Origin of the sequence: Undibacterium sp. Jales W-56 (genome assembly GCF_025548535.1) — a bacterium.
Taxonomy (GTDB): Bacteria; Pseudomonadota; Gammaproteobacteria; order Burkholderiales; family Burkholderiaceae_D; genus Undibacterium.
Genome location: NZ_JAJLQW010000003.1, coordinates 230,686 through 346,028, shown reverse-complemented (window position 1 = coordinate 346,028; position 115,343 = coordinate 230,686). Strand labels below are relative to the sequence as shown.

At 53.3% G+C, this 115,343-nt stretch carries 104 protein-coding genes (2 of these 104 only partly in view); 47 read left to right on the top strand and 57 right to left on the bottom strand.

The window, feature by feature from the left end:
- From katG to LPB67_RS10705, 4 genes are all read right to left on the bottom strand, one after another.
- Window positions 1-1,563, bottom strand: partial view of a catalase/peroxidase HPI gene (gene katG, locus LPB67_RS10720; protein WP_262837170.1) — the 5' portion only. 639 nt of this gene lie to the left of the window's left edge; 1,563 of the gene's 2,202 nt are visible here — the first part of the coding sequence; it begins with the start codon at window positions 1,561-1,563; its stop codon lies beyond the left edge, outside the window.
- A 216-nt stretch (window positions 1,564-1,779) separates the two neighbouring features.
- Window positions 1,780-4,008: an EAL domain-containing protein gene (locus LPB67_RS10715; protein WP_262837169.1), complete on the bottom strand. Its 2,229-nt coding sequence runs from the start codon at window positions 4,006-4,008 to the stop codon at window positions 1,780-1,782.
- Between the two features lie 318 nt (window positions 4,009-4,326).
- Window positions 4,327-5,616 (bottom strand): Hsp70 family protein, encoded by a 1,290-nt coding sequence (locus tag LPB67_RS10710; protein ID WP_262837168.1) that lies wholly within the window; start codon window positions 5,614-5,616, stop codon window positions 4,327-4,329.
- Window positions 5,617-5,834: 218 nt separating this feature from the next.
- Window positions 5,835-7,145 (bottom strand): hemolysin family protein, encoded by a 1,311-nt coding sequence (locus tag LPB67_RS10705; protein ID WP_262837167.1) that lies wholly within the window; start codon window positions 7,143-7,145, stop codon window positions 5,835-5,837.
- 76 nt (window positions 7,146-7,221) lie between these two features.
- On the opposite strand from LPB67_RS10705, the gene LPB67_RS10700 reads away from it, so the two are divergent.
- On the top strand, window positions 7,222-8,463 hold the full coding sequence (locus tag LPB67_RS10700) for an MFS transporter (RefSeq protein ID WP_262837166.1): 1,242 nt from the start codon (window positions 7,222-7,224) through the stop codon (window positions 8,461-8,463).
- A gap of 114 nt (window positions 8,464-8,577) precedes the next feature.
- On the opposite strand, the gene LPB67_RS10695 is transcribed toward LPB67_RS10700, so the two are convergent.
- On the bottom strand, window positions 8,578-9,891 hold the full coding sequence (locus tag LPB67_RS10695; RefSeq protein WP_262837165.1) for a dicarboxylate/amino acid:cation symporter: 1,314 nt from the start codon (window positions 9,889-9,891) through the stop codon (window positions 8,578-8,580).
- A 211-nt stretch (window positions 9,892-10,102) separates the two neighbouring features.
- Window positions 10,103-11,590 (bottom strand): PLP-dependent aminotransferase family protein, encoded by a 1,488-nt coding sequence (locus tag LPB67_RS10690; RefSeq protein WP_262837164.1) that lies wholly within the window; start codon window positions 11,588-11,590, stop codon window positions 10,103-10,105.
- A gap of 213 nt (window positions 11,591-11,803) precedes the next feature.
- Between LPB67_RS10690 and LPB67_RS10685 the strand changes: the two genes are divergently transcribed.
- Together LPB67_RS10685 and LPB67_RS10680 are read left to right on the top strand one after the other, a co-directional pair.
- On the top strand, window positions 11,804-12,130 hold the full coding sequence (locus LPB67_RS10685) for a hypothetical protein (protein WP_262837162.1): 327 nt from the start codon (window positions 11,804-11,806) through the stop codon (window positions 12,128-12,130).
- 227 nt (window positions 12,131-12,357) lie between these two features.
- Window positions 12,358-12,687, top strand: a complete 330-nt coding sequence (locus tag LPB67_RS10680; protein WP_262837161.1) for an antibiotic biosynthesis monooxygenase family protein — start codon at window positions 12,358-12,360, stop codon at window positions 12,685-12,687.
- 22 nt (window positions 12,688-12,709) lie between these two features.
- Here LPB67_RS10680 and LPB67_RS10675 read toward each other — a convergent pair whose 3' ends face one another.
- From LPB67_RS10675 to LPB67_RS10655, 5 genes are all read right to left on the bottom strand, one after another.
- Window positions 12,710-13,699, bottom strand: a complete 990-nt coding sequence (locus LPB67_RS10675) for a GyrI-like domain-containing protein (RefSeq protein WP_262837160.1) — start codon at window positions 13,697-13,699, stop codon at window positions 12,710-12,712.
- Window positions 13,700-13,764: 65 nt separating this feature from the next.
- A complete protein-coding gene (locus LPB67_RS10670; RefSeq protein ID WP_262837159.1) occupies window positions 13,765-14,622 on the bottom strand; it encodes a hypothetical protein in 858 nt (285 codons plus the stop codon).
- A gap of 122 nt (window positions 14,623-14,744) precedes the next feature.
- Window positions 14,745-15,362: a chromate transporter gene (locus LPB67_RS10665; RefSeq protein ID WP_410482726.1), complete on the bottom strand. Its 618-nt coding sequence runs from the start codon at window positions 15,360-15,362 to the stop codon at window positions 14,745-14,747.
- Window positions 15,363-15,938, bottom strand: a complete 576-nt coding sequence (locus tag LPB67_RS10660; protein ID WP_262837158.1) for a chromate transporter — start codon at window positions 15,936-15,938, stop codon at window positions 15,363-15,365.
- A gap of 200 nt (window positions 15,939-16,138) precedes the next feature.
- Window positions 16,139-16,636: a phage regulatory CII family protein gene (locus tag LPB67_RS10655; protein ID WP_262837157.1), complete on the bottom strand. Its 498-nt coding sequence runs from the start codon at window positions 16,634-16,636 to the stop codon at window positions 16,139-16,141.
- Window positions 16,637-16,841: 205 nt separating this feature from the next.
- Here LPB67_RS10655 and LPB67_RS10650 point away from each other — a divergent pair, with 205 nt between their 5' ends.
- The 4 genes from LPB67_RS10650 to LPB67_RS10635 all read left to right on the top strand — a co-directional run bounded on the left by LPB67_RS10650 (window position 16,842) and on the right by LPB67_RS10635 (window position 20,028).
- Window positions 16,842-17,714 carry a hypothetical protein gene (locus LPB67_RS10650; protein WP_262837156.1) on the top strand — a complete coding sequence of 291 codons (873 nt, stop codon included), beginning with the start codon at window positions 16,842-16,844 and terminating at the stop codon, window positions 17,712-17,714.
- 8 nt (window positions 17,715-17,722) lie between these two features.
- Window positions 17,723-18,535: a DUF2491 family protein gene (locus tag LPB67_RS10645; RefSeq protein WP_262837155.1), complete on the top strand. Its 813-nt coding sequence runs from the start codon at window positions 17,723-17,725 to the stop codon at window positions 18,533-18,535.
- 90 nt (window positions 18,536-18,625) lie between these two features.
- Window positions 18,626-19,405 (top strand): hypothetical protein, encoded by a 780-nt coding sequence (locus LPB67_RS10640; protein WP_262837154.1) that lies wholly within the window; start codon window positions 18,626-18,628, stop codon window positions 19,403-19,405.
- Between the two features lie 161 nt (window positions 19,406-19,566).
- A complete protein-coding gene (locus LPB67_RS10635; RefSeq protein ID WP_262837153.1) occupies window positions 19,567-20,028 on the top strand; it encodes a YybH family protein in 462 nt (153 codons plus the stop codon).
- A gap of 2 nt (window positions 20,029-20,030) precedes the next feature.
- Here the strand turns inward: LPB67_RS10635 and LPB67_RS10630 are convergent, their stop codons facing one another.
- From LPB67_RS10630 to LPB67_RS10595, 8 genes are all read right to left on the bottom strand, one after another.
- Window positions 20,031-20,741: a LytR/AlgR family response regulator transcription factor gene (locus LPB67_RS10630; RefSeq protein ID WP_262837152.1), complete on the bottom strand. Its 711-nt coding sequence runs from the start codon at window positions 20,739-20,741 to the stop codon at window positions 20,031-20,033.
- Window positions 20,738-21,868 carry a sensor histidine kinase gene (locus LPB67_RS10625; RefSeq protein ID WP_262837151.1) on the bottom strand — a complete coding sequence of 377 codons (1,131 nt, stop codon included), beginning with the start codon at window positions 21,866-21,868 and terminating at the stop codon, window positions 20,738-20,740. Before LPB67_RS10625 ends, LPB67_RS10630 begins: the two co-directional genes overlap by 4 nt.
- Complete coding sequence (locus tag LPB67_RS10620; RefSeq protein WP_262837150.1) at window positions 21,868-22,791, bottom strand: alpha/beta fold hydrolase; 924 nt, start codon at window positions 22,789-22,791, stop codon at window positions 21,868-21,870. Before LPB67_RS10620 ends, LPB67_RS10625 begins: the two co-directional genes overlap by 1 nt.
- 69 nt (window positions 22,792-22,860) lie before the next feature.
- On the bottom strand, window positions 22,861-23,775 hold the full coding sequence (locus LPB67_RS10615) for a methylglyoxal synthase (protein WP_262837149.1): 915 nt from the start codon (window positions 23,773-23,775) through the stop codon (window positions 22,861-22,863).
- Window positions 23,776-23,800: 25 nt separating this feature from the next.
- Window positions 23,801-25,108 carry a putative bifunctional diguanylate cyclase/phosphodiesterase gene (locus LPB67_RS10610; RefSeq protein WP_262837148.1) on the bottom strand — a complete coding sequence of 436 codons (1,308 nt, stop codon included), beginning with the start codon at window positions 25,106-25,108 and terminating at the stop codon, window positions 23,801-23,803.
- A 58-nt stretch (window positions 25,109-25,166) separates the two neighbouring features.
- On the bottom strand, window positions 25,167-26,885 hold the full coding sequence (locus LPB67_RS10605; RefSeq protein WP_262837147.1) for an HD-GYP domain-containing protein: 1,719 nt from the start codon (window positions 26,883-26,885) through the stop codon (window positions 25,167-25,169).
- Between the two features lie 196 nt (window positions 26,886-27,081).
- Window positions 27,082-27,924 (bottom strand): PEP-CTERM sorting domain-containing protein, encoded by an 843-nt coding sequence (locus LPB67_RS10600; protein ID WP_262837146.1) that lies wholly within the window; start codon window positions 27,922-27,924, stop codon window positions 27,082-27,084.
- A 160-nt stretch (window positions 27,925-28,084) separates the two neighbouring features.
- Window positions 28,085-28,285, bottom strand: a complete 201-nt coding sequence (locus tag LPB67_RS10595) for a hypothetical protein (RefSeq protein ID WP_262837145.1) — start codon at window positions 28,283-28,285, stop codon at window positions 28,085-28,087.
- Between LPB67_RS10595 and LPB67_RS10590 the strand changes: the two genes are divergently transcribed.
- The gene (locus LPB67_RS10590; RefSeq protein WP_262837144.1) at window positions 28,284-29,114 is read left to right on the top strand and encodes a CPBP family intramembrane glutamic endopeptidase; all 831 of its coding nucleotides are present in this window, start codon (window positions 28,284-28,286) and stop codon (window positions 29,112-29,114) included. The two genes, LPB67_RS10595 and LPB67_RS10590, sit on opposite strands and share 2 nt — an antisense overlap.
- 184 nt (window positions 29,115-29,298) lie before the next feature.
- On the opposite strand, the gene LPB67_RS10585 is transcribed toward LPB67_RS10590, so the two are convergent.
- On the bottom strand, window positions 29,299-29,952 hold the full coding sequence (locus LPB67_RS10585; RefSeq protein ID WP_262837143.1) for a hypothetical protein: 654 nt from the start codon (window positions 29,950-29,952) through the stop codon (window positions 29,299-29,301).
- 373 nt (window positions 29,953-30,325) lie between these two features.
- Between LPB67_RS10585 and LPB67_RS10580 the strand changes: the two genes are divergently transcribed.
- Complete coding sequence (locus LPB67_RS10580) at window positions 30,326-34,060, top strand: hypothetical protein (RefSeq protein ID WP_262837142.1); 3,735 nt, start codon at window positions 30,326-30,328, stop codon at window positions 34,058-34,060.
- A gap of 254 nt (window positions 34,061-34,314) precedes the next feature.
- Here the strand turns inward: LPB67_RS10580 and dinD are convergent, their stop codons facing one another.
- Entirely contained in the window at window positions 34,315-35,154 is an 840-nt protein-coding gene (gene dinD, locus LPB67_RS10575) for a DNA damage-inducible protein D (protein ID WP_262837141.1), read from the bottom strand.
- A 366-nt stretch (window positions 35,155-35,520) separates the two neighbouring features.
- On the opposite strand from dinD, the gene LPB67_RS10570 reads away from it, so the two are divergent.
- Window positions 35,521-35,769, top strand: a complete 249-nt coding sequence (locus LPB67_RS10570; protein WP_262837140.1) for a DUF3297 family protein — start codon at window positions 35,521-35,523, stop codon at window positions 35,767-35,769.
- A 132-nt stretch (window positions 35,770-35,901) separates the two neighbouring features.
- Here the strand turns inward: LPB67_RS10570 and LPB67_RS10565 are convergent, their stop codons facing one another.
- Both LPB67_RS10565 and LPB67_RS10560 read right to left on the bottom strand, forming a co-directional pair.
- Window positions 35,902-36,669: a tRNA-uridine aminocarboxypropyltransferase gene (locus LPB67_RS10565; protein ID WP_262837139.1), complete on the bottom strand. Its 768-nt coding sequence runs from the start codon at window positions 36,667-36,669 to the stop codon at window positions 35,902-35,904.
- 613 nt (window positions 36,670-37,282) lie between these two features.
- Window positions 37,283-38,401 carry an HAF repeat-containing protein gene (locus tag LPB67_RS10560; protein ID WP_262837138.1) on the bottom strand — a complete coding sequence of 373 codons (1,119 nt, stop codon included), beginning with the start codon at window positions 38,399-38,401 and terminating at the stop codon, window positions 37,283-37,285.
- A gap of 307 nt (window positions 38,402-38,708) precedes the next feature.
- Between LPB67_RS10560 and LPB67_RS10555 the strand changes: the two genes are divergently transcribed.
- Together LPB67_RS10555 and LPB67_RS10550 are read left to right on the top strand one after the other, a co-directional pair.
- Window positions 38,709-38,975 (top strand): helix-turn-helix domain-containing protein, encoded by a 267-nt coding sequence (locus tag LPB67_RS10555; protein ID WP_262837137.1) that lies wholly within the window; start codon window positions 38,709-38,711, stop codon window positions 38,973-38,975.
- On the top strand, window positions 38,972-40,954 hold the full coding sequence (locus LPB67_RS10550) for a DUF2075 domain-containing protein (RefSeq protein WP_262837136.1): 1,983 nt from the start codon (window positions 38,972-38,974) through the stop codon (window positions 40,952-40,954). The genes LPB67_RS10555 and LPB67_RS10550 overlap by 4 nt, the downstream gene beginning before the upstream one ends.
- A gap of 246 nt (window positions 40,955-41,200) precedes the next feature.
- On the opposite strand, the gene LPB67_RS10545 is transcribed toward LPB67_RS10550, so the two are convergent.
- From LPB67_RS10545 to dnaA, 5 genes are all read right to left on the bottom strand, one after another.
- Entirely contained in the window at window positions 41,201-41,521 is a 321-nt protein-coding gene (locus LPB67_RS10545; protein WP_262837135.1) for a nucleotidyltransferase family protein, read from the bottom strand.
- 8 nt (window positions 41,522-41,529) lie between these two features.
- Entirely contained in the window at window positions 41,530-41,865 is a 336-nt protein-coding gene (locus LPB67_RS10540; RefSeq protein WP_262837134.1) for a nucleotidyltransferase substrate binding protein, read from the bottom strand.
- 283 nt (window positions 41,866-42,148) lie between these two features.
- On the bottom strand, window positions 42,149-44,656 hold the full coding sequence (gyrB, locus tag LPB67_RS10535; RefSeq protein WP_262837133.1) for a DNA topoisomerase (ATP-hydrolyzing) subunit B: 2,508 nt from the start codon (window positions 44,654-44,656) through the stop codon (window positions 42,149-42,151).
- A gap of 224 nt (window positions 44,657-44,880) precedes the next feature.
- Window positions 44,881-45,987, bottom strand: a complete 1,107-nt coding sequence (gene dnaN, locus LPB67_RS10530) for a DNA polymerase III subunit beta (protein WP_262837132.1) — start codon at window positions 45,985-45,987, stop codon at window positions 44,881-44,883.
- A 295-nt stretch (window positions 45,988-46,282) separates the two neighbouring features.
- On the bottom strand, window positions 46,283-47,680 hold the full coding sequence (gene dnaA / locus LPB67_RS10525; protein WP_262837131.1) for a chromosomal replication initiator protein DnaA: 1,398 nt from the start codon (window positions 47,678-47,680) through the stop codon (window positions 46,283-46,285).
- Between the two features lie 603 nt (window positions 47,681-48,283).
- On the opposite strand from dnaA, the gene rpmH reads away from it, so the two are divergent.
- The 8 genes from rpmH (at window position 48,284) to LPB67_RS10485 (ending at window position 57,251) form a co-directional block, all read left to right on the top strand.
- Entirely contained in the window at window positions 48,284-48,418 is a 135-nt protein-coding gene (gene rpmH, locus LPB67_RS10520) for a 50S ribosomal protein L34 (RefSeq protein WP_061535510.1), read from the top strand.
- Between the two features lie 72 nt (window positions 48,419-48,490).
- A complete protein-coding gene (locus LPB67_RS10515; RefSeq protein ID WP_262837130.1) occupies window positions 48,491-48,922 on the top strand; it encodes a ribonuclease P protein component in 432 nt (143 codons plus the stop codon).
- Window positions 48,919-49,272 carry a membrane protein insertion efficiency factor YidD gene (gene yidD / locus LPB67_RS10510; RefSeq protein ID WP_262837129.1) on the top strand — a complete coding sequence of 118 codons (354 nt, stop codon included), beginning with the start codon at window positions 48,919-48,921 and terminating at the stop codon, window positions 49,270-49,272. The genes LPB67_RS10515 and yidD overlap by 4 nt, the downstream gene beginning before the upstream one ends.
- A gap of 7 nt (window positions 49,273-49,279) precedes the next feature.
- Window positions 49,280-51,010, top strand: coding sequence for a membrane protein insertase YidC (gene yidC / locus LPB67_RS10505; protein WP_262837128.1), 1,731 nt, complete (start codon window positions 49,280-49,282; stop codon window positions 51,008-51,010).
- 169 nt (window positions 51,011-51,179) lie between these two features.
- Window positions 51,180-52,622 (top strand): tRNA uridine-5-carboxymethylaminomethyl(34) synthesis GTPase MnmE, encoded by a 1,443-nt coding sequence (gene mnmE / locus LPB67_RS10500; RefSeq protein WP_262837127.1) that lies wholly within the window; start codon window positions 51,180-51,182, stop codon window positions 52,620-52,622.
- Between the two features lie 386 nt (window positions 52,623-53,008).
- On the top strand, window positions 53,009-55,414 hold the full coding sequence (locus LPB67_RS10495) for a penicillin acylase family protein (RefSeq protein WP_262837419.1): 2,406 nt from the start codon (window positions 53,009-53,011) through the stop codon (window positions 55,412-55,414).
- A 106-nt stretch (window positions 55,415-55,520) separates the two neighbouring features.
- Window positions 55,521-56,294, top strand: a complete 774-nt coding sequence (locus LPB67_RS10490; RefSeq protein WP_262837125.1) for a class II glutamine amidotransferase — start codon at window positions 55,521-55,523, stop codon at window positions 56,292-56,294.
- Window positions 56,295-56,315: 21 nt separating this feature from the next.
- Window positions 56,316-57,251, top strand: a complete 936-nt coding sequence (locus tag LPB67_RS10485) for a LysR family transcriptional regulator (protein ID WP_262837124.1) — start codon at window positions 56,316-56,318, stop codon at window positions 57,249-57,251.
- On the opposite strand, the gene LPB67_RS10480 is transcribed toward LPB67_RS10485, so the two are convergent.
- Both LPB67_RS10480 and LPB67_RS10475 read right to left on the bottom strand, forming a co-directional pair.
- Window positions 57,244-58,113 (bottom strand): hypothetical protein, encoded by an 870-nt coding sequence (locus LPB67_RS10480; protein WP_262837123.1) that lies wholly within the window; start codon window positions 58,111-58,113, stop codon window positions 57,244-57,246. The two genes, LPB67_RS10485 and LPB67_RS10480, sit on opposite strands and share 8 nt — an antisense overlap.
- 62 nt (window positions 58,114-58,175) lie before the next feature.
- On the bottom strand, window positions 58,176-60,209 hold the full coding sequence (locus tag LPB67_RS10475) for an NADPH-dependent 2,4-dienoyl-CoA reductase (RefSeq protein WP_262837122.1): 2,034 nt from the start codon (window positions 60,207-60,209) through the stop codon (window positions 58,176-58,178).
- Window positions 60,210-60,543: 334 nt separating this feature from the next.
- On the opposite strand from LPB67_RS10475, the gene LPB67_RS10470 reads away from it, so the two are divergent.
- On the top strand, window positions 60,544-61,449 hold the full coding sequence (locus LPB67_RS10470; protein ID WP_262837121.1) for a DMT family transporter: 906 nt from the start codon (window positions 60,544-60,546) through the stop codon (window positions 61,447-61,449).
- A 31-nt stretch (window positions 61,450-61,480) separates the two neighbouring features.
- Here LPB67_RS10470 and LPB67_RS10465 read toward each other — a convergent pair whose 3' ends face one another.
- From LPB67_RS10465 to LPB67_RS10410, 12 genes are all read right to left on the bottom strand, one after another.
- The gene (locus LPB67_RS10465) at window positions 61,481-62,512 is read right to left on the bottom strand and encodes an adenosine deaminase (RefSeq protein WP_410482725.1); all 1,032 of its coding nucleotides are present in this window, start codon (window positions 62,510-62,512) and stop codon (window positions 61,481-61,483) included.
- Window positions 62,509-63,411, bottom strand: coding sequence for a xanthine dehydrogenase accessory protein XdhC (xdhC, locus tag LPB67_RS10460; RefSeq protein WP_262837119.1), 903 nt, complete (start codon window positions 63,409-63,411; stop codon window positions 62,509-62,511). Before xdhC ends, LPB67_RS10465 begins: the two co-directional genes overlap by 4 nt.
- Before the next feature lie 116 nt (window positions 63,412-63,527).
- A complete protein-coding gene (locus tag LPB67_RS10455) occupies window positions 63,528-63,785 on the bottom strand; it encodes a DUF3567 domain-containing protein (protein WP_262837118.1) in 258 nt (85 codons plus the stop codon).
- A 174-nt stretch (window positions 63,786-63,959) separates the two neighbouring features.
- Complete coding sequence (locus LPB67_RS10450) at window positions 63,960-64,367, bottom strand: GTPase (RefSeq protein WP_262837117.1); 408 nt, start codon at window positions 64,365-64,367, stop codon at window positions 63,960-63,962.
- Window positions 64,368-64,410: 43 nt separating this feature from the next.
- Window positions 64,411-65,139, bottom strand: a complete 729-nt coding sequence (locus LPB67_RS10445; RefSeq protein WP_262837116.1) for a response regulator — start codon at window positions 65,137-65,139, stop codon at window positions 64,411-64,413.
- Window positions 65,140-65,223: 84 nt separating this feature from the next.
- On the bottom strand, window positions 65,224-67,566 hold the full coding sequence (locus LPB67_RS10440) for a sensor histidine kinase (RefSeq protein ID WP_262837115.1): 2,343 nt from the start codon (window positions 67,564-67,566) through the stop codon (window positions 65,224-65,226).
- The gene (locus LPB67_RS10435) at window positions 67,563-68,150 is read right to left on the bottom strand and encodes a DUF4390 domain-containing protein (RefSeq protein WP_262837114.1); all 588 of its coding nucleotides are present in this window, start codon (window positions 68,148-68,150) and stop codon (window positions 67,563-67,565) included. Before LPB67_RS10435 ends, LPB67_RS10440 begins: the two co-directional genes overlap by 4 nt.
- Window positions 68,151-68,253: 103 nt before the next feature.
- Complete coding sequence (gene rsmB / locus LPB67_RS10430; RefSeq protein WP_262837113.1) at window positions 68,254-69,714, bottom strand: 16S rRNA (cytosine(967)-C(5))-methyltransferase RsmB; 1,461 nt, start codon at window positions 69,712-69,714, stop codon at window positions 68,254-68,256.
- 1 nt (window position 69,715) lies between these two features.
- Entirely contained in the window at window positions 69,716-70,354 is a 639-nt protein-coding gene (locus tag LPB67_RS10425) for a LysE family translocator (RefSeq protein ID WP_262837112.1), read from the bottom strand.
- 59 nt (window positions 70,355-70,413) lie between these two features.
- Window positions 70,414-71,298, bottom strand: coding sequence for an alpha/beta hydrolase (locus tag LPB67_RS10420; RefSeq protein WP_262837110.1), 885 nt, complete (start codon window positions 71,296-71,298; stop codon window positions 70,414-70,416).
- Between the two features lie 4 nt (window positions 71,299-71,302).
- Window positions 71,303-71,647, bottom strand: coding sequence for a DUF1840 domain-containing protein (locus LPB67_RS10415; protein ID WP_262837109.1), 345 nt, complete (start codon window positions 71,645-71,647; stop codon window positions 71,303-71,305).
- 272 nt (window positions 71,648-71,919) lie between these two features.
- Window positions 71,920-72,450 carry a hypothetical protein gene (locus tag LPB67_RS10410; RefSeq protein ID WP_262837108.1) on the bottom strand — a complete coding sequence of 177 codons (531 nt, stop codon included), beginning with the start codon at window positions 72,448-72,450 and terminating at the stop codon, window positions 71,920-71,922.
- Window positions 72,451-72,723: 273 nt separating this feature from the next.
- On the opposite strand from LPB67_RS10410, the gene LPB67_RS10405 reads away from it, so the two are divergent.
- From LPB67_RS10405 to LPB67_RS10395, 3 genes are read left to right on the top strand one after another with little or no spacing between them, the layout of a single operon-like run.
- A complete protein-coding gene (locus LPB67_RS10405; RefSeq protein ID WP_262837107.1) occupies window positions 72,724-73,059 on the top strand; it encodes a hypothetical protein in 336 nt (111 codons plus the stop codon).
- Window positions 73,056-73,940 carry a sensor histidine kinase gene (locus tag LPB67_RS10400; protein ID WP_262837106.1) on the top strand — a complete coding sequence of 295 codons (885 nt, stop codon included), beginning with the start codon at window positions 73,056-73,058 and terminating at the stop codon, window positions 73,938-73,940. The genes LPB67_RS10405 and LPB67_RS10400 overlap by 4 nt, the downstream gene beginning before the upstream one ends.
- A gap of 15 nt (window positions 73,941-73,955) precedes the next feature.
- A complete protein-coding gene (locus LPB67_RS10395) occupies window positions 73,956-74,756 on the top strand; it encodes a LytR/AlgR family response regulator transcription factor (RefSeq protein ID WP_262837105.1) in 801 nt (266 codons plus the stop codon).
- A gap of 18 nt (window positions 74,757-74,774) precedes the next feature.
- Here LPB67_RS10395 and LPB67_RS10390 read toward each other — a convergent pair whose 3' ends face one another.
- A complete protein-coding gene (locus LPB67_RS10390; protein ID WP_262837103.1) occupies window positions 74,775-75,758 on the bottom strand; it encodes a DMT family transporter in 984 nt (327 codons plus the stop codon).
- 249 nt (window positions 75,759-76,007) lie between these two features.
- On the opposite strand from LPB67_RS10390, the gene LPB67_RS10385 reads away from it, so the two are divergent.
- On the top strand, window positions 76,008-76,391 hold the full coding sequence (locus LPB67_RS10385; protein WP_262837102.1) for a hypothetical protein: 384 nt from the start codon (window positions 76,008-76,010) through the stop codon (window positions 76,389-76,391).
- A gap of 38 nt (window positions 76,392-76,429) precedes the next feature.
- Entirely contained in the window at window positions 76,430-76,897 is a 468-nt protein-coding gene (locus tag LPB67_RS10380) for a nuclear transport factor 2 family protein (RefSeq protein WP_262837101.1), read from the top strand.
- 105 nt (window positions 76,898-77,002) lie between these two features.
- On the opposite strand, the gene LPB67_RS10375 is transcribed toward LPB67_RS10380, so the two are convergent.
- Together LPB67_RS10375 and LPB67_RS10370 are read right to left on the bottom strand one after the other, a co-directional pair.
- Entirely contained in the window at window positions 77,003-77,254 is a 252-nt protein-coding gene (locus tag LPB67_RS10375) for a DUF1161 domain-containing protein (protein WP_262837099.1), read from the bottom strand.
- Window positions 77,255-77,339: 85 nt separating this feature from the next.
- Window positions 77,340-78,812: a M20 family peptidase gene (locus tag LPB67_RS10370; RefSeq protein ID WP_262837098.1), complete on the bottom strand. Its 1,473-nt coding sequence runs from the start codon at window positions 78,810-78,812 to the stop codon at window positions 77,340-77,342.
- A gap of 102 nt (window positions 78,813-78,914) precedes the next feature.
- On the opposite strand from LPB67_RS10370, the gene LPB67_RS10365 reads away from it, so the two are divergent.
- A complete protein-coding gene (locus tag LPB67_RS10365; protein ID WP_262837097.1) occupies window positions 78,915-81,101 on the top strand; it encodes a PAS domain S-box protein in 2,187 nt (728 codons plus the stop codon).
- Here LPB67_RS10365 and LPB67_RS10360 read toward each other — a convergent pair.
- The 6 genes from LPB67_RS10360 to LPB67_RS10335 form a co-directional block, all read right to left on the bottom strand.
- Window positions 81,078-82,262, bottom strand: a complete 1,185-nt coding sequence (locus tag LPB67_RS10360; protein ID WP_262837096.1) for a DUF1501 domain-containing protein — start codon at window positions 82,260-82,262, stop codon at window positions 81,078-81,080. The two genes, LPB67_RS10365 and LPB67_RS10360, sit on opposite strands and share 24 nt — an antisense overlap.
- A gap of 89 nt (window positions 82,263-82,351) precedes the next feature.
- Window positions 82,352-83,962 carry a DUF1800 domain-containing protein gene (locus LPB67_RS10355; RefSeq protein ID WP_262837094.1) on the bottom strand — a complete coding sequence of 537 codons (1,611 nt, stop codon included), beginning with the start codon at window positions 83,960-83,962 and terminating at the stop codon, window positions 82,352-82,354.
- A gap of 501 nt (window positions 83,963-84,463) precedes the next feature.
- Window positions 84,464-85,195, bottom strand: a complete 732-nt coding sequence (locus tag LPB67_RS10350; RefSeq protein ID WP_262837093.1) for a DUF2076 domain-containing protein — start codon at window positions 85,193-85,195, stop codon at window positions 84,464-84,466.
- 71 nt (window positions 85,196-85,266) lie between these two features.
- Window positions 85,267-86,781 (bottom strand): YifB family Mg chelatase-like AAA ATPase, encoded by a 1,515-nt coding sequence (locus LPB67_RS10345; protein ID WP_262837092.1) that lies wholly within the window; start codon window positions 86,779-86,781, stop codon window positions 85,267-85,269.
- Window positions 86,781-87,026 carry an accessory factor UbiK family protein gene (locus LPB67_RS10340; protein WP_262837091.1) on the bottom strand — a complete coding sequence of 82 codons (246 nt, stop codon included), beginning with the start codon at window positions 87,024-87,026 and terminating at the stop codon, window positions 86,781-86,783. The genes LPB67_RS10345 and LPB67_RS10340 overlap by 1 nt, the downstream gene beginning before the upstream one ends.
- A 90-nt stretch (window positions 87,027-87,116) precedes the next feature.
- The gene (locus LPB67_RS10335) at window positions 87,117-87,368 is read right to left on the bottom strand and encodes a hypothetical protein (RefSeq protein ID WP_262837090.1); all 252 of its coding nucleotides are present in this window, start codon (window positions 87,366-87,368) and stop codon (window positions 87,117-87,119) included.
- Between LPB67_RS10335 and LPB67_RS10330 the strand changes: the two genes are divergently transcribed.
- Genes LPB67_RS10330 through LPB67_RS10320 form a run of 3 tightly spaced genes read left to right on the top strand, consistent with a single transcriptional unit; the run spans window position 87,368 to window position 90,091 of the window.
- The gene (locus tag LPB67_RS10330; protein WP_262837089.1) at window positions 87,368-88,114 is read left to right on the top strand and encodes a TorF family putative porin; all 747 of its coding nucleotides are present in this window, start codon (window positions 87,368-87,370) and stop codon (window positions 88,112-88,114) included. The genes LPB67_RS10335 and LPB67_RS10330 overlap by 1 nt on opposite strands.
- A 34-nt stretch (window positions 88,115-88,148) precedes the next feature.
- Window positions 88,149-88,487, top strand: coding sequence for a P-II family nitrogen regulator (locus LPB67_RS10325; RefSeq protein ID WP_262837087.1), 339 nt, complete (start codon window positions 88,149-88,151; stop codon window positions 88,485-88,487).
- Window positions 88,488-88,519: 32 nt separating this feature from the next.
- A complete protein-coding gene (locus LPB67_RS10320; RefSeq protein ID WP_316685177.1) occupies window positions 88,520-90,091 on the top strand; it encodes an ammonium transporter in 1,572 nt (523 codons plus the stop codon).
- Window positions 90,092-90,231: 140 nt separating this feature from the next.
- On the opposite strand, the gene LPB67_RS10315 is transcribed toward LPB67_RS10320, so the two are convergent.
- The 6 genes from LPB67_RS10315 to LPB67_RS10290 form a co-directional block, all read right to left on the bottom strand.
- Window positions 90,232-90,357: a hypothetical protein gene (locus tag LPB67_RS10315; RefSeq protein ID WP_262837086.1), complete on the bottom strand. Its 126-nt coding sequence runs from the start codon at window positions 90,355-90,357 to the stop codon at window positions 90,232-90,234.
- A 69-nt stretch (window positions 90,358-90,426) separates the two neighbouring features.
- Window positions 90,427-91,680: a tetratricopeptide repeat protein gene (locus LPB67_RS10310; RefSeq protein WP_262837085.1), complete on the bottom strand. Its 1,254-nt coding sequence runs from the start codon at window positions 91,678-91,680 to the stop codon at window positions 90,427-90,429.
- A 183-nt stretch (window positions 91,681-91,863) separates the two neighbouring features.
- On the bottom strand, window positions 91,864-92,160 hold the full coding sequence (locus LPB67_RS10305) for a DUF2288 domain-containing protein (protein ID WP_262837084.1): 297 nt from the start codon (window positions 92,158-92,160) through the stop codon (window positions 91,864-91,866).
- 61 nt (window positions 92,161-92,221) lie between these two features.
- The gene (locus LPB67_RS10300) at window positions 92,222-93,091 is read right to left on the bottom strand and encodes a hydrolase 1, exosortase A system-associated (RefSeq protein WP_262837083.1); all 870 of its coding nucleotides are present in this window, start codon (window positions 93,089-93,091) and stop codon (window positions 92,222-92,224) included.
- Window positions 93,088-93,933: a hydrolase 2, exosortase A system-associated gene (locus tag LPB67_RS10295; RefSeq protein ID WP_262837082.1), complete on the bottom strand. Its 846-nt coding sequence runs from the start codon at window positions 93,931-93,933 to the stop codon at window positions 93,088-93,090. The genes LPB67_RS10300 and LPB67_RS10295 overlap by 4 nt, the downstream gene beginning before the upstream one ends.
- On the bottom strand, window positions 93,933-94,181 hold the full coding sequence (locus LPB67_RS10290) for an acyl carrier protein (protein WP_262837081.1): 249 nt from the start codon (window positions 94,179-94,181) through the stop codon (window positions 93,933-93,935). The genes LPB67_RS10295 and LPB67_RS10290 overlap by 1 nt, the downstream gene beginning before the upstream one ends.
- 407 nt (window positions 94,182-94,588) lie before the next feature.
- On the opposite strand from LPB67_RS10290, the gene LPB67_RS10285 reads away from it, so the two are divergent.
- The 17 genes from LPB67_RS10285 to LPB67_RS10205 form a co-directional block, all read left to right on the top strand.
- Window positions 94,589-95,200: a hypothetical protein gene (locus LPB67_RS10285; protein WP_262837080.1), complete on the top strand. Its 612-nt coding sequence runs from the start codon at window positions 94,589-94,591 to the stop codon at window positions 95,198-95,200.
- A 91-nt stretch (window positions 95,201-95,291) separates the two neighbouring features.
- Entirely contained in the window at window positions 95,292-95,552 is a 261-nt protein-coding gene (locus tag LPB67_RS10280) for an HPr-rel-A system PqqD family peptide chaperone (protein ID WP_262837079.1), read from the top strand.
- On the top strand, window positions 95,545-96,462 hold the full coding sequence (locus LPB67_RS10275; protein ID WP_262837078.1) for an HprK-related kinase A: 918 nt from the start codon (window positions 95,545-95,547) through the stop codon (window positions 96,460-96,462). The genes LPB67_RS10280 and LPB67_RS10275 overlap by 8 nt, the downstream gene beginning before the upstream one ends.
- Window positions 96,459-97,571, top strand: coding sequence for a nucleotidyltransferase family protein (locus tag LPB67_RS10270; protein ID WP_262837077.1), 1,113 nt, complete (start codon window positions 96,459-96,461; stop codon window positions 97,569-97,571). The genes LPB67_RS10275 and LPB67_RS10270 overlap by 4 nt, the downstream gene beginning before the upstream one ends.
- A gap of 446 nt (window positions 97,572-98,017) precedes the next feature.
- Window positions 98,018-98,941, top strand: a complete 924-nt coding sequence (locus LPB67_RS10265) for a transglycosylase SLT domain-containing protein (protein ID WP_262837076.1) — start codon at window positions 98,018-98,020, stop codon at window positions 98,939-98,941.
- A gap of 12 nt (window positions 98,942-98,953) precedes the next feature.
- Window positions 98,954-99,763 (top strand): PEP-CTERM/exosortase system-associated acyltransferase, encoded by an 810-nt coding sequence (locus LPB67_RS10260; protein ID WP_262837075.1) that lies wholly within the window; start codon window positions 98,954-98,956, stop codon window positions 99,761-99,763.
- 43 nt (window positions 99,764-99,806) lie between these two features.
- Window positions 99,807-101,234 (top strand): hypothetical protein, encoded by a 1,428-nt coding sequence (locus LPB67_RS10255; protein WP_262837074.1) that lies wholly within the window; start codon window positions 99,807-99,809, stop codon window positions 101,232-101,234.
- Window positions 101,235-101,409: 175 nt separating this feature from the next.
- On the top strand, window positions 101,410-102,282 hold the full coding sequence (locus tag LPB67_RS10250; RefSeq protein ID WP_262837073.1) for a PEP-CTERM sorting domain-containing protein: 873 nt from the start codon (window positions 101,410-101,412) through the stop codon (window positions 102,280-102,282).
- Window positions 102,283-102,490: 208 nt separating this feature from the next.
- Window positions 102,491-103,888, top strand: a complete 1,398-nt coding sequence (locus tag LPB67_RS10245; RefSeq protein WP_262837072.1) for a TIGR03013 family XrtA/PEP-CTERM system glycosyltransferase — start codon at window positions 102,491-102,493, stop codon at window positions 103,886-103,888.
- Window positions 103,889-103,913: 25 nt separating this feature from the next.
- The gene (gene prsK, locus LPB67_RS10240; protein ID WP_262837071.1) at window positions 103,914-106,019 is read left to right on the top strand and encodes an XrtA/PEP-CTERM system histidine kinase PrsK; all 2,106 of its coding nucleotides are present in this window, start codon (window positions 103,914-103,916) and stop codon (window positions 106,017-106,019) included.
- Window positions 106,016-107,368 (top strand): PEP-CTERM-box response regulator transcription factor, encoded by a 1,353-nt coding sequence (prsR, locus tag LPB67_RS10235; RefSeq protein ID WP_262837069.1) that lies wholly within the window; start codon window positions 106,016-106,018, stop codon window positions 107,366-107,368. Before prsK ends, prsR begins: the two co-directional genes overlap by 4 nt.
- 51 nt (window positions 107,369-107,419) lie before the next feature.
- Complete coding sequence (locus LPB67_RS10230; RefSeq protein ID WP_262837068.1) at window positions 107,420-109,012, top strand: acyl-CoA ligase (AMP-forming), exosortase A system-associated; 1,593 nt, start codon at window positions 107,420-107,422, stop codon at window positions 109,010-109,012.
- A complete protein-coding gene (locus tag LPB67_RS10225; protein ID WP_262837067.1) occupies window positions 109,009-110,244 on the top strand; it encodes a pyridoxal-dependent decarboxylase, exosortase A system-associated in 1,236 nt (411 codons plus the stop codon). Before LPB67_RS10230 ends, LPB67_RS10225 begins: the two co-directional genes overlap by 4 nt.
- 210 nt (window positions 110,245-110,454) lie before the next feature.
- Complete coding sequence (locus tag LPB67_RS10220; RefSeq protein WP_262837066.1) at window positions 110,455-112,674, top strand: hypothetical protein; 2,220 nt, start codon at window positions 110,455-110,457, stop codon at window positions 112,672-112,674.
- Window positions 112,675-113,148: 474 nt separating this feature from the next.
- Complete coding sequence (locus LPB67_RS10215) at window positions 113,149-114,321, top strand: glycosyltransferase family 4 protein (protein WP_262837065.1); 1,173 nt, start codon at window positions 113,149-113,151, stop codon at window positions 114,319-114,321.
- 182 nt (window positions 114,322-114,503) lie between these two features.
- On the top strand, window positions 114,504-114,641 hold the full coding sequence (locus LPB67_RS10210) for a hypothetical protein (protein WP_262837064.1): 138 nt from the start codon (window positions 114,504-114,506) through the stop codon (window positions 114,639-114,641).
- 8 nt (window positions 114,642-114,649) lie between these two features.
- Window positions 114,650-115,343, top strand: partial view of a putative O-glycosylation ligase, exosortase A system-associated gene (locus LPB67_RS10205; protein ID WP_262837063.1) — the 5' portion only. The gene runs 677 nt beyond the window's last position; 694 of the gene's 1,371 nt are visible here — the first part of the coding sequence; its start codon is at window positions 114,650-114,652; the stop codon falls past the right edge of the window.

Here is a 115,343-nt window from a genome sequence, read left to right as displayed (position 1 = left end):
ATTGAACTCGTGCCGGATCGCTTCCAGCTTCGCCAGTACCGTTGCCAGTTCGGCCGGCTGATTCGCTTCCCAATCTTTCTGTGGTGCCAGACGAATCCGCGCGCCGTTAGCACCGCCGCGTTTGTCGCTGCCGCGGAATGTTGCGGCAGAGGCCCAGGCGGTATTCACCAGCTGGGAAATCGACAGGCCGGATGCAAGCAGCTTCGCTTTCAGGGCGACGATGTCCTGCTCATCGACTAATTTGTGATCAACGGCGGGAATCGGGTCTTGCCAGATCAACTCTTCCTTCGGCACCAGCGGGCCGAGGTAGCGAGCGATCGGACCCATGTCGCGGTGCGTCAGCTTGAACCAGGCGCGGGCGAATGCATCGGCGAACTCGTGAGGATTTTGCATGAAACGGCGCGAGATTTTTTCATACGCCGGATCCATGCGCATGGCCATGTCGGCAGTGGACATCATCGGCGCATGACGCAGGTTGGGATCGTGGGCATCCGGCACGCTGCCAGCACCCGCATCGCCCTTCGGTTTCCATTGCTGGGCGCCTGCAGGGCTCTTGGTCAATTCCCATTCGTAGCCGAACAGCGTTTCAAAATAACCGTTATCCCACTTAATTGGATTCGGGGTCCAGGCGCCTTCAAGGCCGCTGGTGATCGCGTGCAGACCCTTGCCGCTGCCGAAACTATTCTTCCAGCCCAGACCTTGTTGCTCGATGTCCGCGCCTTCTGGCTCGGGGCCGACGTACTTGCCCGGATCAGCGGCGCCGTGGGTCTTGCCGAAGGTGTGGCCGCCGGCGGTGAGCGCTACGGTTTCCTCGTCGTTCATTGCCATGCGGGCGAAGGTTTCGCGGATATCCCGTGCCGAGCCGAGAGGGTCGGGATTGCCGTTCGGACCTTCCGGATTGACGTAAATCAGGCCCATCTGCACGGCAGCGAGCGGATTTTCCAGCTCGCGCTCACCGGTGTAGCGCTGGTCGCCCAGCCACTTGCCCTCAGATCCCCAGTAGATGTCTTCTTCCGGTTCCCAGATATCGGGACGGCCGCCGGCGAAACCGAAAGTCTTGAAACCCATCGACTCCAGCGCCACATTGCCAGTCAGGACGAACAGGTCGGCCCAGGACAGGTTACGGCCGTATTTCTGCTTGATCGGCCAGAGCAGGCGACGCGCCTTATCCAGGTTGCCGTTGTCAGGCCAGCTATTCAATGGCGCGAAACGCTGCGAACCGGAGCCGGCACCGCCGCGTCCATCGGCGATACGGTAGGTGCCCGCAGCATGCCAGGCCATGCGGATGAAGAAGGGGCCGTAGTGACCATAGTCCGCTGGCCACCAGTCCTGCGAATCGGTCATCAGCGCAGTCAAATCCTTAATAACGGCATGCAAATCGAGGCTTTTAAATGCCTCTGCGTAATTAAACTCTTCGTCCATAGGATTGGACTTGGCGGAGTGCTGGTGCAAGATATTGAGTTTCAATTGATTCGGCCACCAGTCGGCATTGGCTGGCGCACCTCTGGCCACCGTATTTTTAGCGGCGCCACTCGAGAACGGGCATTTTGCTTCGTTTGACATGCTTATCTCCTTTGATTGATTAAAAATTTACTACTTTATTGATTCTAGATATCGAATGACGATAGATCAATTTAATTTAAATTATGTAATCAATTAATATTTGCTATTGAAATTGAAGACACAGGCAAATTTTTCACACTGCCATGCGCTTTATCACGGCTATTGTTCTGTCGCAGATAAAGCGGTACCTCCATCAAAGAAATAATTCGTAAACGCTTATCGCCAGTGGCTGATCCAGTTTTTCACATCCTCTTCTACCATTGGATGCGCGATAAAGAATCCCTGTCCCTCATGGCAACCCATGTTACGCAGCACTTCCCAATGGTGTTCGGTTTCTATGCCTTCGGCGATCACCTGCAGCTTCAGTTTTTTACCTAACTGCGTGATCAGCTCGGCGATTCTCGGTCCTTCCGGCGTATCGATCTGATTGACAAAAGCCCGGTCAATTTTCAAGCGGTCGACCGGCAATTTATCGAGATAACTCAGCGAAGAAAAACCCGTGCCGAAATCATCGATCGCAATTTGCACGCCGATTTTTTTGAGTTTGGCGAGCGATTCTTCGAACACATTGACCCCCGCCATCGTGACCGACTCGGTGATTTCCAGTTCCAGCCTGGCGGGACTGAGACCGCTGTCACGCAAGGCGGTTTCTACGATCGATATAAAATCGGGCTGGCGAAACTGGATGACCGACACATTCACCCCGATTTTACCCGGCGCTACGCCTGCATTTTGCCAGCGCATCATGGTAAAGCAAGCGGTACGCAATACCCAGGCGCCCAGGCTGATAATCAGGCCGGAATGTTCTGCCAGCGGAATAAAATCGCCGGGCGGAATCATATGACCCTCGTCGGTACGCCAGCGTATCAAGGTTTCCAGTCCGGTGAGCTGGCGGGTATGCAGATCGACTTGCGGCTGATACATCAGGAATAAGCGTTCGGCATCGAATGCCTTGTGCAAATGCTGCATCAGACGTGCGCGTTCGCGGATTTCGACCCCCATTTCGCGGGTAAACAGGGTGTAGCTGCCGCGTTGATGCATCTTGGTGCGCTTGAGCGCAATGCTGGCGTCTTTCAAGACATCGGCACCGTCACTTTCATAGCCTTGCAAGGCCACCATGCCGATCGACATCGACACCGCATGCGCGGTATCTTCGATGATGAAGGGTTCGGCAAATACCTGTTTGAGCTTGTCCGGCTGCAGCACGCTTTCCAAGCCCAGCAAACCAAATACATCGCCGGAGATGCGGGCTAAAAAATTCGCGCCGCCAAGGTCGATCCGCAGGCGGTCAGCCACGGCTTTTAATAATAAATCGCCGTAGCGATGACCCAGCACGTCGTTGATCTCAGCGAACTCGTCAATATCAATCAAGGCCACCAGAGCGCGATTCGATTGCGCCTGCCGAAGCGCCAGATCAATTTGCTCGATGAACTTGAGCCGGTTCGGCAGCATCAGCAATTGATCGCGATACGCATGGACCTTGAGCTGGTTGATCAGATTTAAATTGTCCAGACAGACGCCGAGATTGGAGCAAAATACTTCAAGTAATTGCTGGTCAATCTCGGACAGTGCATACGGCAAATCGATATAGGCCGCCAATGGCCGATTGCCATGTCCGGAAAAATACAAAGTCATATCGTGCTCGTCAAACAGGGGAGCACGGTGGGTCAGTACATAGTGCAGGGATTCGCGGATTTTTTTATCGGCAATGGCATCGATAGAGCAATTCATCAATCCACTGTAATGGCCTGCGGAAGCAATCACGCTGTAGCGCGGCGTATTGTCCGTATCACCGGGTTCATCGGCTTGCGCGCACAGCAGGCCCTCGGGCGGCACGCCGCATAAGGCGGCGATCTGGGTAATGACTCCCGCGGCAAAGGCCTGTATCCCATGCTCTACCGTGAAAGAGGCGCTCGATGCAATGATCTGGTGCAGGCCGCGACGACTCGCATCAATGGTGCGGATCTGGTCGTAGGAGCGGATGGCCGCGGTCAGCGTGGTCAATAATTTTTTACGCGTCAGCTCGCTTTTGGTTTTGTAGTCGTTGATGTCGTAATCGCGGATCGCCTGTTCTTCCGGCGCATATCCGGGTTGCCCGGTGCGCAGGATGATCCGGGTGTCACGCCATTGCAATTCATCCCGGATGAAGCTGACTAATTCCAGGCCGGCGTGCTCGGTCTCCATCACGACATCGAGCAGGACCACGGCAATGTCATGATGGTGGGCAAATACTTCGCGGGTTTGCTGTTTGGAATAGGTGTGGATAAATTCCAGCGGGCGATTCAGGATTTTGGTATCGAGCAGGGCAAATTTGGTGGTGTGATGAACATCCTCATCATCGTCAACGATCGCGATTTTCCAGGTCCGCAGGTTGGGAGGCGTGGTCTCGTGGTGATCTTCCAGGATGAACAGCTTATCATCCTGATCATCCGGATTCGTTGACATGCTTCCCCCGCTTAAAGAATTAGGAAATGACTCGTGGATAACAGGATTGACGCAAAAAAATAAGCACAGAGAGGCTAAGACGTTCAATGTGGGAAAGGTGCTGGATCCCTGCCTTCGCAGGGATGACGAATCAGGATTCCCGTACTGCACTGCAGCGTATTACTGCAGACCCAGAGTACACGGAACCGCAGAAATTTTCTTTGCCTTCTCCGTACTCCGCACCTCCGCAGCGTGCGCTTTTTTTATTCTGTCTCAGTCTTAGATAAATTGCTTTAAGTATACCTGAAACGACCAGCGCAACGATACCACAAACCGTTTTCAGGCATAACGGCGATACGCATCCAGGCCGAGTCCTGTCCCGATACTGCCGAACAAATCGCCTTCGACTTTTTTGGCATCCGGCACGATGGCGCTGATGCGATCGCGCAAGCCGCGTACGCCGCTCGATCCGCCCGTAAAAAACACGGTATCCACTTCATCCGCACTGACGTCGGCTAAAGCCAGGACCTGGCTGACCGTGCTGCCGATCTGCTCGGTCAGATGCTGTATCGATTGCAGAAAACCCGGCTGCCCCAACGTCAACACACAAGACGCCGTCTGCGGCACTTTGCCGCGCAAACGTTCCAGTACCAGATCGATGGTGGCGTGGTCGGATAACTGTATCTTGGCGTCTTCCGCTTTGATCGCCAGCCAGTGGCCGTCGCGCTGCTCGACCAGGTGCAACAGGCGCTCGAAGCGCAGCCTGATGTCGGTTTCGCCGATATCGCGATACACATCTTGTAATTCGCGCCAGACTTTTTGGGTGTAGGTCAGGTTGATGGTATGCCAGGTCGCCAGGTTGAAATAATAACTCGACGGGACGTCGCTGCTGCTGGCCAGCTGTCCGCCCAGACCGAGCAGCGGCATGATGTGCGCCAGACTCAGGTATTTATCAAAATCGGTACCGCCTATATGGACGCCGCCGTTGCCCAGTATGTCGTCATAGCGATCGGTCCGGTGGGCCCGTTCCGGTGCCAGCCTGACCAGGGAAAAATCCGAAGTGCCGCCGCCGATATCGGCGATTAAGACCAGTTCTTCTTTGCGGATACGGGATTCGTAATCAAACGCCGCGGCGATAGGCTCATACTGGAATTGAATTTCTTTGAAGCCCGCAGCCAGTGCGATTTCTTCCAGCGTGTCTTGCGCGAGCCGGTCGGCGACCTGATTATCATCGATGAAATGCACCGGGCGACCCATCACGGCGCGCTCGAAATGCTGTCCTGCCGAGCGTTCGGCGCGCTGTTTCAGTTCGCTGATGAACTGGCTCAATAATTGGCGGAACGGCAGCGAGCGGCCTTGCACTTCGGTCTGCCCTTCCATCAGGCTGGTGCCGAGCAAGCTCTTCATGGAGCGCATCAGTCGTCCTTCATATCCGGCCAGATAGGTTGCCAGGGCGGCCCGTCCGTAGCTGACTTCATCTTCATCGGCGTTGAAAAACACCACCGATGGCAGCGTCGGTTTTTCATCCTCGAGTGCCAGCAAGCCGGGTGTGTGTTCAGGCTGATCCGGCTGGTGCCAGGCAACCGTTGAATTTGAGGTGCCGAAATCTACTCCACATGCATGCGACATGAAACTTCCTGATGAAAAACGCGGGGAGCGATTATAGCGTATTGGGGTTTAGGGACTGACGCACAGCGGAAAACCGTTTGCCGCTTCAGTATCAATCCCGCAGGCTGGGTGCGGCTTCCAGAGGCATTTCGTGCCAGGAGGCGCATCCACATTGCGGGTTCGTTTTTGGTAATGCAACAACAAGGCAGCGTTGATGTTCTTGCCCCATTCTGAGGGAATTATTCCGATGGCTTATCCGCCCCATTGGTTCTGACCACCAGCAACTGATCGATACGGTAATGATCGATATCCACCACCTCGAACTTGTAATTGGCAACCATCACGCAATCGGTGCGTTTCGGGATCTTCTTGAGCATGGTCATCATGAAGCCAGCAATAGTCTCATAGCTACCCTGTTCCGGTAAAGCATCGATTTCCAATGCACGGCATACGTCCTCGATGGTAGTGGCGCCGTCAATCAGCCAGGAGTTCGCATCGCGCTGGACGATCTGGTCTTCCATGAACGGATGCACCAGATTGCCCATCAGCGTGCTCAACACGTCGTTTAAGGTAATCACGCCGACCACCAGCGCATATTCGTTCAGGATCACCGCAAAGTCTTCCCGCGTGCCTTTAAATTGCTCCAGCATATCGGATAAGGTCAGTGAATCCGGCACCACCAGCGCGGTGCGCAAAGACAGTTCCTGAACTTTGGAAAAAGCCTGATTGGTCAGCACCCGTTTCAGAATATCCTTGGATTCGACATAGCCGACCACATTGTCGATCTGGCCGTCGCAGACCAGGAACTTGGTATGCGGATGTTCGGCGATTTTTTGCCGGATCACGATGTCGCTGTCCTGCAAGCTGAAATACACAATACTGTCGCGCTGGGTCATCGCCGACGGCACGGTGCGGCTCTCCAGTTCAAACACATTGCCTATCATATGATGCTCGCGTTCCTGCAAGACGCCGGCCTCGGCGCCGGCATCGAACATCGCATAGATTTCGTCCGAAGTGATCTGCTCATTGCGCGTGGTCGATACATTGAATAACTTGAAGATCAGATTCGACAAGCCATTGAATACCCAGACCAGGGGTTTGAACAGGCGCACACACCATAACATCGGTTCGACCACGGTCATCGCCACGGTTTCCGGCGCGGTCATCGCGATTTTTTTCGGCATCAGGTCGGCAAACAAAATGAACAGGGAGGTAACGAAGATGAAGGAGGTCACAAAACTCGCGGTATCGACCCAGCTGGTGGAACCAAACACGGAATGAAACACATTGGAAAAATACGGCGTCAGCGCTTGCTCTCCCAGAATACCGCCGAGTATCGCCACCCCATTCAGGCCAATCTGCACCACGGTAAAAAAATGGCCGGGCTGGGTTTGCAACTCCAGTACCCGCGCCGCGCGGGCCTCGCCCTCGGCTTCCAGCACTTGCAACTTGACTTTGCGCGCCGCCGCCAGCGATATTTCGGACATGGAAAAAAACGCGCTGATCGCGACCAGAAGCGCGATAATTAAAAAATGGTCGAATAAAGCCATACCTACTCCGTTACAAAATGCATTGTTTGAATCATATACTATTGAGCTTCCCCCAATTGCCTGAAAGTCCGATTGCATGACTGCGACATCATCCCCAGCAACGCCAACCACTCTCCCTACCAATATCCGCTTCGTCCTGATCACGGTGTTCCTGGACATTCTCGGGATCGGTTTGATTATCCCGGTGTTGCCCAGACTGGTCGGCGCTTACCTGCCGCAGGCCGATATGCAGGCCTATTGGTACGGTGCGATTGTGGCGATCTACGGTGTGATGCAATTTTTCTGCGCGCCGATTATCGGGGCCTTGAGCGACCGCTTTGGCCGGCGTCCGGTGTTGCTGGTCTGCGTGTTTGGCCTGGGCATGAATTTCCTGATGATGACGGCAGTCACCTCGATCTATTGGTTGCTGCTGGTCAGGGCGATCGGCGGCGTCACGGCAGGGAATATCTCGGTTGCCAGTGCGTATATTGCCGACGTATCGGCACCCAGCGAGCGCAGCAAATCGCTGGGTAAAATCGGTGCCATGTTCGGCCTGGGATTTATTTGCGGCCCGGTGCTGGGTGGCCTGCTAGGTGAGGCGAATATCCTGTACCCGTTTTATCTGGCGGCGACGGTGTCGATGGCGAACGTGATTTACGGTTATTTTTCTCTGCCGGAATCCTTGTCGATGGCTAACCGCAAGCATTTTTCTTTGGCATCGGCGAATCCCTTTGCCGGCTTATCGGGCTTAGGTCATTTGCGCGGCGTCGGCGCCCTGGTTTGGGTGTATGCGTTCACCATGTTTGCGCAATTTACCTTGCAGACGACCTGGGTCTTGTCGACCGAATTGCGCTTTGGCTGGACCCCAATGCAGAACGGTTTTTCCTTATTCTGCGTCGGTGTATCGAGCGTGGTCATGCAGGGCGTATTTTTAGGCCGCTATATCAAACGGGTCGGCGATGCGAATGCGATCCTGATCGGCCTGGCTTCATCTGCGACCGCCTTAACCCTGTATGGATTGGCGAACCAGGGCTGGATGATGTATGCCCTGATCTTGTGTAATGTGCTGGCCTTCGCTACCGGACCTGCTTTGCAAGCGATGTTTTCGCGTGCGGTGGATGCGCGTTCGCAGGGTGTGGCGATGGGCTCGCTGACGGCGCTGGCAAGTATCATGAGTGTGGCCGCAACGCTGGCTGGCACTTCTTTGCTGGGTCAGGTCAGCCATCAGCCGCGCGGCAGCATGCTATTGGGCGCACCGTTTTTCATGGCGGCGACAGTCCAGCTGATAGCGCTGACTCTGGCCTTGCGGTATTTATACAAGCCGAAGATCGCGACCTGATGCCCGCTATTGAGGCGCTGCACACCATTGCGGCATAAAAAAGGGCAGATGGAATTTCATCTGCCCTTGGTATTTCTGAAACAGGAACTTAACACATCAACTCAATACATGGACTTAACTAAGTCCTGTCGTCAGATGTAAATTCTGTTCTGATTGCTCGGCGAGGTTTTCGCTCTCGCCGTTCAGGCGCTGATGCAGTTTCAGTTCATCCACATCATTGCCCCATTTGCCGACCACGATGGTCGCAACGCCGTTACCTACCAGATTGGTCAGGGCCCGTGCTTCGGACATGAAACGGTCGATGCCCAGGATCAAAGCCAGGCCTGCGACCGGAATGCCGCCGACCGCCGATAAGGTCGCCGCCAGCACGATAAAACCGCTGCCGGTGATCCCTGCCGCCCCTTTCGAGGTCAGCAACAAGACCGCCAGCAAAGTCACTTGCTGCATCAGGCTCATCGGCGTATCGGTGGCTTGCGCAATAAACACGGCCGCCATGGTCAGATAGATTGAGGTGCCGTCGAGGTTGAATGAATATCCGGTTGGAATCACCAGGCCGACCACCGATTTTTTGACGCCGAGATTTTCCAGCTTGGCGATCATGCCTGGCAATGCCGATTCGGACGACGAGGTGCCGAGTACGATCAGCAATTCTTCTTTAATGTATTTGACGAATTTCCAGATGCTGAAGCCGTGTACCCTGGCAATCGTGCCCAGGACCACAAACACAAAGATCAGGCAAGTCGTGTAGAAGGCCGCCATCAGCTGCGCCAGCGGCAGCAGGGAGGCGATGCCAAATTTACCTATCGTATAGGCCATCGCGCCGAAGGCACCGATAGGCGCGACTTTCATGATGTAGCCGACGATCACGAACAGCACCTGAGAGAATTTTTCAATCACGTCGAACACCAGTGTGCCGCGGCCGCCGAAGCGATGCAAGGCAAAACCGAATAACACGGCGATCAGCAACACCTGCAAAATCTCGCCTTTGGCAAAGGCATCGACCAGCGTGCCCGGAATAATCGCCATCAGGAAATCGGTGGTGGTCTGCATCTTGCCCGGCGCAGTGTAGTTGGCAATTTCCTTGGTGCTCAGCGCATTCGGATCGATATGCATGCCGGCGCCCGGTTGCCAGAGATTGACCACGATCAGGCCGACGATCAGGGCCAGCGTGCTGACCACTTCAAAATACAGCAGCGCCATGCCGCCGGTCTTGCCGACTTTTTTCATGTCTTCCATGCCGGCGATGCCGACTACCACGGTGCAGAAAATGATCGGTGCAATCATCATCTTGATGAGCTTGATGAAGCCATCGCCGATCGGCTTCATGGCGGCACCGGATTCAGGATAAAAATGGCCCAGCAACACGCCAATGATGATGGCGGAAATGACCTGAAAATACAGGGAACGGTACAGCGGCGGCTTCTTCATCTGGTGTCTCCAGTGTTGTTATCGGTTGCCGCTGACAGTGGTTTTGTTGCAAGCTGATCGCGGCAGTGTGGTCGGGAAGGATCCCAGAACTGGCGCCATTATGAAAACTTCGCACCGCTGTGCCTATTGTGGGTTTCCACACGTGTTGCTTTCCCTGCGCTTGAGCTGCTTGATAAAGCGTCAAGCCGCAAGCATCGCCAAGCGCTGCAATTCAGGCCGCGATATGCAGGCTTTGCCGGGCTAGCCCCGTGATAATCTGTCCGAGTGTACGCAAGGCGCTGTCGAGTTCATCGGTAAAATGCATGCCGCAATTCAAACGTAAAAAATGGTTAAAACGATTTGAATTCGAGTACAGCAAGCCCGGCGATACCAGGATTCCCTGTTCCAGAGCCGCCTCGAATACCGCTTTAGAGGAAAGTTTATGCGGCATTTCCACCCATACCGAGATCCCGCCATCGGGCACGGTCAGTCGCGTCCCTTCCGGGAAATACGCCGCAATCGCTTCTGCGGTGCGCTCGCGTTGCAGCGTCAGGGCGTGCCGCAGGCGGCGCAAATGGCGGTCGTAGGCGCTGGAATTGATGAACTCTGCCAGGACGATCTGCGACCATTCTTCGTTGTAACGGGTTTGTGCATATTTCAGCATGCTGACGCGCGCATGCCAGCGCCCTGCAACCATCCAGCCTATGCGCAAGCCGGGCGCCAGGATTTTATGCAGCGATGCGCAGTAAATCACGTTGCCGCTCTGGTCCCAGTGTTTGGCGCTGGTCAAGGCGTTATCGGCGTTTGCCAGGGCGCTATACGAATCATCCTCGATCAGCGGAATCTGCTGCGCTTCGCAGAGCTCGACCAGCCGTTGCTTATGGCTGTCCGGCATGATGCTGCCCAGCGGATTTTGCAGATGCGGCACCACCACCACGGCTTTGATATTGGCGTAGGTCTGCATTGCCAGTTCCAGCGCTTCGATCGAGATACCGGTTTGCGGACTGGTCGGAATTTCCAATGCCTTCATGCCCAGGCTCTCCAGCACCTGCAGCAAGCCGTAGAAAGTCGGCGACTCGACCGCGATGATGTCGCCCGCCTGCGCCACGGCGCGCAGCGCCAGATTCAGCGCCTCGATACAACCCAGGGTCACCACCACATCGTCGGGCGCAATGCTGATACCCATGCCGAGTGCGCGTTTGGCGAGCGCGGTTTTGAGTTCCTTATTACCGCCCGGAGAAATCGCCTTGGTCAGCAATTGCGGGCGCTGGCGCAAGGTGCGGATCGCCAGGTTCTTGAGTTCTTCCTGCGGGTACAAATCCGGTGCGCCAGTGGCTCTGGCCAGATTCACTTTGATTGGACGCTGCCCTTGCGCAATGATGGCCGAGACCCGTTCGTGTATCCCGACAAACTGCGCCGGATCGATCGCTGCATTCACCACCGGCTCGGCCACCGGCACCAGGCTGACACGACGCGGCTGGCGTACAAAATAGCCGGACCGCGGACGCGCCTCCAGCCAGCCGTCGGTTTCTAACTGGCGGCACATTTGCAAGGCCGTGGACAGGCTGACATCGTGCAATTGCATCAGCTTGCGCACCGAGGGCATGCGTTCGCCGGTGGCCAGCGTGCCGGCCTTGATCGCGGACAGATAATGCGCCGCCAGCCGCCGGTATAGCGGCAGATCCTGACCTGATGTTTGAAATGTGCGGTGTTTGTTCATCGGGGGAATCATGCGCTCGGCCACTTGGGCTGAACAGATACAGTTAACCTAAATGCATACAATAACAGATGTGAAAATCCCTGTTTGCACCGATGCAGTTGCTGCTTTCCTGTGCCTGTTATGCCTGCGCCTGTTGGCCTATTCTGATCAGCATCCGTTTCCCCAGCGCAAGTTGAATCTCAACCAGAGCGACCATCACCACAGGAGCATCGCATGCACATCACTACCCTGCAATCCGCACAGTGTTATCAGACTTACCTGTCCCGCAGCGCCAAATTGCACCTGACTGTCGGCAGCGTGCTGATTAAAGAAGCCGCGATCAGTATCGATGCCTGTGCCTACCTGCCGCAGGTTCCGCTCGCCGAGGGCGCAACTTATACGGTGCAGCGTAGCGGCTGGTTCCAGGTCTGCGCCCAAAAACGCTGTGAATTTTTAATCGAATTGCCGGCGCCGACTCTGACAGAATTGCTCTGGGCACGTGTTAGGCGGGCGCTTGCCAAACCCGTCCATGCGCTTACGCGTCGTCTTCGTCTGGACTGATTCGATGCCGCTGATTTTTTATCGCGCATGCTGAATTGCTTGCTGAATCCCAAGGCGCGATAGCGCTACCGCAAAGCCCCAAAGCTGGTTGCTGGCCCGCTTTTGTTTTTGGGTCTCTCTTTATGCCTGTGATTGTTGGAATCGCCCATGCGATAATCCGCATCGCTAATGCGACATGCAGGCGATATTCACCTGCCCGTTTATGATTAAGATTACCAAGGAGAACGATGTACTCTGCCTCATTCATCTATGAAGCAAAAGGTTTTGATGATGAATATCATCGTCTGGATCAATTGATCGAAGAAGTCGCGCAGTCCCTGCCCGGCTTTCTCGGTGCCGAAGTCTGGCGTTCGCCCGATGGCAAGAAAAATAATGCGATTTATTATTGGGCAGATCTGGATACGCTCAAAGCGTTTTCAGCGCATCCACGACACATGGAAGCCAAGCGCCAGTATGCACGCTGGTATGCCGGCTTCCATATCGTGATTTCCGAGGTGATACGTTCTTACGGTGATGCCGCGTTCGGCCATATCACACCGGATGAGCGGAGTCGCTGAGTCAGGCGGCGACAGGTATCGCTTACATGGCCCTGACGGGTATGCATAATTCGCAATCAAATACGCCCGTCACCGGATCCACTCTGGAGCCGACCGGATAGCGCTCAAAGCAAGGGCGGTCATCGCATAGCATGCCGCTTGCGGGCAGCCATCCTTTGAATAGCTCTACCCATGCGTCGCCGATCTCCTGTGAAGTGCCGATAAATTTGGCTACCGCATAGCGCCCGCCGGGTAGGGTGGTGAGCATCGCCTTGCCCGTCGCAACAAACTCCTGACGCACCTCAATCGCCGCATCGTAGCGGCATTTCTCCGGCGGCGTAATGCTGGGGTCGTCATGACTCAGGCCGTACATAGGGCTTGCGGGGATACCCTGGGCCTGCAGCCAGGGATGAAAAACCTGGCTCCAGAACTGGCCTATCGTCGCTCCGTAAGGGCCGATTTGTCTCAGGTAAGCGATTCTTGCAGGGGCGAATTCTACGAGTTCGACTTTCATACGGATCTCCATGATGGGGTGATTGAAGACCTCATCATGGTCTAAGCCGCAGCCGATGGCCTGACTTGGCTTGCTAATCAACTGATCCAGATTGCTATCTTGTGCTGACTGGCGCAGTTTGGCCTGCGCCAACTGCGTTGCCCAGCGTTGCTTGGTATCCCTTCGCCAGCTGCTGGGCGAGTAAGAAAAGTGCTGCTTGAAAGCACGGGAAAATGCCTCGCCAGAACCGAAGCCTACCGAGAATGCGACTGCCAGGATCGACATGTCCGGCTGTGCGGCGAGCCTGAGCGCCGCCACTTCGAGCCGCCGCCGTCGCAGATAATCGCCCAGGGTTTCGCCCATCCAGGCGGCAAATAAGCGATGAAAATGAAACGGCGAAAAATGCGCGACTTGCGCCAGTTGCGTCAGATCCAATGGAGCGTCCAGATGCGCATCAATGTGATTGAGCACCGTGTTCATGCGCCTGGAATATTCATTCAGGCTGTGTTTTGCGGCAGGTGCCGGAGTCGAAGTGGGCATGGCGGATCAGTAGCTCGGCCGGGGAAAAAGCACATTCTACTTAATAGTTGACCCGCATCGGCGATTCAACGGTCGTTCGGATTGCCGAAAAATTCTTTCATCATGAAGGTTTCCAGCTCTGCCGTGTCTTGCGGACGGGCCGACAGGTTGATGACGCGACCCAGGCGGCGCGAGTCCCAGCTGAAATCGCCCTGATATTCTTCGCGGATCAGGACGATCATGCGGCGGATGATCGCCAGTTCGATATTGCCGCCCAGGCCGGCATCGACTTCGATGACTTTTTTGAAGCTGTTTTGCCGGCTCGGTTTCCAGCCGCGGAAAGAGAAGGTCGCCATGCGCGTGCTCTTGCTGAGGATCTGGAACACCCCGCTGGTGCCTTCGCGGTTATTCGCTTGCTGCATGCTGCGACGGACATTCGCCTCGGCGACTTCTTGCGGACTCATGCCGCGCGCACCCTGACGGGCGGCTTCGTTTTCTTGCGCGGCGGCCTCTTCGGCGGCACGGCGACGTTCACGCGCTGCGGTCAGCATGCTCATCATGTCAGGCTGCTGGATCGCATCGGGCTGCGGGGCTGGCGTTGGCGGCGTTTCGGCCACGGCTTCCTGCGGCGGCTGTGGTCTGGTAATCGATTTCGGTTTGACGGCGGGATGCAGCTTGGGCTTGGGCGGTTCTTTTTTCTTTTCGATATCCGCCATCTTGCTCATCGTGTCCTTGTCCAGCAGCAACACGATGGCGCTTTCGGGCTGCAGGCTGTCGCCTTCTTTTTTGAGCGGCTTGTGGGTCAGGATAAAGTACAGCAACAGCGCATGAATCAGCAGCGCGAGCAGAACCGCCAGGCCGTTGGCTGGGCGGAAGCGGATGTGCAGATGGACTTCGCCCGGTTCAGCTACTTCCTGTTGATTGCTCTCGATGTAAAACTTCATGTAGTGATAATGCCAGACCTGAGATATGCCAAATTCCGAAGCGGCAAGGATAACCGATTGCCGCTTAAATACATGTAACAAAATTTATCGGCAAGGGCAGGCCAACCCAGCCCTTAGTCAGCCTAAACCAGCCCGAACCAGCCGAGAATCGCCCCCAGCGCCAGCAGCCACAGCAAATGCAGACGGGTGCGCCAGACCAGCAGGCCGCAGACCGCTGTCAGCAGCCATAACGGCCAGTCTTTGCTGGCGACATGGTGCGCGGCGGCCATGATCCAGCCGGTTGCCAGCAACAGGCCCACCACAATCGGCGCCATGCCGAGTTTAAAGGCTCTCACACTGCGTAACTCGCGGTTCCGGTGGCCCCAGTTCGCGGCCACATAAGTCAGCGTGGTGCTCGGTATCAGGATGCCGCACATCGCCACCGACATGCCGAGCAGGGCGTTCCAGCTGCTGCCGGTATTCATGCCGATATTCCAGCCCATCAAGGCGACGAACAAGATGTTCGGACCCGGGGCCGCCTGCGCCAAGGCGATCGAGGCATTGAATTGCGCATCGCTCAGCCAGTGCTGCCGGGTGACCAGGTAGCGGTGCATGTCGGGCAAAGTAGAAATGGCGCCGCCGACCGACAGCAGCGACAGCATCATGTAATGCAGCAGCAGATTCAGCCAGTCGCTCGCCTGCATGCTGACATGCAGGGCTGGCGTGCCGTGTAGCAGTTCGCTGATGAGAGTATTGCTCATTTACTTTCCCAGCCGCTGATAAGCCAGCGTGCAGGCGATACTGCCCAGCCCCAGCAGCACATAGGCCAGCGGCAGGTGCAATAAGGCGACGCCGGCGAAGCACAGCGCGCACAACAGCCCGCAGATCGCCAGCCCGATCGGATTTGATTTCAGAGCGGGGAATAAGCGCAAGCCGGATGCGATAATCATGCCGGCGGTCACCGCACTCATGCCGCGCAAGGCACCGGCGACCCCCGGATGATTGGCGAATTGCCCATACACCATGGCCAGCAACAAGATGATCAGCAGGGGTAGCGCGAGCATCCCCGCCAGTGCCGCCATCGCACCCGCCAGGCCGAAATAGCGGTTGCCTATCATCATCGACAGATTCACCACATTCGGCCCCGGCATGATCTGCGCGACCGCCCAGTCTTCGATGAATTCTTCGTGGGTCAGCCAGCGCTTGCGCTCAACCAGCTCCATTTGCACGATGGCCTGCACCCCGCCAAAGCCTTGCAGCGCCAGTAAGGTGAAGGAAATAAATAAATCTCGGACGGATTTCGGTTGCGGGCGGGGTACTGCGGGATCTGGACTCATAAACTGGCGGATTGAGGCTTACATTCAGGATGCAATCAATTTCATTTATATACTCCCCTACATACGCATGCAAAATCTGGCTGATGCGCTTATTTAGTATGCGGTCTTAAAATATACTAAGGTAGAGTATATGAAATTTAAAAGAAAAGGCAGGGATTTCATGCCCATTGTAAAGCACGTCCGTCCAGCCTGTCAGGCCCTTATTTCTTATTCTCTGCGCGGTGATGGTGAGCGCGGATGCGGGCGCGCCATTCGCCCAGCGCGGTCAAGGCACCCTGGAATTCGCGCTCAATCAGATCGGCTTCCGCTGCCGTAATCACACCGTCCAGCAGGGCATCGGATACCACTGCGGCGACGCTGCCGACCTGGCTCACCACGCGGCACACGGTTTGCGATAAATCATCACCGCTGATCTGATCCGGTTCCGGCACCACAAACGCCGCCATGCCGTGCCGCCTCAGCAGCGCATGTAAAGGCAGCAACGCATCCTTGACGCCGGCCTGGCTGCATAACTCGACAATCTGCGACAACTCTTCAAACGAGGGGTAATGCGATTCGATGCCCGGCGCGAGTTTATTCCGCAACACGTTCACCGACACTTCCATGCGTACTGCCAGTGCCTCCAGCCCGCCGGGGTAAGCACGCGCCACCTTATACAGAGCGTCATGCTGATTCATATCCGAGTACTTGCGCGTCATGGTGATTTTCCCTTTTTATTACCGATGCTATTTGTCTTTTTGCTCACTATGCTTCGTTCTAACTCCTCTTCACACCGTGTGTCGAGTGAGCAGATCGGGACTGACGCAATCCTGGTTCAGCAAGCAGGTGTAACGCGGCTGGGGCAGTTTTTCGTCAGTCTCAGGATTGTACAGAGTTGCAGATAAATAACTACGGATACCCGCAATGAACTTACTGAAAACCCGGCTCAGCAAAACGATGGTCGCCAGCCTGATGGTGCTGATGCCGCTGCTCTCGATCAGCGATCTCGCCTGCGCTGGCACCGCAGGCCGTTCTGGCGGTTCATCGTCTAGTTTTAAAGGCGGCTTCTCCTCGCAAAAAAATACGGTCAGCCGCACTAGCAGCCCTGCTGCCGGGCACAATGGCAACAGCAGCTTCGGCAGTTTCGGCACGTCCTCATCCGCTGCACCGGCTAAATCGACCCCGGCTTCGGTCTCGGTTTTAAATCGCGATATGGACAACAGCCGCTCGCAAGCCAATGCCATCAAAAACCTCGATGCGCGCACTGGCAAAACCCCGGACGCTGAACGTAATCTCAGCGTTACCGGCAAGCCGCTCGATCCGGCACGCAGCAGCTTCGGCAACGCGACTCCGGCATCGGGTACGAATCCCAGTTGGGCGGGCAATACCAATAGCGCGGCACAGCCAGTGCCACAACCGCTGCCGCAGACCATCATCGTCCAGCGTGAACACAGCTCGATGGGCGGCATGTTCATGGGCTTCATGCTGGGTCAGGCCCTGAGCCGTCCGCATACCACGGTGAATGTAGACGGTCGTCCGCGTGACATGCTGCCTATGGATAACAACACGACGAACGGCAGCAGCTCGGCAAGCGGCGCGACCGGCAATGGCAGCGCAGACGGCTCGTCGGGCTTCAAAGCTAAACCGGAAGAGCCGGAATCCCTGGGCTGGCCGCTGTTACGTATCGCGCTGTGGGCCGCATTATCAGGCGCTCTGGGTTGGGGAATTTACAAATGGATGCAGGTCAACAAGCGTCGTCAGGAAGTCCGCAGCAACTACACTTTAGGAAAGGTATAAACCGCATCATGGCCTGGAAAGACGCCTACCAATATGCCGGCAAACTATTCGGCAAATACAGCAACAACGATCTTGTCAACTCTGCCAGCGAGCACCGGCAAGCCCGGCGTGAAGATGTGGATCTGCCTTTACGTGCCCGCATCGGCGGTGTCGTGCAACTGCAAAAGTCGCCGTTCATCCGCGCACTGAGCCAAGGCTCGCTGATCAGCATGCCGGAAGAGAAAGACTCCTTGATTCGCGCCATCAGCCGGGTGCGACTGGAGATTGCAGGCAGTTTGTACCGCTATTACCTGTTGACCGGCGACCAGGATGACAAGGAATGTTTTATCCAGTTGTATCAAAACGAAGCCGGCGATATTTCCGAAGTCATGTATTACAGCCGGCTGACCCGCCTGATCCCGGAGAGTAGCGCAGATCAGGAGGCGTATTCCGGTTCGGCAGGTTACGGCCTGGGCGATCGCAGCTACACCTTATGGCGCGAGCAGCTCAGCAGCCTGGCATGGGATGAGGCGAGTCTGAACAGCATATTCGGTGATGCCGGTCATCTGGAATTCAGCCGCGATGCCGGTGATCCGCTGAGTGATTTCGTCGCGCCGTTTCAGGCGCAGGAAAGCCGGATCGATGATGCCGGTGGGCAGCACGGCCTGATGCAAGACCTGATCTTTATGCCGTATAGCCGTGCATTGGATGGGCAACGCGAGAGCCTGTTAATCAGTACCGAGATCGTCACAAGTCAGGATGGTGACAGCAGTCGCCGCCGGATTCATGTCGATTTCATGATAGGGATTCCAGTGGAACTGGATCGATTGCTGATTCAATAAATCGGCAAAACAGCAGCACAGCAAAAAAGAGTAGCGCAGTCAATTTTCACTACACAACGCCGTACTTTTAATTCCTTGAGAGGACACAAAATGAGCAATTTGAATGGTTGGGGCCTGACAGCACGCTTGATCTCCAAGCACTTTGGCGTATTGGGCGACAAAGTCTCCGAAGCGATTGCCAATTTCGACCCGGAGACCGCAACCGAGGCAGACCGTGATCGTCTGGCCGACACACTCAGAGAAAGCGCCCAAAAACTTGCCACCGCACGGGCGTCTTTCGACAAAGAACACAATGATGTCGTCAAACTGCGCGAACTGATTGCCAACGACGAAAAAGCGTCAGGCACACTGGCGGAACGGCTTGCCTCCGGCCAGATATCGGAGGCGACCGTCAGTCTGTTTTGCGATGAACTCGAAGCGAACAAATCGCGCCTGCCGCTCGAGTTGCAAGAAGAAATCGATGCGCAAGAGTATATGAACGAATTGCAAAAAATCGTCGATGCCTTGTCAAAACAATTGGCCGATTTCGATGCGGCAGCGAAAAAAGCCTTGCAAAATCTCGCCAGTGCCAATGCCCAAAAAGATTTGCAGGAGCTGCGCGTCGAGCGGCAAAGCCAGTTGGCGAATTTGTCCGGCATGCAGGGGCAATCGACCGCACTCAATGCCCTGACCCGCCGCGCGCAAAGCGTCAGCAACCAAGCCGCAGGCATGCGCATCGTCGCCGACATCGGTCAAAAGCCGCTCGATCAGGCAGCAGAGATCGAGGCGATCCGTAAATCGGTGAGCCAGGCGGATACGGCCGGTGAGACGACCCTGCAACGCTTGCAGCGTTTGTCGGCTAAGCCTGCCGAGGTCAGCGCTGCGGCGTAATTTCTCCGGGCATGCGGTAGTACTGAACTGGGCAATGCTTAAAACGGGGGCAATACGCCAAGGCGGATTGCCCCCGGTTTTTTATTGGTCGTGATTGAGTTTTACCTCAGATGCACCTATGCTGCTTGTCAATGACAATCGAATCAAACAAGGCATAGCTGATGAAACTTCCTCTTGTAATCCGTGCGCTGTTATGCGGACTGGCGATCTTCAGCAGTCTTCCTGGCGATGCCGCACAAAGCGCACTCCAGCAAGAAGTCGCCGATACCGAACGTGCCTTCGCCAAATCGATGGCCGACAGAGACCTGAAGGCATTCTCATCGTTTTTATCGGCGGAAGCGATTTTCTTTTCCGGCCCGACCCCGCTGCATGGCAAGCAGCAAGTCACCGATTGGTGGGCGCGGTTTTTTCAACAAGCGGATGCGCCGTTTTCCTGGGAACCTGAACAAGTTGAGGTCATCGAGTCCGGTCAGCTGGCGCTTTCGACCGGCCCGGTGAAAGACCGGCAAGGCAAATTGATCGGCAGCTTTACCTCGATCTGGCGGCAAGAAAAACCCGGCGTCTGGCGCATCATTTTCGACAAGGGCAATGAGGTGTGCCGATGCGAGGCCGAGCAAAAATAAATTCAAAAACGATGCGTCTGCTTGAAGTCCGCAGCACGGCGGCGCGACATGTCAATCTGCCTGCCATCGGTTAACAGTAGATTCAAACCGCCCGTATCATTGCTCGTCATGCGGCTCACAAAATCGAGATTGACGATGTGCTGGCGACTGCTGCGGATAAATTTCCTGGCATCCAGTTTTTGCTCCAGCTGATTCAGCGAACGCAGCATCAGCGGACGATGCTGGTCGAAGTAGACGCGGGTGTAATTGCCCTCGGATTCAAACAGGACGATCTTCGCGATCTCGACAAACCAGCAACGTTCACCGTCTTTGATGAATAATTTTTCTTCCTGTGTTGCCGCCGCATCTTGCGAACGTTCTATCGGCGCTGCTGGCTGCACTCTTTGCAGGGCATGTGCGAGCCGCGCAGTTTCTATGGGCTTTAATAAATAATCGAGTGCATTGACTGCAAAAGCGCGCAGGGCGTAGGCATCGAAGGCCGTCGTGAAAATGATTTTCGGTACACGATCGAGATTGCTTAACAGGTCAAAGCCGCTGCCGCCGGGCATCTGTATATCCAGAAAAACCAGTTCAGGCACCAGCCCGGCAATCATTTGTTGCGCCTCGACGATATTGCTGGCCTCGCCGATCAAGTCAATCTGCGGATGCGCGTTCAGCAAGCGCCTCAGCTCGGCGCGGGCCAGTCTTTCGTCATCAACAATCAGGGCTTTCATCGTTTATCCTGTCCTATTTGTCGCGGTAAGCTCAGTGTCGCATGCACCCAGCTTTGCTGGTCGGCCTGATGTTCGGTCAGGCGCACGCTGGCACGATCGCCAAATAAAATCTGCAAACGTTGTGCCGTATTTTGCAAACCTAGCTTGGTCGAGGCGCGTGAAGATGCCGGCCTGCCGATGCTGCCTTGATTCGCCACGGTGATAAGCACGCTTGCCTGTTCAGCCGGATTCGTCTGTACGCTGAGACGTATGGCGCACGGCGCCATACTTGATTCGACGCCGTATTTGATGGCGTTCTCGATCAGGGTTTGCAAGAGCATTACCGGAACCGCGATGTCTTCCAGGTCCGCCGGTATCTCCTCGCTATAGACCAGTCGTTCCTCGAAGCGAATTTTTTCGATGGCGAGGTAGTTGTGCACGGCTTCCAGTTCCTGTGCCAGCGGCACGGTGTCTTGCTGCCCGGTGCCCAGACTGTAGCGCATCATGCCTGCCAGTTTATCCAGCATTTGCGCGGCAGCGACCTGGTCTTCATAAATCAAGCCGCGCAGACTGTTCAGGCTGTTGAAGAAAAAATGCGGATTCACCTGTGCTTGCAGCGCGCGTAATTCAGCGTCTTTGACATTGACTTCGAGGCGTAATTTTTCCAACTCAAAGCGGCGTGCGCGACGGCCGGATTGCACCGCGACATACAGCGCGGTCCAGATTAAAAACACGGTGATCCAGACCGGCAGATAATTCGGCAACAGACGCCAGTCCCTGACAGTGCCCGCCGGATTCAGAATCATAAAAGCAGAAAATACCAGTAAGACTTCGGCACCGCCGAGCACGATGATGCCGCCTGTCAAACGCAGCAAGGGCAATTTACTCAGTTGACCCAATTGCAGACGATTTTTCAGATACTGGCGCCATGCATGCGACAGGGCTAGTCCGGTCAATGAACCGAACAGCCAGATCAGCGTCAGACTCGTCATATCCTGACTGCCGCTCTGGCGGGTGAAGTTCCAGTTAATCAGGAACAGCAGGCCCCAGCCGCTGAGCTGGCACAGCCAATATAAGAAGCTCGTTTTACGCGTGCCTGAATGGGAAATGCCGGAGGCAGGCTCCGGCAAAGATAGCGGTTTGCGCATTATTTTAGAAAGCTATCCATCTGTTCAAACATCCAGCCCGGATCATCGACCATGATGAAATGGCGGGCATGATCGGCCAGGGTAATTTTGGCGTTTGGCAGTTTGGCAAACTGGGTCTTGAAAACAGACTCAATCGTAGTGCGTGGTACATATTCCTTATATGCGATCCAGGTGCCCATGACCAGGGTCGGCGCGGCAATCTTACTGATGTCCTGACGCATATCCTGGGCCAGCAATTCGTACATGGCATTGGCGACCGTGTTTGAATCGGATTTATCTCCCCAGACTGCGATACGTTCTATGTCTTCCGGCTTGCTGACCATCGTGGCAATGGTTGCACGGCGACGCGCGTTCTGTTGGGCCGGATCGCTTTGCAGCATGCGGTCACGCACAGTGCGCGCCATTTCTTCTAACTGCACTGCCGTGACGCTCGGCATTTGCTGTGCTCCCAGGGCAGGCAGTGCATCGACGATCACCACTTTACCGACTTTATCGGGATAATCGCTGGCGAGTTTCATCGCTAAAAAACCGCCCAGGCTATGGCCGACGATGACCGGATGATCGAGTTTGTTGTCGCTGATGTAGCGCGCCAATGCATCCTCGACTTGTTGTAAGTAGGGGCCGCTGATCGCTGGCGCACCGGCGAAACCGGCCAGCGTCAGGACGGCGCAACGATATTGGCTTGAATAATGTGCAACGGTATCGTTCCAGACCTCGCCCGAAGACGCGAGTCCGGGGATCAGTATCATTGGTTTGCCCTGCCCGCTGACTTTGACCTGGAATGCCTGGGTGCCTGCATTGCTGTCGATCGACGCGGTGGTCGCTGCGGCCGCTGCGACCGTTGCGGAAGCGAGGGTGAGCAGTGTCGTCAATGCGATGGCGGTGCTCAAGATCTGGGTTAATTTCGTCAAAGTGGTTTTCATATTTGTTTCCTCCTGTGACGTCATCCTAATTTTTGAGCGTTGAGTTTTCCAGCGCTTTGGGATGAGTGGTCAGCTGCGGGGATGAGCGGCACGTTGTGCCAGCAAACTCAGCCAGCGGTCGCTGCCGTCGGCATCGCTGATCACGGTGGAATACCCGGTAACGGTACGCGCAGCGCGTTCGAGCAATTGAATGTCAGCCTCGTGTTGACGCGCGACATGCGGATCTTCGAGGAACAGGATGCGGCGTATCTGCTTGTCCAGCACCAGTTCGGCGATCTGCGCATCACCGCCGAGAGGGCCGGACAAAAAGGGTTTCACCCAATCTCTGCCCGCTTCCTGGCCTTTGATTTTTTGCGCGAGCTGGTTCAGCAGGCCGCCCGTGGTGCCGGTTGCGTAGCGGTGCGCGAATTGATCGAGTAGCGCAAAATGTTTTTCCGCCAGCGCCAGCATGCGGTTCTTCATCGCATCGTGGGCGATCAGGGCGATCCCTTCATGAGCGAATTCGAAGCTGGAATTTAAGGAGATATCCACCGGCGCCTGCCGCGCATAGGCTTCCAGTTCCAGCCATTCGCGCGCTGCGGCCAGCGTGGATAAAAACGGTTTGCCATGGATCACGCATTGGCGCTTTAAGGCCAGGGCTTCCGGGAAAATCGAAGATGGATCCACCGGATCGATCAGGTAAATCACCGCATCCACACTGCGCGCCGGATCGCTGTCGACGACACGCGAGACCAGTTTCATCAAACCGCCTTCACGACCGTAGGGGAAGCGTTCATGCGCAGGACAGTACTCCAATAAACCATGCGAGATAATCGCGTCCAGGGTGCGACCCACTACGATCAGTTCCGGCTGCAAGGTATGCAAAGCCGCCTGAGCGCCGCGTAGCAACTGGACTAAAGCAGAGTCGGCAGCGTCCTGGTGGCCGCGATTGGCAATCAGTCCGATGCGGAGGCGGCGTGCGGAGGCGGTAAGATTTGCGGTCATAGAGTGCTCAAAATAATAGATGGAATCAGTCGTTTGCAGGCTTGCTATGAAAGTCATGCCGCCATGCGAGTATTTGTTCGGCTGTCATCGGCCTGGCGAAGAAATAGCCTTGTACCTGATCGCAACCGAGGGCTTCCAGCTCCGCCAGCGTCTCGGCAGTTTCTACGCCTTCCGCGATGACAGGTAAGCCGAAGTTGTGTCCCAGGTCGATGATACTTTGCACGATTTGTTTATCCTGTATCGAACTGCTCATCCCTTGCACGAACATGCAATCGATCTTCAGTTCATCGATCGGGAAGCGGCGTAAATACGCGAGCGACGAATAGCCGGTGCCGAAGTCATCGATCGACAGATGAAAGCCGAGTTTTTTTAACTCAAACAGCAGATCGGTGCTGTGACCGATGTCATGGATGAAGGCGCTTTCGGTAATCTCCAAACCGATCGCCGAAGTCGGTACATCCCAGACATGCAGCACGCGTTGCAGGATTTTTGGCAGCTGCTCGAGTTCCAGCAGGCGAGTCGATAAATTAACCCAGATCAGGATGTCTTCTCCGCCCGCTTTCCAGTTGCAGTAATCACGCATGACGTTGTTCAACACTCTGAGCGTGAGCGACTCTATCAGGCCGGTACGCTCTGCCACATCGATCAAAATATTCGTAGGTACCGCTTGCGGATGATCGCTCGGCCAACGCACCAGCGCCTCCACAGAGACCATGCGGCGTGACGCCAGATCGACTTTCGGTTGATACATCATCACCAGGCTATTCGCATCCAGTACCTCGCCCAGCAACTCCGGCAAATCGGCGGCGATGACCTGATTGCTTTCTTCGGTTGCTGCCATCAGGAATTTCAGATTCGCGGCATGCGCATGTTTTTGCGCGGTATCGGCGATGCGCAATAAGGCAAACGCCGATTGCGTATGCATGGGGGCGCAGGCGATGCCGATACTCGGAGTTAAAAATATCGTGCGGTCATTGACTTTGATCGGGATATGCAGTTCGTTGAGTAAGCGATGCACGGCCAGTACGGATAAAGCTTCAGACGACAGTTGCGGCAGGATGAACCAGCACTCATTTTCATTCACGAAGACGAATTTATCTTTGCTGCGCAAGATCGGGTGTACCCGCAATAAAAATTGCTGTTTGACCTCTTCCGCATATTCATCGAGCAAGAGTGCGGCAATACGGTCAGAGCGTTGTAGCGACATCACCAGCACGGCAAGCGATGAGGCTTCGCTCGCTGCCGTGATTTCTTTTTGCAATTCGGAAAAAAATGCGCTGACTGAAGCGAGTTCAGTCAGCGATGCTGCCGGCGTAGTTACTGAATTAGACATGCATGGCACCCGATGACATCTGAATTAGCCTGACTAAAGATAATATTCAGCTTGGTAATTAAGCCTGATAATAATCGTGACAGGCCAGGCCGTAAGCACCGTCAGGCAAGCCGCGTAATATTCTCATTCTCTCATTTTCGTCTCTATTGTCCTGCAACATCAAGTCGAACAGCTTGGGTTTTGGCAATAAACTTTTATCCGCTGCGGTGAGCAAGAGTATTTTTGGTTCCAGCCGGCGGATTTTATTATGCTCCAGGACGATGCCGACTTCGCCCGATGACAGTTCTATCATGCTGCCAACCGGAAAAATTCCTACCGCCTGGACAAACTCTTCTACCAGCGGCGCGTGCAGTTGCGTACCGGCCTGTTTGAACAATTCCTTCATCGCATCGAAGGCCGAGCGGGTAATGTCATAAGGCCGGGCCGAGGTCATCGCGGCAAAGCTGTCGGCAATTGCGGCCATACGGCCAAAGATGCTGATGGCATTGCCTGCCAGTCCATTGGGATAGCCGCTACCGTCCAGGCGCTCATGATGCTCACTGATGCCGAGCAGGACATTTTTCGCCAGAGGTTCCTTGCTTTCCAGAATATCGATACTCGCGCTGACATGGGTTTTCATCAGCGAATGCTCGTCTCCCGACAGTTTGTCAGGTTTTTCCAGCAACCTATCCGGCAACTCGAGTTTGCCGATGTCGAGCAGCAGGCCGATGAAGCCCAACTCGGCCAATTGCTGACGCGAAAACCCCAGGTGGCGACCCAGTGCCATCATGTAAATCGCCACTTTCAGGCTATGTGCATAGGCATTCGCGTTGCCGGATTTCATGCGTACCAGCCACATCAGGGCGGAGGGATTCGAGATCACGCTCTCGGTCAATAACTGCACCGCGGGCTGTATTTCTTCCAGAACGATACTGCGGTCATTGTTGAGATCGGTTGACAGTTTTTTCAGCATGGCATCGGCTTGCGTGATGCTGCTACGGGCATACTTTAATTCTTCGTGAAACGGCATACCGTCCTGATATTTAACCAGGGGAATCGAGTCCGGCAGGTAGTCGCGCTTACGTTTCCTGGCCGGTAATTTGCGGAAATTGCTGCCGCGTTTATGAATCTTGCGCTGGCTGCGTTGCTGCTGCCAGTTTTGCCAGCGCTCGATCCAGTTCAGCGGGGCAAACATGGTATCGCGCGGATACAGGCTCGCGATCAGGGCGCTGAATTGCGGACTGGAACCGGGCGTCAGTTTGCTGGCCCTGTCGGCGCGTACCGTTTTGCTGCTGGATTTATTCACGCTATGACGTTCGGTGCTGGCATAGCGCAGGTAGTACGGTTTAGGTTGTCTGGGGAGCTGATTGCTGTACCTGGCCGGTTTAGCCGAACCGCTGAACAGATTACTGATCCACGCGACCAAGGCATTGGTTGCATGTTGGTTTTTTTGTTTTTCGTGAAGCGGTTCAACGGCTTTGCGCGACGGCGGGTGCCCTTTTAGCGCGGTTTTTGGCAGCGCCGCTGCAAGCGGTTCGGGCGTTTCTGCTGCCTCGTGCAGCGCATCCCATGGCAAATGCAGCAAAGACGCAGGATCGCTGCGTCGCGGATCGATCACGACTTCGCGCACCAGCGACTGCAGGGTTTGCCAATCGAGCGTCTCGGTGAGTAAAAAACCTTGCATCATGAAAGGTGAATTTACCCAGGGCCGGTCCAGCTCCGAGATAAACATGCCCAAACGCAAATCTTCAATACTGACACGCAATGACTGAGATAATTTTCTTTGCTGTTGGATCACGAAGCCGTATGAGTTAGGTGATGAAATATCGAAACTCTGGTAGACCGGATTGGTCTATTCACCTGCTTATGATAACGGTAGTTGTTAAAAAAGACTATCTTTGCCAGGCATTATTAAAAACCATGCAGACGCACAAAAGCCCAAAACTCCCCGGGAGCTTTGGGCTTTTGCCGGAATGGGATTGATACCGGCTGGCTTACATTTTACGACGACGTAATACTAGGATTGCCAATGCGGTGCCTAGCAATAGCACACTGGCTGGCTCCGGTATCGGATGGCCGCCGTTCTGCTGCAAAAAGCTGAAGGTGTTAAGCGCATAGATGCCATTGTCATTCAGCGGTGCGTAGCTGGCACCGCATAAGGGTAAGCCGCAGGCAGTCGTGGTAGCGATCATATCGATATCGGCGATGATGAACAGGGAGCCGGATCCCGGTGCATATTCTCCTGCATGCCAGAAGGCTGAGGTGACCTGGTTTTCGACATTGCGACCGCCAACGTGGCCGTTGTGTGCGAGGATCGCCGCTTCATTCAATTGACCGACCAGATAAAACTGCTTCACATTGTTGGCAACGCCAAACGGACCGTTGAACAGCGGCGCGCCGCCATTCGAGACTGAGCCCGTGCTGGCGGTGGTGCTGATGCCCAGCGTCGTGCCCAAGATGTCGTGATTGGAGTCATCCTGCAGCAAGAACAAATCGCCGCCGCCGAGAAAATAATTCATGATCGCGGCCGAAAAACCTGCGCCTTCACTGTTGGCGATCCAGGTGCCGACGAACATATCGACACCTGCCAGTGTGCCGCTATTTACCGCAGCGAGGTTGGTCGTGGTAATGCTGCGATTGACGATGCCGCCTGGGCCAAAGTTGGCGGGATTCTCTAGTGCGCCGCGAAAACCGGCCAGATAAGAACCGTCCCAGGCCCATTGGCCGCTGGCGGGAATTAAGGAGCCTGAAGCACCGCCGACGACATAAGCGTTGGCTGCAAGGCAGGTGATTGCCAGCGCCAGGCCGGCAACAAATTTAGATAGTGCGTTGGACATAAGTATCTCCGTTGGGAATTAAAAGGATCTACGCCTGTCAAAACGGCTGGCGCCCAACACGCAGTGCATAATTCATACCACTTTCTCTAAGGGTTTGATTTTATTCATTTAAATGGATAGTTAATTGGCGACAACAGCACGTTTGTAAAAGTCGCCGACGTTACAAATTGCCGGAAATAAATTTATATTCGAAACTGGAGTCCATCACAATGTCATCTGCTCCGATCGCTTCACCGCTCATGGCGGCGCATGTGCGCGAATTGAAGATAAGACTGAGCAGCATTCGCCTGAGAAAGTTTTTTTGTGGCCCTGTGCGGTACGCTAAATTTTTGACGATATTGAACGATGACGCTTGATCCATGCCAGTAATCTTTTATCTGTTTTGCGCCACCAGCATGATCTGGCTATGCCTGCCGCGACCTCGCGCATGGCTGGGCATGTTCATCCTGACGATGACCTGGGCGATGTATGCCGCACATATCGCGCCCGTCGGCTTGGCGATGATTATTCTGATGGCTGCCGTCGGCTGGGGCGCGGCGCGTGCCAATGGAATTGATCGAAAAATCTTGCTGCTATTGACCGGTCTGAGCGGTTTGCTGTTGGCATCCCATAGACTGCCCGGATTTGCGGAGATCGTCTTAACCGGATTGCCACCGTTCACAGTCTCGCCGGCGACTACTTTTTATCTGCATCTGGATAAAGCGATTGCCGGACTTTTGATGCTGGCCGTATTTTGTCGCAGCGATCGCAGTCAACATCTTGCGACCTGGCGCGATCGCGGTTTGTGGCGCCTGATGGCGATAAGTCTGCCGCTCATATTTGTCGTTGCCCTGGCGCTTGGCCTGACTGCGCCGCAATGGAAATGGCCCGCCAGTACCTATTTATTTTTTAGCGTGAATTTGTTCTTTACTTGCCTGGCGGAAGAGGCATTTTTTCGTGCCGGCGTGCAGCAGGCTTTGCTGGCGCTGATGCCGCGCCGGCCTTGGTTCGGCATAGGGCTGGCGGCATTGCTGTTTGGATTGGCGCATGCCGCGGGCGGGTGGCGTTTGATTGTGGTGGCTACGCTGGCAGGCGTTTGCTATGGACTTGCGTATCACAGAACACGCGCAATCGCGGCGGCGATCCTGCTGCATTTTTTAGTCAATGCGATTCATTTTGTCGGCTTCGTCTATCCGGCGATCCTGCATTAAACATCCTACGATGTCCTGCATACCTAGGCAGTCTGAGGACATAGTTCGACCATGCGTCGTCTGGATCAACTGCTGGAACAGAATCCGCAATCCCCATGCGCCTGCTGGCACGATAATGGCTGGTAAGCCGCGCCAGGATTGCGGGTTCGTTTTTGGTAAGCTTTTAAAGACATTCGTCCGGCGGCTAAGCTCGCTTCACCATGTAGATCACTCGTGGGCAAGGGGTTTTACCATTCTTCTGCGGGCACCAGAACGACACCGTGATCGACCAGCGACGGCAAGACACTTCGATCAGATCCGGCGCATCGCCCATGCCCATATTGCAGGTCGACTCCAGCGCATCATCGAGCAAGTTCGCCTGGAAGTAACCGTAGCGACTGATTTTTTGCAAGGTCTCATACGCCAGAGTCGGCTCCACTGTGCCCGGCCTCATCACCAGCTCGCGTTCCCTGAGCGTCACCAGGGTCTCCAGCTCGGCACGACTGCAAGCCCACTGCGCCTGATCGCGCACGCATTGGGCAACGTAATACAGCGGCTTGCCTTTGAGCTGCGCATGTGGCTGGCATTTGACGTCGGCGAAATTGGCCTTGGCCGCATTTGCCTCGAAAGCCCGCGCATCAATATCGGCCACCCCGACTCCCAGCTTTTGCCAGCACACGACCTGTTCTAGCAAGACCCGCTCATTGCGACTAAGCTTGACGGGAAAAGTCCGGTCGCTTGCCTGCGCGGTCCGCATCGGAGCCATCGATACGATCAACCACAGTATGGCCCAGGCTACCTGCCTCATACGCAGATAGGGCGATTTCAATCGCGCAGTCTCAGTGTCATGTTTAGTCATAGGTGAAGCCAGTCGTATCGGTTTGATCAAATAAGCGCAGGATAGCAGAGCAGATTTTATAATGGCATCGATGACAACAGAATTCGAGGGTGGAGAATGTGAAGGAATGCGAGGGATATTTTGCTTGTCATGCGAGAATGCAGAGTACAAGGTGAAGAGAAGTTGTTCTCGGCATTTCCATCGTGAGCGATTCGCCTGATTTTGCACAAGCTCCGGTAAAGAATCGATCATAAGACGAGAGTTTGCGATATCCTTAGAATTAAATGCCACATGGCAACACTGATTTTACGCAGGCATATCATGCGCCAAGGTTTTTTGATTAAAATTTGAGACGAAGTTTGCGGTCAAAACAGGAGCGGTTGCGCCGACTGGCATGGATAAGCACATCGTTTATACAAAAACGGCAAAAGGATTGACGGAAGCGATTGGTAAAACCAAGCAGCTTTCCCGCGGCCTGCGCACTCTGCTCAAAGAGATCGATGGCAATGCGTCGGTGGCCGCGATCCAGATCAGTCTCGACAATCTATCCGACAAAAAATTAGAGCAGGCTCTTGAGCAATTATTCAAAGAGAATTACATCCGCATATTCGACGCGCCGCGCCGCCCGCTTAAAGACACTTCAGCGCAAACCTTAACGAAAAGCCCGACACCCGAGGACATCGATTTTTCCACCATAGGCACTTTTCAAGAATCGCTGCTACAGCTCACCATGAGCGCTTTTTACGACGCGGTGGAGGCGCAGAATGCCGCCGATGTCACGCCGTCAAAAGAAGAGTCAGCGGCCAAGCCGGATCCGGCGACACTGAGCCGGGTCCCCAAGGCGATTGCCGATATTGATCCGAAGATTCAGGAGCTGGCCGAGTTTGTGGCACGGCTGGAGAACGAGGCTCGTGCCAAGCAGGAAGTCAAAGAAAAAGCCCATAGAAAAGCAGAAGAAGCGCGCATAGCCAAACAAAACGCGCTGCAGGCAGAGCAGGAGCGCGCCGTTCAGGCCGCCAAGGAATTAGAAAACAAAAAAGCCAAAGAACGCGCCGGGCAAGAAGCTCAGGAACAGACCAAACAGCAAGCCGACGCCTTGGCGCGCAAACAGGCAGAAGAGGCCGCGCAAACAGAAGCCCGGAGGCAAGCTGAAACACAGGCCAAAATACAAGCTGAGCGGGAAGCGCAAGAAAGAAGCCAGCGCGAAGCACAAGCATACGCTCGCCAGCAGGAGCAGGAAAAAACCAAAGCTGAAGAATATGCGCGGAAAGAAGCGCTCGCTAAGGCGGAAGAATCTGCCAAGGCAGAGGAACGTACCAGAAAAGAAACTGAATTAATGGCCAGGCAAGCGGCAGAAGAGTTGCAGCGCAAAGTCGCCCAAGGCCGCGCTCGCATGGAAGCCGAGAAGCAAGCCCGGCGAGAAGACGAAAAAAGAAAAGCGCAGGAATTTGCCGACAAAGCAGCACGGCACCTGGAAGAAAAACGGGCTCAGCAAGCCGTCATAGAATCAGCCCGTCTGGCCAAAGAACAAGAAGAACAAGCTCAACGTGAGGCAGAGGAGCAGGCAGTCCGTCTGGCGGAGGCGCAAAAACAGCGCGAAGCAGAAGCCCATCAAGCCGCAGAGTACGCCAGAGCGGAGCAAGAGCGCATCGAGGCAGAAACCAGAGAGCGCCAGGCCAGAGACATCGCCGAAACAGCAAGACTCGCGCAGGAACAGCAAGCTCGTCTGGTCGCAGAAGCCAAAGCAAAACAGGCAGCCTTGCAACGTACTAAAGCCGAAGAAGAACGCCAGTTCAGGGAACAGCAAGCCCGCCTCAAGGCAGAAGCCAAAGCCAGGCGAGAAGCCCTGGAGCGCGCCAAAGCCGAAGAACTACGTCTGGCTCGCGAAGAGCAAACTCGTCTTGACACCGAGGCCAGGGAAAAGCAAGAGCGTGAAGCCGCTGAGCAAGCGAGACTCGCTCAAGAAGAGCAAGCCCGCATCGAAGCTGCGGCCAAAGCTGAACAAGAAGCATTAAAGCATGCCAAGGCCGAAGAAGAACGCTTGGCAAGAGAAGAGCAAGAACGTATCGAAGCAGAAGCGAAGGCGCAGCAGGAAGCCTTGGAACGCGCCAAAGCAGAGGAAGAGCGACGTGCTGAAGAAGAACAAGCCCGTATCGAGGCCGCAGCCCAAGCCGAACAAGAAGCCTTAGAGCGCGCCAAAGCCGAAGAACTACGTCTGGCCCGCGAAGAGCAAATCCGCCTTGACACCGAGGCCAGGGAAAAGCAAGAACGAGAAGCCGCTGAGCAAGCAAGGCTCGCTCAGGAAAAAGCGCGTGTCGAAGCAGAAGCGCAAGCGCGGCAGGAAGCCCTGGAACGCGCCAGAGCAGAGGAGGAGCGACGTGCTGAAGAAGAGCAGGCCCGCATCGAAGCCGCCGCCCAAGCCGAGCAAGAAGCCTTAGAGCGCGCCAAAGCGGAGGAAGAGCGACAAGCTAAAGAGCAGCAAGTCCAGATTGAAGCCGCAGCCAAAGCCCAGCAAGAAGCATTGCTGCGCCAGCCAGAAGAAGAGCGCGCCGTGAATGAAGCGGCCGAGCGCTTTCGTCTCGAGGCGAGTGAAAGAGAACAGGCGCATCAACTGACCGTCTCCAGGCAGGCAGAAGTAGAGCGTGTTCGTAAAGAAAAAGATCGGGACGTCCTCGAAGGAATCGCCGCATTGACCAGGCAGGACGAAATTGAGCAAGACCTGCGAGCACAAGAGCATATTGCACAACAGGCCGAAGAGCAGCGACTGCAGCAAGAAGCCGAACAAGCCGAACTGCGCAAAGCCGAAGCGCTCAAGGTAATGCACGCCCAGATCGAAGCGCGCCAGCTCGCCAAACAACTGAAAGCCCAAGCCCGCGCAGAAAGAAAAGCCCAGGCCGCCAGCCTATGGTCGGCCAGATTGTCGCGCGCCAAAGACCTGGTCGTGAATAAAGTGGTCGACACCTTCATCAAAAAATTGAGCATCATTTTTGTGGCAGGCATCATCGCGGCTATTGCGATGCTGCATCTCAGCTCGTTTGATCGTCAAGCCGCTGCATTTGAAAAATCGATCACCAGCGTGATGGCGCAACCGGCTAAAATTACCGGCCTCTATTTTGCGCTCTTACCCCGTCCGCATTGGCGTGCCAAAGACGTGACGATCGGCGCTCAACAACAGATCAAGATAGCAGAACTGTCCGTCGCAATCGATCTCACTACCCTGTTCAGTGACAAAGTATTGCTGGGGCGGATTGACCTCAGCTCCCCTCAGATCAATGAGCAAGCGGCGGGCTGGCTCCTGTTCCAGTCCCGATTACCAGATCATCAGCAATTTGGCCCGGTGTATGTTGAAGGCCTGAAGTTAGTCTCATCCGACTTCCCCTTAGACGCACTCGACGGGCATGCCGAATTCGATCGCCATGGACGCTGGACCAAGATCGTGCTCGATACGTCTGAACGTCAATTCCACGCGACGCTGCTGCCCGATGCAAACGCGGTCAAATTGGATGTCAACGCGGATGCTTTCGCTGTGCCTTTCGGTGCCGGCGTCACGCTGAAACAATTTCACAGCACCGGCACGATGTACCAGGACCGCCTAGAAATAAAGGAATTTGGCGGCGCTCTGTACGACGGCATCGTCAGCGGTAACGGCACTCTGAAATGGGATCCGCGCTGGAGCTTCGCCGGCAGTTTTAACGCCATAGAGATCAATCTCCCGGGCATCGCCCCGCGTCTGTTTGATAGCGGAAAAATGAAGGCCAAGGGTCGCTACAACATGCAGGCCAAGAGCAGCGACAAATTATTTTCCTCGGCAAGAATTGATGGCAGCTTTAGCGTCGGCACGGGAGCGATAAAGGGTGTCGATATCATGAATGCATTTAAAAATACCCAAATGGGCGGCCGTTCCAGCTTCACGGATATGAACGGCAATTTCACTTACTCGGGCAACCTGATCCAGGTACGGGTCGCCCGCATGAATGCCGGCGTGGTCTCCGCCGCAGGCTACGCTACGGTCGAACCTAGCACCTTGCTCAACGGCCGCTTCGCCATCGACTTGCAGTCGCCATCGGGTAAAGAGCATGCGGATATTGCGCTGGGCGGGAAGCTGAGTGAGCCGAAGTTTGGCGAGTGAGAGGCAATGTCCGTTAATCCAGTGATGTGCGTTAAATGGGATTTAGCGATTAACCAGATTTGGTGCACTTTTGCGTAATCACTGCAATTTATATCGAGATGATTGTATTGAATTCACTGTTCGCGAATGGCGAACAGTGAATGGTTGTCACTTTAAAAAATATCTTGTTGTACCCGTAAAGCTTGCGAGTCGATGCCGCCATCAACTGCCGGAACGTTACGTTTTGGCAGGAGTATTTTCAGCTTCTTCACCGCTCAATTTCCCAGCTTTTTTTTCGCACTTTCAATTTGTTTAATACTGACCTCAGGTGTGGACAGCGCCTCTGGCATTGTGCCGCCTAATTCAACGATGGTTTGACGCACTTTTTGACCCACTTCAAAATGCGTTTGATTCGCTTTGACTTTCACACTGATCTGATCGCGCTTGAGTTTTTCTTCGGCTTGAGTAGCTCGGAACAAATTGGCCGCAAGCTCAGTGCTACCCATATGATCGAGAATTTTTTGATTCTTCTTTAAACCTTTACGGGTATGGATGTCTTTTGCCGCTAGTCCACCATACAGCCCACGATAGCCATGATCCTGAAATATCGCATAATCGAGCGGCGTCTCAACACCAGCCTCCTTTGCTGCAGCTGCCAGTTGCTTATTATGTAAAGCGAGTTCGTTACGGATAGCGAGGCGTTTATCGTTTTCATTTAACTGCGCAAATTGCGCCTTATCGGTCAGCTCCTGACGACGGGTCTGCATTGCGAAATAAGCCTGCCCATTTGCAATTACGGTCTTGCTTGGGTCACCGTTTTGTACAATCAGGTAGCAGGCATAACGAGATAGATGTAAGTCCTCAATCTGTCGTTTTGCACCGGAACCAATTTCGACCATAGTGAGGACATCCTCAATATGGTTTTCAATGTCTTGACCACTGTTACGACAGGCTTCTTTTGCCTTATCAATTACGGGTAAGAAGTGACGGTATTGAGAATATTCCAGGACGGCTGCCAATTCACGTGCCGACCAAAATTCATTGCCATTTTCATCCAAATGGCGAATGTTTTCAAACGTCGCATGATGTTGATGTATGATTTTTTTGTTAGTCATTATTGGCTCGCAGAGTTGCTCAATAGGCATTAAGATAATTTAAATGATACCTCAAAATCTCTCAATACACTGATTAAATAATCAGTGTATTTAACTTTGACGATTATGGAATTTTTAACTCCATCGCTTCCTTGCTGCAATCGCAATTTGCTCGACCCGTCTCGGGTTTTTGTAGGCCTCTTAGCAGGATATTGGCCGGTAAGCCGTAATGGGTTTGCGTGAACGTTTTGCAGTAATGTGAAATGATCTGGACTCCAATTGAAGCTGTCTAATCTCCAATGGCTCATTTGAAGCTTAATGTAGATAGATCAGGGGCAACGAACTGGCAATTGTACTGATCGGCTTTCTAGTGGATAATTCTGGCCTATGAACGATACTACGACACCCCCCAATTTGCCCGATCGCCTCTCCATCGATCCGCGCAGCCCCTACCATATTGCCGCCGTGTTTGAACACGAAGTCGGAATCAAATTCAACGACAAAGAGCGCCTTGACGTCGAAGAGTATTGCATCAGCGAAGGCTGGATCAAAGTCGCTGCCGGCAAAGCCCTGGATCGCAAAGGCAAGCCGCTGATGATCAAAGTCAAAGGCAAGGTTGAAGCGTTTTATCGCTAGTGCTGACACTGGCAGTAAAAAAACGGTTCTAATCAAGACAAAGTACATTACAAGAACGGGTCCGCATCGAGCACATCGATGCGGACCCGTTTGCTTTAAGCGTAATCAGCTCGTGTTACCAGACCAATCGCTTTATGCAGACAAACGCAAGTCGCGCAGGCGCTGGTGCAATTCATCATCCCAGTCCAGCTTTTGCTGCAGCTTGGCGCGCAGGTAGTGCTCGGTGAACACATCCAGATATGCCTCTAAGGTTTGCGCAGCCAAGGTCTCGCCAGCCAGCTGCAGGCACAATGCCGTGACTTCCGATGTGCACAAATTCTCCTCGCGCTTGGAGCGGCGCAGGCGGTAGCGTGACAATTGTTCCGGCATCAGGCTCAGCACCGGCAGGTGATTCAGGTAAGGGCTTTTTTTAAAGATCTTGCGCGCTTCTGGCCAGGTCGCATCCAGCAAGATAAACAGCGGACGCCTGCTCTCCGTATCCACCACTGCATCGGCACTGCAATGTGCAGGCAGCAATTGCGTGACTACCCGCTCCGGTGCGACAAATTCCCCAGGGAACACCACATACGGCTGCCACTGCGGATCGGCCAGCACCGCCAGCAGCGCGGGATCGACCTCGGTGCGCGCCCAGCCAAACGCCATCGTATCCGGCACCACATCGGCAATCAGCCAGCCCGTGTTGCTGGGCTTCAGCGTCTCATGCTCCGCCATGATCAGGCACACCCCGGCACGCGTAGGCACCACCGGACGCAAGGCGCACAGACAGTGACTCAGGATCAGGCGACAGCCGCTACAACGCTCGCCATGCGGTCCGCCGCGTGCCAGAAACGGACGGGTGCTGCGCTCCAGACGGGCAGAGCGAAGGCGGGAGACAGCATGGGGTAAATGGGTTTTTGTCATGTAAAAATGAACATCAATGCCGGAATCAAGAGCCGAACCAATCTGGCACATTAAGTACAACGATTAAAGCCCAGCATTCTAGAGCAATCAAGTCTGCACGCATACCGATGATCGGTAGCGGAAATTTTTTGGATCGATCGCTGCGCCGTATCAATCAAAAATCACGCAGAAATCATGTAGAAATAACATACGAAGTCGCACAGCTTCACCTGCAAATCCAACAGATCAACACCGTGCCCGGACAGCATCCCAACATGTGGTCGCAACAAGATAGGGTGAAATGTGGGGGACACAACGGAAAATAGAACGATCCAAAAGCACGTCATTCCTGCACGCTTTTAGCAGGAATCCAGTGGCGTTGATCGATCAACCAAAGACACCAGACTCCTGCTATCCCTATCCTCATTGGGCAGGCGGGCAGCATGCTGTTCGAATTCCTTGTGTCGCCCTTCTCTGGAGTGACGAAGTGAGAGCAAAATTAAATTGACCAACATATTTAATTGCCGGATCAATAGAAGTTTCCTGACACGGGTGTTGAATCATTGCAGGTTCCCACCAATAGTGAAACAGACGTCGCTATGGTATTTCGCAACCAACTTACCCTAGACTACCTTTAGTGGCTATACGTCCCGAAAAATAATCCCCTGAAGCGCTTGCGAAAGATCACGACGGTGCCGGCCAGCAGTATCATCACCAAATTAAAGCCGAGAATTTTGGTACCGCCAAGGTCGACAAACGGCACCGCGTTGGAGTGCATGGTGGCGGCATTCAGGCCGCGATCATAGGTCGCGCCGATCACTTGTCCTGCGTTGTTGATGGCATTGGTCAGGTACAAGCCCTTGCCGCTGGGGTGCAGCAGCATTTTGTTGTCCCGCCAGACGAAGGAGAGGCGACGGTCGCCAAAGCGCTCGTTGGTCAGCTCTACCGTCCCGACGACATGGCCGGCATTGTTGATGCCGGTAGCGAAGCTGTTGCCACGGCCGATGATGGTGCCCAGATCGCTCATGCGCGTGCCGTCGTAGACAAAGGCATGCCAGCTGCGGTCTTTCATCTCCGATGCGCCGACGACCACCCCCTTGTCATTGATCGCTGTCGCCGTACTGAAGCGACCGCCAAGGGTACCAAGATCGATCATGCCGCGCCCGGCATCATAAAGAAAAGCATGGCGGGAGCCGTCTGGCGTCGTCGCCGTGCCGACCACTTGGCCCACATTATTGATGCCGCTGGCGTAGCTGACTTTGCCGCCGAAGGTACCCAGATCCTTGAGTGGCTCGCCGGGCTGATACAGGAACGCATGCCATTCGCCATTCGCGGTATCGGCAAAGCCCACCGCAGCACCGGCGTTGTTCAGCGCCATGCCATGGCTGTTGACGCCACCCAAGGTACCCAGCTCTTGCATGCCGCTGGCGCGGCTGTAGAGGAAGGCCGTCCAGCTACCGTCTTTTTTATTCGACGAACCGACAAGCTCGCCTTTGTCATTGATGCGTTTGGCTTCGCTCTCCGTCCCGCCCAGCGAATCGAGTCTGATCAGCTTGCCCTTTTCAAAAAACGCCGCATGCGGCCCGCCTTTCTCATCCTCGATCACCACGGCGACCTGGCCAGCCGTGTTCATATCATTGGCAATCGACCCGCCCTGCCTGGGCGCCACGATCCCAAGCGACTGAGTAATTGCGGCGGCCTCACCACCTGCCAGAGCCAGCAGAAAAAAACAGCTACGCAGAACATAACGCATACAAGAATCCTTTCAGATGGAATTTTGCAAACAGGAAAGCCGTAGATAAATATACATCACTAATGTGCGCTGCCAGTGCTAATTTGTTATGTGGTGTGGCGAAACTGAGAATCGGAGTTGAACATATTTGGACTGTGCACCACGTAGAAAACCTTTCCACCAAATTGGATATCCAAGGCTTAGAAATAGATTGGCGTCTCATTGGCCTGGCTGAGAAGTAACGCTATCTCTAACACCTCGTATCTTCCTAATTCAGATAGCAATAATTGTGACTTATAGTCCGTAGACTCATAAGTCACATAACAGCATGATTGCCCGTCGATATAGCAAAACAGTGTGGGTAATGATGGCGAATCAAGATCTGGTGGAATTTGGGCTGCATTTGAAGAAATTGCGGCAAGAAAAAGGATTGAGTCAAGAGCAGCTTGGTTTGATTGCTGAACTGGATCGCACCTACATCAGTGGCATAGAGCGTGGCGTGCGTAATGTGAGTTTGGCGAATATCTTTCGGATCGCTAAGGCGCTCGATGTGCCTGCTGCTGCATTATTTGCTGACCTCGATGGTGTGCAATGAGTCGGCGGGCTTTGTATGGCGCGGATGTGCCAGTTTTTTTGTTAGACACGCCAGAGAATATAGCAGGCGCACTTTCACTCAATCTAGGGCCAAGTGCCACACAAGAACAAAAGAGTGCATGGATAGAACAAGCGAAAATCTTGCACGAAGTGCTGGTCGATTTTACTGATGGCTACATCTTGTTTGAAGTCTTGATCCCGCGTATGGGCCGACGCGTCGATGCGGTGCTGATCGTCAAGAATATTTTGTTTGTATTGGAATTTAAGATAGGTGCCAAGGTCTATTTTCCGCAAGATTTGCGTCAGGCACATGGCTATGCACTCGATCTGCATCACTTCCATGAAGGCAGCCATAATAAATGCATCGTACCGATTTTGATTGCGACCCAGGCTGCATCCAAAGCCTTACCGAATGTCGCATCCACACCGCAACAAGATGACGTGCACGCGCCTTTGCGCGCCAATCGCAGTAATCTCACTGAATTACTGCGGCATTGCCTGCAAGAGATACCGCAAGCACCAGCGATCAATTTGCAGCATTGGCTTAATTCTTCTTACAAACCAACGCCCACCATTATTGAAGCGGCGCAAGCACTGTATGCCAATCACGATGTCAGCGATATCGCGCGCAACGATGCGCGAGAGAACCTGTATATCACCAGCAATGCACTTCAAGACATCATTCATCAAGCGCGCTTACATCATCGCAAAACGATCTGCTTTGTCACAGGTGTGCCGGGTGCGGGTAAAACCTTGATTGGTCTGAATATCGCCACCAGTATGGATTTAAATTCAGACGAAAAAGCTGTGTTTTTATCCGGCAATGATCCTTTAGTGCTAGTACTGAGAGAAGCGCTCGCCCGTGACGCGAAGACGCGTGGGTCGAAAAGAAGTAAAGAAATAGAACTGAAAAGTGCAGAGGCAGTAATTCAAAATATACATAAATTTCGCGACACGTATGTAGAACATAAAGACGCACCGCCAGAACGCGTCGTCATTTTTGATGAAGCGCAACGCGCATGGGACGCAGAAAACACTTCCAAGTTCATGTCCACCAAACGCGGGCAAAGTGGCTTCTCGCAATCTGAGCCAGAGTTTCTCATCAGCGTGATGGATAGGCACAGCGACTGGTGCGTGATCGTCGCCCTGATCGGCGGCGGGCAAGAGATCAATACGGGCGAGGCGGGTTTGCAAGGCTGGGTGGATGCGCTGGCAAAACAGTTTGCCGATTGGGATGTGCACTACTCAGACAAACTCACGCAGATCGAATACGCTGGTCGCGATGTGAGCTTCAACGCCATCGCATTCGCCAGCGCGCAAGCAAGCCTGCATCTGGCCACATCAATGCGATCCTTCCGCGCAGAAAAGCTCTCGCACATGGTGCACTACTTGATCCACAATCAACCAACCAAAGCGCAGGCGTGCTACCAAGAATTCAAACACAATTTCCCCATTAAAATCACGCGTGATCTCGCCAGGGCTAAGGCATGGATCAAGGCGCAAGCGCGCGCCAACGAAACCAAAGGCATGATCGCCTCATCCGGCGCAATACGCTTGAAAGCCGAAGGCATCTTCGTCAAAAATAGATTGACCACCGCTGACTGGTTTCTCAACTCGCAAGACGACATACGCTCTTGCCATTTTTTAGAAGACGTCGCCACCGAATTCGATATCCAAGGCCTAGAACTAGATTGGTGCCTGGTAGGCTGGGACGCCGACTACCGCTACCAGAAAACGCACAGCAAGCAAGACGGCCAATTCGAACACTGGAAATTCACTGGCACCAACTGGAAGCGCAGGCTGCAAGAAGAACAACAGCGCTACCTAGAAAACGCCTACCGCGTACTCCTCACCAGAGCACGCCAAGGCATGGTGATCTTTGTACCGCAAGGCGAGGCAGAAGACGCGACGCGCTTGCCGGAATATTTGAATGGGACTTTTGAGTATTTGGTGGGTTGTGGGGTTGAGGTTTTGGCTTGATGGGAATGGAATGTACATTTCCATAGGATCGCGGCACGATATTTGCCTTTGTGCCGCGTGAGGATTGAGTGATTGTGTCTACAATCAAATGAAAGCCAGCACTGTAAAACAATTTTATCCTGCGCTTTTAAGCGAAATACCAAAACTTTTCTAGCAGAATAATTTTTTGAGAGAATCTATATGGAATTGTCGAAAAAATTAGCAGCAATCCAAAGGTCTCCAAGAAATCTAATGGGTCGTAAGAGGTCAAATAATTCGCACTCTGCAGCTTTCAATAATCCCGCGAAACGCCGGACTAATCGCAGCCCAATCCACCACATCGACTTTAAACGGCAAATCCGATTCCGAGAAATCATGTTCGATTGCGGCGAGCAGGCTGAGCGTTAAACCTGCGTCGCTGATGATGGCGAGATCGAGGTCTGAATAGGGTTTTTCTGTGTGAGTAGCGCGTGAGCCGAAGGCCCAGACTTCTTTATCTGGCACATGCTTTTGCAGGATGGCGGCGACGATCTGCCATTGCTCTGGCGTGATGGCGATGTCTGGTAATTTATACGCTGGTTTTGTCATCACTAGTTTCACGCCGTTAGGGTGCCGCGCTTCTTCAGTTCGGCCAGCAAGGCTAGTCCTTCCAGTAGAAAATCCGGCACGATCTGCATGACTTCGATGGCCTTGCTTTCGTCGTAAGTGTGGCCGGTGATGCTGCGTGCTTTGCGGTAGTCTTTCCACTTGTCCCAGCCGTTGCGCAACAGGCCTTGCTCGCTTGCTGTTCTGATTAAATCGGGGAAGGCCAGTTCATCGATTTCCACCGGGTTGGGCGCGGCTAATTCCAGATAGCGTTTGAGCATCTTGTGCGATAGCTCGTAGCAGAATTCAAAGCGTTGAATGCAGGCGTCGCGGTACAGTGAATTCACGTGTCGGCGGCGTAGGCTTGTAGTGCTTCACTCAGACGTTGCAAGGCATTGTCTAGTGAGCTTAGATCGAGTTGAATGGCCATGACCCCTCCGCGGACGTTCTTCGCTAAAGAAGGAAATCTTAAAACAATACTGCTCTGTTGCGCAATGTCTATGCGCCTTACAGGGCCGAATGGCTGGAGAGCCGCATTGGCAATGCGTATCTGGTCTGCCTGTTTTTAAATTTCACATCCAATAAAAAAGCCCAACCAAGTGGCGGGGCTTTTTGCTTTGTCGTTTTACATCAAACGTCAATATTCCCTGCCCTAAGCGCATTTGATTCAATAAACGCCCGGCGCGGCTCAACATCATCCCCCATCAGCGTCGTAAAGATCTGATCCGCGGCAATCGCGTCTTCGATCTGTACTTTGAGCAGGCGGCGCACGGTTGGGTCCATCGTGGTTTCCCACAGTTGGCTTGGGTTCATTTCGCCCAGACCTTTGTAGCGCTGTTTGCTGACGCCGCGTTCGGCTTCTTCGCGTAGCCAGAGCATGGCGTGGTGGAAATCTTGTACGGCGATTTCTTTCATGCGTTCGCCTTCGCCACGGCGGATGAAGGCGCCTTCGCCTAACAGGCCTTTGAAGGTTTGTGCGGCGGCTTCCAGCACTTTGTAATCGGTGCTGTTGACGAAGTCGGCGTCGATGCTGCTGACTTTGATGTTGCCGTGGTACAGGCGTTCTATGCGCAGGCTGAGCATGCCTGAGAGTTCATCGCTGCGGACCACGGCTTTAACGGCGGGGTCGTTGATGGCGGCGGTGAGTTCCTGGGCGGATTGCTGGGCGTGCTCTGCGCTGTCCATCTTGAGCGTGACGCCGGTCATGATTGCGGTGAGGGCGGCACGGTCGATCACGCGGGTCAGGCGCATCATGATGGCATTGGCCAGATTGTATTGGCGTACCAGTTCGCCGAGCGCTTCGCCGCTGATCGGGTCTGCACCGGTGCTTGGGATCAGTGCTGCGCCGGTCAGGGCGACGGTCATCATGTAGCTGGCTTCTTCGGCGTCGTCTTTGAGGTAGCGTTCATCGCGGCCGGCTTTGACTTTGTACAGCGGCGGCTGGGCGATGTAAATGTGGCCGCGCTCGACCAGTTGCGGCATCTGGCGGTAGAACAGGGTCAGCAGCAGGGTGCGGATGTGGGCACCGTCGACGTCGGCATCGGTCATGATGATGATACGGTGGTAGCGCAGCTTGTCGACGTTGAATTCGTCCGGGCCTATGCTGGTGCCGAGCGTGGCGATCAGGGTGGTGATCTGTTCGCTGGAGAGCATTTTTTCGAAGCGGGCTTTTTCGACGTTCAGCACTTTACCGCGCAGTGGCAGAATCGCCTGGAACTTGCGGTCGCGGCCTTGCTTGGCCGAGCCGCCCGCGGAGTCACCTTCGACGATGTACAGTTCGCACAGGGCCGGGTCTTTTTCCTGGCAATCGGCGAGTTTGGAGGACAGGCCGAGGCCGTCCATCACGCCTTTGCGACGGGTCAGTTCACGCGCCTTGCGGGCAGCTTCGCGCGCGCGCGAGGCTTCCACGATCTTGCCGCAGATGATTTTGGCGTCGTTCGGTTTTTCGGCCAGATAGTCGGTCAGGGTCTTGGCGACGATCTCTTCGACCGGGCCGCGTACTTCGCTCGACACCAGTTTGTCCTTGGTTTGCGAGCTGAATTTCGGTTCCGGCACTTTGACCGACAGCACGCAGGTCAGCCCTTCGCGCATGTCGTCGCCGGTGACTTCGACCTTGGCTTTTTTGGCGTAGTCGTGTTCTTCTATGTATTTGTTGATGACACGCGTCATGGCGGCGCGCAGGCCGGTCAGATGGGTGCCGCCGTCGCGTTGCGGGATGTTATTGGTGAAGCACAACACCTGCTCGTTATAGGCATCGTTCCATTGCATCGAGACGTCCACGGTGATGTTGGTGCCCTGGTCGGAGACCTTTTCTCCGGTCGCCTGGAAAATCGTCGGATGCAACACGCTCTTGCTCTTGTTGATGTATTCGACGAAGCCGCGGGTGCCGCCTTCGAAGGCAAACAATTCTTCCTTGCCGGTGCGCTGGTCGTTGAGCTTGATGCGCACGCCGTTGTTCAGGAAGGACAATTCGCGGATGCGTTTGGCCAGGATTTCGTAATGGAATTCGACATGCGTGAAGATTTCTTCATCGGCCCAGAAGTGCACTTCGGTACCGCGCTTGTCGGTGTCGCCGATGACTTTGATCGGTGAGGTGACGACGCCGTCCACGGTTTCGAGTTCGCGGTTTTGCGGTACGCCGCGCACGAATTCCATGGCGTGGACTTTGCCGTCGCGACGGATCGTCAGCTTCAGTAATTTGGACAGGCCATTTACGCAGGACACGCCGACGCCGTGCAAACCGCCGGAAACCTTATACGAGTTCTGGTCGAACTTGCCGCCGGCATGCAACTCGGTCATGACGATCTCAGCCGCGCTGCGTTTCGGGTCGTGCTTGTCGTCCCACTTGATGCCGGTCGGGATGCCGCGACCGTTATCGGTGATCGAGATCGAATTGTCGGAGTGGATGGTGACGTTGATCTCGGTACAGTGACCGGCCAGCGATTCATCGATCGAGTTATCCAGCACTTCAAATACCAGGTGGTGCAGTCCGGTACCGTCCGAGGTGTCGCCAATATACATGCCGGGGCGCTTACGCACGGCTTCCAGTCCCTCCAGAATCTGGATCGAGGATGCGCCATAGGATTGATTCGCAGGACTGGCAGCGGCTGGTGTGTTGTCTTGGGTGTTCTCGGACATGGTTACCTTCTGTATAGGGTGTTACTTGTTCTGACTGGTATGTGGTTTTAGCCCCCTCTCCCGCGAACGGGCGAGGGTTGGGGTGAGGGTGCTTGCAGATCGAATTATTTGAATACCTTGGATCAGATGGTTCATAGAAAATCGTCTGTGGAATTTGCGGATGTTCAATTTTTCAACCGCCCTCACCCTTGCCCCTCCCTCAAGCGGGCCAGGGGTTCTTAGAATTAAATCCGCATTGGCATCACGACGTATTTAAAGTCGGTGTTGTCTGGGATGGTGATCAAGGCCGATGAATTGGAGTCACCCAGGGCGATGTTGATTTGATCGACTTTGAGGTTGTTCAATACATCGAGCAGGTAGGTCACGTTGAAGCCGATATCGACGCTGTCGCCGCCGTAATCGATTTCGATTTCTTCGACCGCTTCTTCCTGGTCGGCGTTGGTGGACATGATCTGCATGACGCCGGGTGTGACCACGCAGCGCACGCCTTTGAACTTGTCGCTGGTCATGATCGCGGCGCGTTGCAGCGAGCGCAGCAGTTGTTCGCGGCCCAAGGTGAAATTGTTTTTGTAACCCTTGGGGATCACGCGGTTGAAGTCAGGGAACTTGCCTTCGACCAGCTTGGAGATCAGCTCGATGTCGGCGAAGCTCAGCTTGACCTGATTGTTGGCGATATCGAGCTGCACCAGATCGTCTTTGTCTTCCAGCAGGCGCTGCAATTCGATAATCGTTTTGCGCGGGATGATGACTTCCTGACGCGCGAATTCCTGCTCGACTTCGACCTGGCAAAACGCCAGCCGGTGACCGTCGGTCGCGACCGCAATCACGTTCTTGCCGTCGACCACCAGCAGCAGGCCGTTCAGGTAATAACGGATGTCCTGCTGCGCCATCGAAAAGTGCACCATGTTGAACAGGTGCTTCAGGGTTTTTTGCGGCAGGCTGACGCTGGCGTTGAAATGCTCGGCTTGCGCCACGGTCGGGAATTCTTCTGCCGCCAGGGTTTGCAAAGAGAAGCGCGATTTGCCGGCCTGCACCGTCATTTTTTTGTTGTCGAGCTTGAGCACGACATCGTTGTCGTCCGGCAGCGCACGCAGGATGTCGAGCAGCTTGCGGGCGGCAACCGTGGTGGCCGTGACGTCACCGCCCGAGCCGATTTCGGCGTGCGTCGTGATCTGGACTTCGATGTCGGTCGACAGGAAGGAGACTTTTTCGCCGTCTTTGCGGATGAGGATATTGGCCAGAATCGGCAATGTGTGCCGACGCTCGACAATACCGCTCACGATTTGCAGTGGCCGGAGTATGGTGTCCCGGTGGGTTTTAACCAATTGCATGTGTATATCCTCGCTAAATTTGTAATTAATAAAGGATGCTGAACTTCTTATCGCTACTGCTTTTTATCTGAAATTACAGTCCGCTGTATTGATGCGGCTTCCAGAGCATTTTTGGCCTGGAAGCCGCATCAATATTGCGTGCTGCAATTTAGTTTTTACTAATTCGTTTCTACCAACTCATTGCGCTACTTCAGTCGATTGCCCATTGACGGGCTGTTCGGTTTTCGTAGGGTGCGCCGTGCGCACCTGATGTGCCGCAGTTTGCCGGTGCGCATGGCGCACCCTACGTATTTAATTAACCCTTCAGGGTTTGTTCCAGTACGTGCAGCTCATGGTTGCATTCCGGATTCTTGCCGCGATCTGCCGCGATCTTGCGTACAGCGTGCAAGACCGTGGTGTGATCGCGTCCGCCGAACAGTTCGCCGATCTCGGGCAAACTTTTTTGCGTGAGCTCCTTGGCCAGATACATCGCGATCTGGCGCGGTCTGGCGATATTCGCCGGACGTTTTTTCGAATACATATCGGCGACCTTGATGTTGAAAAAGTCGGCCACGGTCTTCTGGATGTTTTCTACCGAAATCTGGCGGTTCTGCACCGACAGCAAATCCTTCAGCGCTTCCTTGACCACGTCGATGGTGATTTCCTTGCCGTGGAAACGCGAGTAGGCCAGGATCTTGCGCAAGGCCCCTTCGAGTTCGCGCACGTTCGAGCGCAGATGCTTGGCGACGAAGAAGGCCACGTCGTCGGAAAAATGCACGCCTTCGGAATGGGCTTTTTTCAGCAGGATCGCGACCCGCATTTCGAGTTCCGGCGGTTCGATCGCGACCGTCAGGCCGGAATCGAAACGCGAAATCAGGCGGTCGTCCATGCCGGTGATTTCTTTCGGATAGGTATCGCTGGTGATGATGATCTGCTTCTTGGCGGCGATCAGGGCTTCAAACGCATAGAAGAATTCTTCCTGGGTACGGCTCTTGCCGCCAAAGAATTGAATATCATCGATCAGCAACAGATCGAGCGAATGGTAATAGCGTTTAAATTCGTCGAAGCCCTTGCGCTGGTAAGCGGTCACTACGTCGCGCACATATTGCTCGGCGTGGATGTAGCGAATCCGCGCGTTCGGGTTATCGACCAGAATCTGGTTGCCGATCGCGTGGATCAAATGCGTTTTACCCAGGCCGACACCACCATATAAGAACAGCGGGTTGTAGGATACGCCGGGATTGTTCGCGACCTGGATCGCGGCGGCGCGGGCCAGTTGATTCGCCTTGCCGGTCACAAAACTATCGAAGGTCAGCTCGACATTGATACGGCTCTGATCGCGGCGCGGCGTTGGCTCCGCCGCGGGTTCCGGCATGTGCTGCGGTAGGTCGTCGTGATGCAGATGCTCACGCGATCCATTGCTGATCGAGGTGGAAGTATTGCCCGCTGCTGCGGGTGCAGTTTTTTTGTTGATGCGCGGGTCAAGCACGAACTGCACGTCGATGGTTTCGTCCCAGAACTGTGCTGCGAGTTCGGTGATGCGGCTGGCGAACTGGGTTTTGACCCAATCCAGTTTAAAACGATTGGGCGCGGCAATACGTAGCCGGCCGTCTTCATAATCGAGCGGGGCCAGCGGTTTGATCCAGGCGCTATACTGCTGCGGCGTTAACTCCTGCTCTAATTGGGACGAGCAGGCTTGCCAGAAATTTTCCATGTATTCACTTAGGTTGATGCTGATGTGAGACTGCTATGCGGACTGGAATGACAACAAGTTTCACCTTCACCAGCGCGCTCGCTAGCGAGACGCTTGAGCTACTTATACTGGTAAGGTGAATCAACAACGCCTAGTACGCCATTTAAAATGTTGCCACTAGAGCAAATCAGTCATGTCACACTAATCCGCTATTCTACCCTTGCCAGCCGGAGTTATCCACAGGCTGATCACGAAATTTATGTGACCGGCGTAAAACCGCACCGGCGCTCCGACATCTCCTCGCCGTACGGGATTTGTACAGTCTGGGCCGACGCGTTTTGCCGGAACAATTTTGTGCAATCCTCCGAATTTTGCCTTGAGTAGCCACCATGACATGATGAAAAAATGTGCTAAGTGATTGACACGTAAGTCAAAAATGGTGTCTAATTCAGGGTTCCCTACCCTCTTTTATTGGATGTTGTGTTGTGTTGTACTGTTATAACAACATGCAACGCCCATGAGCAGCGGTTTTGGGGCAGTAAAGGTGAAAAGCCTGACGTAGGAATTAACTTAAGCCTTTACCCGTAATTCCGATTTTTTATTTGCTCAAATAGCGAGACCAACATGAAACGTACTTACCAACCTTCCGTCGTTCGCCGCAAGCGCACTCACGGTTTCCGCGCACGCATGGCAACCCGTGGCGGCCGCGCTGTATTGAACGCACGTCGTGCCAAAGGCCGCAAGCGTTTGGCAGCTTGATCCATCAAGCCATAATCAGCGGCAGCGTTGGTTGGTGGCATGAATTGGCATGACTCTATTATGCTCAATGCAATGACATCAAACAATGCAAGCGATGATTTTGCACGCGCTCGGCGCATCGTTAAAACGGATGAATTTTCATCCGTTTTTCGTTTGCGCCCGGTGCAAAGAACTGCGCACTTTGTATTGTATGCAAGACCCAACGATCTGCCGAATGCCAGATTGGGTGTGGTCGCAGCCAAGCGTTTTGCGCCGCGTGCAGTGACGCGCAATACCATCAAACGTGTCACCAGAGAAATTTTTCGTTGTTCCTCGCTGATCAGTGTCGATTGCATCGTGCGCTTATCCAAGCCGGTCAATAGCAAGTCTGGCCCCGCCACCACGAGCCGCCTCAAGCAAGAGTTGCGGGCTGAAATTGTGCGCCTGTTTGCTTCGCAGCAACTGACTGCGGTGCAATCGGCAGCTCCGTCTGCCCAGTCCGTCATAAAGCAGTCGGCATCATGATCAATCCCGTGCAATCTATTTTGCTGCTTTTGCTGCGCGTGTATAAAGTCGCCATCAGCCCCATGCTGGGACAAAATTGCCGCTTTTATCCTAGTTGCTCAGAGTACGCGGCGGAGGCGATCCGCGCACACGGTGCGGTCAAAGGCTGTGCGCTGGCCGGCCGGCGCCTGTGTAAATGTCACCCCTGGCATCCGGGTGGTGTGGACCCGGTGCCACAAAAAACGCCGCAAGTTTCAGAAAAATCTGAAAAATACAGATTCATCCCCACATCCGACGGACGTTCCGCTTACGGTCGCAGTTTGCTGCGCTGGCCAAAACGTTCCGGTTCTTCTTTTAAATCTCTCTGTTAAACACAATATGGATATCAAACGTACCGTCCTGTGGGTTGTTTTTTCGATGTCGCTGTTGATCCTGTGGGACAACTGGATGCGTCATAACGGCAAACAATCATTTTTATTCCCTACGCCAGCAACGCAACAGAGCAAGAACGCCAGCGCCAGTGCGGCAACGTCTGCTGCCAGCGCATCTAGTCCCGTGGTTGCCACTGCCAGCGCTGCCGTGGCAGGCGCCACGCCGGATGCCGCAGCCAAGCGTGAAGTCATTACCGTGACTACCGATGTGTTCAAGGCTGACATCGATAGCCAGGGCGGTGAGCTGAAACGCCTGGAACTCCTGCAATACAAAGAAACCGTGCATCGCGAGCATTGGTATGACGCCTTCCTGGAATTAACCGGTAAAAAAGAAGTCCCGGTGGCGACGCAAAATATCGTCTTGTTCACCGAAAGCGCGCAACGTACCTATCTGGCGCAAACCGGTTTGCTCGGCGGCGCATTTCCTAACCACAAAACGAATTTCGTGGCGAAGCCGGGTCCGCGCAACCTGGATGGCGGCAACCAGGTGCAACTGGTGCTGGAGTCCGAATTAAACGGCGTCAAACTGACCAAGACCTACACCTTCAAAAAAGGTGATTACGTGATTGATGTCAAACATGACGTGACCAACAACACCGGCGCACCGATTAACCCTTCGCTGTATCTGCAACTGATCCATGACGGCACCAAGCCGCAGGGCGGCGGCATGCTGAGCGGCTCGACCGAGTTCTATGCGCCAGCGGTGTACACCGATGATGCGCATTTCCAGAAGCTCGATTTCGAAAAAATCGAAAAAGGTTCGGATAGCCACGCGACCAAATCGGACAATGGCTGGGTCTCCGTGATCCAACATTTCTTCGTCTCGGCCTTCATTCCGCAAGACAAAACGCCACGTGAAATTTTCACCAAAAAAGTCGATACCAATTTGTACGCGGTCGGCAACATCCTGCCGCTGGGCAGCATTGCCCCTGGCGCGACCAGCAGTCTGAACGCCCGCCTGTATTCAGGTCCGCAAGAATCAAACAAGCTGGAAAAAATTGCGCCCGGCCTGGACCTGGTTAAAGACTACTGGTACTTCGCGATTATCGCTAAGCCGATGTTTGCCTTGATGGAGCTGATCCACAAGCTCCTGGGCAACTGGGGTTGGACCATCATCGTGTTCACGCTCACCATCAAACTCGCTTTGTTCCCCTTGTCTGCTGCGGGTTATCGCAGCATGGCGAAGATGAAAGTGGTCACGCCGAAGATGACGGCCGTGCGCGAACGCTTTAAAAACGATCCGCAAAAAATGAACCAGGCCATGATGGAATTGTATAAAACCGAGAAGATCAATCCGCTCGGCGGTTGCTTCCCTGTGCTGATCCAGATGCCGATTTTCTTGTCCCTGTACTGGGTTTTGCAAGCCAGCGTAGAGATGCGCGGTGCGCCGTGGATGGGATGGATTACCGATCTGACTTCGCCTGACCCTTGGTTCATCTTGCCGGTGATCTATGCGATTTCGATGTTCATCACGGCGAAACTGAATCCGGCACCTGCCGATCCTATGCAAGCCAAGATGATGATGTTCATGCCTTTGATGTTCTCGGTGATGTTCTTCTTTTTCCCATCGGGTCTGGTGCTGTACTGGGTTGTGAATAACATCTTGTCGATCGCGCAGCAATGGGTGATCAACAATAAGCTGATCCCGCCGGAGCACAAGGTAGCGGCGGCGAAGTAAATGTCAGCAGCGAGATAAACAACAATACGCAGCAAGCCAGAGTTTAAAAAGCCCATGCCGATCATGGGCTTTTTTTTCGACGCCGCCAGCTCACGTTCTTTATGTGGCATTTGCGTCACAAGCCTGACAATTTTTCTGCGCCATTTGCGTGCAGGGTTAGAATTTCAACATGAACCAACACAGTACATCGCTTAGCAGCTACGACAGCACGCCGATCACCGCGATTGCTACCGCCCCCGGACGCGGCGGTATCGGCGTGGTGCGTATTTCCGGCAAGGATTTAACGCCGATTATCGACGCCTTGTTTGCCGGGGTGCTGAAGGCCAAGCCGCTCACGCCGCGCCACGCGACTTATCTGCCGTTTACGCAAGCCGATGGCAGCGTGATCGATCAGGGCATCGTGATTTACTTCAAAGGACCGCATTCCTACACCGGCGAGGATGTGCTGGAGTTGCAGGGACATGGCGGTCCGGTCGTCATGCAGATGTTGCTGACCCGTTGCCTGGAAGCAGGTCAGGCAGCGGGCCTGCGGCTGGCGCAGCCCGGCGAGTTTACCCAGCGCGCATTCCTGAACGACAAGCTCGATCTGGCGCAGGCAGAAGCGGTATCGGATTTGATCGAGGCATCGACCGAAGCCGCTGCAAAATCCGCTTCACAATCCTTGTCCGGCGTGTTTTCCAAAGTCATTCATGCCCTGGTTGAGAAAGTCGTCCACTTGCGCATGCTGGTCGAAGCGACCCTGGATTTTCCGGAAGAGGAAATCGACTTTCTGGAAAAGTCCGATGCGCGTGGCCAGCTCAGCGCCATACAAGCGGCGCTGCAGGCGGTGTTCCAGCAAGCGGCGCAAGGCGCCTTGTTGCGCGCCGGTCTGAACGTGGTGTTGGCCGGCCAGCCGAATGTCGGCAAATCCTCGTTGTTGAATGCGCTGGCCGGCGACGATGTTGCCATCGTCACGGCGATCGCCGGTACCACCCGCGACAAGGTGACCGAGACCATACATATCGAAGGTATTCCGCTGAATATTATCGACACGGCCGGTATCCGTCACGATGACGATGAATTGCATCCCGACGAACATCGCAGCACGATTGATACGGTAGAGCGTATCGGCATTGAGCGCACCTGGGCCGAGGTAAATAAGGCCGATGTGATCTTGCACTTGCTCGATGCAAGTCGCGGCCCGACCCGCGCCGACGAAGGCATCGTCGCACGCTTTCCCGACGATGTGCCGGTGATCCGTATCTGGAACAAGATTGATTTGTCCGGTCATCATCCTAGCGTCGATGAGATGGACGATGCGACCCATGTGTACCTGTCGGCACAGGATCATCTCGGGATTGATTTGCTGCGCAAAGAACTGCTGCGCATCGCCGGCTGGCAACAGACCGGTGAATCGCTGTACCTCGCGCGCGAACGCCATCTGATTGCGTTGAAACATGCACATGAGCATCTGCAAAATGCCGCCGACTATGCTGCGCAAAACGATCAGTCGCTCGATCTGTTTGCCGAAGAGCTGCGACTGACCCAAGATCGCCTGAACAGCATTACGGGTGAGTTCACATCCGATGATTTACTCGGTGTGATTTTTTCGCGCTTTTGTATCGGCAAATAAATCGCACGCTCTTTACTTATGTTGAGTCCAGGTCGTAGCGATTAACCGGTTCCATATCCTCATTTTAAAAAGCTATCCGCAATACTGGAGCGCCTTTCCAGGCATTTTTGCCCGGGAAGACGCGCCCATATTGCGGATAGATTTTTCTATGCATTATTTCCATTCAGCAAGTCAATAATTATCAATTGCATAAAACATATTACTTGTTAATAATATGTTTCAATAATTTCAACTCTACGAAATGGCGGATGGCTGTTTCATGCGATCCGCTGTTTTGTGCCGTTTCTTCACGCTACCACCAAGGAGTCAAGATGAGCTTACGCCGGATGAAGTTGGGATTAACCATGATGCCCGTGCTGTGCCTGATATCGTTGGCACCGCCGCTGATGGCGCAGGGCGTGATCGACGATGATCTCGATGCCATGAGCTCTCGCAATTATCAGGCCGATATTCGTCGTACCAGTCTTGGCGTGCCGCATATCAAGGCCGCGAATTGGGGCGATCTTGGCTATGGCTATGGTTATGCGCAGGCCGAAGACAATCTCTGCACCATGGCCGATGCGTTCCTGACTTATCGCGGCGAACGCTCCAGATACCTGGGGGCCGATGCGCTCCCGGTTGCGGCATCCACGCTGGAGCCGGCACGCAATCTGGATTCGGATTTTTTCCATAAACAAGTTATCAGCAGCGACGCCTTGAGCCGCATGGTCGCGGCGCAAACGCAAGAGCTGCGCAGTCTGGTACGGGGTTTTGCCGCCGGCTATAACCGCTATCTGCGCACGCTGAGGGCAAGCAGCAATACCGCCCATAGCGCCTGTCGTTATGCCGACTGGGTGCAGCCGATACGGCCCGCCGATGTGTACCGGCGCATGTATGCGGCCAATCTGGCGGGCGGTTATAGCAATTTTGTGAACGGCATCGCCAGCGCCGTACCGCCCGATGCAGCCAGTAAAACTGTCGCAGCCTTGCCATTCGATCCAGCCCAAACCAGCGCGCCGCAAATGCAGGTCGGCGGTAGCCAGGGCATAGGCAGCAATATGATTGCCTACGGCAGCGCGGCGACCACGACCGCCAGTCCTTTATTGTTCGGTAATCCGCACTGGTACTGGCGCGGCGGCGATCGTTTTTATCAGGCCCAATTGACGATCCCGGGTCAGCTGAATGTCAGCGGCGCCTCCTTTCTCGGCGTGCCGGTGATCCTGATCGGCTTTAACGAGAATGTCGCCTGGACGCATACGGTTTCGACTGCACGCCGCTTCGGTATAGTTGAATTGACGCTAGCCAACGGCGACACCACGAGTTATGTCAAGGACGGCAAAAAAGTGCGCATGACAGCCAATACTATCGCGGTCAGCGTCCGGCAAGCCGATGGCCGTCTTGGCGTGGCGAAGCGCACTTTATATCGTTCTGAATACGGCCCGCTGCTGAATCTGGGTTTGCTGAATCCGGCACTGAGCTGGAATACCGCCACAGCCTTTGCGATCCGCGATATCAATGCGACCAACTATCATAGCTTCCGCAACTGGATGCGCTGGAACCAGGCCCAATCGCTGGATGAATTTATCCGCATCCAAAAGGAAGAACTCGCCACCCCCTGGGTGAATACCGCAGCGATCGGTCGCGCCTCAGGCCAGGCATGGTATGCCGACATGGGAGCGGTGCCGAACGTGACCAACGCCCAGGCCGCAAGCTGCACCACGCCGACCGGACAGGCGCTGGCGGCGTATTTGCCGCGCGTCCCCTTTCTCGACGGCGCCCGCAGTGCCTGCGATTGGAGCACCGATAGCGACTCCGCACAGCGAGGCGCATTCGGGGTGGCCCGATTGCCAAGTCTGTTGCGCAGCGACTATGTCGCGAACATGAATGACAGCTACTGGAGCAGCAACCCTAAAGCGCTGTTAACCGGATTTGCCGACATCATCGGCAGCGCCGGAACAGAAGCGCTGAGCATGCGCACCCGCCTCGGCCACAGCATGGCGCAAGGCCGGCTCGACGGAACGGATGGCTATGCAGGGACTAAAGCCAGCGTCGATATCGTCAAACAAATGGTGTTGAACAGTCGCGTGCTGACGGCTGAATTATTCAAGACCCAGGTCTTGCCTTTGATCTGTGCGAGTGCCAGCGTCACGATTACCGGCGACCCGGAAACCGGCGTGAGCCTGCCGGCGACCTCGGTCAATCTGAGCAGTGCCTGTGCGGCGCTGGCGGTCTGGGACAATAGCGGCAACCCGAACGCACGCGGCGCCCACGTCTGGGACGAGTTCTGGCGTCGTGCCTCGTTGCTGCCAGCTACGCAGCTCTACCAAGTCCAGTTCAATCCGGCTGATCCGCTTCACACGCCGCGCGACATCAATCCTGCGAACGCACTGACCCTGCAGCAAGCCTTGGGTGCCGCTGTATTGCGGGTACAGAACAGCGGCTACACCATGAATGCATTGCGCGGCGACACGCTGTTTGTGACGCGCCATCAACGCAAGATAGGTTTATTTGGCGGCTGTGAAAATGCCGGCTACTTCACCGTCGCCTGCTCAGAAAATCGCCTGGATCAGGGCGGTTACAGCATGGATGGCAACCCGAACGGCAATAGCTATATGCAAATCGTGTCTTTCACCGGCAGCGGGGTCGAGGCGCATACCTTCCTGACCTTCTCGCTGTCGGATGATGCGGCATCTATCCGCTCCGGCAATTACACCGATCGTTACGCAGCCAAGAACTGGCTGAAACTGCCATTTATTGAAAGTGAAATACGTAATGATGCGGCGTACAGCAATACCACCATCCGCGAGTGGTAAAGGGCGCCAGGCGTTGCTCAGTCGCACCGACGTAGTCGGCACGCCGCAATGGTGCTAAGCTTGAACATTATGCAAAGCCGCATTGCGCCCAACTGTGTGCCCGACTATGTGTCAACTATTAGGAATGAATTGCAATACCCCGACCGATATCGTGTTCAGCTTCACGGGCTTTGCCACACGCGGCGGCCGCACCGATGAACACAAGGACGGCTGGGGCATCGCTTTTTTTGAAGGCAATGGCGTGCGCCATTTTGTCGATCACCAGGCCGCAGTCGCGTCGCCGATTGCCGAGCTGATCAAGCGTTATCCGATCAAGTCAAAAAACGTCATTGCGCATATCCGCAAGGCCACCCAAGGTCAGGTCACGCTGGAGAATTGCCATCCGTTTGTGCGCGAATGCTGGGGACGTTATTGGGTGTTTGCGCATAACGGCGACCTGAAAGATTTTGCGCCAAAACTCGACAGCGCCTATCGCCCGGTAGGCAGTACCGACAGCGAACAGGCGTTTTGCTATGTGCTGCAAGAGATGCGCCGCCAGTTTGGCGCTACCCTGCCGTCGATGGCGGAGCTGACCAATTTCCTGCGCCTGATTACCACCGAAATCGCCCGCTACGGCACCTTCAATATGATGCTGTCGAATGGCGAAGCGCTGTTCGTGCATTGCTCGACCAAGTTGCATTACATCGTCAGAAAATACCCGTTTGCCACCGCCAGCCTGGCGGATGAAGAAGTCGCGGTGGATTTTTCCGAGGTCACCACACCGCAAGACCGGGTTGCCGTGATCGTCACCGAGCCGCTCACCAATAATGAAGTCTGGACGCAGTTCGCCCCGGGTGAGTTATTGGTTTTTGTCGATGGCGCTGTCGCACCAGCCTATTAAAAGTTTTCCATTGATCCCATCATGAGTCACCGTCCCAGCGATCATCTCGACACTAATTTATTGCGCGTCTTGCATACCCTGCTGACCGAGCGTAGCGTCACCCGCACCGCGATGAAACTGGGGCAGTCACAGCCGGCGATCAGCAATATGCTCAAGCGGCTGCGCGAGATCACCGGCGATGCGATCCTGGTACGCGGCAAAAACGGCATGACGGCGACCGAACGCGGCGAAGAATTATTGCTGCTGGCAAAGCAGGGCCTGAGCGTGCTGGAAAGCATCGCGCATCCGGCGCCGAGTTTTGTACCGGCGCAAACGCAAAGGGTGTTTCATCTCGGCGCACCGGATTATCTGAGCGTCCTGCTGATTCCCATGATCATGGAAAAAATCCGTGAGCAGGCCCCGCATGCGGGGCTGGTGATCCATTCCCTGAACGCCGGATTCGATTATGCGTCGGCACTGGAAACGGGTGAATTGGACTGCGTGATCGGCAACTGGCCGGAGCAGCCGCCGCATCTGCATCTCGCCCATTTGTTTGAAGACGAGCTGGTCTGCATGGTCAATCACAAACATCCGATTGTGAAAAAAGGACTCTCGCTCAAATACTATTTAGAGATGCCGCACCTGGCGCCGACGCCTTACATGATGGGCCACCGCAGCATCATCGACAGCGCGCTGGCCGAGCAGGGACTGAAGCGCAATATTCAAATGACGATCCCGTATTTCGGCATGGTGCCGGATGTATTGGCGCGCACCGATTTGATTTTCACCACGAGCCGCAGCTTTGCCATGCATTTTGTCGGGCAATATCCGATTGCGGTATTGCCTATGCCGGTTGCGATGCCGAAGATGCGTTTCTTCATGCTCTGGCATGAGCGTTCGCATGCGGCGACTGAGGTGCAGTGGCTGCGGCGGATTGTGGCGGATGCTTCGCGGGAGGTGATGACGGAAACTATTTAATAATAAACTTATATGTCAATTGATATTGCCATGCTGGATTGATATTGAGAGGTTGAGTGTAACGTTTTAGCGCCCTGTCACTAATGGCGTAGGCGTTTGTAATCAAGCTATCTTTAACTGAACTGCTTTTTTTATTTCTTACAGCATTGCCCGAGACTACACCTTTAAAACCCATGTCTCTTTCTTCGCCCTTTTCCCAATTAACGCTGCCTTTTGAAGGCATAAAAGTCATCAGTAGATCTCCTGCAATTCCATAAAACGAGGCATCGGTAGGAAAATCAAGTTCACCTAAAATGGTAAATGCGACACCTAGAGTATAAGCGCATGCTTCCAGAGTCTCTTTTGACCATGTATTCATTTCAGCAATAAATTTATCAGTTTCCGTTATTGGATCTGCTTTAGGTTTACATTCTGGGAAAAAGTATTTGTCACTCTGCGCAGCCCACCAAATAGAAGTTGCTGGTTCTCTGCCTGCAACTGCGTATCCTGAAACGAGTCGCGCTAACCCCGATTTATTTCCAGCGCTAAGCGCGCTCTGATACAGTAATGATGCTTGCGCCCAATTTTTCTTTAAACATATTCCCTCCTCATACATCGTGCCTGCCATTAAGAGAATGTCTTTATGTTTATTTGCAATTCCCTCATTTAAGACTTTGACCGCCCCCTTGCAGTCGTTATGTTCGATGTAAATCCACACATTATGCAAAGCGTTAGCGTCAGGGGCGGTATCATCTGCTCGAGCATTCAAACCGACGCCGAGAAATAAAATAAAAACAAACAAAAAAATCGAGCTAATGAAATTAGCACAACAATGAGAACCAACAGGTATAGGTTTCCATTTAGGAAAAATTATGTTTTTCAATTTTCAGAGACTTTCAATTTACACGGATTAAGGGCCGAAACATTAGAAAAGACAGACAATAATCACAAGCTCGCCGCCAACTCAGCCCCTTCTTTAATCGCCCGCTTCGCATCCAGTTCCGACGCCAGTGCCGCGCCGCCGATTTTATGAAAACGCGGTCCGTGTTCTGCGAGGTTTTCCGGCATCAGTTCTGTCAATGATTCCTGGCCCGCGCATAGGATCACATGGTCGACTTCGAGCAAGCGGGCTGCGCCGCCGACCGTGATATGCAAGCCCTGATCGTCGACTTTGACATATTCAACGCCCGCCAGCATTTCTACACCGTTGCGTTGCAAAGTTGCGCGATGCACCCAGCCGGAAGTCTTGCCTAAACCGGCGCCTACTTTGCTGACTTTGCGTTGTAGCAGATAAATCTGGCGATACGGATGTGCCGGTTCCGGGGTGATCAGGCCGCCGTTGTTTTGCGCTTGCGGATCGACGCCCCATTCGGTGAACCAGTGCGTGAGCGGCACCGGTAATGCGACCGCCGGATCGTGCAGCAGGTATTCTCCGACGTCGAAGCCGATGCCGCCTGCGCCGATGATGGCGACGCGTTTGCCTACCGGTTTTTTGTGCAGCAAGACGTCGAGGTAGGACAGGACTTTCGGATGATTCACGCCTTCTAATTTGGGGGTGCGCGGTACGATGCCGGTGGCGACGATGATGTCGTCGAAGCCTTGAGCCAGCAATTGCTCGCGATTGACGCGTTGATTCAATGCGAGTTTGACGCCGGTCGATGCCAGTTTCTTGCCGAAGTAGCGCAGGGTTTCGGCGAATTCTTCTTTGCCCGGTACCTGCATGGCGATTTTAAATTGGCCGCCGATGCTGTCACTGCTGTCGAACAGGGTCACGTCGTGGCCGCATTCTGCGGCGACGGTGGAGGCGGACAAACCTGCGGGGCCGGCGCCGATCACCGCGACCCGTTTGCGTCTGGTGGTTTTGAGATAGCGCAATTCGGTCTCATGTCCGGCGCGCGGGTTGACCAGGCAGGAGGCGCGCTTATTTGAGAAGGTGTGGTCGAGGCAGGCCTGGTTGCAGGCGATGCAGGTGTTGATTTCATCGGCGCGCCCGGCGGCGGCTTTGTTGACGAATTCCGGGTCGGCCAGAAACGGTCGTGCCATCGACACCATGTCGGCATCGCCACGCGCAATAATCGCTTCACCCTGGTCCGGCATATTGATGCGGTTCGAGGCGACGACCGGAATCGACACGGCTTTTTTCAGGCGGCCTGCGACGCTGGCAAAAGCCGCACGCGGCACCGAGGTCACGATGGTCGGTACCCGTGCCTCATGCCAGCCGATGCCGGTGTTGAGTATCGTGACGCCGGCTTGTTGTAAAGCCTGGGCGACTTCAATCACTTCTTGCCAGCTATTGCCGCCTTCGACCAGATCGAGTATCGAATGGCGATACATGATGATGAAATTCTTGCCGACGGCAGCACGCACCCGGCGCACGATCTCGACCGGCAGGCGCATGCGGTTCGCTATGCTGCCGCCCCAGCGATCCTGGCGCAGGTTGGTGCGGGCGCACAGGAATTGGTTCAGCAGATAGCCTTCGCTGCCCATGATTTCAACGCCGTCATAGCCGGATTTTTGCGCCAGCCTGGCGCAGCGGACATACGAGCGTATGGTGCTTTCGATGCCGCTTTCGCTCAGCGCTTTCGGTTTGAACATCGAGATCGGCGATTTTTTGGCCGAGGCTGACACCACGAAAGGCTGGTAGCCGTAGCGACCCGAGTGCAGGATTTGCATGACGATCTTGCCGCCTTCCTCATGTACGGCGCGGGTGACTTTTTTATGGTTCCAGATATCGCCCAGGCTGTTCATGGTGCCGCCAAACGGCAGCAGCCAGCCGCGCCGGTTCGGCGAAATGCCGCCGGTTACGATCAGGCCGGCACCGCCACGCGCTCTTTCGCGAAAATATTCCGCCAGCTTGTGGTAGTTGTAGAAACGATCTTCCAGTCCCGTATGCATCGACCCCATGATGGTGCGGTTACGCAGCGTGGTGAAGCCGAGATCCAGCGGGGCGAGCAAGTTGGGGTAGTGTTGGTTTGGCATCGTATCGCTCAGAGATGATTGTGTGTGCGGCAAGAATACACAAGAGCGGCGGGCTGCGGATAGTTTGTGCACTCTAATCCGCTAAGCGATGCTGCTCAGGATGGGTTGATTTTGGGCAGATAGGCTACTTTCGCAAAGAGGATTATTTATATACTCCCCATAAATAGCCATTAAATATTCCTGATACATATTATTTATAAGCGGTATAAAAATATACTTATACCAGTATCAATAATATAGCCTCCAAGGGGCAATCGCGGCATCTGCCGAATTCCCTCATCGGGTTTGTATGGCATATTGGCGGTTCCCTGCCACGATACTTTTTTCCTTTCCCATGAAAATCACTTCCCGCACTGCGTTGTTATTGACCTTGCCGCCGCTGCTGTGGGCGGGAAATGCGGTGGTCGGGCGTTTGGCGGTCGGCAGTATGCCGCCTTTGTTATTGAATGCCTGTCGCTGGAGCCTGGCTTTGCTGCTGCTGTTGCCGCTGGGTTGGCGTGCCTTGCGGCGTCCGCGCGACTTGCTGTTGCGCTGGCCGTATTTGCTGCTCTTGGGTTTGCTCGGCGTCGGTTGTTATAACGCTTTTCAATATCTGGCATTGCGCACTTCGACGCCGCTCAATGTGACGCTGATTGCGGCCAGTCTGCCGGTGTGGATGCTCTTGCTCGGTGCGGCGCTGTATCGCGAAAAGCCCAGGCCCAATCAAATCCTTGGCGCACTGTTTTCTTTGCTGGGCGTTGCCCTGGTGCTGTCGCGCGGGGAATTGTCGGCATTGGCGCAGGTGCAGTTTGTGCCGGGCGATTTGTATATGCTGTTGGCGGTGATGGCGTGGGCCGGTTATAGCTGGCTGCTGGCGCGCCCGCCGGCATCGATGCAGGGCGCTGCCCGCCCGGTCTGGGGCTGGGCAGAATTCTTATTGGTGCAGACGGTCTGCGGTTTAGTGTTCGCAGGCAGTGCGGCGGGGATCGAGCATTTGTCCGCAGCGCCCGTGCAGTGGACGCCCTGGCTGGTCCTGGCCTTGCTGTATGTCGCCATCGGCCCGTCGGTCATCGCTTATCGCTGCTGGGGTTTGGGGGTGGCGCAGGTCGGGCCGACGCTGGCAGCGTTTTTCGGCAATCTGACGCCGGTGTTTGCCGCGATTCTGTCGGCGCTGATGCTGGGCATCTGGCCGCAATGGTTTCATGCGGCGGCGTTTATCTTGATTGCGGCGGGTATTGTGGTGTCGTCCCGGCTACGCTGATTTATCCGTAAGAACTGGTTGATCGCGCGATTCAATGTGCCTGGACATACGCATCCAGTTCGTCCAGCCATTGCTGCTTCTGCTCTGCTGCGGCAAACGAGGCACAAAAACTGTTCTTCGCCAGTTGGATCAATTCTTCACGGGTCAACGCCAGTGCGTCGGCAGTGGCGATGAAATTGGTCGTCATGTAACCGCCGAAATATGCCGGGTCGTCGGAATTGATCGTCACGCACAGACCGGCACGCAGCATGCGCGCCAGATTATGCTGGCGTAAATCCGTGACCACGCACAGCTTCAGATTCGAGAGCGGACAGACCGTCAGCGGCATTTGGGTTTGCACAAGTTTTTGCATCAATGCCGGGTCTTCTTCAGCGCGCACGCCGTGATCGATGCGCTCGATTTGCAGTACCTCCAGCGCGCTGTGAATATACGCTGGCGGCCCTTCTTCGCCGGCATGGGCGACCAGGCGGAAACCCAGCTCCTGGCATTGTTGAAAGACGCCGGCAAATTTTTCCGGCGGATTGCCGACCTCGGCGGAATCGAGTCCTATGCCATTCCACAGATCAGCATACTGGTCGCGCAGGGGGAGTGCCGCTGCCAGCGCGGCAAAGGCATCTTCTTCGCTCAGATGGCGCAAGAAACACAAGATCATGCTGCCGGAAAAATCGTGTGCCGCCCTGGCTTCGCGCAAGGCGCGGGCAATCCCGGCGAATACGATCTCAGTGCGGATGCCGCGCGCAGTATGGGTTTGCGGATCGAAAAACAATTCGACATGGCGCACATTGTCCGCCAGCGCCCGCTCGATATAGGCCATGGTCAGTTCATAAAAATCCTGCTCGGTCTGCAGCACGGCCGCACCGGCATAATACAAATCCAAAAACGATTGCAGGTCGCTGAAGTTATACGCGGCCCGCACTTCTTCTACCGAGGCATACGGCAATTTGACGGCATTGCGCTGCGCCAGTGCGAACATCAGTTCGGGCTCCAGCGAGCCTTCGATATGCAGATGGAGTTCGGCTTTTGGCAAGCCGCGAATGAAATCGTGTAAGTCGTTGGTCATCATGGGCACTCTTGGCTGATAGCGGTTGTTGAGGTGGCTGCGCTGCTTAATTTAGCTGGCAGGTGATCCGACCATAATTGCAATAATTGTGCCGCCACGGCGACGGCGATCACGCCGGGTTCTTTGCCCGTGATGCCGGTCAGGCCGATCGGGCATACCATCTCCTGTAGGTCTGCGCTACTGCATCCGCGTTCACGCAGGCGGTGTTCAAAACTTGCACGCTTGGTTTGCGAACCGATCAGGCCGAACCAGGCTGCATCATGACGTTGCAAGATGTGTTCGCTCAAGCGCAAATCCAGCCCGTGATGGTGCGTCATCACCAAAAAATAACTGCCGGCAGGCGCCTGCGCAATCACCGCCTCGGGTGTGTCAGTCGCTTCGCACAGTACATTGACACCGGCATCGCCCGGAAATAAATGATCGCGTTCATCGACCCAGTGAATCTGGCACGGCGTGGCAGACAATACCTTGACCAAGGCAGCACCGACATGGCCGGCACCGAACAGGTAGAGTTGCGGCACGGCCGCTTGCTGTTGCCGGTAGTCGTTGAGATGGCGGGCGAATTCCGCGTCATTCCATTGATCCAGCCGGTCGAACTGCAATTCCAGAGCGCCGCCGCAGCATTGACCCAGACTAGGGCCGAGTGCCAGCCGCTCATGACGTGGCGACCTGCTTTGTCCAGGCGCTTCCTTCAGCCATACGCGGGCGATGGCCAGCGCTTTCCATTCCAGATGGCCGCCGCCTATGGTGCCGTATTGGGTGGTTGCAGTGACCAGCATGCGGGTGCCCTTGCCGCGCGGCGTCGAGCCGCGTGATGCAGCTATCGTGACCAGCACCGCCTGCCGTGCCGGTGGCAAGTGCTGTAGTGCGCTGAGCCAGTCTTGGGAAGAGATGGTGGACATGACAATAGGAGCGAATAGTGTTTTATCAAGATAACACTGTTCGCTCAAGCCGTCATAAATACCAGATGATGTCGCGTATCGATGGGGTTGATGTTGTAGGAATAAACCGCACGGAATCAATGCGACCAGACGCGCTGACCCATGTAGTCATCGAACTGCGCCAGAAATTCGTCGATTTCCTCAATGCTGGGTTCGCTGGCGATCAGCTCGTGCACGTCTTTGCGGAAGTTGATGACTTGCGGTCCGCCGATGAACAATTCCTTGTGTACGGATTTATCGGTGATTTCATAGCCGCCAAAACGCAGCGCCTCATGGTTGGTGTCTGCACCATACTCCACCACGCTGTACTGCTCGCTGTTATAGATGAGGTTCATTGTGTATCCTTTCAAAAAACGAAATCGCTGATTTCTGTTGTTAAGGACATGGTGCTGGATTGGCCGGATTTCAAGTCTGCTGCGCTGACATGAATGCGATCACAATACGATGGGTGCGCAATCAGCCTGTTACTGATGATTACGGCGGTGAACAGAGTGAGCTTTAATTTTATTTCAGGTAATCTGCAGGTCTGGATTGAGTTGCAGTAAATCTGCATACGGTGCCTGTGACAAAAATGCATGAATCTGCTCCAGGTGTTCACTGCTGGCAATGCCGATAAATAGTTGCGCGGGTTGCTGGCGTAGCAAGCGATTCAGGGTGACCCGCAGCGCCAGATTACCGATGCAGCACATGCAGCCGGGGGCGATGCGCTGTAGCAGCAGGTTGGGGAGATCGTTGAGCAGCGGATCGCCGCCCGGTAAGCCTTCGAGTATCACGGCAATGCGGGTATCGGAGGCGGGGGTTTGCCTGGCGGCAGCGGCTGAATTAGCCAGGGAAGTTTTGATCGAGGCCGCAATCAAGGCTTCTCTTTGCTGATAACTGCCACCGCTGACCAGTGTCAGTAAGCTTGGTTGCGGCATGTGTGTGGAGTGGCAAACCCGAGACGGTCCGGTCTGCGCCGGTTTATTCGCCGCGCTTGGCGTATTTCACTGATTCCACACCGAGTTGTTTGAGTTTGCGATACAGATGAGTGCGTTCCAGGCCGGTTTTTTCCGCCACGCGTGTCATGCTGCCGCCTTCACGGTGCAGGTGATATTCAAAGTAGATACGCTCAAACGCATCGCGTGCTTCCCTGAGCGGCAGATCAAATGACAGATTGGCAAATTGATTATTCGGCACCGGCGCGGGATTTTGTGGCGCGACAAAATTGCGCGATTCAAAAGTGCTGACACCGGACGGGAAGTTGCTGCTGATATTGGCCGGTACATTGCCCAGCGATTCGCCGGTGATCACGCGCAGCGCCGGTGCGGCGGGACGGGGGGCTTCCGGTGTCCTGGTCAGACCTTGCTGAACCGCTTTCAGCAATTTTTGCAGGGCGATCGGTTTTTCCAGGAAATTCAGTGCGCCGATACGGGTGGCTTCAACAGCGGTATCAATTGTGGCATGACCAGACATCATGATGACCGGCATGCTCAGCATGCCATCGCGTTGCCATTCTTTAAGCAAGGTCACGCCATCGGTGTCCGGCATCCAGATATCCAGCAAGACCAGATCCGGGCGTGCTGCCGCTCTGGCTTCGCGCGCCTGTTGTGCATTCTCTGCCAGTTGTACGACGTGTCCCTCATCGCCCAAAATCTCCGAGAGCAATTCCCGGATACCCATTTCGTCATCAACGACCAATATGTTTGCCATAAATCTACCCTATTAAATTCTTGCCATTACCATGTTGTGTTCCTCTGCTGGGTTCCATCAAACATGGCAACAGTTAGACTCAAATTAAGTGACATTTGAATCCGGTGCTAACTTTAACAGCAAAATCGATATTTTTGCACCGTTTGTATCGCTACGATTTTGAATATCGATTCTACCGCCGTGTTCATCAATGATTTTTTTGACCATTGCCAGTCCTAAACCGGTGCCGCGCGGTTTGGAAGTGGCATAAGGTTCAAACGCGCGCGCCATAATTTTGCTGGAAAAACCCGGTCCGTTATCGACGATAGACAGCCTGACCGCAGCCCGCTCGCCTTTGTCGGCACTGGTATAACGCACAAGTTCCGTGACGACATCGATTTGCGGCAGCACCTCGGGCCTGGCGTTATCGGCGACTGCGTCCTGCGCATTTTGCAGCAGATTATGGATCACCTGGCGTAGCTGGGTGGCATCGCCCATGACGGCGGGCAAGTCGCTGGCGAGCCGGAGTTTGATTGCGTCGCGGCCGTCACCGGCGATGTACAGATGCAAGACTTCGTCAATCAGGGCGGACAAATTCAACGGCGTTAACACCGCCGGCGGGGTCTTGGCATAATCGCGGAAATCATCGACCATGCGTTTCATCGAGGTAACCTGATTGACGATGGTGGTGGTGCTCTTGTTCAGGATGGCGACATCGGTTTCGCCGAGCTTGTCGCGTAATTTCATTTGCAGACGCTCGGCGGACAGTTGTATCGGTGTCAGCGGATTTTTAATTTCGTGGGCGAGGCGGCGGGCGACTTCGCCCCAGGCAATCGAGCGTTGCGCCGAAATAATACTGCTGATGTCATCGAACACCACGACGTAGCCATTGCCCGATGCCACCGGCAGATGCGAGCCGCGTGCCAGCAGGGTAATGCCTTGCTCTTCGGTATTGTTCGGCGCCGTGCTTTCGGTCATATTGGTTTGCAGGCGCGGGATCTCGATTTGCTGTTGCCAGTGCTGCGCATTCTGGTCCTCGCCGCCCGCTGCTGATTGCGCATGCTGTTCGGAAAACGCTTTATCGACGGCCGCCGCGAAGGCGCTCATGCCTTCGATCTCGGCTATCGGCTTGCCTATTTCTTGTTCCAGACTGCGTTGCAGGATGCGTTCGACGGATTCATTGCAGGTCACCAGATGCGAATGCTGGTCCAGCACCATCACCCCTGCCGACATATTTGCGAGTACCGATTCCAGATAGGCTTTGGCGTTTTCGAGTTCGCTACGGTTTTTTTCAACCGCGGCACGGGCATCGAATAACTGGCGCGTCATCGTGTTGAAGGATTGCGTCAGGCTGCCCAACTCATCCGAGGTCGTGATGATAGGGCGCGGCGAGAGATTGCCCTCCGCGACCGCCTTGGTGCCTTCGGCCAGCAACAGCAAGGGGCGCGCCAGTTCGCCCGAGATCAGGAAGGCGCTGGTGATCGCCGCAAAAATCGCCAGCAACAAGGTCAATGTCAGCGTGAAGATATACATGGTCTTCAAACTGCCGCGACCCAGTGAGCGCACTTGGTATTCACCCCAGGCGCTGCGCAAGGCTTCGGCATGGGTTGCCAGTGACGCCGGAACCGGATGAATTAGTTGCAAATACACCGATTCGTTTTGCAGCGACAGACCGCCCGCCGAGGTTTGCAGCGCAACCACCACGCGGGAGCGCAGGATATTCCTTGGCTCTGCCGCCAGCACCGGGCGACTGGCACCGGCTTTGGCCGCTGCCTCATCGGTCTGCAGGCTCGGTTCGGTATTGCCTTCGGTGGCGGCATAGGCACGCGATACCCGGGCTTGCCGGATCATCGCCGGGGTCGGCAGTTCTGGCACCAGACTCCCCATATTGCCGCTGGCCGTCGCGATCAGGCGTCCTTTGCCGTTGACGATCGTGGCTTCCTGCACTTCCATCTGTTCGCGCAAACGACCGAGCTTGATGGACAATGAAGTTTCCGAGGATTCGGATAGCTGGCTGGCCATGCTCTGGGCCTTGGATTGCAGGTCGGCCAGCGAGAATTCGAGTGCGCTATGTCCCAGGGTCAGGCCGGACTCCAGCGCCGATTCGACCTTGACGTCAAACCAGGATTCAATCGAGCGCGACACGAATTGCACCGAGACTACATAGATGACCGCACCCGGCAAGATGCCGACCATCGCAAACAGCAAGACCAGACGCGTCATCAGGCGCGAGCCGAACTCTCTGGTGCGGTAGCGGCTGAACAGGCGCCACAGCAGCGTCAATACCAAGAACAGCAGCGCTACGGCGACAACCGCGTTGGCACCCAGCAGCCAACCGTAAAAATGCTCAAAGCTGGCGGAATTTTCGGATGCCGTGGTCAGGAAGAATAGCAGGATGCTCATCAGAGCACCGCCGATAATCAGGGCATACCGGAGAAAACGCGTCACTTCTCTTCCGCCTTGAAGGTAAATCTTTTCCAGTCTGACGACAGACGCCAGTCGCTGTTATTCAGAGCGTTAATTAAAAAAGGCTTGGGTAGCTGATTCAGGTCCAGACGCAAGCGCACCGCCACGTTGTACACCGCGCCATTGGTCAGCACGCCATGTTCAGCGACCAGCCAGCGGCGCGGACGTAATACCAGCGCCAGTGCGTCATCAAGAGAATTGAAATTCTGCTGCAAACTGCCATTGATCGCTGCCGTGTATTGCCGGGTCCACAGGTTGTAGGCGATTTTGACGGTTTGCGAGGAACGGATGGTTTTTTCATCGAACCAGTACCAGCGCGGTCGGCTGAGTTCGACTTCGGTGGTGAATACCATGGGGATGCCGCGGGTAATCGCGTCTTCCAGTCCATGCCCCAATTCAAAGGCAAAGCTGGTCACGATCCGGTAGCCTTCTTCCGTACTCTCCAGCCGGGCGGAGGTGACTTCCGCCTCCGCTGCACTCGCCAATGGCAAGGCGAACAAACTCAACAAGATGAACCACGCGACCAGCAACGCATTACGTAGCGGATGGCAAAAGCGTCTGATCATAAGAGTATGAAAAGGCGAAGCGAGGATCATGGTTATCTAAGGGCTAAAGAGGCTATTTGCTGCATCATAGCTTGAAAGTCCCTTGAAATCGCATGAACTTGGATCAGACTGCCGGTTTTTGGAATAAAGCATAGAACAAACCGTCATGATCGTTGTTGTCATCCGACGCTGTCGGTAGCAACTGACCCGGCGCATCCAGGCGGATTGCGTTGTGGCGCTGGGCAAACGCGGCAGCCTGCAATTCCGACTCCATAGGCCAGATCGAGCAGGTGACCAGCAGCAACTTGCCCCCGGGTTTAAGCATAGTCCAGAGATTGTCGAGTATCCTGGCTGACAATACCGATAGCTGGACCGCATCGGCTTTACGGCGCAGCCAGCGGATATCCGGATGACGGCGCACGATGCCGGAGGCGGTACAAGGCACGTCAGCCAGAATCCGGTCAAATGCCTGACCATCCCACCAGCCACTGCGGCTCGCATCGCCGGTTTTGATATCGGCAGACAATTTCAGGCGGAACAAATTTTCACGAATACGGGTCAGGCGCTGCGGATCGGAATCCAGCGCCAGCACATGCACATTCGCCGTCTCAAGGATGTGACATGTCTTGCCGCCCGGTGCGGCGCAGGCATCGAGTACCCGCATGCCGTCCTGCAAATCCAGTAATTCCGCCGCCAATTGCGCACCCGCATCCTGCACCGACACCACGCCTTGTTCAAAGCCGGGAATATGCGCGACCGGTACGGGTTTGGCCAGACGTACTGCGTGAGCGCCCACTTGTGTGGCATCGATGTGCTGGCTTTGCAGGCTCGCCAGATACGCTTCAGTGGTGCTGAGCCGCTGATTGACGCGCAAGGTCAGCGGCGGCGCTTGATTGCCGGTGCGCAGGATGTCCTGCCACTGCGCCGGATACGCGGCTTTGCATTGATCTACCCACCATTGCGGATAATTCCAGAGCGCTGCTGGTTGCTTCATAACACTTGGCAATAGGCTATCCTGCTCACGCAAAAAACGGCGCAGGATCGCATTGACCATGCCTTTGGCATGCGCCATGTGCGGGTTTGAGGCGGCGGCATTGACCGCCTGATCGACCACCACGAACGCTTCGTAAGGCAGTTCCTGTTCATCGCTGGCATCGCTCTTGACCAGCAAAGTCAGGGCGCAACACAGCAAGCCATACAGCAACGCAGGCTCAGGCGCTTTGGTCGTCATCGCGGTCAGCAAGGCATCGACCCGGCCGACCTGACGCATGGTCCGGTACGAAATATCCTGTATCGCGCCACGTATTTGCGGTACCGCTTTGGTCTGCGCAAAGACTTTGGCCAGCGCTTGCGGCAACGCAGTTCCTTCCAGCACATAAGCGACGGCCTGCGCTGCGCCGACCAGGCTAAATGCCAGGGAATCTGCCTTGATCTCGACATAGGTGGCGTCCGGCTGCGGCGCCGGCTCGCTCTCCCTGAGGTTGCCGGGGCGGCTCGCGACAGTTTTTGCCGGCGCAGCTTTACGCGTTGTTGTCGCGGTCTTGCTGCCAGGGCGGGTAATCGTTTTTCTTGGGGGTGGAAGCATATTAATTCTTGGTTAAAGCCAGTTTGAGTCCTAATGCCACAAAGGCGGCGCCGACGGTACGTTCCAGCCAGACCTTGATCTGCGGGTTGCGCCCGGCGCGGCGCGCTAGTGTACCAGCCAGAAAGGCGGTGCCGCTATTCCAGGCGGTACTCATCAATACAAAGGTCGTGCCAAGAATTAAAAATGCCGTGGTTTTATGGTCGGAATCGACTTGCACAAACTGCGGGAAGAAGGACAGGAAAAACAGCACGACTTTAGGATTCAGGATATTCGTCACGACTGCTTGCCAGAAGATTTTTTGCAAGGGACGGATATCTTGCGGTACCGGCGCATCTGCCGGATGGGCGGATTTTGCCAGCATCATGCGGATGCCGAGATAGATCAGGTACGCGCCGCCCGCCAGTTTGACGATGCCGAAAGCGGTCGCCGACGTCGCTAACAAGGCAGTCAAGCCAAACGCCGATGCGATGGAATGAAATAAACAACCGACCGAAATGCCGAGCGCCGACACCAGGCCCGCCGCCCGTCCCTGCGCCACGCTGCGCCCGATGATGTAGGCCGTATCGGGCCCGGGAGTGGCATTCAGCAGCATGACCGCCAGGCAGAACAAACCAAAATTGACAATGCCGAAACTAGACATAATGCACATCCGGAAAATGGTGGGAAAATCGATTCAACGACATCGGCACGGTATGGAAATTACGGCATCAGATGTTGCTGAGCCGGCGTGAAATGCTGTTGTTCAAGCCAGGTGCGCAAGTCGTCAAACACCCTGGTCGCTTCGAGCTCGTTAAAGATTTCATGATAAAAACCTTCATAGAAAAAAGCCTGGGCGGTCTCTTGCGGCAGCCTGGCAAAAAAGCGCTGGCTGCCTTCGGGATCCACCAGATGATCGTCTGCCGCAACCTGCATCAGGACCGGGATTTTTAAATGCGTCGCATGGTCGTGCGCATACACCATCGCCGCCAGCATACTGTTGAGTAAGCGGGCACTGATCTTGGCATGGACCAGCGGATCGTCTTCATAGGCTTTGACGACTTCCGCATCGTGCGACAGGTATTTGGTTTTTAAGCCATTCGGAATACCGACGCCGGGAATCGCCACACTAGCGGCTTTCAGTAAAAGCGATTGAAAGCCTGACATCGGAATTGCCAGTGCCGGCGACGACAGGATCAGGGCGCGGACCGGTGCCAGCCCCTCGGTTGCAAAACGGGCAGCGAACAGGCCGCCCATGCTATGACCAAACAATAAAGGCGGCGCATTCAGATGTTTGCTGAAATCATTGATCACCAGCCGCGCATCGCGCAACAATGCCTGTTCATCGGGACAGTCGCCGGCAGCGCCACCGGATCTGCCGTGACCGCGATGGTCATAGGTACGCACGGTAAAACCGAGTGCATTGAAAAACCGTGCGATATGCGCATATCGTCCACAGTGTTCGCCCAGCCCATGCATGATGACTATCCCGCTATGCACAGGCTCGCTGTCGTCTTGCGCAGGCAATGGCCAGTCACGCACGAACAAGGGCGTGCCATCGGTGGCCAGCAAGTCGAACTCGACCGTTTTATCGATATGCGAAGTCATGGGCTCAGATGCCCCACATCACTTCGCGTTGCATTTTGTGAGCCGCATGCAGCATTTCTAATAAAGGATAAACACGGGTCGAGAAACTGACGGTTTCCACTTTTTCATGATCATTGTCATCGCGGTCATCATTATGATGCGCATCAATGTCACGCTTCACTTCTTCTGACACCGGATGTGCCTTGCTCTCGGCAACGGCGGCTTCAATCAGCGCAATTGCATGGGCCGTTTCGGCAGGCGTGATGATGCCCTGATCGACATTTTTGTCGAGCATTTCCAGGACACGACGTGCATGTTCCTTATACATAGTGACTTCAGTTGATGCTTTGGATTTAAAAGTGATTAACATGAACTACTCCTCTTCTGGGTTGTTTCAATGGGTCACTAAAACGGGAATTGATCATTCAATAACTTAAATGGGATCACAGCTCCACGGCTTAGTTTCAATCATAATCCTAAAAACCGAACTAGGAAATTTAGCAATGCAGCAAATTGTAAAAAACGGACAGATACGCTACGAGAATACCCTGCGCCACAAAACCAGGCTACCCATGCCACGCAAATGCGGATACGCGGGCCGCGCGCAACCTTGCAACGGGAAAATTTTCAAATGCAGCAGGCTTAATTAATTTTGAACGAAGTCATGAAGGTATCGATGACATCGCGTGTCACGGCTTTTTCACGACCCATGATAATTACCTGATAGACCCAGGGGCCGCGCGTGACAAATTTCGCTGCCAGCACGACGGGCTGGCCGTTCTGCAGATTGCCGCGCGCCTCCAGCTCATTGCCCTGCATGGTGCTGCCGGCTTTTTCGCTAGTGATACTGCCGTGGATATTGTTGAGCATGCCGCTCTTCATCGCTGCCAGTACCGCCGGGATTTTGCTCGCATCATCGACTCTGGCGCTGCCGACAGCGAAGCTGATGCCCTCGGCATCTGCTCCCGTCATTTGCATCGTCAGCCGGACCTCTTCCAATTGCATGCTACGCGAATGACTCGATGGCTTGGCTGGCATCAGCACACTGTAAGGCGCATCGCTGCCACGCACTTCGCGCCAGTCGAATTTGGGAGAACAGGCGCACAACAGAAGCGCACAGCCCAGTGTGGCGAAGGGACGAATGACTGAAGAGCGGAATGTGAAAAAAGACATAGGCACGGTAAACTGATCGCCTGTCGGCAGGCAGTTTGCTGGGGAAGATAGGCGTATTGTATGCCAGGCAGAGCGTGCCGGCATGCGGCTCGGTATTTTGATGGTATAAAAATACGCTAACCGGCGCGTCAATTTTTTCACCGCTTATCTGATGCAATAACTGCTGGTTACCCTTACTCTGCCATTGGTCGCATGGCGATGGATTGTGATTTTCGTTTTGAATATAGTGCGTTCATCGGCAGGACAATGCCGCCACAGCGAAGGATATGGATCATGAACGGCCAATCAAATAAGCAGCACACTGAGCAAACCACGATGCAGGCGATCACCGCTTTATTGCGCGAGTTGCTGACAGCATTCGTCGACCTGGCACGTACGGGTTTGCGCCGGATGGCTCGCCTGCCTATGCCTCAGTTACTTACCCTGGCGATAGGCCTGGCCTTGTTGCTGACGATCTTGCCGCTGGCATTGACTTTATTCATGGTTTTTTTACTCATCAAAGTACTCATATTGTGCAGTGTGCTGGTCATCCGCAAAGCGCGTCGGCGCGGCAGCAGGCTGGAATTTCCCCGCCCTGCCGAGCCTGATAAAGAGGACGGCGCACCATGAATCGCAATGAAGATAACCGCATCCTGACCGTGGTTCTGGATATTTTTGAGACGGCGACGGTATTGTGGTGGCGCTTCTTCGACTGGGTTGCCGTGATGTCGTGGCGCACGCTCGGCATAGTCGCCTTTGTCGTGTTCCTGATCGCTGCACCGGCATTGCGATTGCCGGGGCTGGGATTGTTGTTTGTGGTGGTTTCGGTTGCGATTAAAGTACTGGCAGGCGGTAAACGCAGCGCCGATTTAAAAGCTGCAGAGGCCACCAGTAAAGCCAATGTCGAAGCGCTGGAGCGTCGCTTGATGGAGGCGCAAATGGCTGCCTTGCAGGCGCAGATAGAGCCGCATTTTTTATTCAACACCCTGGCGTTGATCGGACAGTTGATTGAGACCGATCCGCTGCAGGCGGCGCAAATTCACGCCCACCTGATCCAGTATTTACGCTCGGCGATGCCGCAAATGCGTGAGAAAAATACCGGCAGGCTAGGTCAGCAGGTCGCTTTGTCGAGCGCCTATCTGAACATTATGCAGGCACGGATGCGCGAGCGCCTGACGGTGCATGTGGATGTGCCGGTGTACCTGGCGGATGCCGCGTTTCCATCCATGATGTTGCAGACCCTGGTCGAGAATTCGATTAAGCACGGGCTGGAGCCAAAAACCGAGGGCGGTCATATCGATATCAGTGCCGCTCTGGTGGGCACGCATCTGCAGGTCACGGTCAAAGACAACGGCGTCGGTTTTGATGTGCATGCCGATGACGGTGTAGGCTTGACGAATATCCGCGAACGACTGAAAGTCTTGTACGGTAAAGAAGCACAGTTATTGATCGAGGCGCCGCCGCATGGTGGCGCGCAAGTGAGTATTTCGGTTCCGTACTCGCCCAACTGAACAGGTCTGAATACTATGAGAACAGAGCAATTGAGCAGTGCCCTGATTGTCGATGATGAACCGCCCATGCGCGATCAACTGCGTGCGCGTTTGCATGAGGTGTGGCCGGAATTAAATATTATTGCGGAAGCGGGCAATGGCGTCGCCGCCGTTGAACTGACGGCGCTGCATCATCCGCAGATTATTTTCCTGGATATTCGCATGCCGGGCCAGAGCGGTATCGAGGCAGCGCGGCAGTTATTGGGGCAAGTACACATTGTGTTCGTGACCGCCTACGATGAATATGCGGTGCAGGCGTTTGAGCAAGGTGCCGTCGACTATCTGTTGAAGCCGGTAGATCCAGATCGTCTGCGGGCTACCTGCGAACGGCTGCGGCAGCGCATTGCCTTACCGCTTAAACTCAGCGGCGCTGCGGCCCAGTCTACGCCGCAGAACGAACAAATCATGCAATTGCTAAGCCAGCTCAGCCAGCGTCAACAGCCCAAGCGCGAGTATCTGCGCTGGATACAGGCGAGTGTCGGCAGCAGCTTGCGAATGATCAGCACCCGCGAGATTTTGTTTTTTCAATCCGATGAAAAATACACACGGGTGCAAACCGACAGCACCGAAGTCTTGATACGCAAAACCCTGAAAGAACTCGAAGACGAACTCGATCCCGCCGAATTCTGGCGCATCCATCGCTCAACGCTGGTGCGGGTTGACGCCATCACGGAAGTTACGCGCGATTTTCGCGGGCGGCAATTAGTTCAGCTTAAAAATCATCCGGAAAAACTCGAAGTCAGTCGCAATCATGCGCACTTATTTCAACAGATGTAAGTGGCTCAATGCCCCCAATCAATGCGGTACCGGCTGAAACGCCCGTACCGCCAGCGTCACACCCGCGCAAAGCAGCACCACGCCGATCAGGATCTGCGGCGCCGGCAGGCTGCCGCGCAGGATGAAGGCGTACAGCAGCGCGGACAAAGTCTCGAACACAATCAATTGTCCGGCCAGACTGGTCGGCAATTTTTGACTTGCCAGATTCCATAATAATGTCCCCAGCCAGGATGCCAGCAAGCCCAGTACGGCCATCGCGACGATGAATTTGAGCGGTGTGCTGCCCAAGGGGAAATGGAACGCAACAACGCTGCCAGCGTCCGCAGAACCCCGCTTTAACTGCGCAAACAAACCGTATCCAAGATAACCGATCAGTGCCAAAGGCAGGGTGGCCAGGCCTTGCGCAGTTGCCCAGGTGCTGGAGCTGATATGGGTGTAGACCTTCATATAGCGGCTATTCATGATCGGGTACCAGGTCCAGGCAGCGACCGCAACTAGGGCGATCAGGCCGCCTTTGACATACTCAGCGATGCTGCGCTGGCCGCTGGAATTATCCTTGGTGAAATGCGCCATTTCAGATGCATTCACCAACAGTAATCCGGCCAGAATAATCAATAAAGGCAGTGCAAGTTTGTTCCAGGCGATGCTGTCGCCGGGATACAGTGGCGACCAGTTCGAGCAAATCGCGATCACCACCGGCAGGGTGCCGATCAGCATGGTCGGCAAAGGCGCATCGGCCAGTTGTATCGCGCTGGCAAGTGCCGAGTAATAAATGAGATTGCCGACCAGTGCGAGCTTACCCGCCGCCAGCCAATCCTGACGGCGTAATTGGGCAATCCGCTGGCGATCAAACCAGGCCGGGATCAGCGCGATGACGCCAAATGCAACATAGCGGCCAAACGACAAAATCACGCCCGGATAATCCGGCAATATGAGCGGTGTGATGAATACCAGGCCCCACAGCAGACCCGCACCCAGTGCGGCGAGGACGCCGCTTAACATGCGATGTTTCTAAAAGAAAATGTGGGAGCGAACTTAGGTAACAGCATCATGACGACCAGTGAGCAGTGAAATAAAATACTCGAACCAAACTGAGCAACCCCACATCATAGCGAATCCGCGCCCGCTCCGCCGTGCGCCTTCTTCTTTTCGCCGGGCTCCTCCCCTAGATGATACAAATCACTGCAGAAAGATGAAATGCCGCGCAGGATTTGTTACCATCACACATCACCCTATTTGATCGGTCCTGCGATGTCACTTCGTTCCTCTTTGTGCTTATGCGTTTGCGCCATCACCTTGCTCTCGGCTTGTGAGCGTCTTGGCTTACCCGATCCGGCTAAAGAAGCTGCCCAAAAAGAAGCCGATGCGCGGGCTACCGGTAGCGCCTGTCGCCATTCAGGGCGGGCCATTGAAGATTGTTACGCGATGAATCCGGATGCATCGCGCGCGGCGGTGTATTCGGGCTGGAAAGAGATGAACGACTACATGCGCGAAAATAAGATCGACACCGTCAAGCCGGAAAAAGAGATGGAGGCGCGGGCCAAGATGGACGACAGCGCCAGCGCATCGGCCAGCTCTGCCAGCGCCTCCGCATCTTCATCGGCCAGCGCGAGTTCAAAACCCTCTAAAAAATAGCCGCTGGCTTTGTTATTGCCGTTCACAAAGGATGATGTATGCACCCGAATGCCCAGTTGATAGAGCGGTTTTATGCTGCCTTCCAGCGCCTGGATGCTGAGACGATGGCGGCTTGCTACGCTGCCGATGTTGAATTCTCCGATCCGGTTTTTCCAAGCCTGCAAGGAGCCGAAGCCGGTGATATGTGGCGCATGCTGGCGTCGAAGGCGCAAAATTTTTCTGTCGTATTTGACAGCGTCAGCGCCGATGACCAGCGTGGTCAGGCGCATTGGGTGGCGACTTACACGTTTTCTCAAACCGGTCGCACGGTGGTCAACGATATTCAAGCCAGCTTTGCCTTTCGCGACGGTAAGATCGTGAATCACCGGGATCGTTTCGATTTGTGGAAATGGTCGCGTCAGGCGCTGGGTCTGAAAGGCTGGTTATTGGGCTGGACGCCGCTGGTCAGAAATGCGATTCAGGCGCAGGCGGCAAAAGGTCTGGCGATGTATCGCAGCAAGAAATAACGCAGCCAAAAAACGGCCGAAAACAAAACAGCGACCAATCATTCGGTCGCTGTTTTGTTTTCGGCTTTACTGCATCGCACGGGGCATCAGATTACGATATTCGCTTTATACCTGATTGAGCGCTTTGCCGGATTTCGTTTTGGTATAGATGATTTTTTTCTTGCCGCCTTCGCAGACCCCGACCACCCGATTGTTTGTTGGCACATCTTTGTCAACCACTTCCAGGCTATAGTTTTTGACGCCTTTGCCTTCGAGTTTTTTTTCGACTTTTTCTTGCATATCCACACAGGGCGTAATGGCTGCCATGCTGCTGGTGGACATCAAAATCAGGCTGCTTGCTAAAATAAGTGCTTTCATTGAACATGCTCCTTGGTTTTGATGAGTATTCTCAGTGAATTTTTTCTTGCTCTGCAAACATCGCATATAAATCAGCACTCGGCAATCACTTGCTTGAATTCAGCAATAGTTGATGGTAAAAACGTATCATTTCTACATAATTCTGCACAGAAATCCGCTCATTCGTTCCATGAAAACGCGCCAGATCTTCAGACTTCGCCCGTACTGGCGAGAATTTAAAAATATGATGACTCAAGACTGAGAAGTGCCTGGAGTCGGTCGCGCCCAGCATCAGACCCGGCGCCACGATGGTATTGGGGAAAACTTCGCGTATAGTTTTATGCAAATTTTGATAGGCCGCTGAAGTCGTCGGGGACACCGGGGATGGTTCCGAATTGCCGGGCATGGCGCTGACTTTAATCGTGTCATTGGCGATGACGGTCCGGATATGCTGCGCTACGGTCGTTTGCGTGTCGCCCGGCAAGGTGCGGAAATTGACTGTCGCATCGGCTGTGCCAGGCAAGACATTGTCCTTGTCGCCGCCATGCACCATGGTCAGCGCAGTGGTAGTGCGCAGCGTGGCATTGACACTCTGGCTTTTTGCCAGTTGCTGCTGGACTACAGGTCGGAATAACCAGAGATTAGACAGCAAGACGCGATTTAATCCATGCATTTCCGGCGCGATGGTCTCGAACATATCGAGTGCTACGCCGCGGATTTGCGCTGGAAATTGCTGCTCTTCCAAACGCGCGAGTGCCGCGCCCAGCATGCCGATAGCGGTTTTTTCCGGCGGCATCGAGGAATGACCGGGTGTCGCGGTCGCATTCAGGGTAAAGCTGGCATAACCTTTTTCCGCAACGCCTATCAATGCCGCCGGTTGATCCAGGCCTTTTAAAATGCCTTCGGTAATCAGCATGCCTTCATCCAGCACATAGTCCAATTTCACCGCCCTGCTTTGCAGCAGGCTCGCAATGGCTTTGGCACCCTGGATGCCATTGACCTCTTCATCATGACCAAAGGCAAGGTAGATCGTCTGGCGCGGCTGGAAACCGCTGGCCAGCAGTTTTTCAACGGCCTCCAGAACGGCAAACAAATTGCCCTTGTCGTCCCACGAGCCACGCCCCCAGATAAAGCCATCCCTGATCACGCCGTCAAACGGCGGCTGTTGCCAGTTTTGTTCGGTATCCGGTGCCACCGGCACCACGTCCTGATGCGCCATGAGCATGACAGGCAAGGCTTGCGGATCGCTGCCTTGCCAGGTGTACAGCAAGCTCGCTGCGCCAACGGTTTCGCGTGTTAGCTTGGCGTGGATGAGGGGGAATGCCTGATCAATATGCTGATGCAGTTTTTTAAACTCCCCGGCGCTTGGCTCAGGCAAATCCGTCTGTCCTTGTCGCGAGATCGTTTTAAAGCGCAAAGCCGTTGCCAGGCGCTGGGCCGCAGCATTTTCATCGATTGCCAATGGCGCGGCTGGTGTAACTTGCAGTTGACGCGAACCGGTGCTGACGGTTTTAATGACGACTGTCGCGGTCAGGCAGATCAAGGCGACGAGCAAAAAAAGAAACAGGCGTTTTATCATGAAATTGGGTCTCAAATTATCGACAGGTGTACGATAGTATAAACATAGCCCCGTATAGACCCGCGTTGTACCCGCCGTGGAAACAGAACCGGACGAAAATGCATGAAAAGTAAGGAAAAACAGGCGATTCGTTTGGCCACCGCACTAGGTATTCTTTTGGTGCTGACGATAGTCCTTTCCGCTGCTGTATCAATTTGGGCATTGCGTCAACAAGAAATAGATAAATGGCAGGAGCAAAGCGAGGCTTTCAGCCTGATGCTGGCAGAAAACACGGCACAGCAGCTAGGTACGGCCTATCTTGCACTAGACAATGTGGTCGAGCGCATTCAGGATCGCTACACGGTAGATGCAGATTATCTGCGTTCGCTTTCCAGGAATGCGGACCTGCATCAGATGCTGGCGGAAAAACAGGCTTTGTCAGAGCAACTTGATGTAATTTTTGTGCTGGACTCCAAAGGCAGCCTGATCGTCAGTTCGCGTCGTTTTCCCAGCCCGGATTTGAACTTCGAAGACCGTGACTATTTTCGCATGCAGCGAGATGACCCCAGTGTGAAAACCAATATCAGTACTTCTTTATTAAGTAAATCGACAGGAAAATGGACTTTTATCATCAGTCGTAGGCTGACCGGCAGCGACGGTGAATTTATCGGGGTGGCAGGGATCGGGGTAGCGCCCTCGTTTTATTCCCGTTTCTACGAAAAAATCAACATGAAGGGGCAGGCCACGATTACCCTTTTGAGGGACGATTTCAGTATTCTGGCGCGCTGGCCTGAGCGTGATGAGCTGATGGGCAAGCAGAATTTAAGCGATAGCACTTATGCCTTCGTACACGACCAAAAGAAAAAATCGGGGGTATTCATTACCGATGCAAAACGGGCCCGTGGTGGGGATAGTTCTTCCGTCAGCATGGCCGCGATCCAGGTACTGGATAAATACCCTGTCATTGTCAATTTTACGATAGGCGAAGCAATTTATCTCGCCGACTGGCGACGCATCAGCCGCATTATTGTGATTGTCGCGATGGGTAGCGTCATTGCCGTGATCATGGCTTTCTCGCTTCTGCTGGCGCTGTTGAAAAGAAGGGAAGCGGATCTTAGGACCACCAATGAGCTTAAGCAGCAAGCCGAGATAATTAACCGCAATCAATCCTATTTATTGCAGAACCTGACCCATCAACAAAGAGAATTGAAAGAAGCCGCCGATCGTTTTCAGGCAGTGTTCCAGAATGCTGCGGACGGTATTGTCATGATCGATCAGCATGGCAATCTTGAGGTAACCAATCCGGCCTGGCGACGTATTTATGGCTACAAAGAAAGTGAAGTTGCGGGTAAGAGCGGCAGCCTCTTTTGTCCGCCAAACGGGCAGGACATGTTAGCCCTGGCAGCCAACCATGCCGAATTTGTTCAGCAAGGGAATGTGCATCTGGAAGATGTCAGGATGCGTAAAGACGGCTCCTTGTTTCCGGCTGAATTATCCATCAGTGAGTATTATTTTTCCGGCGAGAAAAAATACGTGGTGATTGTGCGCGATATCAGTGAGCGCCGCCAGATAGAGCGCATGAAGAGCGAGTTTATTTCTACCGTGAGTCACGAGCTGCGTACGCCGCTGACGGCGATCCGCGGCGCTTTGGGATTGGTGCTTGGCGGCGCAGCAGGTGATTTGCCAGTGAAGATTCAGGAGCTTATTAGCATTTCCCACAAAAATAGCGAAAGCCTGACCCGCCTGATCAATGATTTATTGGATAGTCAAAAAATTGAAGCTGGCAAAATGGATTTTCATTATGAAGTTTTACCGCTGGATGAGTTGCTGAAAACGGCAGTACAGGCGAATCAGGCATTTGCGGCTAATTTAGGCGTCGGCATTCGCTTGTCGGGCGCTCCGGTGATGGACATGGTTAAAGTGGATGCCGGGCGTTTTCAGCAAGTCATGGCGAATCTTTTGTCGAATGCCTGTAAATATTCTCCGCGAGGAGAAGATGTCGTGGTGCTGGCGATGCAGCTATCGTCAGAGCGCGTGCGGGTGGAGGTGATTGATCAGGGCAGCGGTATTCCTGTGCATTTTCAGCAAAAGATTTTCCAGAAATTTTCCCAGGCGGATGCGTCTGATAGCCGCGCCAAAGGCGGCACCGGCTTGGGACTGGCAATCTCACAGGCTATCATGCAGCAAATGTACGGCGAGATCGGCTGTCATCCGAGCAACAGCATGGCGGGAACCTGTTTTTATATTGAACTGCCGATTGCGCAAATGGCACCTGGCCCGGCGATCTCAGATCAATCCGAGATCGCGTGAGCTCACTCCGGCAAATACCTGGTCCAGTTGCTTCGCGCTCAAGCCGTAGATACCCGCAAATAAGCCGCCAAGAACAGCGCGATATTCGTTCAGAACCGGGTAGTCGCGGTTCTGGAATAACTTGGATGCCTCCAGTCTGACCTGCTCTCCGGCCACTTGCCCGCCTTTAATGCCGCCACCAAGAACCCAATACACGCTGCCATGCCCATGATCGGTACCGCGCTTGCCGTTCTCACGGAAAGTACGGCCGAATTCACTAATCACGACCACCGTCGTATTGCGCCAGGTATCGCCCATTTCCTGTTGATAGGCGATCAGGCCACGGCCTAATTCATCGAATTTGGTTGCCAGGGCACCGCTGGCGCCGCCCTGATTGACATGGGTATCCCAGCCGCCGACATCGACAAAGCCCAGCGCATATTTATCGCGCATGAGTTTGGCGATGCGACGTGCTTCCTGTTCAAAACCCTTGGTCGAAATTGCATTGCGGTTGGCGACATTCATTTCGTCCTGCATCTCACGCACCACCTCTTCGCGCACCGCAAAGCCTTCGCTGACTTGTTGCCCCAGTCCGGTCTTGCTATACATCTGCGCGATGATTTTGCTTTGCCGGGAATCGACATTCCCCTTGCTCAAAGAGCGCAGGCTGGTGTTGGCGATCTGCGCATTGCCTTGCATGGCGAGCGGTAGCTGGTCGGTGAAGGACATCGCCGAATTGCTATTCAAGACCTCGGCTAGCCGGTTTAAAAAACCGGAGTGAAAATTCCGGGTGCTATTGAGGGCCTGCCCCAGCTCTATGCTGTCCTGCGTTTCAAAATGACTGCGCGACACATCGTCGGTGCCGGCAAAGGGGATGAAGGCGGCTTCGCCTTTCTTATACAGCGGATAAATACTGTCGCGTAAAGCCGGATGCAAACCCCAGTCGGCATTGAGTTCCAGCGCGCTATTGGCATCGCTGCCTGGCCGGGCAATCGCAATATTCGGCCGCGCTTCGTAGTAGAAATTGCTGGAAGTTGGAATCAGTAAATTACTCGCATCGTAACCGCCGCGCAAGAACACCAGCAGCAGCCGGTTCTGGGTCGCTGGCGCAGCAAACACGCTGCTGCTGATGCTGGCGCCGGTAAGGGCAGCCAAAGCTTTAAGTAGGTCGCGGCGGTTCATGGTCGGCTTTCTGTCAGTGGTTGAGTAGGGAACAACGATCGCTATTGGATGAGCCTTGAGGGCAGTTGATGGATGTCGGTCGATTCCGTTTAACGTCGCATCATTTCCGGCGCAGCGAGGAAGAAGGCATTCCATTCCTGCGCCGAACTCGCCTGGCTTAATGCCTGCTGCGTTCCCTGGCTAAAATTCCTTGCCCAGTTTTTGACATAAGCAGAGCTGGCCAATGCCGGCTGCGGCGGCCGTTCTTGCAGAGCTTGATTGTCTATTTTAAATAAGCCTGGACTACCGTTGCCGATCGCTTTCGCCACATCAAAGCGCACCGTCATCTGACCGGGACTGGCCCAGGCACTCTCACTCATTGAGTAACCATCCGGTGTCTGGCGGCCATTCGGTTGTTGTCCCAGCATAGTCAGCCAGTTCAGCATAGGGCCGGCATTGACGATGGTATTGCCGTCATAGGCCAGGCGCACTGATGAGATCACGTAATGCACAGGATCTTTAAATTTGTTGCCGAGCGAGGCGATAAATTCAGAGGACTCAAACATGCTGCGCAATACCGCGGGGATGTTGCCGTCGGTTTGTAAAAAGCGCTGTGCCATTTGATTGATCAAGGCATCCGACGGCGTATCGGAGACGAAATAGGTAGCGAGCTCGCGGCTGATGAATTGTGCCGTTGCCGGCTGGCGACTCAGAATGGTAATGATGTCTTCCACCTCAGCCAGGCCGCGGCCGTGTACGGTTTTTCCCAGGATTTTTTTATCGCCGAAGTCGTGACGATTCGGATTGAATTCAAAGATGCCACGGCGCACATACAGACGTTGCAGCTCGCCTTTGACGCGAGGCGAATCCAGGCTCTGGTTGACTCCGACACCGGTCAGCACCCTGGCCAGCTCTTGCACATCGCCTTGCGTGTAGCCGCTGCCAACGCCCATGGTGTGCAGTTCCATCAGTTCGCGGGCATAGTTTTCGTTGATATGGTTGACGGCATTGTGTTCATTGTCCAGATAGCGCAGCATGGCTGGGTGGAATACCGTGGCACGCAATAACTCCCTAAAATTACCGAGGGCGTTCGGACGTATCGCTTGCTCTTCAAAATCACCTAACATGGCACGCACATTATGTTTGCCGTTATGGATGTTGAAATGGTTCATCCAGAACCAGGTCATTTGTTCTTGCAACTGGTTGGGTGAGTACACGGCACGCAGTAGCGAGCGGCTTGCCGCTTCGCGCGCCAGTCGGGTCAGCTCCTGTTGGTATTCTTTGCGCAGGGTATCGTCTACGCCTTTTTGCTGTTCTGCGCTGAGGCGACGCGCTTCCATATCGATCATTAATTTGTCCAGAGGCCGCTGGGCGATGGTCATGCCATCGATTTGCGCCTGGATTGCGGCTGGCAGCGGTGTGCTCTGACCGCGTAGCTGTTGATCGAGATAGCGATCCATGCCCATGATCTGCAATTGTTGCGACGAGCTGGGATTGGCACCCCAGGTAATGCGGTTCAAGAATTTCTCCGGATCGACATGCGCGGCCTCAAGCACACGACTGAGCGGTGCCGCTGGCGCAGCGATCTGCGCCGATTGGCGCGGCGCATTGCTACAGCTTGCCAGTATCAAGACCGCCCCCAACGGTAAAGTCCAGCGTAGTGTCTGTGTGAACTTCAGCCTGGGCTGGGCACGGAGCCGATGGGCAAACTTGGAAATCATAATAAGCCTTGAATGTAGTCGATACTGGCTGAGGTAGGAGAATAAGGGTGCTGTCTGCATACAACGCAATACTGCCAAAAAAGTTATCCCAGCTTGTGTAGGAATCTGCAAGTTTGGTAACAGCCTGTAACGCGTGCGCAGTCAGTTTCAAGGTAGGGAATAATCCATGTTTTTAACCGGGCGCTGTCCACGCTGCTTGTATTGAGGCGAGTTCTTTCTGGTCTGATTTATCCAGCCAGGGTAAGCTGCCTCAGTCCCCTATGCCGTGTAATAAAACCTCAGGTGCTTCGCTGGAAGGAATAAGCGGGGTGAGTTTTATGCAATTCTCGAGGAAATTTTTTTGCATTGTCGCAGATGAAAACGACAGGTATCTACGGCATGCTTTTCATTGCAATGTGCGTGACACCAGAGGCATTAATTGTGCTGCATAGGCGGTGTTAATTTTGCGGGTACGCGCGGCGGGAGCGGTCTTCGCCCTTTTTCTGGCCGCTCACGATGCGTTTAAGCCTCATCTAGGTCGCTGGAACTGGCATCATCGACAATGTTGTCAGTGTCGTCCGTACTGGCAAGTTCGGTTGTATCAGTCAGTGCGGGAGTCTGTTCAGGTTCAGTATGCGTCTGGTCGCCGTCAAAATAGTTAGGAATAAAACCGCCGTCCGCATTATTCAAACTCGCAGCCCCATCGGCGACAGAGGCATGATGGCTAGCGCCGAGCAAATTACCTATACCTTGATAGAGAAATGCACCGGCCGCGACGCCGGCCGCCGTTGCGGCAACGGTGCCCAGGATATTTCCCGTATTTGCGCCGAAGAAGCCGGTATTGGAAACGGGCATTGGACTGGTAGCAGTAGCGGGGATATTCGCGGATGTCGTAGCCGTGTTGAGTGCTGCCCCAGTCACCGATGTTGATGTTAGAGAAGACGTATTCAGCGGCGGGCTGCTGGCGCTATTGCCCCAGGCATTGCTGGCTGGCTGCAAAAAAACGCTGGGCTTGCTTGCACTGCTATTTTTCAGTTCGGCATTTTCTGATTGCAACTGGCGGATCTGATGTTGCGCGTTGCCGACCGCCTGTTCCAACAGCAGACTGCGCTGTACCAGCAGATAGGCAGCATCAGGTTGTTGGCTGACCGCATCGGCAATCATCGCCTGTGCCTGCGCATCCTTACCCTGCGCCTGGGTTGCTACCAATTGGGCTAAAAAGGTTTGCAGCAATTGAATTTCGTTAGGTGACATGAGGTTCTCCTTGATTGAACGATCCTGGGCTTCTATCTGGCTGCGTTTGCGCCCAATTCAAGGCGTGCTCGCTACTGTTCTCGCAAAGCGCGCCGGTATTGAATCGCCTCGGCGATGTGCGCTGGCGCGATCTGTGGAGCGCTGGCGAGGTCGGCAATGGTGCGCGCCACCTTGAGTACGCGATGATAAGCGCGCGCAGACCAGTTCAGCTTGATCATGGCATTTCTTAACAACTGCTCTGCGGCTTGATCGGGCTGGCAATACTGATCGATCTCTGAGGTAGATAAATGATGGTTGGTTTTGCCTTGCCGGCTGATCTGACGCGCGAATGCCGCTTCTACCCGGGCATGTATGACTTCAGTCGCCTCGCCATCTGCCTGCTTGAGTAAATCTTGGTGCGCCAATGCACCAACTTGGATTTGCATATCAATACGATCAAGCAGCGGGCCTGAAATTTTGTCCTGATAGCGGGCAATATTATCTGGCGTACAACGGCATTTGCCATTGCTATGACCGAAGTAACCGCAAGGACAGGGATTCATTGCCGCAATGAGTTGAAATTTGGCCGGGAAGTCCGCCTGCCGGGCGGCTCTGGAGATGGTGATATGCCCGGATTCCAGAGGTTCGCGCAGAACTTCTAATACCTTGCGGTCGAACTCGGGCAGTTCATCTAAAAATAACACGCCGCGATGCGCCAATGAAATTTCACCCGGCCGCGGAGTACCTCCGCCGCCAACCAGTGCAACCCCGGAGGCTGTGTGGTGAGGTGCACGAAAAGGACGATTTTTCCATTTATTCACGGAAAATCCGCTAGTCAAGGATTGCACCGCCGCCGACTCAAGTGCCTCCTGATCGGTCATGCCTGGCAAAATACCGGGAAAGCGGCTGGCCAGCATGGATTTGCCGGTACCCGGAGGACCGACCATAATCACACTATGACCTCCAGTTGCGGCGACTTCCAGCGCCCGCTTGGCCTGGGTTTGACCTTTCACTTCCTTGAAGTCCGGGTACACAGGTCGCTGCGCAGGTGCGGATACCTGGTGCGCTTGTAATTTTGCCGCTGCATCAAAGCCTGCAAAATGCGCACAAACTTGCAGCAGTGAGTCCGCCGGGTAAATGGTCGCATCTTTAACCAGGGCGGCTTCATCTGCATTGGCGCGCGGCAAAATGAAAGCACGCGGATTTTGCGTATTTTTGCAGATGGCAAATGTCATTGCCAGGGCACCGCGGATGGGACGCAGCTCACCGGATAAGGACAGTTCCCCGGCAAATTCATACTGGTCTAAGGCGTCGCCAGGGATTTGTCCGGAAGCCGCCAGGATGCCGAGTGCGATTGGCAAGTCAAAACGGCCGGATTCTTTAGGTAAATCCGCCGGCGCCAAATTGACGGTAATTCTTTTCGCCGGAAAATCGAAGCGCGCATTTTGCAGCGCGGCCCGCACCCTGTCCTTGGATTCTTTGACTTCTGTTTCAGGTAAGCCCACGATCGTAAAAGCAGGCAAGCCGTTGGCTAAATGCACTTCGACGGTGACCTCCGGTGCTTCCATGCCAGTCAGGGCGCGGCTTTTCAGGACGGCTAGGGACATCAGTGGTTCTTCGTTGCGGTCGCTTCTAATTCAGCAATCCGCGCTTCCAGCGCATCCAGCTTGGCACGCGTTTTTGCCAATACCTGTGCCTGAATATCAAACTCTTCACGGGTGACCAGGTCCAGCTTGGAAAAGCCCTGGCTCATCATCGCCTTGACGTTTTTTTCTATATCTTTGGCAGGCGAGTTTTCTAAAACCTGGTTGATTTTAGATTGCAGCTCATTGAAAAAATCAGGCTTGTTCATAGGAGTCCTTGTAAGTATTAAAATTTGCACGATACTGGTGCAGTGCATTCGAAGTCTCGATTTTGGTGTGCATTAAATCGGTGCACTGCTTTAATGTGCGCCAAAACAGGTTGTTTGTTTTATATTTTCAGCCATTTCATCTTCTTTGGAATCATAGCGCATCCTATCGCGCAAATGCGCATTCGACGCTGTTTTGTCGGGTGTCGCCAGTGTTTGCTGCGGAAGTATCGAGATTGCGGCAAATTTTATTTCGTCTTTTTGAATCCTTGGCACGACTCCTGCTAATACCAGCTTGGAATAATGTTTTCTAATCTGTTTATTAACCAAAAGAGGGACGCGCAATGAAAAAACTATTACTCGCCGCTGCAGTTGCCGCATCGTTAGTGGGTAGTTTGGCTCATGCAGAAGACGCTAAGCCAGACAACGAAGTAAGTTTCAATATTGGTGCTGTGAGTGACTATCGCTATCGCGGTATTTCTCAAACACGTCTGCAACCCGCATTACAAGGCGGTGCGGACTATACCCATAACCCAACAGGTTTTTATGCAGGTACTTGGTTGTCTACCATTAAGTGGACTAAAGATGCCGGTGGTGGCGGTAATGTCGAGTGGGATTTATATGCCGGAAAACGCGGAGAGATCATTAAGGATGTCTCATACGACGTCGGCTTTCTTTCCTATGTCTATCCATCCAATGGTTTGAGTCGCGTTCCAGGATACGCGAATGCGAATACCACGGAGATTTACGGTCAAATTGGGTATGGTCCGGTCTACGCGAAATACTCGCACTCCGTCACCAATTTATTCGGCTTTGTTAATAGCAAGAACAGCGGTTATCTGGATATCGGTGCCAATGTTGAATTCACTCCCGGCTACACGCTGAATCTGCATGCCGGCCACCAAACGGTGAAAAATAATAATGGCTATGCCTATACCGATTGGAAAGTCGGTGTTACAAAGGAATATGTCGGCGTGACCTTTAGCCTCGCAGCCGTTGCAACCAATGCCGATGAAGCTTTGTATGTAACACCCGCGGGTAAATTCACGGGAAAAACCAGTCTGGTTTTATCCGCCGTGAAATCTTTTTAAAAAACGCATTACTTATTACTTAATCGAGGTCAGCATGAAACTGATTACTGCCATTATTAAACCGTTTAAGCTCGATGAAGTGCGTGAAGCACTGTCGGCAATCGGTGTACAGGGGATCACCGTGACCGAAGTAAAAGGCTTCGGGCGGCAGAAAGGGCACACAGAGTTGTATCGTGGCGCTGAATATGTGGTCGACTTTTTACCCAAGACAAAAATTGAAGCAGCGGTTGATGATGCCATCGTTGATCGTGCTATCGAGGCAATCGAAGCTGCTGCACGCACCGGTAAAATCGGTGACGGTAAAATTTTTGTCTACGACCTGCAACAAGTTGTGCGTATTCGTACCGGTGAAACCGGCAACGACGCACTCTGACCGATATTCTAAGATCCACAGGGAGATCACACATGAAGAAAATATTTTGCAAAGCCTTGGTTAGCAGTGCCTTGCTTTTGTCGGTCGGCTTTGCTTCATCCGCTATTGCAGCAGATGAGACGGCTAAAGTAGAAGCAGTCGCGGCATCCGCTGCCGTAGTTGCGCCGGCCTCAGCACCCGCCGAACTGGCTCCCGCCGCAGCGTCTGCCGCATCTACTCCGGCCCCCGCGGCTACCGCGAACGCCGCAGCATCCGCCCCGGCAGTCCCTGCACCAGTACCAAATAAAGGGGATACAGCCTGGATGATAGTAGCGACCTTACTGGTTATTTTGATGACGATCCCGGGCCTGGCATTGTTCTACGGCGGTTTGGTCCGTTCCAAAAACATGCTATCCATCCTGATGCAGGTATTCATGATTTTTGCCATCATCATTGTATTGTGGTGTGTGTATGGCTACTCATTGGCCTTTACCGAAGGCGGACGCTTCATCGGTTCATTCGATCGGGTGTTCCTGAACGGTATTTGGGATCCGGCAAAAGCGAGTTTCGCGACTGCTGCAACCTTTAGCAAAGGTGTCGTCATACCCGAGTTTATCTATGTCGCATTCCAGGCAACTTTTGCAGCAATCACTTGCGGCCTGATCATCGGCGCATTTGCTGAGCGCGCCAAGTTCACCGCCGTATTGTTATTCGTGGTGTTGTGGTTCACATTCAGCTACCTGCCTGTCGCTCACATGGTCTGGTTCTGGACTGGCCCTGATGCAATCAAAGATGCAGCAACTGCCGTAACAGAAGGCGCTAAAGCCGGTTTCTTGTTCCAAAAAGGCGCGATGGACTTCGCGGGCGGTACGGTTGTGCATATCAATGCGGCTGTCGCGGGTCTGGTCGGTGCGTACTTGATCGGCAAACGTGTCGGCTATGGCAAAGAATCCATGGCACCGCATTCCCTGACAATGACGATGATCGGTGCTTCATTGCTGTGGGTGGGCTGGTTCGGTTTCAATGCCGGATCTGCTTTGGAAGCGGGTGATGTTGCGGCGCTGGCATTCGTCAACACCTTGCTGGCAACTGCTGCGGCGACGGTCTCCTGGGTCTTTGGTGAGTGGATGTCTAAGGGGAAACCTTCCATGTTGGGCGGTGCGTCCGGTGCGGTCGCAGGTCTGGTCGCCATCACGCCGGCTTGTGGATTCGTCGGACCTATGGGCGCACTGATCATCGGTTTGCTGGCAGGCATTATCTGCTTGTGGGGCGTCAATGGTTTGAAGCGCATGTTGGGTGCAGATGACTCTCTGGACGTGTTTGGCGTACATGGTGTTGGCGGTATCCTGGGCGCTTTGCTGACCGGTGTGTTTGCTGCGCCGTCACTGGGCGGACAAGGCGTATTCGACTATGTCACTAACAAGATGTCTGCCGATCCATACTCGATCATCGGACAGGTAACGACACAGGCTACCGCTGTCGGCACCACGATTCTGTGGTCTGCAGTGGTGTCGGTGGTCGCTTATAAATTGGTTGATCTGGTAGTCGGTCTGCGTGTTCCCGAAGATGAAGAGCGCGAAGGCCTGGACATCACCAGCCACGGTGAGTCTGCTTATCACGCGTAACAGCTTGGCGAGGGTCAGCGATGGCTCTCCAGTTTTTCAAGGGTAGTATCTCAGTGCATGTTTAGAGCGCATGTGACTGATTTTAATAGGCACCTTTCATAGGTGCCTTTTTTTGCTTGTTTTTTTGAGCTATCTCGCGGCTAAGCGATGTTCGCATTCGCGGTGCCATGCGTATTCGCGATGCCGGCAGTGCTAGGACCATTATGCTCTGCTAAGGCGATATGCATGCTTATCGCCAGTGTGCCGCAAACAAAAAAATAGGGCATGCCGTCGCATGCCCTATTTTTATCTGCCGTCGGACTAATGCAATTAGTCCGGTTGAATTTGAATGACGATTAACGAACCAATAACCACAATCTACCGAGATCACCTGTTCCATCGTTACCTTGGATGGTCTTAAACGTTTCTGCTGCTTTTGCCTTATTCCCGGCTTGCAAATAGGCCATACCCAGATGCAGCTTCGCTTCTTCAGGTGCTTTCAATCCCCCCTTGGCAATGCCTTGCTCGATTAAGGCAATACCTTTGTCGGCCTGGCCCTGGATTACATAGTTGTAGCCCATATTGACCATGCCCGTTCCATTTTTGGAGGCTTTGGCGGCCGCTTCGCCCGCGTCAAGGGATTTCGCATCATCTGCCGCTTGCTTGTTCACTTGATCGCGCAGCTGCTTATGTTTGGCGGCTTCTTTGCCGGTGCCTAGCATGTTGTTAGCAAAACCCAAATCGACAACTTTTTTCGCTTCTGCCGGCAAACCCGCTAATTGCGCTAGTTGCGCCATTTCATAATATTGGGCGCCTTCTTCCAAATTGTCGGTGGCCAATAATAAGCGGTACAAATCCAGACGCAGACGCTCTGAAAATCCTGGTTTGTGCTCGATGCGATAAATCAAATCACCCCAATATTCTTTTTTCGGGTAATGCGTGACCAGCCGCTCTAGAACCGCAGTGTATCCGGCGGTGTCTTTCAATTGCTGGTAGCAGCTACCTAATAAGCGCAAATTATCGTTGCTGGGAACACGTTTGGCTTCGTCATCGGCTTTCAGCACGAGGTTCAATTCTTTTACTGCACCGGTGAAATCGTTTTGCAGGTACATCGCACGGATCACCAGATTATGGACGGATTCGCTGGCGTTATCCTTCTCAAGATAACGTCGTGCCCATTGCATAGCCTCGGGATATTTTTTTTCGTTGAAGTACGTGCCTGCCATCGCTTCCATCAAGCGCAGTTGTTCCGGCAACTTCAAGAATGGTGAGCTGAGCATGCCTTCGAATGAGGCCGCTAGCAAAGGCGTATCGTTCGTACCGGAAGCCACCACGGCCCGCAGGCGATGCATGGCAAATTGCTCGTATGGCGTTTTATTTTCTATGGCGTCGAGCACGCTAATTTTTTGCATGGCTTCTGCATATTGCTTTTTGTTAAGCAGATCCTGGATTTCAGTCAGCGGCTTACCCATCTCTGCGCGCACAGTCTCTGCTTTTGCTGGCTCAGCCGCTGCGGTTTGCGCCTGAGCGCTGGAGATAGTCAATGGCAATGTTGTTGAGCCAATAGCCAGCATCAAAGCGGCTAACAAAAATGATGAATTCTTTTTCATGAACGTGATCTTGAAATGAGTTGTGACAGGAATCAACCGGATACTGAACAGAGTCTTTTCCGTTGCAAAAAAACGATGATGCTGTTTGGCACGGCTTTTACTCGTGCCGCACATTATATCTGAGCAATTTGGGTCTGCCTGATTCGTTTCATATTTCTTACGAAAGAGGGGCGCATCATGACTTTAAGCGCAAACTTGAACCAAAATCCAGGGTTTTACCACGACGGCCCATAGTTGCGTATCGGTTTCCAACCAGGCTTTCGCTTGTTCGTCACTGACTTTGGCAATGCTTTGTTCATGCAGCCATTCTTGTACCAGGCTTATATTGTCGTTAGATATTTGTACGGCGACCTCGACCAGATCAAGTTGCGGTGCTATCGAAATGACCGTACCTGAGGCGAAGTGTTTTAATAATTCCGTCCAGGGTAGTCTGGATGTTTCTTGATTGATTTTGGTACGCAATAATTGGTCGGAATTCATACAAGCGGCGGAGAAAGGTAAAGCAGTCATTGTAACCTCGGCGCTACTAGCGGCGATCCATTCACCAGCTGTTCAGCCAGTCGGTGCTCCAACTTGCCACCTGATCTCGCCAATTTTTTTGAGAGAAGGTATGATCGGCTCCTTTCAGATGACGCAGGTAGTTTTGAGATGACGTGGTGATTTTTTTCCATTCTTTGGAACTGTATAAAACGTCGGCAAACTCTCTGGCAGTCAGGTCATTTTCACTAAGAATAAACAAGGATTTGCCTTTGAATTGTTGCATCCCTGCGAGTATCTGGCCGGGTAAATCAGGCTGATGATCGCGCTCCTTTGAGCCCTTTGAAGCAGCGCGAATTTTAAGCACCTGTTTGAGCTGGTTTAGCAGAGAGTTTACCGCTGTCCGGTAATTGAATTGACCGTGCAGGATTTTTTCCCACACTTGCGGGTCAATCAGGCGATCTTTGTAATAGTGCTTTAAATAGGCCTTCGCATTGCCAGCTTCCGTCCTTACCCAGGGATTGATCAGAATCATGCCTTTGACTCGCCGATCCCGTGCTGCATACAGCACTGCGGCGGATGCGCCGTCGCACAAGCCCCATAACACTATCTCAGATAAGTGCGGATTGCTCATGCAGAAATAATCAATTGCGGCCCGGATATCATCATGTATTGTTAAGAAATCGCGCACCTCACCTTCACTGTCCCCCATGCCGCGATAATCAAAGCGCATGGCGCTGACGCCATTCAAGGCCAAATCGCGTGCCAGCAACGTGAACTGACGGTGACTGCCGGCCCGGTATTGCGGTCCGCCAACGATGAATAAGACGCCGCGCTGGCTAGCAATCAGTGGCTGACTAATGACGCCATACAGCATGTCATGAGCAACCCTGAAACCTACGGCTTTCTCTCGTATTGCGGTGTCCTGGCTCATATGGAGGTAGGCGGGAAGATGTGTGCCGTGGCATTGACTAAATCAGCGTTGACGCTTGTTTCCTGCGTCATCCAAAATTGCACTCCAGCAATGGTCTGCGCTGTGATCTGAACGCCGTTTTCTTTCCAGCGTTCGATGATTTTTTGCCTGGCAGGCGGAAACCCTACTACCTGATCTGGAACGCATTCAAGCCAATGCAGGACATTCGTTCCGAATTGCCAGTCCGAGGCATCCAGGGCATCGATACTTGCCGTCAGTCGGGGCGTTATGCCGTATCCGGCAATTTCTACCGTGTGCCCTTGACTTAATAGTGTTCTTGCGGGCTGGAGTTGATTCGAGTTGGTGGTTTGATTCAGCATGTCATTGGCCAGGCGTAAGCGAAAAAACTGGTTCATGAAGCTGGCTCCCTGCAGTATCGGTTGCCAGAGAACGATTTTTTCAAATACGTATTCAGGGTAGCGTGCCAGATCCAGAGCGAGCAATGCGCCTAGCCTTAATCCCCAAAGGCTGACGGGCGCATTTATTTTGTCACGCATCAATTTGATGGCATCCTGAATATCTTGTTTCCAGTTCGACCAATCGGCGTCTTTCAATTCACCGCTGCTATCGCCGCAGCCTAACAAATCAATGAGTAAAACGCCATAGCCATTGACTGCCAGACGGCGCGCTTGCATGGCCGCCATTTTTCTTGCTTTATTCATTTCCTCAGCAAATGGCGCAATATAAACGATGCCGCCAAGGCACCGTGTTCCTGCTGCCGGTGGAAAGTACAGGCAAAATCGATATCCCGATGAGGTATCGAGAAAAAAACTTTCAGCAGGTAATGTCCCTATGCTTTGCATTAATCCAGCTTACTGTTGACATAAGAAGTCAGACTTCCTAGCGTCTCAAAAGTCTTGCCATTAATTTCGTCATCGTCGATCTGGATGCCGAAATGCTCTTCAAGTGCCGCAATCACATGAACGACAGCCATCGAATCCAATTCTGCCAAACCGCCCAGTAAAATCGATTCGGCATCTAAGCTATTTTTTTGCGAGCCAAGCTGCAAAACATCTGAGAGTATATTTTTGACTTCTTCTAATAAGTGCATGTGAAATCCGAAGGTGACTAAGTGACGATGATGATGACAGTCCGTTAACAATTAAACCACTGTTTATTATTTGGTACTGGATTTTATCTAATAAATCAGCGAAACTTATGAGTGTTTTCAAAATAACAAGCTAAAAGTATTGGTCAGTGTTCGCTGAAATTGTAGAAATGAGTAAAATATTTTTATTCAAATTGCTTGTCGAGAATTTTTACGAAATTTTTAAAAAAATAGAAAACGCATAAATTAATACCGCGCTCTATTTTCAAGCTATTGAATATAAAAGAAAATTTAATTTAATTCCAATATGGAATAAAATTTGCTTATATCGATGGTAAATACGTATTGCTGAAAATAAAACTACACCAAATGCTGCTTAACGTAAATCAAAATGCAGGACGGAGAGCGTCATGACCATACAGGATCAACAGACAGAAAACGATGGGCGATCACTTTCGGAACTGAAGAGTGAGCTTGCACCCCAGTTTCCGGGGGAGGCGCGTCGTCGTTTTACAAAAGCTGGCCTGGCTACAACGGGTGTTTTGGTGACCATGGCGAGCCGCCCGGTTCTGGGTTGTACTACGCAATCTCCGTCTGGATTTCAGTCGGGTAATCAAAGTCATCGTGGTGTTCCGCAACGCAGCAATGCATGTCCGCCAGCTTATTGGGCTGGAACGACACACTGGCCTTCTGGCTTGAAGCAAGACAATCCCAATAAGAAAAATAATGGCACTAAGTTTCAGGAAATCTTTACCGATTGCGCCAAGTCTTCCAAGTATTACGGCGTCACTTGCTCAGATTTAGTCGCCGGTCAGTCTTTCGACAGCAGCAATTACTATATTGGCATGCATCTGATGGCAGCCTACCTGAATTCGCTGAATCATTGGACGCCATTTCTCACAACGCAAAAAATTCGTGACATGTTTACTCAATGGCAGAGTAAAGGTAAGTTTTCCCCTTCCTCCGGAGTGTATTGGAACGCAGCGCAAATCGTTACCTATTTAAAAGCAACCTGGACCTGATATGTATAAAGCAAGGTAATATTCGCTTTGTGCAAGTAATTTAATGACGAATTCTTAGTCTTCTGGGTGGGTAACTCGTATGCAATGGAGAGTGCTTGCAAGCACTGCTGGCAATTCTCATGATTGGGGCGATGAGGTCGTTCTATTTAACAGCCTGTCAGGCGCCACTCATCTATTGGAGCGTGCGGCGGGACAAATTCTGGATCAATTGACTATCTCGCCTGGAGATGCAGAATCAATTGCATTGAAGATGGCGGATATCTGGCATGTTGAGATGGATGAAAATTTAGTCAGCTATGTTCGCGACGTCCTGATGAGTTTGCACGCTCTTGTTTTGATCGAGCGTGTTTAATTTGAAAGTAGCCGATCTTTCTTACCGCGAACTATGTAGCGAACTGAAACACGGTTTGTACATACAAATGGGGGCATTCGTCCTCGATATCCAAACACAAATTCCGGCAGCGATCCATGGTTTTGCAACAATTTACGCCGACTATTCTTTAGCCAGTCGTGAATTTGCTGATTTTCACGTTCGACTGAAGTCATCGCAAGGTGTGCGTCGCTGGATCCGCAAACAAGTGCTTTTCGAGTGCGACGGCGCCTTACCGTTTAAGCCGCTTCCTTATACGCAAGCTTTCCCTATGCTGGAGTGGGGAATGAATTGGTGCGTTTCCAGTCATGCGCACGGTTATCTGATGATACACGCCGCTGTGCTGGAGCGCGACGGCCGAGCCGTGATACTGCCCGCGCCACCAGGGTCGGGTAAAAGCACTTTATGCGCCGCCTTGACGCATCATGGCTGGCGGCTATTGTCGGATGAACTAACCCTGATCAATGTAAAAGATGGACTCATTACGCCGCTGCCACGTCCTGTCAGCTTGAAGAACGATTCGATCGGCGTCATTGAAAATTTTGTTCCGGATGCCGTATTCAGTATTCCGGTTACAGACACCATCAAAGGTACCGTCGCACACCTGAAGCCGCCGCCGGACAGTGTCATGCGCGGACATGAGCTGGCGCGCGCTGCCTGGATTGTGTTCCCTCAGTTCAAAGCAGATTCAGAAACGATGATTGAGGCGATCCCTAAGGCCCGTGCTTTTATCCGGGTCGCAGACAACGCCTTTAACTACAGTTTGCTAGGCAGTGCCGGCTTCCATGCCTTGGCTAAGGTGCTGGATAACGCAGATGCGTTTGAGCTCAGCTACAGTGCGCTTGATCAGGCCATGCAGTTTTTCGATTCTTTGGCAAAGGCTGAGGAATGAGACCGGATTTGATCGATAAACCCGACGATGAAATTGATCGGCGCCGGCTGTTATTGTTGATCCTGCGTCAGCCTGAACTGATCCATTCTTTGAGATTGCCGCAATGGGATTTATTGATTCGCCAGGCGCGTGCTGCGAATATCCTGGGCAGCTTGTATGGCTTGTTTCAAGAGCGCGCGCTGCTCCCGTCAATTCCGGCGCAACCTCTGCGGCATTTAGACTGGGCCGATAAAGTCGCGCAAAAACACCGGCAGGCCATTCAGTGGGAAGTGCATATGATAGAGAGTGCGCTGAAGGAAACAGGCGTGCCACTGGTCTTACTCAAAGGTGCCGCCTACGTTATGGCGGAATTGCCGGCAGCACAGGGGCGTCTGTTTTCCGATATTGATGTGATGGTGCCAAAAACCAAATTGAATATGGTCGAAGCCGCCTTGATGTTGCACGGTTGGGAATCCACTCATCATGATGAGTACGATCAACGCTACTACCGCCAATGGATGCATGAGCTGCCGCCGATGCAGCATGTGAAAAGAATGACGGTAATCGATCTGCATCATGCCATTCTGCCGGAAACCGCCGCCGTGCATCCTGACTCAAAGAAGCTGCTTGATGCGGCAATTAACTTGGGTAACAACCCGCAGACGCAAATTCTGGCACCGGTTGATATGGTCTTGCATAGCATGGTGCATTTATTTTATGAGGGTGAATTCCATCACGGCCTGCGAGATTTATTCGACATCCATCGCTTGTTCGCACATTTTGCTAACGACCCGGATTTCTGGACGCAATTAGTTCCGCGGGCAAAAGAATTGGAATTGGGCCGGCCATTGTTTTATGCACTTCGGTATATGCGCTTGATGTTGCAGACCAATATCCCTGAGTTTGTCATCGAGCAGGCGAAGGCATGCGCACCCAATACCTTGCTTCTTGCGTTGATGGATCACTTGTTCAAGCGTGCTCTGTTGCCAATGCATCGCAGTTGTGATGATGCCCTGACTCAAATGGCGCGAGGCCTCTTGTACATACGCGCAAACTGGCTGCGTATGCCGCCGTTATTACTGATGCGCCATTTATTCCATAAGGCATTTATCTCGCCGCGAGAACGCTGATTCGGCGTTAGCTTTCCACAGAATGTTGCGTGCGATCAATGTAATGCACTGCAGAATTAGGATTTACGCAAACCGGCAAGCTGCTTACTACCGTTCACATTGAATCCGCAGGCTGGATGCGGCTCGCAGAAGCATTTCACGCCAGCAGGCGCACCCGGCTTGCGGTTTCGTTTTAATCTCCCTGCCTCATGGAAGCAATTCCTCTTGTTTTTCTACGTGTCCCCCGCGTCCTGATGGTGGGAGGTTTCAGTTTGTGCGTCAGCCGTAAGAATCAGACAGATTGGAATTATATTAATATAGTTATCTTTTTTGCACTGCTTTATCTTGTTTTAGCTGTAGTATATAAAACAATAACATTCAACTTCAACATTTTGATATTCAAAGAAACGACTAATTCCATCATCGCGGCAGATTGTGTTGAGGTACTCAATCGGTAGAAATAGCTTATGCTCGCTCGCTTAATTTTATTTTTCTTTGTTTTGCTGTCGATGGCTTGCATCGCCTCGGCAGCAGAGAGCTTGCCCGAGACCGCATCTGCAAGCGCTGTGGATGCAACGGATGGACCTGCATTGACGGCGATGGCTGCCAGATATGAGCATGCAGAAGGTGTGCCCAGAGATTATCAATACGCATTAAGCTTGTATTGTGCCGCTGCCAGAATGGGCGATGCTGATGCGCAATATGCGATGGGTTGGATGTATGCGAACGGTCGCGGGGTCGCGCGAAACGATGCCACCGCCGCGCAGTTATTTCAAGTCGCGGCAGAACAGGGGCATGAATTGGCACGCAGGATGCTCAACAATATGTCAGGGCAGGATGTCTCTGCGTTGCCAGCGTGTCTCAATCTTGAAAGTCTCAATCCTGAAATAGCCCATACTGACGAAAAAAAAGCGCCGCTTTTCTTACCTAAATATCCTAAAGGCAGGGTTTCTCAATTAGTGGAAAAGTGGGCTCCCAGATATTCCATCGATGCGGATCTTGCGCTCGCCGTCATTTCAGTTGAGTCCGGTTTTAATGAGCAGGCCCTGTCGCCCAAAAACGCTCAAGGTCTCATGCAACTGACTCCCGATACTGCACAGCGCTTTAGTGTAAAAAATGCTTTTGATGCAGAGGACAATATTAAAGGAGGTCTTTCTTACTTGCGCTGGCTATTGGCCCTCTTTAGGGGTAATGTCACACTGGTCGCCGCTGCATATAACGCCGGAGAGCGTGCCGTAGAAAAATACCATGGTGTGCCGCCTTACCTTGAAACCATCGATTATGTGCAAAGAATCAATCGCCTGTATCAAAAATCGACACACCCATTTCAACGCAATATCGTTGATGCATCTTCTGTAGTGATGCGCCCCACCCGCAACGGTAAACCTTAAACCGGAAGGCACATGCTGATTAAGAGATTACTTGGCAAGCGGGATATTCTGGTCCCTTACTTTAATTTCCGTAAGGAATTAAGCGGGAATATTGAATCGGTCCTCCTGAAAGAAATATTTCAACTGCGCTATGAAGTGTATTGCCTGGAATGTCATTTTCTGCCGACTGAAGAATTTCAAGACGGGCTGGAGAGCGATGAATTTGACGACTGCTCTACGCATTTTGCAGCGTTTACGATGGATAACCACATCGTTGGCACGGTTCGTCTGGTGCAACCAACTGCCGATTTAAATTATCCGTTCGAGGGACACTGCAGTGTTTTTGACGACTACGTCATGCCGGCAAGAGCGAGCGCCGGGGAAATATCGCGTTTAGTGGTACGTAAGTCGCATCGTCGTCGTAGAGGCGATTCGATGGAAGGCGTATCCAAAGACTTCCTGGAAAAAGGGAGTCCCGCATCCATCCAACCCCATCCGGCCGGTAAAAAACGTGATGGCAATAGTCCTTTATTGCTATTGGGTCTGTATCGGGAGATGTATCGTTATAGCCGTAAAAATGGCATCCGTTATTGGTATGCCGCAATGGAGCGTTCATTGGCAAGGTCGCTCGATAAAATGGGATTTCGCTTTGTCCCGATTGGACCGCAAACCGACTATTACGGCCCGGTTACGCCCTTTGTCGTGGATTTGGATGAATTAAACGAAAGACTGCGTAAAGAAAATAAATTTCTGGCAGCCTGGTTTAATGACGAAAAAATACCCTATAGCGTGATTTTGAGGACGATGGCCGAAACTCTTTTGCAGCAAATGAAGAAAAAATAAACAGATTCAATGGCGAATTCAAACTTCTTGAAAAGTAAAAAAGATGAATGCAATTTTTGCCAAATTAAGCCGGAGGATAATCCGCTACCAATTAACCAGGATAACGCCTGACCGGCTGATTCAGTTAAGCAAGAAAAAACTGATACGGGCGTTTCGCCGCGCTGCCCTATCCTCACCCGCCTATCAAATCTTGCTACAAGAAAATGCCGTTTTAAGTAATGCTATCAACACGGTCGACGATTTTGTTCAGCGCTGTCCAATTCTTGAGAAGTCCAATACATTTCGTCGATTTCCAATCAATCAATTAATCGCAACTGATGTCGATAAGTCGCAACTGGCTTCCATACTCACGAGCTCGGGTCATGGCAGCAATGGTTTTGCCATCGGGCTCAGTACCAGAACGCAATTGAAATCGACAGCATCTTTGATCGATATGGGGCTGGAGCTAGCTTTTGATATCGATAGCCACAAGACTTTATTGATCAATTGCCTGCCGATGGGAGTGACATTCCAATCGAACACCGTGTGCGTGGCCAACGTCAGCGTCAGAGAAGATATGGCTTGCGCGATTGTTGAACAGGCCGGCGCATCATTTGAGCAAATCATTCTTTGCGGCGACCCGATTTTTTTGAAAAAGCTATGCGATTTTTCCATAAAAAAGGGCATCGATTGGCGTTCTTACCGGATCAATTTGATTGTGGGAGAGGAAACATTTAGCGAATCTTTCCGAGACTATGTAGCCGCCATATTGAACGTCGATATAGACAGCCAGAACGCCGGCTTGATAGGCAGCTCGATGGGTGTGGGAGAATTAGGACTGAATTTGTTTAACGAGACCAGAGAAACGATTGCACTACGCCGGGCCTGCATGCGTCAGCCTGATTTGCTCATCGATCTGTTTGGTGAAAACGCCGCAAGCGCACCGATACCTTCGTTCCTGGTATTTAATCCTCTGCGTACCTTCGTTGAAGTCATCAATGCGGATGAGTATGGCAACGGTGATTTACTGGTCACGATGCTCGATACCGATATTCCAATTCCCTTGATGCGCTATAAGACAGGCGACCGGGCAAAATTGATCAGCGTCGCCGAGTTAACAAAAATCCGTCAAAAACTGAAGAATAATGTGGTGCCGCCGTCTTTGCCTGTGATCGCTTTGCATGGACGCGCCAAGGATTATTTACCGAACGGTATGCATCTGGATCACTTTAAACAAGCGCTCTATGCCGATACCGCCATCGCGGCACACATCAGCGGAGCCTTTCGCCTGTCGCTGGTTGACGAGGGTTTGCTTTGGGAAGTTCAGTTGCAGTTTGGAAATGACATTTCGGCTCAGACAATTTCATCCAGCCTTCAAAAGACATTGGCCCCAACAAAAATAAAAATTAACACGACATGCTATTCCTACAGTGATTTTCCGTATGGAAAAGTATTGGATTACGAGCGCAAGTTCGTTTATTGGCCGGGGTAAATATTTTATGTCGACCATTTTTACATAGGCAGATTTTGATTGTCTTTTGGGCAAATAAAAAATTAGTTTTTACTATTAAAATCAATTGCTTAGGTTTTGTAGAAACATCTGGCACGCCTCATGCTTATAGGTACACGTCGAGAAGTAATTTGTACCTAATTAAAGGGGAGTTCAAATGAACATGAAAAAAATTTCAAAGGCTGTTGTTGCTTTAGCTTTGGCTGCCGGCGCAGTTGGCTCAGCAAGCGCGCTCAGTTTGACCGCAGGTGATTTAAAATTCACCTTAAATAATTATGATTCTGGCACTGTCGGCTATGGCAGCACTCCAGGTTTGGTATGCTCAACGGTCATTGCTTGTGACGCAAAAGGCGCTATTCCTGCAGTGAATAGTTATGGGGATGATACTTGGGGTATTTTTTCTGTAACGAACATCACCAAGCTTTCAACTGGCACGACAATTTGGACTGCGGGTCCAGGTGATTATCTGACGGGGCTTTTCGGCGGCTTGCAGGATTATGCGGTCAATGTCAGTTCGGTGGATCCATTTACCGGCTTGCAAAATACCACTACCTTTTCTCATGGCGGTTGGGTGAACTTATATTCCAATGCCACCGACTGGAATCCTGCGTTAGGACCTGGTGGTCGCACTGGCATACAAACATATACCGGGATTACCGGTGGTTCACTGGTGGTGTCTGCTAAGTTTAATCCGGCTGTCAACGGCACGCCATATGGCGCTTCCGGAACTTATCAATCGAAATACGACAACACCAGTTTGGCGGGTAATGGTCAGGGGTTTCTCGATGTAACCGGTGGTGCATGGATGGCGCAGCTTGACACCAACACATTCGCTGATCCTTTTGGAGGTATGCACGATTTATTTTTATCAACTACTTTTGACGACGCCAATGGTGCGGCTTCGAAACTGGGTTGGACGGTATCGTCAGTCTCTCAGGTAAAAGCCAATGCGATCCCAGAGCCCGCATCACTCGGTTTGCTGGGTTTAGGTCTGGCTGGTTTGGCTAGCCTTCGTCGTAGAAGAAAATAAGCCAAGTCGATCTTGGTAAAAGCTGCCTGGTGCAAACCAGGCAGCTTTTTTGTTTATATCGGTCTGATGTCTGTTGTGAAATAGCTATTTTCCGGCGGTTAAAACAAGTCGAATTAAGCACTGTGAAAATTATCAAAAATATAGTATTCTGTCATACAAAGAATGTTATTTTTACAATAAAAATTATTTGCCTGGTCGTGGAGTGCCGATGTTCAGGATTGCCAATCATCATGTATCGCTGATCACATCAATTCTTCTATTGATTGAGTTCAGTATTGCGCTCGCTTCTGTTTACCTGGGTGCCATGATCCGCGCATTAGACAGTGCGTTCCCTTTTTCCGAAAAATTTGAAAATTTCTTCGGTACGGCCTTGGTATTAGCATCGATCGTTATTTTTAGTATGAGCGCCTTGGGGATGTATCAGATTAATTTCCGTGAGGGGATTAGAAATACTTTTTTACGGCTCATGCCGTCCTTGGCGCTGGCGCTCATTTTAATTACCCTCACTTTTTATGTGTTGCCTAGCTTATTTCTCGGTCGAGGCGTCCTGGGTATTGTTCTGGTGATCACCGCCATAGGAATTTTAACGGCCAGGGCGCTTATTTTTAAAACTTCTGAATCAGGTCTATTGCGGTCAAGAATTATTTTCTTGGGCTCGGGTTCTTTGGCCAAAGAATGTTACGAGCTGGCATTGACTAATACGGCTCACCATGAATATGAGATATTGGGATTTGTTTCAGTAAAAGATGAAATATGCCAAGTACCGGCCACCCATCTTTTATCATCGGAATTGAGCCTCAGTTCAGTCGCGGAAAAATATCATGCGGATGAGATCGTAGTGGCGGTGCAAAATCGTCGCGGTGCGCAGTTTCCGATTGATGATTTATTAGACTGCAAATTAAATGGTGTGAAAGTGATTGATGCATCAGCATTTTTTGAGCGTGAAGCGTGCCAGATTCGTGTTGAATCCTTGCAGCCAGGCTGGCTGGTTTTTGGCGATGGATTCAATCAAAGTTTTTTAAGACGATTCGGTAAGCAAATATTTGACCTGACGGTCAGCGCCATCATTTTTTTGCTGTCTTCCCCCATTATGCTGGTGACCGCGATGTTGATTTACATAGAGGATCGCGGGCCGATCTTTTATAAACAAGAGCGGGTTGGGAAAAACGGCAAAACCTACATGGTGCTGAAATTCCGGAGTATGGGCATCAACGCAGAAAAAGCGGGGAGTCCGCAATGGGCGGCCAATAATGATCCGCGCACGACCCGCGTTGGAAAAGTAATACGCAATCTCCGCATCGATGAACTGCCGCAAATACTCAATGTATTAAGCGGAGAAATGAGTTTTGTAGGGCCGCGCCCGGAGCGGCCGTTTTTCGTCGATCAGTTATGTAAAGAAGTTCCTTTTTATAATATGCGTCATAGTATCAAGCCGGGCATCACAGGGATGGCGCAAGTGCGCTACGCCTACGGCGCTTCGGTGGAAGATTCTGTGCAGAAGCTCCAATACGATTTGTATTACGTGAAAAATAACAGCTTATTTTTAGATGCTTTAATTTTGCTGGAAACAGTGCAGGTTGTTTTATTGGGTAAGGGAGCTAGATAATGCTCGCTTGCAGAAAGTAGAAGAGATGCTGATTAGCGTTGTTTCACTGAGCTATCTTGTTGCAGCGTTAGCGTTTCTTTTTTTGTCTGTCGTTTTGATGACAAAATGGCGAGGGCGACTTCATTGGAAAGCGCTCGTCGCAGCTTGTATCATTACCACCTCATGGGCGGCAACGCTCGCATTTCACATAGTGTTTGGCCTGCCATTATCCACCTTCGCGAATGCGTTGGAAATTGCACGCAGCGCCGTGTGGATTATTTTCTTATTAATACTTCTTAATCCTCAAACTTCCGGTAGCGTATTCGCCTGGATTAAGGTCAAGCCCTATAAACAAGCAATCCTGATGTTTTTGATGGGATTGTTTTTTGCTACCGTCTATGCGCACTCCACCGCGAATAATCCAGCTAGTGCAAAAATCAGCTTGATCACCGACACATTTGGCCGGGTCGCATTAGCCGTCATAGGCCTGCTCCTGGTAGAGCAGTTCTTTAGAAACATGTCGGATCAAGGGCGGTGGGGAATCAAGTTCGCGTGCCTCGGTATCGGCGGCCTGTTCGCTTACGATTTTTATCTGTACAGCGACGCCATGTTATTTCGCACGATTAATCCTGAGATCTGGGCGGCACGCGGATTAGTTGATGCAATCAGTGTCCCATTGATTGCCATTTCCGTCGCACGTAATCCAAAATGGTCTCTGGGCATTCTCGTCTCCCGCCGTATGCTGTTCCATTCGGCCACCTTATTTGGCGCTGCATTTTATTTATTGGCGATGGCCGCAGCCGGATATTACTTGCGGTTCTTCGGCGGAAATTGGGGGACTGTCATGCAAGTGGCATTCCTATTTGGCGCGGTGATCTTATTAGTCGTGCTGTTATTTTCCGGTTCGGTGCGTGCATGGCTGAAAGTTTTTATAAGTAAGCATTTTTACAACTATAATTACGATTACAGAGAAGAATGGATGCGATTTACCCGGACGCTGTCTATCGGCGGTGACGATTTGGGCGAGCGGGTTATCCGCGCCTTGGCGAGTCTGGTTGAGAGCCCTGCGGGTGTTTTGTTCATCAAGCGTGATTCCGGGCTGTGTGAGCCGGCGAATAACTGGAATATGCCTTTAGGTCATTCGGCTGAACCGGTTAATAGTGCTTTCAGTAAGTTGCTTGAAGAAAAACAATGGGTCGTTGACTTGTCTGAGGCCAACGATCAAACCAATCCTTACGCGGAAGTTGCCATTCCAGAATGGCTGCAAAATTATGTAAGAGCCTGGCTAGTATTGCCATTAATTTTAAATGGCAAGTTATTCGGATTTATTTTGTTGGCGGAAGCCCGCAGCAAAATCAAATTGAACTGGGAAGTGCTGGACTTGCTGAAAATCGCCGGGGTACAAGCGGCTAGCTATCTGGCGCAAGAGCAGTCGGCGAATGCATTGATGGTGGCAAGACAGTTTGAATCGTTTAATCGTATGTCGACATTCATGGTGCACGATTTGAAAAATCTGGTAGCGCAATTATCTTTGTTGTTATCGAATGCAGAAAAGCATAAAGACAATCCAGAGTTTCAAAAAGATATGGTCGATACCATCGATCATTCGGTACAAAAGATGAAGGTGTTGCTACAAAAATTAAGCAGAGGCGCATCGGTTGATAAGTTGGTGGCGATTTCACTGGCGGAATTATTGAGACATGCGGTGGACTCCAAATCTCCTTACGAGCCGACGCCAGGATTAGAGATCGATAGCCCTGATGTAAAAGTTTTTGCCAATTGGGAGCGACTGGAGCGGGTGATTGGACATCTGATTCAAAATGCCATTGAGGCGACGCCTAAGCATGGTGAAGTCAACGTCAAACTCTCGCAGCAAAACCATCAGGCAGTGATAGAAATAAAAGATACGGGCATTGGCATGTCCGAAGAATTCATTCGCGACAAACTCTTCAGCCCTTTTGTTTCAACCAAAGTCGCCGGCATGGGTATCGGGGTTTTCGAAACTAAAGAATATATAGATGAATTGGGCGGGCGGTTGGAAATCATGAGCCGTGTTTCTGTTGGCACGAGTTTCAAGATTATTTTGCCCTGCTATGTTTTAGATGCAATACCTGCATTGCATGATGCTCAAACACAAAAGGTAACATCGTGAGCCAAGAAAAGAAAAAGTTGCTCATTATTGAAGATGACCTTGGGCTGCAAAAACAATTGCGTTGGAGTTTTGACGCATATGAAGTCCTGGTTGCCGGAGATAGAGAGAGCGCGTTAGCGCTGGTGCGTCGCCATGAGCCAGCCGTCGTTACGATGGATCTTGGCTTACCGCCGGATCCCGACGGTGCGACCGAGGGGCTGGCGATTTTGCAGCAAATCCTGTCGCTGGCACCGGACACCAAGGTGATTGTACTTTCCGGTAATCAGGATAGAGAAAACGCCGTAAAAGCGATTGGTCTGGGGGCTTATGATTTCCATCAAAAGCCGTTCGAACCTGAGATGCTGGGTTTAGTCATAGAGCGGGCGTTTTATTTACATGCGCTGCAACAAGATAATCGACGCATGCTGCAAATGCAGGCAGCTTCACCGATGTCGGGCGTCATCAGCCGTGACCCTGGCATGCTCAAGGTGTGCCGGAATATTGAAAAAGTGGCGCCGTCTTCGGCCTCCGTCATGTTATTGGGCGACAGCGGCACAGGCAAGGAGGTATTGGCGCGCGCGCTTCATCAATTGAGTCCGCGGCAAGACAAGCGCTTCATGGCAATCAATTGCGCAGCGATCCCGGAAAACTTATTGGAGAGCGAATTATTCGGTTACGAAAAAGGCGCCTTTACCGGAGCGGTGAAACAGAATTTAGGCAAAATTGAATTGGCTAACGAGGGGACATTTTTCCTCGATGAGGTGGGTGATTTGCCGATGCCTTTGCAAGCCAAACTGCTGCGCTTTTTGCAGGAACGGGTTGTCGAGCGTATCGGCGGACATAAAGAGATTCCAGTCGATGTGCGCATCGTCTGCGCGACGCATCAAAATCTCAAGGAGTTAACCACAAGCGGTCGGTTCCGCGAGGATCTGTATTATCGCCTCAGCGAAATCGTCATCAATATACCGCCGCTCGCCGCACGTGACGGCGACGCAGCCTTGCTGGCGCATCATTTCAAAAATAAATTCAATGCCAAAGAAGGTCGTCCCGGTTTGAATTTCAGCCAGGATGCCTTGGCAGTGATTGAAAGCCATACCTGGCCCGGCAATGTACGCGAAATGGAAAACTGCATCAAGCGTGCAGTGATTATGGCGGATGGTCCGCAGATTACCGCCGACGATCTGGGTTTGTCGTCCGAACCGGTAGAAGAAGCACCGATTAATCTGCGTCAGATACGTGAAGAGGCCGAGCATAAGGCTGTGGTGAAAGCGCTTGCCAGGATGGATGGAAATATTGCTAAAGCCGCAGAGCTCTTGGGTATCAGCCGCCCTACCCTATACGATTTGATGAATCGTCACGCGATTAAATAGGCGCGGGCGCACATCAAATGCCTTCCTTTTTGTGGCTGATCAATTGAGCTTATGAGTCATCTTGTCCATGAACTGATCTTGCACGCAGCACAGCGCACGCCGCATGCTGAAGCCTTGTGTTATCAGGGACAAAGGCTCAGCTATGCGGATCTTGCACAACAGGTCAATACGGTAGCCGAGGCCTTGCCAGGCTTAGATCTGGTGCGGCACGACCGGCTCGCTGTTTTCCTCGAAAAACGTATTGAGAACGTGGTGGCGCTGTTCGCTACGGCTGCCGCGAGTGCCGTCTTCGTCCCGGTCAATCCTTTATTAAAGGCCGATCAGGTCGCCTATATCTTGCAAGATTGCAATGTCAAAATTCTGGTGACCTCGTCCGAGCGTTGTGCCGCGCTGGCACCCGTTTTGAATGATTGCCATGAACTGAAAACCTTGATTATCGTTGGTGCGACCAAACCCGATACCAGTACATTCCATTGCCATGTCGTGTATTGGCAGGATTTGCTGAAGGTAAAATCTTTGCCTGTCGCGCCAAGATGCCGCAGTATCGATAGCGACATGGCAGCGATCCTGTACACATCGGGCAGTACGGGCAAACCCAAAGGGGTGGTCTTATCCCACCGCAATCTGCTTGCGGGAGCGCAAAGCGTTGCAGAGTATTTGCAGAACACCGCTTCCGACCGGATATTGTCGGTCTTGCCCCTGAGTTTCGATTATGGACTGAGTCAACTGACGACTGCTTTTTTGGTCGGTGCGAGCGTCGTGTTGATGAACTATTTAATGCCGCGGGATATTCTCAACGCGCTTGCGGAAGAACGGATTACCGGACTCGCGGCCGTTCCCCCATTATGGCTGCAGCTCGCGCAGCAGCGCTGGCCAGACAGGTCGAGCTTGCGGTATATCACGAATTCTGGCGGCGCCATGCCGGGCGCAACCTTGAGCCGTTTGCGGCAAATTTTGCCTGAGACGGACATCTTCCTTATGTATGGGCTGACCGAGGCATTCCGCTCAACTTTCCTGGCGCCGGATCAGCTCGATAGCAGGCCGGATTCGATCGGTAAAGCGATCCCCAATGCGGAAATCCTGGTACTCAGACCTGACGGCAGCGAATGCGCCGCTGATGAAGCAGGCGAGCTGGTACATCGGGGGGTCTTAGTGGCGCAAGCTTATTGGAACGATGAAGAAAAAACGCGAGAGCGTTTCCGGCCGATTCCCGGCGCTGTTTCTGGTCTGGTTTTTCCGGAAATAGCCGTGTGGTCAGGCGACACAGTGCGGCGCGATGCGGAGGGCTATCTGTATTTCATCGGGCGAACAGACGATATGATCAAAGTGTCGGGTTATCGCATCAGTCCGACTGAGGTCGAAGAAGTCATCTCCGGTTTCAACCATGTGAGCGAAGTGGCAGCGATCGGTGTCCCACACCCAGAGTTAGGGCAGGCCATCGTGCTGGTGATTCAAGCGGATGAGCCAGGAGCCCTCGATATAGAGGCATTGCGTAAAGAAGCGCAGCGTTGCTTGCCAGCTTATATGATGCCATCGCATATCGCCGTTATTGACGACAATTTGCCGCGGAATCCGAATGGTAAGATAGACCGTAAGCTGTTGCAGTCACGCTTTCACGACCTTTTCGTATCGGTATCTAAATGAAGCCAGCCAAGCCTGTACACGCGACGCAAACCCAATTCGCAGTAATCGATGGCGAATTGCAACTGGGCGGCATGTCGATCCGTCGATTGGCGCAGCGGGTTGGCAGCACCCCTTTCTTTGTTTACGACAGGCAGGCGCTGACTGCCAGAGTCGCGCATGTGCGAGCGCATTTGCCGCAACAGGTATTGCTGCATTATTCGCTCAAAGCCAATCCTATGCCTGCCGTGGTGCAGCACATGGCGGGCCTGGTCGATGGGCTGGATGTGGCGTCTGGCGGCGAGTTAAAAATCGCCCTGGATACGCCGACAGCCGCTGCAAAGATCAACTTTACCGGACCCGGTAAGACGGACGCCGAATTGGCCCAGGCTATCGCCGCGGGCATCGTCATCAATCTGGAATCTTCGGGTGAACTACGCCGGATCGATCGTTTGGCACAGGCCTGCGGTATTCAGGCTAGTGTGATGGTCAGGGTCAACCCGGATTTTGAGTTGAAGTCCTCGGGCATGAAAATGGCTGGCGGCGCTAAACAGTTTGGCGTTGATGCAGAGCTGGTTCCGGCTTTGTTGAAAGAACTGGCTACGGCGCATGTGCATTTTCATGGTTTTCAGATTTATAGCGGTTCGCAAAATTTAAAAGCTGAAGCGATCATAGAGGCGCAGGCCAAGACCTTTGAACTGGCGCTGCAGTTGTCCGGACACGCACCGCACGCGCCGCAATTGATCAATATCGGTGGCGGATTTGGCATTCCGTATTTCCCTGGCGAGTTGCCCTTGGATATTGCCCCCATCGGCCAGCATTTGCATCACTGGGTTGCTCAACTGGCGACGCGCATGCCCGGCACGCGTATAGCGACCGAAATGGGGCGCTATCTGGTAGGCGAGGCGGGTGTGTATATTACGCGGGTCGTGGACCGCAAAATATCGCGCGGACAAGTTTTTTTAATCACCGACGGCGGCATGAATCACCATCTGGCGGCATCCGGCAATCTGGGGCAAGTGATACGTAAAAATTATCCTGTCGTTATTGCCACGAAAATGTATCCGGATGTAACAGAAGTTACTTCCATCACCGGTCCTTTGTGTACGCCGCTTGATTTGCTGGCGGATCAAATGGCGCTTGCGCAAGCCGATAGGGATGATCTGGTCGCGGTATTTCAGTCTGGCGCCTACGGATTAACGGCAAGTCCTAATGATTTTTTGGGTCATGCACGACCGCTAGAAATATTGGTCTAAGCCAACTATTTTGTAACTCTGCTGCAATATTCTTGAACCGGACCGTTAACTATTCCTATCGCACAAAAGTTACTCCAGATGTTTCCCGCCGTGGAGATCAATCTCTTGTTTTGCCGCTATCGATCGACTGGGACAAGAAGCCATTGACATCAATCCGGCGCCAACTATGCTAACTAGGTGTTAATGTTTCCTTCTCGTAAAGCAGCTCCTATGAAGACGCCAGAATATCTTGTCGCCCTAAAACGAATCAACGCATCTCGGATGTTATGTCTGTTCATGATGTCGGCCCTGGTTGCCTGCGGTGGCGCGGGCACGGCCGTTTCTGGTTCTGCACCGCAGAGTCCGGCACCACCTATCTCCTCTATTCCTCCGATTACCGGCACGCCACCCGATGTGCCGACAACGCCCGCTCCTCCGGTCACGACTCCTGATGCCACAGTCGGTTTGATTACCTCGGTCAAGGTGCAGAGCATCGGCGGCGCCGCTCAAAGCAATGTCCCTGTGACTTTTGGCCAGGTATTTGCCAAAGGCGACGTGCCGGCGTCAACCGGTATCAGCGCCAGGCTCAGCGATGGCAGCGTGCTGCCGCTACAGGTGGATCTGAAGGCGAATAATGAGGATGGCTCATGGCGGCACGCGGTGGTTTCCGGCGTACTACCCAAATTGGGGATAGACCAGATTGAGACGATCAGTTTGCTGAAAAGTACCGCACCCAATGCGATACCCGTTGCCGGCACGCCATCGGCCTTGCTGGCAGCAGGTTTCAGCGCTTCCGCTAATGTAACGATTGCGGGGTTAAGCTATTCGGCATCGGCTGACGAACTGCTTAAAGCGGGCAAATATACTCATTGGCTGGCTGGCCCTGTCGTCAATGAATGGCTGGTCTCTGCGCCACTGAAGACGGCGCAAGGGGTTGAGCACCCGCATCTGACTGCGCGCTTTGCGATTCGCTCTTACACCGGGCAAAATAAGGCCAGGGTCGATCTTACCCTGGAAAATAACTGGGCCTATGAGCCGGCTCCGCAAAATCTAACGTATGACGCCCAAATTAAGATCGCCGGTCAAACCGTGTATACCAAGCCGGCATTAACGCATTATCATCATGCCCGCTGGCGCAAAATATTCTGGTGGGGGGGCGAGCCGTCAACGCATATTCGTCACAATACCGCCTACCTGATCGGATCAAAAGCAGTACCGAATTACGATCAGAGCATCGTATTTTCATACTCGTCGTTTACCGCAATCAGAACGCGATTCGCTGGCGCGGCAATAGAGCCTATGGGTAATGGCATGGCTTTGCCCTCGATGCCAAGTCCTGGCGGGCGACCTGACATTGGCCTGATGCCGGGATGGGCTGCCAGCTATTTATTGAGTATGGATAAAGAGGCCAAATTGGCGACCTTGGGCACGGCGGACCTGGCAGGTAGCTGGTCCATGCACTACCGCGATAAGAATACCGACAGGCCAATCAGTTTGCTGGATTATCCGTATATGACGATCTTGGGTAATTCCGGCGATACCTTCAATCCTGCGACCAAAAAGCTCGAAGCCTTCCCGGCCTGCGGCGGCGTATGTACGAATCCGAATATCGCCGATTCCAATCATGAGCCCTCGTTTTCTTATTTGCCTTACCTGGTGACGGGCGATTATTTCCATCTGGAAGAACTCCAGTTCTGGGCCATGTGGAACCTGTTCCAGAGCAATCCCGGCTACCGCGATAACATCAAGGGTTTATTTAACCGTACGCCGGTACGCGGACAAGCCTGGATTTTGCGTACCTTGGCCGAAGCAACATTTATCACGCCTGATAAAGATGCATTGAAGAGCCAGTTCGCCACTTTTCTGGCGACCAATTTAGATTGGTATAACAACGCCTACACCAACAATCCCAAACCCGATAATACCTTAGGCGCTATCTTCGATTTGTATTCGACCGAATACAATCAAAAACGAGGCATCGCGCCCTGGATGGATGATTTCTTCACCTCGGCGGCGGGACGCGCAGCCGAGCTTGGCTTCACGCAAGCATTGCCGCTGCTGAAATGGAAGGCGAAGTTCCCCGTCAGTCGCATGAACGACCCAGCGTATTGCTGGATACTGGGGGCGATTTATTCCATGAACGTCAGGGATTCGTCCACCAGCAGTTACTACACCAATTTAGGACAAGCTTACCTCGCGAGTAGCCCGGCAACCCTCACCGCACTGGCCTGCAACAGTCCGGCGATGGCGGCCAATCTGGGATTGAAGGTCGGTGAAATGACCGGTTATGCTTACGGCACCGAGGGCTTCCCGTCGAATATGCAACCGGCGCTTGCTTATAGCGTGGATGCCGGGGTAGCAGGCAGCGTGGACGCCTGGAAAGTATTCATGAACCGGACCGTCAAGCCGGATTATTCAACCAATCCACAGTTCGCCGTCGTTCCGCGTTAATTTCAAGGCTCCCACCTCGGATGGCATGCAAGCACAGTGTGCTTGCATGCCATTATTTTATTCACGATCGCATTCATTAGAACTTACGCAAAACGATAAATTTCTTGCCATCATCTACATTGAAACCGCATGCTGGATGCGGCTTTCAGAGGCATTTCGTGCCAACAGGCGCACCCAGCTTGCGGATCCGTTTAATATCAATGCCCCATGAAGTCTTTCCTCTTTCTTTTTCTCTGTGCCTCCGTGTCTCTATGGCGTGAGGTTTTGCTTTTTGCGTAAGCCCTATTCATAATTTTGTTTATGATTTTGCTCATGAAACGCCTCGTATATAAATTCACCGGACCAGATCATATTTGTTTATAATTTAATACTAAAATAATATGTCGGTGAACGCACGAATTACCGTTTCTTCCTGGCAATAAACCACTAGACCACTAAAAGTGGACGCCACCGCTTTAGCAAGACAGAGAACCGATGCGTTTATTAACTTTTAGTACCTTATTTCCCAATGCGCAGCGACCAGGCCACGGCATCTTTGTCGAGACCCGATTGCGCCATTTACTGGCGAGCGGGCTGGCGACATCGCGGGTGGTAGCGCCGGTGCCGTGGTTCCCCGGTACGCATCGTATGTTCGGTCAGTATGCGAGTTTTGCCCAAGTGCCTGAGCGTGAAAATCGCTTTGGTATCCGCGTCGAGCATCCGCGTTATTTGTTACCGCCCAAAGTGGGCATGCATATCGCACCGCAGATGCTGGCGCTGGCCGCCAGACCTTGTATTGCCCGCATGCTCGATGAAGGCGACGATTTTGATCTGATCGACGCGCATTATTTTTATCCCGACGGTGTCGCTGCGACCAGATTGGGGCAATACTTCAATAAACCCGTCGTGATTACGGCACGCGGCTCTGACATTACTCTATTGCCGGCTTATCCGCGCCCCAGAAAACTGATACTCCAGGCGGCTGCCGATGCCAGCGGCGTAATCACTGTGTGCGATGCCTTAAAAGACGAGCTGATCCGTCTGGGGGTAAGTGCTGAAAAAATTGTTTCTCTACGCAACGGCGTTGATTTGCAGTTGTTTCGTCCCGTGGATAGAGCGCTCACGCGCCAGGCGCTCGGCTTGACGTCGTTTACCCTGCTGACGGTCGGTCATCTGGTGCCTGTGAAAGGGCATGAATTGATCATCCGCTCGTTGCCGCTATTGCCGGAAATGAGATTGCTGATTGCGGGTGACGGCCCATTGAGAGCGTCTCTGGAAAGTCTGGCGCGCGGGCTGAATGTCAGCGCCCGAGTCAGCTTTCTAGGTGCTCTGCGGCAAGATGAATTAAGAACGTATTACGCTGCTGCCGATGCTATGATTCTTGCTTCTGAGCGCGAGGGTTGGGCCAACGTTTTATTGGAGTCGATGGCCTGCGGCACGCCAGTGGTGGCGAGTACCGTGTGGGGTACGCCGGAAGTGGTTGCGGCACCAGAAGCCGGAGTGCTGATGGCAGAGCGCACGCCTGCCAGTCTGGTGCAGGCGGTGCGCCGCTTGCAGGAGCATTACCCGGATCGTGCAGCAACGCGTCGCTATGCCGAAAATTTCAGTTGGGACGCAACCACGCAAGGGCAACTGAGCTTGTTCAGACAGATTCTGCAGCGTTGCTAAGCGCTCTCAAGCAATGCAGCTTATGTGCATATACTGGGTTAAGTATATTTTTGATGCGTATATAAATAGTGCGGATACGGCAATTTAATTTAAAAATAAAGGGGAGTATATATGTCAGTCGTATTTCCCCAGCCTGTCTGCAACGAATAAGGCAATGGCAGCTATCTGAGGAAGGAGGCACCGTGGAAAGCGCACTTTGGAGCATCAACCTGTTAGCCCTGGTGTATTTGTGTTTTTGGGCCATTCGTCAGGATAAAGCCGAGCAGGAGGCGGATCAGGTTGATCAGGCCGACGATCAAGCCATCAATCGGATTGAATAGAGAGCTGCATGCGTGATATTTTTTTACTGGCGATCTTGCCGCTCCTGGTATATGCCATCTTCCAGCGCCCGTTCATCGGCCTGGGTTTATGGATCTGGACTGCGTTGTTCAATCCGAATGGCTGGGTGTATGGCATGGCTACCGGCATTCGCTACAACTTATTATTCGCAGCCCTCACGATCGCGATTTTCTTCCTGTCGAAAAACAAGCCCAAGGTAAAACTCACTGGCGTCGCCGGCCTGGTTCTTTTATTTTTTATCTGGACCACGCTGAGCAGCATTTTTTGTGTTGGTATCGCCGAAGTCACCTGGGATTTTTGGGGCCGCCTAGCCAAGGTGCTGGCGCTGTTCTTATTCGTCCTGCTGATCATGGAAAAGAAATTGCACATTGATTTCTTTATGTGGTGCCTGATCTTTTCCGTCGGCTTTTATGCCGGAGTTGAAGGACTGAAATATATTGCAAGCGGCGGCGCGCACAATATTGAAGGCATGGCAGGGCATGTATTGGGCGACCGTAACGAACTGTCGCTGGCGATGGCGATGTTGCTGCCGATCTGCTTCTACCTGCTAGCTGAGTATGGAGAAAAATCCTGGATACTTAAAGTCGGCTTGCTTGGCCTGATTGTGCTGGTGGTGACCGCGATTATCGGTACCAGCTCGCGCGGCGGCATGATTGCGCTGGCGTCGGTGGGCGGCTACTTGT

Excerpts from the sequence above, each read along its gene's own strand:
- LPB67_RS10715 (WP_262837169.1), bottom strand. The coding sequence starts at position 4,008 with ATGTCAACGAATCCGGATGATCAGGATGATAAGCTGTTCATCCTGGAA.
- LPB67_RS10710 (WP_262837168.1), bottom strand. The coding sequence starts at position 5,616 with ATGTCGCATGCATGTGGAGTAGATTTCGGCACCTCAAATTCAACGGTT.
- LPB67_RS10705 (WP_262837167.1), bottom strand. The coding sequence starts at position 7,145 with ATGGCTTTATTCGACCATTTTTTAATTATCGCGCTTCTGGTCGCGATC.
- LPB67_RS10700 (WP_262837166.1), top strand. The coding sequence starts at position 7,222 with ATGACTGCGACATCATCCCCAGCAACGCCAACCACTCTCCCTACCAAT.
- LPB67_RS10695 (WP_262837165.1), bottom strand. The coding sequence starts at position 9,891 with ATGAAGAAGCCGCCGCTGTACCGTTCCCTGTATTTTCAGGTCATTTCC.
- LPB67_RS10690 (WP_262837164.1), bottom strand. The coding sequence starts at position 11,590 with ATGAACAAACACCGCACATTTCAAACATCAGGTCAGGATCTGCCGCTA.
- LPB67_RS10685 (WP_262837162.1), top strand. The coding sequence starts at position 11,804 with ATGCACATCACTACCCTGCAATCCGCACAGTGTTATCAGACTTACCTG.
- LPB67_RS10680 (WP_262837161.1), top strand. The coding sequence starts at position 12,358 with ATGTACTCTGCCTCATTCATCTATGAAGCAAAAGGTTTTGATGATGAA.
- LPB67_RS10675 (WP_262837160.1), bottom strand. The coding sequence starts at position 13,699 with ATGCCCACTTCGACTCCGGCACCTGCCGCAAAACACAGCCTGAATGAA.
- LPB67_RS10670 (WP_262837159.1), bottom strand. The coding sequence starts at position 14,622 with ATGAAGTTTTACATCGAGAGCAATCAACAGGAAGTAGCTGAACCGGGC.
- LPB67_RS10665 (WP_410482726.1), bottom strand. The coding sequence starts at position 15,362 with ATGAGCAATACTCTCATCAGCGAACTGCTACACGGCACGCCAGCCCTG.
- LPB67_RS10660 (WP_262837158.1), bottom strand. The coding sequence starts at position 15,938 with ATGAGTCCAGATCCCGCAGTACCCCGCCCGCAACCGAAATCCGTCCGA.
- LPB67_RS10655 (WP_262837157.1), bottom strand. The coding sequence starts at position 16,636 with ATGACGCGCAAGTACTCGGATATGAATCAGCATGACGCTCTGTATAAG.
- LPB67_RS10650 (WP_262837156.1), top strand. The coding sequence starts at position 16,842 with ATGAACTTACTGAAAACCCGGCTCAGCAAAACGATGGTCGCCAGCCTG.
- LPB67_RS10645 (WP_262837155.1), top strand. The coding sequence starts at position 17,723 with ATGGCCTGGAAAGACGCCTACCAATATGCCGGCAAACTATTCGGCAAA.
- LPB67_RS10640 (WP_262837154.1), top strand. The coding sequence starts at position 18,626 with ATGAGCAATTTGAATGGTTGGGGCCTGACAGCACGCTTGATCTCCAAG.
- LPB67_RS10635 (WP_262837153.1), top strand. The coding sequence starts at position 19,567 with ATGAAACTTCCTCTTGTAATCCGTGCGCTGTTATGCGGACTGGCGATC.
- LPB67_RS10630 (WP_262837152.1), bottom strand. The coding sequence starts at position 20,741 with ATGAAAGCCCTGATTGTTGATGACGAAAGACTGGCCCGCGCCGAGCTG.
- LPB67_RS10625 (WP_262837151.1), bottom strand. The coding sequence starts at position 21,868 with ATGCGCAAACCGCTATCTTTGCCGGAGCCTGCCTCCGGCATTTCCCAT.
- LPB67_RS10620 (WP_262837150.1), bottom strand. The coding sequence starts at position 22,791 with ATGAAAACCACTTTGACGAAATTAACCCAGATCTTGAGCACCGCCATC.
- LPB67_RS10615 (WP_262837149.1), bottom strand. The coding sequence starts at position 23,775 with ATGACCGCAAATCTTACCGCCTCCGCACGCCGCCTCCGCATCGGACTG.
- LPB67_RS10610 (WP_262837148.1), bottom strand. The coding sequence starts at position 25,108 with ATGTCTAATTCAGTAACTACGCCGGCAGCATCGCTGACTGAACTCGCT.
- LPB67_RS10600 (WP_262837146.1), bottom strand. The coding sequence starts at position 27,924 with ATGTCCAACGCACTATCTAAATTTGTTGCCGGCCTGGCGCTGGCAATC.
- LPB67_RS10590 (WP_262837144.1), top strand. The coding sequence starts at position 28,284 with ATGCCAGTAATCTTTTATCTGTTTTGCGCCACCAGCATGATCTGGCTA.
- LPB67_RS10595 (WP_262837145.1), bottom strand. The coding sequence starts at position 28,285 with ATGGATCAAGCGTCATCGTTCAATATCGTCAAAAATTTAGCGTACCGC.
- LPB67_RS10585 (WP_262837143.1), bottom strand. The coding sequence starts at position 29,952 with ATGACTAAACATGACACTGAGACTGCGCGATTGAAATCGCCCTATCTG.
- LPB67_RS10580 (WP_262837142.1), top strand. The coding sequence starts at position 30,326 with ATGGATAAGCACATCGTTTATACAAAAACGGCAAAAGGATTGACGGAA.
- dinD (WP_262837141.1), bottom strand. The coding sequence starts at position 35,154 with ATGACTAACAAAAAAATCATACATCAACATCATGCGACGTTTGAAAAC.
- LPB67_RS10570 (WP_262837140.1), top strand. The coding sequence starts at position 35,521 with ATGAACGATACTACGACACCCCCCAATTTGCCCGATCGCCTCTCCATC.
- LPB67_RS10565 (WP_262837139.1), bottom strand. The coding sequence starts at position 36,669 with ATGACAAAAACCCATTTACCCCATGCTGTCTCCCGCCTTCGCTCTGCC.
- LPB67_RS10560 (WP_262837138.1), bottom strand. The coding sequence starts at position 38,401 with ATGCGTTATGTTCTGCGTAGCTGTTTTTTTCTGCTGGCTCTGGCAGGT.
- LPB67_RS10555 (WP_262837137.1), top strand. The coding sequence starts at position 38,709 with ATGATTGCCCGTCGATATAGCAAAACAGTGTGGGTAATGATGGCGAAT.
- LPB67_RS10550 (WP_262837136.1), top strand. The coding sequence starts at position 38,972 with ATGAGTCGGCGGGCTTTGTATGGCGCGGATGTGCCAGTTTTTTTGTTA.
- LPB67_RS10545 (WP_262837135.1), bottom strand. The coding sequence starts at position 41,521 with ATGACAAAACCAGCGTATAAATTACCAGACATCGCCATCACGCCAGAG.
- gyrB (WP_262837133.1), bottom strand. The coding sequence starts at position 44,656 with ATGTCCGAGAACACCCAAGACAACACACCAGCCGCTGCCAGTCCTGCG.
- dnaN (WP_262837132.1), bottom strand. The coding sequence starts at position 45,987 with ATGCAATTGGTTAAAACCCACCGGGACACCATACTCCGGCCACTGCAA.
- dnaA (WP_262837131.1), bottom strand. The coding sequence starts at position 47,680 with ATGGAAAATTTCTGGCAAGCCTGCTCGTCCCAATTAGAGCAGGAGTTA.
- rpmH (WP_061535510.1), top strand. The coding sequence starts at position 48,284 with ATGAAACGTACTTACCAACCTTCCGTCGTTCGCCGCAAGCGCACTCAC.
- LPB67_RS10515 (WP_262837130.1), top strand. The coding sequence starts at position 48,491 with ATGACATCAAACAATGCAAGCGATGATTTTGCACGCGCTCGGCGCATC.
- yidD (WP_262837129.1), top strand. The coding sequence starts at position 48,919 with ATGATCAATCCCGTGCAATCTATTTTGCTGCTTTTGCTGCGCGTGTAT.
- yidC (WP_262837128.1), top strand. The coding sequence starts at position 49,280 with ATGGATATCAAACGTACCGTCCTGTGGGTTGTTTTTTCGATGTCGCTG.
- mnmE (WP_262837127.1), top strand. The coding sequence starts at position 51,180 with ATGAACCAACACAGTACATCGCTTAGCAGCTACGACAGCACGCCGATC.
- LPB67_RS10495 (WP_262837419.1), top strand. The coding sequence starts at position 53,009 with ATGGCGCAGGGCGTGATCGACGATGATCTCGATGCCATGAGCTCTCGC.
- LPB67_RS10490 (WP_262837125.1), top strand. The coding sequence starts at position 55,521 with ATGTGTCAACTATTAGGAATGAATTGCAATACCCCGACCGATATCGTG.
- LPB67_RS10485 (WP_262837124.1), top strand. The coding sequence starts at position 56,316 with ATGAGTCACCGTCCCAGCGATCATCTCGACACTAATTTATTGCGCGTC.
- LPB67_RS10475 (WP_262837122.1), bottom strand. The coding sequence starts at position 60,209 with ATGCCAAACCAACACTACCCCAACTTGCTCGCCCCGCTGGATCTCGGC.
- LPB67_RS10470 (WP_262837121.1), top strand. The coding sequence starts at position 60,544 with ATGAAAATCACTTCCCGCACTGCGTTGTTATTGACCTTGCCGCCGCTG.
- LPB67_RS10465 (WP_410482725.1), bottom strand. The coding sequence starts at position 62,512 with ATGATGACCAACGACTTACACGATTTCATTCGCGGCTTGCCAAAAGCC.
- xdhC (WP_262837119.1), bottom strand. The coding sequence starts at position 63,411 with ATGTCCACCATCTCTTCCCAAGACTGGCTCAGCGCACTACAGCACTTG.
- LPB67_RS10455 (WP_262837118.1), bottom strand. The coding sequence starts at position 63,785 with ATGAACCTCATCTATAACAGCGAGCAGTACAGCGTGGTGGAGTATGGT.
- LPB67_RS10450 (WP_262837117.1), bottom strand. The coding sequence starts at position 64,367 with ATGCCGCAACCAAGCTTACTGACACTGGTCAGCGGTGGCAGTTATCAG.
- LPB67_RS10445 (WP_262837116.1), bottom strand. The coding sequence starts at position 65,139 with ATGGCAAACATATTGGTCGTTGATGACGAAATGGGTATCCGGGAATTG.
- LPB67_RS10435 (WP_262837114.1), bottom strand. The coding sequence starts at position 68,150 with ATGATCAGACGCTTTTGCCATCCGCTACGTAATGCGTTGCTGGTCGCG.
- rsmB (WP_262837113.1), bottom strand. The coding sequence starts at position 69,714 with ATGCTTCCACCCCCAAGAAAAACGATTACCCGCCCTGGCAGCAAGACC.
- LPB67_RS10425 (WP_262837112.1), bottom strand. The coding sequence starts at position 70,354 with ATGTCTAGTTTCGGCATTGTCAATTTTGGTTTGTTCTGCCTGGCGGTC.
- LPB67_RS10420 (WP_262837110.1), bottom strand. The coding sequence starts at position 71,298 with ATGACTTCGCATATCGATAAAACGGTCGAGTTCGACTTGCTGGCCACC.
- LPB67_RS10415 (WP_262837109.1), bottom strand. The coding sequence starts at position 71,647 with ATGTTAATCACTTTTAAATCCAAAGCATCAACTGAAGTCACTATGTAT.
- LPB67_RS10410 (WP_262837108.1), bottom strand. The coding sequence starts at position 72,450 with ATGTCTTTTTTCACATTCCGCTCTTCAGTCATTCGTCCCTTCGCCACA.
- LPB67_RS10405 (WP_262837107.1), top strand. The coding sequence starts at position 72,724 with ATGAACGGCCAATCAAATAAGCAGCACACTGAGCAAACCACGATGCAG.
- LPB67_RS10400 (WP_262837106.1), top strand. The coding sequence starts at position 73,056 with ATGAATCGCAATGAAGATAACCGCATCCTGACCGTGGTTCTGGATATT.
- LPB67_RS10395 (WP_262837105.1), top strand. The coding sequence starts at position 73,956 with ATGAGAACAGAGCAATTGAGCAGTGCCCTGATTGTCGATGATGAACCG.
- LPB67_RS10390 (WP_262837103.1), bottom strand. The coding sequence starts at position 75,758 with ATGTTAAGCGGCGTCCTCGCCGCACTGGGTGCGGGTCTGCTGTGGGGC.
- LPB67_RS10385 (WP_262837102.1), top strand. The coding sequence starts at position 76,008 with ATGTCACTTCGTTCCTCTTTGTGCTTATGCGTTTGCGCCATCACCTTG.
- LPB67_RS10380 (WP_262837101.1), top strand. The coding sequence starts at position 76,430 with ATGCACCCGAATGCCCAGTTGATAGAGCGGTTTTATGCTGCCTTCCAG.
- LPB67_RS10375 (WP_262837099.1), bottom strand. The coding sequence starts at position 77,254 with ATGAAAGCACTTATTTTAGCAAGCAGCCTGATTTTGATGTCCACCAGC.
- LPB67_RS10370 (WP_262837098.1), bottom strand. The coding sequence starts at position 78,812 with ATGATAAAACGCCTGTTTCTTTTTTTGCTCGTCGCCTTGATCTGCCTG.
- LPB67_RS10365 (WP_262837097.1), top strand. The coding sequence starts at position 78,915 with ATGAAAAGTAAGGAAAAACAGGCGATTCGTTTGGCCACCGCACTAGGT.
- LPB67_RS10360 (WP_262837096.1), bottom strand. The coding sequence starts at position 82,262 with ATGAACCGCCGCGACCTACTTAAAGCTTTGGCTGCCCTTACCGGCGCC.
- LPB67_RS10355 (WP_262837094.1), bottom strand. The coding sequence starts at position 83,962 with ATGATTTCCAAGTTTGCCCATCGGCTCCGTGCCCAGCCCAGGCTGAAG.
- LPB67_RS10350 (WP_262837093.1), bottom strand. The coding sequence starts at position 85,195 with ATGTCACCTAACGAAATTCAATTGCTGCAAACCTTTTTAGCCCAATTG.
- LPB67_RS10345 (WP_262837092.1), bottom strand. The coding sequence starts at position 86,781 with ATGTCCCTAGCCGTCCTGAAAAGCCGCGCCCTGACTGGCATGGAAGCA.
- LPB67_RS10340 (WP_262837091.1), bottom strand. The coding sequence starts at position 87,026 with ATGAACAAGCCTGATTTTTTCAATGAGCTGCAATCTAAAATCAACCAG.
- LPB67_RS10330 (WP_262837089.1), top strand. The coding sequence starts at position 87,368 with ATGAAAAAACTATTACTCGCCGCTGCAGTTGCCGCATCGTTAGTGGGT.
- LPB67_RS10325 (WP_262837087.1), top strand. The coding sequence starts at position 88,149 with ATGAAACTGATTACTGCCATTATTAAACCGTTTAAGCTCGATGAAGTG.
- LPB67_RS10320 (WP_316685177.1), top strand. The coding sequence starts at position 88,520 with ATGAAGAAAATATTTTGCAAAGCCTTGGTTAGCAGTGCCTTGCTTTTG.
- LPB67_RS10315 (WP_262837086.1), bottom strand. The coding sequence starts at position 90,357 with ATGCCCTATTTTTTTGTTTGCGGCACACTGGCGATAAGCATGCATATC.
- LPB67_RS10310 (WP_262837085.1), bottom strand. The coding sequence starts at position 91,680 with ATGAAAAAGAATTCATCATTTTTGTTAGCCGCTTTGATGCTGGCTATT.
- LPB67_RS10305 (WP_262837084.1), bottom strand. The coding sequence starts at position 92,160 with ATGAATTCCGACCAATTATTGCGTACCAAAATCAATCAAGAAACATCC.
- LPB67_RS10300 (WP_262837083.1), bottom strand. The coding sequence starts at position 93,091 with ATGAGCCAGGACACCGCAATACGAGAGAAAGCCGTAGGTTTCAGGGTT.
- LPB67_RS10295 (WP_262837082.1), bottom strand. The coding sequence starts at position 93,933 with ATGCAAAGCATAGGGACATTACCTGCTGAAAGTTTTTTTCTCGATACC.
- LPB67_RS10290 (WP_262837081.1), bottom strand. The coding sequence starts at position 94,181 with ATGCACTTATTAGAAGAAGTCAAAAATATACTCTCAGATGTTTTGCAG.
- LPB67_RS10285 (WP_262837080.1), top strand. The coding sequence starts at position 94,589 with ATGACCATACAGGATCAACAGACAGAAAACGATGGGCGATCACTTTCG.
- LPB67_RS10270 (WP_262837077.1), top strand. The coding sequence starts at position 96,459 with ATGAGACCGGATTTGATCGATAAACCCGACGATGAAATTGATCGGCGC.
- LPB67_RS10265 (WP_262837076.1), top strand. The coding sequence starts at position 98,018 with ATGCTCGCTCGCTTAATTTTATTTTTCTTTGTTTTGCTGTCGATGGCT.
- LPB67_RS10260 (WP_262837075.1), top strand. The coding sequence starts at position 98,954 with ATGCTGATTAAGAGATTACTTGGCAAGCGGGATATTCTGGTCCCTTAC.
- LPB67_RS10255 (WP_262837074.1), top strand. The coding sequence starts at position 99,807 with ATGAATGCAATTTTTGCCAAATTAAGCCGGAGGATAATCCGCTACCAA.
- LPB67_RS10250 (WP_262837073.1), top strand. The coding sequence starts at position 101,410 with ATGAACATGAAAAAAATTTCAAAGGCTGTTGTTGCTTTAGCTTTGGCT.
- LPB67_RS10245 (WP_262837072.1), top strand. The coding sequence starts at position 102,491 with ATGTTCAGGATTGCCAATCATCATGTATCGCTGATCACATCAATTCTT.
- prsK (WP_262837071.1), top strand. The coding sequence starts at position 103,914 with ATGCTGATTAGCGTTGTTTCACTGAGCTATCTTGTTGCAGCGTTAGCG.
- LPB67_RS10230 (WP_262837068.1), top strand. The coding sequence starts at position 107,420 with ATGAGTCATCTTGTCCATGAACTGATCTTGCACGCAGCACAGCGCACG.
- LPB67_RS10225 (WP_262837067.1), top strand. The coding sequence starts at position 109,009 with ATGAAGCCAGCCAAGCCTGTACACGCGACGCAAACCCAATTCGCAGTA.
- LPB67_RS10220 (WP_262837066.1), top strand. The coding sequence starts at position 110,455 with ATGAAGACGCCAGAATATCTTGTCGCCCTAAAACGAATCAACGCATCT.
- LPB67_RS10215 (WP_262837065.1), top strand. The coding sequence starts at position 113,149 with ATGCGTTTATTAACTTTTAGTACCTTATTTCCCAATGCGCAGCGACCA.